At 49.8% G+C, this 115,343-nt stretch carries 97 protein-coding genes and 2 riboswitches (1 of these 99 running past the window's edge); of the genes, 30 read left to right on the top strand and 67 right to left on the bottom strand.

Annotated elements, in window-relative coordinates:
• A protein-coding gene (locus tag AC3WTJ_RS14295; protein ID WP_492522347.1) for an ABC transporter substrate-binding protein crosses the window boundary here: on the bottom strand, positions 1-186 show its 5' end (the start). The gene continues 1,119 nt to the left of window position 1, outside the view; the window shows 186 of its 1,305 coding nt (coding positions 1-186); its start codon is at positions 184-186; its stop codon lies off the left edge, out of view.
• Between the two features lie 193 nt (positions 187-379).
• On the opposite strand from AC3WTJ_RS14295, the gene AC3WTJ_RS14290 reads away from it, so the two are divergent.
• On the top strand, positions 380-1,465 hold the full coding sequence (locus tag AC3WTJ_RS14290; protein WP_492522346.1) for a GntR family transcriptional regulator: 1,086 nt from the start codon (positions 380-382) through the stop codon (positions 1,463-1,465).
• A gap of 276 nt (positions 1,466-1,741) precedes the next feature.
• Here the strand turns inward: AC3WTJ_RS14290 and abc-f are convergent, their stop codons facing one another.
• The 11 genes from abc-f to AC3WTJ_RS14235 all read right to left on the bottom strand — a co-directional run bounded on the left by abc-f (position 1,742) and on the right by AC3WTJ_RS14235 (position 15,214).
• Complete coding sequence (gene abc-f / locus AC3WTJ_RS14285) at positions 1,742-3,676, bottom strand: ribosomal protection-like ABC-F family protein (RefSeq protein WP_492522345.1); 1,935 nt, start codon at positions 3,674-3,676, stop codon at positions 1,742-1,744.
• 341 nt (positions 3,677-4,017) lie between these two features.
• Positions 4,018-4,920 (bottom strand): response regulator, encoded by a 903-nt coding sequence (locus AC3WTJ_RS14280; protein WP_492522344.1) that lies wholly within the window; start codon positions 4,918-4,920, stop codon positions 4,018-4,020.
• 5 nt (positions 4,921-4,925) lie between these two features.
• Complete coding sequence (locus AC3WTJ_RS14275) at positions 4,926-6,179, bottom strand: sensor histidine kinase (protein ID WP_492522343.1); 1,254 nt, start codon at positions 6,177-6,179, stop codon at positions 4,926-4,928.
• Between the two features lie 41 nt (positions 6,180-6,220).
• Positions 6,221-6,982 (bottom strand): TSUP family transporter, encoded by a 762-nt coding sequence (locus AC3WTJ_RS14270; protein ID WP_492522342.1) that lies wholly within the window; start codon positions 6,980-6,982, stop codon positions 6,221-6,223.
• A 33-nt stretch (positions 6,983-7,015) separates the two neighbouring features.
• On the bottom strand, positions 7,016-7,666 hold the full coding sequence (locus AC3WTJ_RS14265) for an amino acid ABC transporter permease (RefSeq protein ID WP_407869679.1): 651 nt from the start codon (positions 7,664-7,666) through the stop codon (positions 7,016-7,018).
• 4 nt (positions 7,667-7,670) lie between these two features.
• Positions 7,671-8,321, bottom strand: coding sequence for an amino acid ABC transporter permease (locus AC3WTJ_RS14260; RefSeq protein ID WP_315952979.1), 651 nt, complete (start codon positions 8,319-8,321; stop codon positions 7,671-7,673).
• A 61-nt stretch (positions 8,322-8,382) separates the two neighbouring features.
• Positions 8,383-9,264, bottom strand: coding sequence for a glutamate ABC transporter substrate-binding protein (locus AC3WTJ_RS14255; protein WP_492522341.1), 882 nt, complete (start codon positions 9,262-9,264; stop codon positions 8,383-8,385).
• A gap of 179 nt (positions 9,265-9,443) precedes the next feature.
• Positions 9,444-10,172: an amino acid ABC transporter ATP-binding protein gene (locus AC3WTJ_RS14250; RefSeq protein ID WP_445558383.1), complete on the bottom strand. Its 729-nt coding sequence runs from the start codon at positions 10,170-10,172 to the stop codon at positions 9,444-9,446.
• Between the two features lie 1,318 nt (positions 10,173-11,490).
• The gene (locus AC3WTJ_RS14245; RefSeq protein WP_492522340.1) at positions 11,491-12,471 is read right to left on the bottom strand and encodes a CapA family protein; all 981 of its coding nucleotides are present in this window, start codon (positions 12,469-12,471) and stop codon (positions 11,491-11,493) included.
• A 122-nt stretch (positions 12,472-12,593) separates the two neighbouring features.
• Entirely contained in the window at positions 12,594-13,418 is an 825-nt protein-coding gene (locus tag AC3WTJ_RS14240) for an alkaline phosphatase family protein (RefSeq protein ID WP_492522339.1), read from the bottom strand.
• A 20-nt stretch (positions 13,419-13,438) separates the two neighbouring features.
• Complete coding sequence (locus AC3WTJ_RS14235; protein ID WP_492522338.1) at positions 13,439-15,214, bottom strand: glycoside hydrolase family 35 protein; 1,776 nt, start codon at positions 15,212-15,214, stop codon at positions 13,439-13,441.
• A gap of 174 nt (positions 15,215-15,388) precedes the next feature.
• Between AC3WTJ_RS14235 and AC3WTJ_RS14230 the strand changes: the two genes are divergently transcribed.
• Positions 15,389-16,285: an AraC family transcriptional regulator gene (locus AC3WTJ_RS14230; RefSeq protein WP_492522337.1), complete on the top strand. Its 897-nt coding sequence runs from the start codon at positions 15,389-15,391 to the stop codon at positions 16,283-16,285.
• Here the strand turns inward: AC3WTJ_RS14230 and AC3WTJ_RS14225 are convergent.
• The 8 genes from AC3WTJ_RS14225 to AC3WTJ_RS14190 form a co-directional block, all read right to left on the bottom strand.
• Positions 16,282-17,424: a Ger(x)C family spore germination protein gene (locus tag AC3WTJ_RS14225; protein ID WP_492522336.1), complete on the bottom strand. Its 1,143-nt coding sequence runs from the start codon at positions 17,422-17,424 to the stop codon at positions 16,282-16,284. The two genes, AC3WTJ_RS14230 and AC3WTJ_RS14225, sit on opposite strands and share 4 nt — an antisense overlap.
• Positions 17,421-18,491: a GerAB/ArcD/ProY family transporter gene (locus AC3WTJ_RS14220; protein ID WP_492522335.1), complete on the bottom strand. Its 1,071-nt coding sequence runs from the start codon at positions 18,489-18,491 to the stop codon at positions 17,421-17,423. The genes AC3WTJ_RS14225 and AC3WTJ_RS14220 overlap by 4 nt, the downstream gene beginning before the upstream one ends.
• Entirely contained in the window at positions 18,488-19,915 is a 1,428-nt protein-coding gene (locus AC3WTJ_RS14215; protein ID WP_492522334.1) for a spore germination protein, read from the bottom strand. The genes AC3WTJ_RS14220 and AC3WTJ_RS14215 overlap by 4 nt, the downstream gene beginning before the upstream one ends.
• 76 nt (positions 19,916-19,991) lie before the next feature.
• A complete protein-coding gene (locus AC3WTJ_RS14210) occupies positions 19,992-22,280 on the bottom strand; it encodes a helix-turn-helix domain-containing protein (RefSeq protein ID WP_492522333.1) in 2,289 nt (762 codons plus the stop codon).
• A gap of 178 nt (positions 22,281-22,458) precedes the next feature.
• Positions 22,459-23,337 (bottom strand): carbohydrate ABC transporter permease, encoded by an 879-nt coding sequence (locus AC3WTJ_RS14205; protein WP_492522332.1) that lies wholly within the window; start codon positions 23,335-23,337, stop codon positions 22,459-22,461.
• 55 nt (positions 23,338-23,392) lie between these two features.
• Entirely contained in the window at positions 23,393-24,310 is a 918-nt protein-coding gene (locus AC3WTJ_RS14200) for an ABC transporter permease (RefSeq protein WP_127458127.1), read from the bottom strand.
• Between the two features lie 64 nt (positions 24,311-24,374).
• Positions 24,375-26,021, bottom strand: coding sequence for a type 2 periplasmic-binding domain-containing protein (locus AC3WTJ_RS14195; RefSeq protein ID WP_492522331.1), 1,647 nt, complete (start codon positions 26,019-26,021; stop codon positions 24,375-24,377).
• 254 nt (positions 26,022-26,275) lie between these two features.
• Positions 26,276-27,046: a DeoR/GlpR family DNA-binding transcription regulator gene (locus AC3WTJ_RS14190; RefSeq protein WP_492522330.1), complete on the bottom strand. Its 771-nt coding sequence runs from the start codon at positions 27,044-27,046 to the stop codon at positions 26,276-26,278.
• Positions 27,047-27,352: 306 nt separating this feature from the next.
• Here AC3WTJ_RS14190 and AC3WTJ_RS14185 point away from each other — a divergent pair, with 306 nt between their 5' ends.
• The 4 genes from AC3WTJ_RS14185 to AC3WTJ_RS14170 all read left to right on the top strand — a co-directional run bounded on the left by AC3WTJ_RS14185 (position 27,353) and on the right by AC3WTJ_RS14170 (position 31,379).
• Positions 27,353-28,303 carry a metallophosphoesterase family protein gene (locus AC3WTJ_RS14185; RefSeq protein ID WP_492522329.1) on the top strand — a complete coding sequence of 317 codons (951 nt, stop codon included), beginning with the start codon at positions 27,353-27,355 and terminating at the stop codon, positions 28,301-28,303.
• Positions 28,304-28,332: 29 nt separating this feature from the next.
• Positions 28,333-29,193, top strand: a complete 861-nt coding sequence (locus tag AC3WTJ_RS14180) for an EamA family transporter (protein ID WP_492522328.1) — start codon at positions 28,333-28,335, stop codon at positions 29,191-29,193.
• A gap of 68 nt (positions 29,194-29,261) precedes the next feature.
• A complete protein-coding gene (locus tag AC3WTJ_RS14175; protein ID WP_492522327.1) occupies positions 29,262-29,855 on the top strand; it encodes a TetR/AcrR family transcriptional regulator in 594 nt (197 codons plus the stop codon).
• Between the two features lie 69 nt (positions 29,856-29,924).
• A complete protein-coding gene (locus AC3WTJ_RS14170) occupies positions 29,925-31,379 on the top strand; it encodes an MFS transporter (protein WP_492522326.1) in 1,455 nt (484 codons plus the stop codon).
• 172 nt (positions 31,380-31,551) lie between these two features.
• Here the strand turns inward: AC3WTJ_RS14170 and AC3WTJ_RS14165 are convergent, their stop codons facing one another.
• From AC3WTJ_RS14165 to AC3WTJ_RS14085, 17 genes are all read right to left on the bottom strand, one after another.
• Positions 31,552-33,237, bottom strand: coding sequence for a hypothetical protein (locus AC3WTJ_RS14165; protein ID WP_492522325.1), 1,686 nt, complete (start codon positions 33,235-33,237; stop codon positions 31,552-31,554).
• 33 nt (positions 33,238-33,270) lie between these two features.
• Positions 33,271-35,385: a phage tail protein gene (locus AC3WTJ_RS14160; protein WP_492522324.1), complete on the bottom strand. Its 2,115-nt coding sequence runs from the start codon at positions 35,383-35,385 to the stop codon at positions 33,271-33,273.
• A 37-nt stretch (positions 35,386-35,422) separates the two neighbouring features.
• Positions 35,423-37,678 (bottom strand): putative baseplate assembly protein, encoded by a 2,256-nt coding sequence (locus AC3WTJ_RS14155; RefSeq protein WP_492522323.1) that lies wholly within the window; start codon positions 37,676-37,678, stop codon positions 35,423-35,425.
• A gap of 27 nt (positions 37,679-37,705) precedes the next feature.
• Positions 37,706-40,777 carry a baseplate J/gp47 family protein gene (locus AC3WTJ_RS14150; RefSeq protein WP_492522322.1) on the bottom strand — a complete coding sequence of 1,024 codons (3,072 nt, stop codon included), beginning with the start codon at positions 40,775-40,777 and terminating at the stop codon, positions 37,706-37,708.
• A 55-nt stretch (positions 40,778-40,832) separates the two neighbouring features.
• On the bottom strand, positions 40,833-41,234 hold the full coding sequence (locus AC3WTJ_RS14145; protein ID WP_492522321.1) for a GPW/gp25 family protein: 402 nt from the start codon (positions 41,232-41,234) through the stop codon (positions 40,833-40,835).
• Between the two features lie 17 nt (positions 41,235-41,251).
• Positions 41,252-41,977, bottom strand: coding sequence for a phage baseplate assembly protein V (locus tag AC3WTJ_RS14140; protein ID WP_492522320.1), 726 nt, complete (start codon positions 41,975-41,977; stop codon positions 41,252-41,254).
• Positions 41,977-43,095, bottom strand: coding sequence for a phage late control D family protein (locus AC3WTJ_RS14135; protein WP_492522319.1), 1,119 nt, complete (start codon positions 43,093-43,095; stop codon positions 41,977-41,979). The genes AC3WTJ_RS14140 and AC3WTJ_RS14135 overlap by 1 nt, the downstream gene beginning before the upstream one ends.
• Positions 43,073-43,699, bottom strand: coding sequence for a CIS tube protein (locus AC3WTJ_RS14130; protein WP_174806852.1), 627 nt, complete (start codon positions 43,697-43,699; stop codon positions 43,073-43,075). Before AC3WTJ_RS14130 ends, AC3WTJ_RS14135 begins: the two co-directional genes overlap by 23 nt.
• A 48-nt stretch (positions 43,700-43,747) precedes the next feature.
• Positions 43,748-48,586: a hypothetical protein gene (locus tag AC3WTJ_RS14125; RefSeq protein WP_492522318.1), complete on the bottom strand. Its 4,839-nt coding sequence runs from the start codon at positions 48,584-48,586 to the stop codon at positions 43,748-43,750.
• 42 nt (positions 48,587-48,628) lie between these two features.
• Positions 48,629-49,072 carry a phage tail protein gene (locus AC3WTJ_RS14120; protein ID WP_127458505.1) on the bottom strand — a complete coding sequence of 148 codons (444 nt, stop codon included), beginning with the start codon at positions 49,070-49,072 and terminating at the stop codon, positions 48,629-48,631.
• 7 nt (positions 49,073-49,079) lie between these two features.
• Complete coding sequence (locus AC3WTJ_RS14115; protein WP_315953119.1) at positions 49,080-49,259, bottom strand: DUF6760 family protein; 180 nt, start codon at positions 49,257-49,259, stop codon at positions 49,080-49,082.
• 20 nt (positions 49,260-49,279) lie between these two features.
• Positions 49,280-49,657 carry a phage tail assembly protein gene (locus tag AC3WTJ_RS14110; RefSeq protein ID WP_127458507.1) on the bottom strand — a complete coding sequence of 126 codons (378 nt, stop codon included), beginning with the start codon at positions 49,655-49,657 and terminating at the stop codon, positions 49,280-49,282.
• An 85-nt stretch (positions 49,658-49,742) separates the two neighbouring features.
• On the bottom strand, positions 49,743-50,177 hold the full coding sequence (locus AC3WTJ_RS14105) for a phage tail protein (protein WP_127458508.1): 435 nt from the start codon (positions 50,175-50,177) through the stop codon (positions 49,743-49,745).
• A gap of 42 nt (positions 50,178-50,219) precedes the next feature.
• Complete coding sequence (locus AC3WTJ_RS14100; RefSeq protein WP_315952955.1) at positions 50,220-51,953, bottom strand: phage tail sheath family protein; 1,734 nt, start codon at positions 51,951-51,953, stop codon at positions 50,220-50,222.
• Between the two features lie 125 nt (positions 51,954-52,078).
• Entirely contained in the window at positions 52,079-52,882 is an 804-nt protein-coding gene (locus AC3WTJ_RS14095; protein WP_492522317.1) for a peptidase associated/transthyretin-like domain-containing protein, read from the bottom strand.
• A gap of 12 nt (positions 52,883-52,894) precedes the next feature.
• A complete protein-coding gene (locus AC3WTJ_RS14090; protein ID WP_246069387.1) occupies positions 52,895-53,473 on the bottom strand; it encodes a Pvc16 family protein in 579 nt (192 codons plus the stop codon).
• A 118-nt stretch (positions 53,474-53,591) separates the two neighbouring features.
• The gene (locus AC3WTJ_RS14085; protein WP_492522316.1) at positions 53,592-55,793 is read right to left on the bottom strand and encodes an ATP-binding protein; all 2,202 of its coding nucleotides are present in this window, start codon (positions 55,791-55,793) and stop codon (positions 53,592-53,594) included.
• A gap of 132 nt (positions 55,794-55,925) precedes the next feature.
• On the opposite strand from AC3WTJ_RS14085, the gene AC3WTJ_RS14080 reads away from it, so the two are divergent.
• Complete coding sequence (locus AC3WTJ_RS14080; RefSeq protein ID WP_492522315.1) at positions 55,926-57,029, top strand: GGDEF domain-containing protein; 1,104 nt, start codon at positions 55,926-55,928, stop codon at positions 57,027-57,029.
• 91 nt (positions 57,030-57,120) lie between these two features.
• Complete coding sequence (locus AC3WTJ_RS14075; protein WP_492522314.1) at positions 57,121-57,771, top strand: SOS response-associated peptidase; 651 nt, start codon at positions 57,121-57,123, stop codon at positions 57,769-57,771.
• Between the two features lie 405 nt (positions 57,772-58,176).
• Here the strand turns inward: AC3WTJ_RS14075 and AC3WTJ_RS14070 are convergent, their stop codons facing one another.
• The 3 genes from AC3WTJ_RS14070 to AC3WTJ_RS14060 all read right to left on the bottom strand — a co-directional run bounded on the left by AC3WTJ_RS14070 (position 58,177) and on the right by AC3WTJ_RS14060 (position 60,844).
• A complete protein-coding gene (locus AC3WTJ_RS14070; RefSeq protein WP_492522313.1) occupies positions 58,177-58,548 on the bottom strand; it encodes a DUF1284 domain-containing protein in 372 nt (123 codons plus the stop codon).
• A gap of 56 nt (positions 58,549-58,604) precedes the next feature.
• The gene (locus AC3WTJ_RS14065) at positions 58,605-59,177 is read right to left on the bottom strand and encodes an NUDIX domain-containing protein (protein ID WP_492522312.1); all 573 of its coding nucleotides are present in this window, start codon (positions 59,175-59,177) and stop codon (positions 58,605-58,607) included.
• 254 nt (positions 59,178-59,431) lie between these two features.
• Positions 59,432-60,844, bottom strand: coding sequence for a hypothetical protein (locus AC3WTJ_RS14060; protein ID WP_492522311.1), 1,413 nt, complete (start codon positions 60,842-60,844; stop codon positions 59,432-59,434).
• A 183-nt stretch (positions 60,845-61,027) separates the two neighbouring features.
• Between AC3WTJ_RS14060 and AC3WTJ_RS14055 the strand changes: the two genes are divergently transcribed.
• The gene (locus AC3WTJ_RS14055) at positions 61,028-61,243 is read left to right on the top strand and encodes a hypothetical protein (RefSeq protein ID WP_407869709.1); all 216 of its coding nucleotides are present in this window, start codon (positions 61,028-61,030) and stop codon (positions 61,241-61,243) included.
• A gap of 8 nt (positions 61,244-61,251) precedes the next feature.
• On the opposite strand, the gene AC3WTJ_RS14050 is transcribed toward AC3WTJ_RS14055, so the two are convergent.
• The 4 genes from AC3WTJ_RS14050 to AC3WTJ_RS14035 form a co-directional block, all read right to left on the bottom strand.
• Positions 61,252-62,202: a polysaccharide deacetylase family protein gene (locus tag AC3WTJ_RS14050; RefSeq protein ID WP_492522310.1), complete on the bottom strand. Its 951-nt coding sequence runs from the start codon at positions 62,200-62,202 to the stop codon at positions 61,252-61,254.
• Positions 62,199-62,459 carry a YqkE family protein gene (locus tag AC3WTJ_RS14045; protein ID WP_145658824.1) on the bottom strand — a complete coding sequence of 87 codons (261 nt, stop codon included), beginning with the start codon at positions 62,457-62,459 and terminating at the stop codon, positions 62,199-62,201. The genes AC3WTJ_RS14050 and AC3WTJ_RS14045 overlap by 4 nt, the downstream gene beginning before the upstream one ends.
• A 56-nt stretch (positions 62,460-62,515) precedes the next feature.
• A complete protein-coding gene (locus AC3WTJ_RS14040) occupies positions 62,516-64,351 on the bottom strand; it encodes an APC family permease (protein WP_492522309.1) in 1,836 nt (611 codons plus the stop codon).
• 97 nt (positions 64,352-64,448) lie between these two features.
• Positions 64,449-64,609: riboswitch (cyclic di-AMP (ydaO/yuaA leader) on the bottom strand.
• Positions 64,610-64,794: 185 nt separating this feature from the next.
• Positions 64,795-66,024: an NAD(P)/FAD-dependent oxidoreductase gene (locus AC3WTJ_RS14035; protein WP_492522308.1), complete on the bottom strand. Its 1,230-nt coding sequence runs from the start codon at positions 66,022-66,024 to the stop codon at positions 64,795-64,797.
• Between the two features lie 120 nt (positions 66,025-66,144).
• On the opposite strand from AC3WTJ_RS14035, the gene AC3WTJ_RS14030 reads away from it, so the two are divergent.
• Positions 66,145-66,426 carry a hypothetical protein gene (locus AC3WTJ_RS14030; RefSeq protein WP_492522307.1) on the top strand — a complete coding sequence of 94 codons (282 nt, stop codon included), beginning with the start codon at positions 66,145-66,147 and terminating at the stop codon, positions 66,424-66,426.
• 244 nt (positions 66,427-66,670) lie between these two features.
• Here the strand turns inward: AC3WTJ_RS14030 and AC3WTJ_RS14025 are convergent, their stop codons facing one another.
• From AC3WTJ_RS14025 to AC3WTJ_RS14015, 3 genes are all read right to left on the bottom strand, one after another.
• On the bottom strand, positions 66,671-67,453 hold the full coding sequence (locus tag AC3WTJ_RS14025) for an EcsC family protein (protein ID WP_492522306.1): 783 nt from the start codon (positions 67,451-67,453) through the stop codon (positions 66,671-66,673).
• Positions 67,454-67,592: 139 nt separating this feature from the next.
• Positions 67,593-69,254: an ATP-binding cassette domain-containing protein gene (locus tag AC3WTJ_RS14020; RefSeq protein ID WP_492522305.1), complete on the bottom strand. Its 1,662-nt coding sequence runs from the start codon at positions 69,252-69,254 to the stop codon at positions 67,593-67,595.
• The gene (locus tag AC3WTJ_RS14015; RefSeq protein ID WP_492522304.1) at positions 69,245-70,081 is read right to left on the bottom strand and encodes an ATP-binding cassette domain-containing protein; all 837 of its coding nucleotides are present in this window, start codon (positions 70,079-70,081) and stop codon (positions 69,245-69,247) included. Before AC3WTJ_RS14015 ends, AC3WTJ_RS14020 begins: the two co-directional genes overlap by 10 nt.
• Positions 70,082-70,205: 124 nt before the next feature.
• On the opposite strand from AC3WTJ_RS14015, the gene AC3WTJ_RS14010 reads away from it, so the two are divergent.
• The 4 genes from AC3WTJ_RS14010 (at position 70,206) to AC3WTJ_RS13995 (ending at position 74,437) form a co-directional block, all read left to right on the top strand.
• Positions 70,206-70,808, top strand: coding sequence for a biotin transporter BioY (locus AC3WTJ_RS14010; protein WP_492522303.1), 603 nt, complete (start codon positions 70,206-70,208; stop codon positions 70,806-70,808).
• Between the two features lie 256 nt (positions 70,809-71,064).
• Positions 71,065-72,540, top strand: coding sequence for an S-layer homology domain-containing protein (locus AC3WTJ_RS14005; RefSeq protein WP_492522302.1), 1,476 nt, complete (start codon positions 71,065-71,067; stop codon positions 72,538-72,540).
• Between the two features lie 85 nt (positions 72,541-72,625).
• Positions 72,626-73,825: a YncE family protein gene (locus AC3WTJ_RS14000; RefSeq protein WP_492522301.1), complete on the top strand. Its 1,200-nt coding sequence runs from the start codon at positions 72,626-72,628 to the stop codon at positions 73,823-73,825.
• Positions 73,826-73,963: 138 nt separating this feature from the next.
• Positions 73,964-74,437 (top strand): hypothetical protein, encoded by a 474-nt coding sequence (locus tag AC3WTJ_RS13995; RefSeq protein ID WP_492522300.1) that lies wholly within the window; start codon positions 73,964-73,966, stop codon positions 74,435-74,437.
• Positions 74,438-74,738: 301 nt separating this feature from the next.
• Here AC3WTJ_RS13995 and AC3WTJ_RS13990 read toward each other — a convergent pair whose 3' ends face one another.
• Positions 74,739-75,440 (bottom strand): response regulator transcription factor, encoded by a 702-nt coding sequence (locus AC3WTJ_RS13990; protein ID WP_492522299.1) that lies wholly within the window; start codon positions 75,438-75,440, stop codon positions 74,739-74,741.
• On the bottom strand, positions 75,409-77,658 hold the full coding sequence (locus tag AC3WTJ_RS13985) for an ATP-binding protein (protein WP_492522298.1): 2,250 nt from the start codon (positions 77,656-77,658) through the stop codon (positions 75,409-75,411). Before AC3WTJ_RS13985 ends, AC3WTJ_RS13990 begins: the two co-directional genes overlap by 32 nt.
• A gap of 247 nt (positions 77,659-77,905) precedes the next feature.
• On the opposite strand from AC3WTJ_RS13985, the gene AC3WTJ_RS13980 reads away from it, so the two are divergent.
• Positions 77,906-78,316 carry a MarR family winged helix-turn-helix transcriptional regulator gene (locus AC3WTJ_RS13980; protein WP_492522297.1) on the top strand — a complete coding sequence of 137 codons (411 nt, stop codon included), beginning with the start codon at positions 77,906-77,908 and terminating at the stop codon, positions 78,314-78,316.
• 118 nt (positions 78,317-78,434) lie between these two features.
• Positions 78,435-79,280 (top strand): SDR family oxidoreductase, encoded by an 846-nt coding sequence (locus tag AC3WTJ_RS13975; protein ID WP_492522296.1) that lies wholly within the window; start codon positions 78,435-78,437, stop codon positions 79,278-79,280.
• Positions 79,281-79,331: 51 nt separating this feature from the next.
• Here AC3WTJ_RS13975 and AC3WTJ_RS13970 read toward each other — a convergent pair whose 3' ends face one another.
• A complete protein-coding gene (locus AC3WTJ_RS13970; protein WP_127456847.1) occupies positions 79,332-79,628 on the bottom strand; it encodes a Rieske (2Fe-2S) protein in 297 nt (98 codons plus the stop codon).
• A gap of 415 nt (positions 79,629-80,043) precedes the next feature.
• On the opposite strand from AC3WTJ_RS13970, the gene AC3WTJ_RS13965 reads away from it, so the two are divergent.
• The 3 genes from AC3WTJ_RS13965 (at position 80,044) to AC3WTJ_RS13955 (ending at position 83,249) form a co-directional block, all read left to right on the top strand.
• Positions 80,044-80,835 carry a hypothetical protein gene (locus tag AC3WTJ_RS13965; RefSeq protein ID WP_492522295.1) on the top strand — a complete coding sequence of 264 codons (792 nt, stop codon included), beginning with the start codon at positions 80,044-80,046 and terminating at the stop codon, positions 80,833-80,835.
• A gap of 111 nt (positions 80,836-80,946) precedes the next feature.
• Positions 80,947-81,642 (top strand): response regulator transcription factor, encoded by a 696-nt coding sequence (locus tag AC3WTJ_RS13960; protein ID WP_492522294.1) that lies wholly within the window; start codon positions 80,947-80,949, stop codon positions 81,640-81,642.
• Complete coding sequence (locus tag AC3WTJ_RS13955) at positions 81,639-83,249, top strand: HAMP domain-containing sensor histidine kinase (RefSeq protein ID WP_492522293.1); 1,611 nt, start codon at positions 81,639-81,641, stop codon at positions 83,247-83,249. The genes AC3WTJ_RS13960 and AC3WTJ_RS13955 overlap by 4 nt, the downstream gene beginning before the upstream one ends.
• 88 nt (positions 83,250-83,337) lie before the next feature.
• Here the strand turns inward: AC3WTJ_RS13955 and AC3WTJ_RS13950 are convergent, their stop codons facing one another.
• Positions 83,338-84,306: a DMT family transporter gene (locus tag AC3WTJ_RS13950; RefSeq protein ID WP_492522292.1), complete on the bottom strand. Its 969-nt coding sequence runs from the start codon at positions 84,304-84,306 to the stop codon at positions 83,338-83,340.
• Positions 84,307-84,430: 124 nt separating this feature from the next.
• A riboswitch (FMN riboswitch) is annotated at positions 84,431-84,580 on the bottom strand.
• A gap of 374 nt (positions 84,581-84,954) precedes the next feature.
• Here AC3WTJ_RS13950 and AC3WTJ_RS13945 point away from each other — a divergent pair.
• The 3 genes from AC3WTJ_RS13945 to AC3WTJ_RS13935 all read left to right on the top strand — a co-directional run bounded on the left by AC3WTJ_RS13945 (position 84,955) and on the right by AC3WTJ_RS13935 (position 85,753).
• Entirely contained in the window at positions 84,955-85,101 is a 147-nt protein-coding gene (locus AC3WTJ_RS13945) for a PLDc N-terminal domain-containing protein (RefSeq protein ID WP_492522696.1), read from the top strand.
• A 21-nt stretch (positions 85,102-85,122) separates the two neighbouring features.
• A complete protein-coding gene (locus AC3WTJ_RS13940; RefSeq protein WP_492522291.1) occupies positions 85,123-85,326 on the top strand; it encodes a DUF6199 family natural product biosynthesis protein in 204 nt (67 codons plus the stop codon).
• A 250-nt stretch (positions 85,327-85,576) separates the two neighbouring features.
• Positions 85,577-85,753: a YjfB family protein gene (locus tag AC3WTJ_RS13935; protein ID WP_492522290.1), complete on the top strand. Its 177-nt coding sequence runs from the start codon at positions 85,577-85,579 to the stop codon at positions 85,751-85,753.
• Positions 85,754-85,838: 85 nt separating this feature from the next.
• Here the strand turns inward: AC3WTJ_RS13935 and AC3WTJ_RS13930 are convergent, their stop codons facing one another.
• Complete coding sequence (locus AC3WTJ_RS13930; protein ID WP_492522289.1) at positions 85,839-86,387, bottom strand: CBO0543 family protein; 549 nt, start codon at positions 86,385-86,387, stop codon at positions 85,839-85,841.
• Positions 86,388-86,506: 119 nt separating this feature from the next.
• Positions 86,507-87,412 (bottom strand): DMT family transporter, encoded by a 906-nt coding sequence (locus tag AC3WTJ_RS13925; RefSeq protein WP_492522288.1) that lies wholly within the window; start codon positions 87,410-87,412, stop codon positions 86,507-86,509.
• Positions 87,413-87,528: 116 nt separating this feature from the next.
• Here AC3WTJ_RS13925 and AC3WTJ_RS13920 point away from each other — a divergent pair, with 116 nt between their 5' ends.
• Both AC3WTJ_RS13920 and AC3WTJ_RS13915 read left to right on the top strand, forming a co-directional pair.
• Complete coding sequence (locus AC3WTJ_RS13920) at positions 87,529-88,977, top strand: aminotransferase-like domain-containing protein (RefSeq protein WP_492522287.1); 1,449 nt, start codon at positions 87,529-87,531, stop codon at positions 88,975-88,977.
• Between the two features lie 290 nt (positions 88,978-89,267).
• A complete protein-coding gene (locus AC3WTJ_RS13915; protein ID WP_492522286.1) occupies positions 89,268-89,774 on the top strand; it encodes a CBO0543 family protein in 507 nt (168 codons plus the stop codon).
• A gap of 82 nt (positions 89,775-89,856) precedes the next feature.
• Here the strand turns inward: AC3WTJ_RS13915 and AC3WTJ_RS13910 are convergent, their stop codons facing one another.
• On the bottom strand, positions 89,857-90,594 hold the full coding sequence (locus tag AC3WTJ_RS13910; RefSeq protein WP_127456857.1) for a ThuA domain-containing protein: 738 nt from the start codon (positions 90,592-90,594) through the stop codon (positions 89,857-89,859).
• A gap of 208 nt (positions 90,595-90,802) precedes the next feature.
• Here AC3WTJ_RS13910 and AC3WTJ_RS13905 point away from each other — a divergent pair, with 208 nt between their 5' ends.
• Entirely contained in the window at positions 90,803-91,738 is a 936-nt protein-coding gene (locus tag AC3WTJ_RS13905) for a helix-turn-helix domain-containing protein (RefSeq protein ID WP_492522285.1), read from the top strand.
• Positions 91,739-91,740: 2 nt separating this feature from the next.
• Here AC3WTJ_RS13905 and AC3WTJ_RS13900 read toward each other — a convergent pair whose 3' ends face one another.
• Genes AC3WTJ_RS13900 through AC3WTJ_RS13890 form a run of 3 tightly spaced genes read right to left on the bottom strand, consistent with a single transcriptional unit; the run spans position 91,741 to position 93,721 of the window.
• On the bottom strand, positions 91,741-92,562 hold the full coding sequence (locus tag AC3WTJ_RS13900) for an SPL family radical SAM protein (RefSeq protein WP_492522284.1): 822 nt from the start codon (positions 92,560-92,562) through the stop codon (positions 91,741-91,743).
• Positions 92,563-92,588: 26 nt separating this feature from the next.
• On the bottom strand, positions 92,589-93,152 hold the full coding sequence (locus tag AC3WTJ_RS13895) for a methylated-DNA--[protein]-cysteine S-methyltransferase (protein WP_492522283.1): 564 nt from the start codon (positions 93,150-93,152) through the stop codon (positions 92,589-92,591).
• 23 nt (positions 93,153-93,175) lie between these two features.
• The gene (locus AC3WTJ_RS13890; protein WP_492522282.1) at positions 93,176-93,721 is read right to left on the bottom strand and encodes a bifunctional transcriptional activator/DNA repair enzyme AdaA; all 546 of its coding nucleotides are present in this window, start codon (positions 93,719-93,721) and stop codon (positions 93,176-93,178) included.
• A 155-nt stretch (positions 93,722-93,876) separates the two neighbouring features.
• Between AC3WTJ_RS13890 and AC3WTJ_RS13885 the strand changes: the two genes are divergently transcribed.
• Together AC3WTJ_RS13885 and AC3WTJ_RS13880 are read left to right on the top strand one after the other, a co-directional pair.
• The gene (locus AC3WTJ_RS13885; RefSeq protein WP_492522281.1) at positions 93,877-94,818 is read left to right on the top strand and encodes a DNA-3-methyladenine glycosylase 2; all 942 of its coding nucleotides are present in this window, start codon (positions 93,877-93,879) and stop codon (positions 94,816-94,818) included.
• A gap of 28 nt (positions 94,819-94,846) precedes the next feature.
• Positions 94,847-95,458: a DedA family protein gene (locus AC3WTJ_RS13880; RefSeq protein WP_492522280.1), complete on the top strand. Its 612-nt coding sequence runs from the start codon at positions 94,847-94,849 to the stop codon at positions 95,456-95,458.
• A 59-nt stretch (positions 95,459-95,517) separates the two neighbouring features.
• Here the strand turns inward: AC3WTJ_RS13880 and AC3WTJ_RS13875 are convergent, their stop codons facing one another.
• The 10 genes from AC3WTJ_RS13875 to AC3WTJ_RS13830 form a co-directional block, all read right to left on the bottom strand.
• The gene (locus AC3WTJ_RS13875; protein ID WP_492522279.1) at positions 95,518-96,354 is read right to left on the bottom strand and encodes a hypothetical protein; all 837 of its coding nucleotides are present in this window, start codon (positions 96,352-96,354) and stop codon (positions 95,518-95,520) included.
• 99 nt (positions 96,355-96,453) lie between these two features.
• Positions 96,454-97,677 (bottom strand): multidrug effflux MFS transporter, encoded by a 1,224-nt coding sequence (locus tag AC3WTJ_RS13870; protein WP_492522278.1) that lies wholly within the window; start codon positions 97,675-97,677, stop codon positions 96,454-96,456.
• A gap of 655 nt (positions 97,678-98,332) precedes the next feature.
• Positions 98,333-101,905, bottom strand: a complete 3,573-nt coding sequence (locus AC3WTJ_RS13865; protein ID WP_492522277.1) for an OmpL47-type beta-barrel domain-containing protein — start codon at positions 101,903-101,905, stop codon at positions 98,333-98,335.
• 626 nt (positions 101,906-102,531) lie between these two features.
• Complete coding sequence (locus tag AC3WTJ_RS13860; RefSeq protein ID WP_492522276.1) at positions 102,532-104,166, bottom strand: response regulator transcription factor; 1,635 nt, start codon at positions 104,164-104,166, stop codon at positions 102,532-102,534.
• 2 nt (positions 104,167-104,168) lie between these two features.
• Positions 104,169-105,956 carry a cache domain-containing sensor histidine kinase gene (locus tag AC3WTJ_RS13855; protein WP_492522275.1) on the bottom strand — a complete coding sequence of 596 codons (1,788 nt, stop codon included), beginning with the start codon at positions 105,954-105,956 and terminating at the stop codon, positions 104,169-104,171.
• Positions 105,957-106,059: 103 nt separating this feature from the next.
• Positions 106,060-107,400 carry an ABC transporter substrate-binding protein gene (locus AC3WTJ_RS13850; protein ID WP_492522274.1) on the bottom strand — a complete coding sequence of 447 codons (1,341 nt, stop codon included), beginning with the start codon at positions 107,398-107,400 and terminating at the stop codon, positions 106,060-106,062.
• Between the two features lie 123 nt (positions 107,401-107,523).
• On the bottom strand, positions 107,524-108,351 hold the full coding sequence (locus AC3WTJ_RS13845; RefSeq protein WP_492522273.1) for a carbohydrate ABC transporter permease: 828 nt from the start codon (positions 108,349-108,351) through the stop codon (positions 107,524-107,526).
• A gap of 19 nt (positions 108,352-108,370) precedes the next feature.
• The gene (locus tag AC3WTJ_RS13840) at positions 108,371-109,315 is read right to left on the bottom strand and encodes a carbohydrate ABC transporter permease (RefSeq protein ID WP_492522272.1); all 945 of its coding nucleotides are present in this window, start codon (positions 109,313-109,315) and stop codon (positions 108,371-108,373) included.
• A 178-nt stretch (positions 109,316-109,493) separates the two neighbouring features.
• Positions 109,494-110,939, bottom strand: a complete 1,446-nt coding sequence (locus tag AC3WTJ_RS13835) for a DEAD/DEAH box helicase (RefSeq protein ID WP_492522271.1) — start codon at positions 110,937-110,939, stop codon at positions 109,494-109,496.
• Positions 110,940-111,104: 165 nt separating this feature from the next.
• A complete protein-coding gene (locus tag AC3WTJ_RS13830; RefSeq protein WP_492522270.1) occupies positions 111,105-112,256 on the bottom strand; it encodes a serine hydrolase domain-containing protein in 1,152 nt (383 codons plus the stop codon).
• A 200-nt stretch (positions 112,257-112,456) separates the two neighbouring features.
• Here AC3WTJ_RS13830 and AC3WTJ_RS13825 point away from each other — a divergent pair, with 200 nt between their 5' ends.
• From AC3WTJ_RS13825 to AC3WTJ_RS13815, 3 genes are all read left to right on the top strand, one after another.
• On the top strand, positions 112,457-113,047 hold the full coding sequence (locus AC3WTJ_RS13825; RefSeq protein ID WP_492522269.1) for a P-loop nucleotide/nucleoside kinase family protein: 591 nt from the start codon (positions 112,457-112,459) through the stop codon (positions 113,045-113,047).
• A gap of 110 nt (positions 113,048-113,157) precedes the next feature.
• Positions 113,158-114,180 (top strand): LacI family DNA-binding transcriptional regulator, encoded by a 1,023-nt coding sequence (locus tag AC3WTJ_RS13820; protein ID WP_492522268.1) that lies wholly within the window; start codon positions 113,158-113,160, stop codon positions 114,178-114,180.
• A 137-nt stretch (positions 114,181-114,317) separates the two neighbouring features.
• Positions 114,318-114,983: a putative endonuclease domain-containing protein gene (locus AC3WTJ_RS13815; RefSeq protein WP_492522695.1), complete on the top strand. Its 666-nt coding sequence runs from the start codon at positions 114,318-114,320 to the stop codon at positions 114,981-114,983.
• Positions 114,984-115,343: the final 360 nt, after the last annotated feature.

The raw sequence follows: 115,343 nt of genomic DNA, 5'->3' as shown, positions 1-115,343 counted from the left end.
TGACTCGGCCATGCTTTCAAAAAATTTCTGATGCAGTTCATTAAACGTCCAGAAGCTCAGCTTGACCGGCTCGCCTGGCTTGGTTGCGCTATTACTTTGCGTGGAGCTCGGGCTTGATGTGCAAGCAGATAGTAAAAGCATCGATGCCAGGACCGCAGCTGAAGTTACTTGAAGCTTCCTTTTCATAACAATGATTCCCCCTAGATTGGAATTAACAACTTGTAAGCGCTTTACACATCGAATTATAGTACATAAAATTCCATATTTATATAACCAATTTAGTATAAAATCATATTTATTATATTAAATATATTCCCTTTTGCTCATTTACTAAGTACAATGAAATTAGCTAGATTACGAAGAATCAGGTGATGCTAGAATGAATAAGGTTCCTCTCTATCGACAAATTTACCAATCCATCAAAGATAAGATCCTTTCAGGAGAGCTTCGGCCCAAAGACCGCGTGCCTTCCGAGCAGGAATTCATGGATGAATTTAGGGTCAGCAAAATTACGGTGAAAAATGCCCTGGCCGCTCTCGTGGACGAGGGGCTCGTCACGCGCATTCAAGGGAAGGGAACCTTCGTTTCGCCAGATCCGGTAACCTCGACCACGGAAACGGCGGCGACGCGTTCTTTCCCCGTTTTGCCAGCTGCGCAAAATTACAATTACATTGGTTTGATTATCCCTACAATGAAAACAAAGGTCATCCAACGACTAGTCGATTATGTCGAGTTTTATGTCAAGGAAGCTGGTTATCAGCTTGTCCTGCATATCACTCGGGAATCTTCCCATGAAGAGTCCCGTGCCGTAGAGCAGCTTACGAACACGGAGGGCGTCCGCGGCATCATTGTTTTCCCTACGGAAGATGAGAGTTATAACGAATCGCTGCTGCGTTTGTCTTTAGACAAATACCCTTTTGTCTTCATTGACCGCTACTTGCGTAATATCGATACGTACCGCATTACATCCGATAATTGGGGAGGCGCCTATGAAACCGTAGACCGTCTGCTCATTGAGGGACATCGGCAAATTGCGCTTATTTCCCCGGATAATACGAATACAACCATAGAGGATCGCACTCATGGCTTCGAAAAGGCTTATATTGATAACAACTTTCCCATTGATAAAAGCTTATGGTGTCACGTGCCCATCGACATCCTCAGAACCGGCGACACCTCAGCTTATGTGGCTACATTTCTGCATCAACATCCCCACATAACAGCTGTTTTTGCTTTAACAGCCGAGATGGCGAGGCTTACGCATCATGCCCTACATGAAGAGGAAGGACTGAATCCTAATACCGAGCTCGTGTCCTTCGATGATCCGGAAATCCCGGGAATCTCGCACGTGCTGCAGGATGAGGAGCAGATGGCGCTCTCAGCCGTAAGCTTGCTGCTTGAGCAGTGCAGCGGCCAGTATTCGCCTCATCGCGTGGAGATCCCTGTGCGTTGGGTCCAGGTTTAGCGGCGGGGCTAGAGCACAAGGTTAAGCCGCGGCTTTGAACTAGATTTAGCGGAACTGTAGTCCGCTATTTCGGCTAAATCAGCCGATATCGCTGACCTAGCGGAACTACAGGACCCTATCCGCGCGCATCTGCCTGCATATCGGCCCATTCAAGTGAAATAGCGCCCCCCTAGTTCCCTTTAACAGGGCAAAGGGGCGCTTTACCTCCAAATAGCGGATCGTAGTTCCACCTCTCTTCCGCCGCCACAAAAAAGAGGAGCCCGCAGGCTCCTCCTCTTATTCCTCAAGCTGTATCCACTCCGCATACAGCCGATCCAGATCCCCCTGGGCCGCTTCGCGCTCTGCCCAGAGGCGGCTCAGCTCCTCAGGCGCCGGATTCTCCAGCGCCTGGTCGAGCCCGCCGAGCCGCGCCTCCGCTTCCGCGATGTCCCGCTCCAGCCGCTCGCGCGCGAACGCAGCCGATCTGCGTGACTTCCCGCGCGGAACAGATGCCGCATGCGGCTCCGCCTTGGCCGCCGCTGCCTGTGACCCTGCTCCGGCGGACTTCGCCACCGGAGCGGCATCCGACTTGCGTGCCTGCGCCGCGCGCAGCTGCGCGCTTTTCGCTTTGTAGTCATCAAAGCTGCCCAAATAAACGGTGATGCGCCCTTGATCCAGCTCCCAGATTTTTTGGGACAGCCGGTTGATGAAGTAACGGTCGTGCGTCACCGCAAGCACCGTGCCTGGAAACTCCTCAAGCGCTTCCTCCAGCGCCTCCCTTGAGGTTATGTCCATATGATTCGTCGGCTCATCCAAAATGAGCAGATTCGGCTTGCGCAGCACGAGCAACGCCAGCCGCAGCCGCGTCCATTCTCCGCCTGAGAGCGAGCTAACCGGCTTGAAAACATCGGCGCCATAGAACAAATAAGCGGCGAGCCGGCTTCTAGCTTCCCCTTCTTCCAGCTTCGCTTCCTCGCAAAAGTAAGCCAATACCGTCTTCTTCTGATCCTCGGGGTACTCCTGCTGTGCCAAGTACCCGATGTCCACGCGCGCGCCGATTTCCAGCTTGCCGCCATCCGGCTGCACCTCGCCCAAAAGCATTTTCAGCAGCGTCGTCTTCCCTGAACCGTTATGCCCCAGAAGCATCACTTTCTCGCCATACTCGAGCAAGCCGCTTGCTTGCCGCAGCAGCACTTTGTCCCCGTACCGCTTGCTTACGCCATCAAACACAATGACCCGCTTGCCGGAGCGATCATCCAACTTCAGCCCGAATTCAGCCGCTTTCGGATCAAGAACAGGGCGCTTCAGCTTCTCCATGCGATCCAACGCTTTCTGCATCGATGCCGCTCTGCGGAAAAACTTATCATTTCCTCCGATACGCCCCCACTCCATGAGCTGTTTAATGGTCTCTTTCATTTTCTTGATGACCTTCTGCTGCTCCTGATAATCCGCGAATTGCTGCAGCAGTCGGACTTCTTTCTCCTTCATGTATTCCGTATAGGAGGTCAGATACGTCGAAGACTCCCCGTCCTCCAACTCGACAATTTGGGTAACGACCCGATCTAAAAAGTAGCGGTCATGAGACACGATAAAACAAGCGCCTTCATAATGGGTCAAGTACTCTTCCAACCATTCAACGCCAAATAAATCAAGATGGTTCGTCGGCTCATCGAGCAGCAGGACATCCGGCTTGCCGATCAGTTGGGAAGCGAGCGCAATCTTCGTCTTTTCCCCACCGGATAGCGAAGCGAAGCTTCGCTCGTATACCTCGCGGGCAATGCGGAGTCCGGTTGCCACCTGGTCGATTCTAGCGTCCAGGTCATAGCCGCCTTCCCGCTCAAAACGCTCCTGCAGCCGCGCATACCGCCCGAGCAGCTGATCAAGCTGACCGTCCGCAGCAGGCTCCGACATGCGCTGTTCCAGCTCCGTCATCTCGCCCCGGCACTCCAGCAGCTCCGCAAAACTAGCCGCGAGCACATCGTACACGGTGCCGCTCTCCCATTCCGTCGGAATCTGGGCCAAGTAACCGATTCGTGTATCTTTACGCACCGTTAGCAGCCCTTCGTCCGGCTTTTCCATTTTGGAAATGAGGCGCAGCAAGGTCGATTTGCCGCTCCCATTCCGTCCGACCAATCCGATTCTTTCGCCTTCGTGAATTTCAAACGTAACGTCCGCCAGCACCAACTGGGCGCCGTGGTATTTCTTTATATTTTGACCATTTATCATTAACATCGTGAAGGATCCTCCTTGGTTATGGAAGACCCTATCCTGAACATCTTGAACGCAGCAAAAAAGGCCGCAGGAAAATTCCTACGGCCTTCAGCGGATCATCCGATTGAGGTTAAGGTAGGTGTCTTCTCGTGAGTTGTGATGCCATATGAGCAAATTTTGACAGACTTCTCCCGTTGCACGCAAATGCATGAACGATGCCAGCCATCGCGATAGGTAACTGGCTCACACGGTTGTTCACAAACTCTCGATTCATCCTACCTTCACCTCCTTTTCTTCATATGTACAAAATCATATCATAACCGTCGGTCAATTCGCAACCGCAATACGCCCATCTTCCGGGCCTAATGCTCGCTTCGCATCTTGTCCGTGACTTCCAAATAAAGGACCTGGAGAAACTTTTTGATGTTAATTTTACTTTTCTCCGACTTCAAATTCTCATCGATTTCTTTCATTTTCAAACGGACATCCTGAAACTCAAAATAGAGCGGCGCATAATGCTCAAATTTCGGATTGCTGTAATCCGTCAAACCGATGCTGGCTATATGGGCTAAGGCAGCCATAACGGCGCGGCGAATGCGCTGCTCGACGGCCTTCCCTTCTTTTTCCACATCGGACTCTTGCAGTTTGTGGCTGCGAGCCGCCGTCTCATACAACTCCTTCAGTGGCGGTATCCCGTCACCGCGATGATGCTTCGTCAGCTGTTCGATAATGTCCGTCACATCCCGACTCCCGCTCTCCCCGACAATGCCCATGTCCATGAGAATCGGTTGGACGATCTCGCGCACACTGCGCTTTTTACGAGGGCTCTCCGGATTAAGATTCAATAGGCTCAACTTCGTCAAAGAGTCCTGAATTTCCTTCAGGGAACGGCTGATCTTCCACTGTTCATTGACCTTGGAAAGCACCGCTTCCACTTCGATTTTGTTAATCGGCTTTTGAATATAGTATTCGACGCCGGCCTGGTAGGCTTTGCCGATCATCTCTTTATTTTCTATCTGCGAAATCATGACGTACTTGCCTTGAAAACCTTGCTCCTTGAGCCGAATGATGGTCTCAATGCCATCCTGATCCGGCATCAGCAGATCGATGACAACGACATCCGGGGACGTTTCGAGCAGCACTCTTTCCCCTTCGCTCCCGCTGCCTGCCGTTCCTACGACTTCACCTAATCCGCCTTTTTCAATAATTTTGTGCAGCATCAGCCTGCTTACCGCATCATCGTCCACAATTCCGAAAGACAGCATGATCTCTACGCTCCTTTTTTCAACGTATCGGTCAATAAGGTGATCACAAAAGTTGTCTGCGAGCCAAGCTCATCAGAACGCAAATGAATATCCCCGCCTAAGGAATGAACAATATCCCGTACGTGAGAAAGCCCGATGCCGGTTGCAGCAAAGCCTTCCTGATTGAATTTCGTCGTGAAGCCAGGCTCAAAAATCATATCTTTCTCCAGATCAGCAATCCCCGTTCCCGTATCCGAGACTGTCAGAATCGTTTCAGCGCCGCTTCCGTATACACTTACGTGAATCGTCCCCTGATCTTCGATCGCCTCCACACTGTTGGACAACAGATTATTCATAACCGTCAGCAGAGGAAGATAGTGATCCGAATCATAATTAATGCGCAAATCAGTGGTGAATTGAATCCGTTTGCCGATCATCGCGCTGTATCCCAGATTGGATTTTATCGCGAACTCGATGATTTCCGCCAGCCTCATATTTGAGGCGAATTCCCGGTCAAACAGCTTTAATAAGCCGGCAAGGATGCGCTGTGAGTCTTTTTTTACCTCATGGATCTGTTGCGTGATTTCCAAAATCGTGCGGGCATAGCTCTTTAGCCCCGAGCCATTCACTCTTTCGTATAAATTGTGGCTTTTGGCTGTCAGCTGCTCAATCGTTTCCATGGACTTACGCAGGTAGAACACCTCGCCATATAATCCGCTGTTCGTATTGAGCATCTGTTCCATTCGCTTCTGCTGCTCACTGTGGAGGACCCTCATCTGATGAATGGTCACGCTGCTGTAAATGCCTACTATAAAGTAGCTTCTTACAAGGGCAGTTACCGAAATATACACTAACTGCTGTGAAAACTTGTAGGGAGTATCGAAAATGACGCTGCGCGCCAACAGCTCAATCTCATTGGACATGAGATCAATAAGCGATAGGAATACGCCAAGCACGAGGGGGTGGAATTTCCCCATTTTCTGCTTTATCCAGCTCATGCCCACCGCAAAAGCTATATAGTACAGCATCGCAGGCAAATGGGTCTGCATGCTCCAGCCAAGCGATACAGCTCCGTGTGTCATGATCCCCGCTTCTATGGAACGAAACAGCAAAACGGTAATGCCGGTAATAAGGCCTGTATAGATATAAGGCAAATGTTTGAGCAAGAGCAGGCACAGAAGAAAAGTGCTGCTCCCAAGACCAATCCGAAACACTTCGCCGCTGAAGGGCGTTATTTTGAACTCGCCAGCAATTGCTGTCACAATGGCGATGAGAATCATTTGTAGCCCTTCATTTTTCAAGCGTCCCAGCCGATCACCCCCTAGATGAGATCCCATATCTGCTTGCTAATTAGAAGTATACATACGGTAAGAAATAAAGGGCGCACATACGCTGAGCCTTTGCGGATTGCCATACGCGACCCTAATAATGAGCCGCAAATCATCGCGATTCCCATCGGAATCCCGATCCCGTAGTTGATGGAACCCAGCACCATGAACGTAGCCAAGCTCGCTATATTGCTTCCGAAATTGAGCATTTTGGCATTCCCAGCCGCTTTCACAAAATCAAAACCTAACATAAGAAAAACGAATATAAGAAAGGAACCCGTACCCGGTCCAAAAAAGCCGTCATAAAAGCCTAAGCCGAAAGCGGCACCTCCCATGAGAAGGGCTGTCTTGGTCGAGTACTGGCGGAACGTCGAGTTGCTCCCCCAATTTTTCCGAAAAAGCGTGTAAATGGTGATCAGGATCAGCATGACGACGACCAACGGCTTAAGAAAATCCGAAGGAATCTGCCGAAGTACCATCGTTCCGCAAACGGCTCCTGTTAAAGATAAAAGAAATAAGCCTTTTACTGCTTTGAAATCGATATTTCCTGAACGCATAAAGGAAATGGTGCTCGTCAGCGACGACATTGTGCCAGCCAGTTTATTCGTTCCCAGCGCAATAGCCGGCGGCAATCCCGTTGCCAGAAGAACAGGCAAAGCGATTAATCCCCCGCCTCCCACGACCGAATCGACATAGGCAGCCACAAACCCTCCAATGATGACGAACAATAACATTTCCCAACTCAAGTGTAACATGATGTCAATAACTCCTCTTTCCGCTCAAATTCTCTACACCATTCTCGCTTCAAATCTTCGCGCCGCCAACGATAATGCATAATTGACTGCAAAATAAAGCACAGCCACGACAAACAGAATCGGTAAGGTATAGCTATAACTTTGTCCAATTACTATTTTCGCATGATGCATCAGTTCAGGCAAGGAAATAACAATGGCAAGAGATGTATCTTTGAGCAAGGAGATAAACTGGCTGACCAGCGGAGGAACCATACGGCGAAGACCTTGTGGAATCACGATATGCCAAAGCGTTTGGACATAACTTAGTCCAGAAGAACGAGCGGCTTCGATCTGCCCTTTGTCGATGGAAGTAAGCCCGCTTCGCACAATTTCTGCGATCATCGCCCCTTCAAAAAGCGTTAGCGCCACAATCGTCGCATTCATCGGACCGAGCTTAATGCCGACATCCGGCAGGGCAAACCGGGCGAAGAAAATGATCAGCAGCAGCGGCAAGTTGCGAAGCAGCTCTACGGCTATGCCTAAAATAGGTGAAACGATGGGCAGTTTCGTATAACGAATCGTTCCCACGATGCAGCCTACAAGAAAGCTGAGAATGATGGAAATCAAGGCAACTTTTAGCGTCATGTAAAATCCTTCGAGAATAAATCTCATATTATCCACTGAGAAAGCATGCAAAATATCCATTCATTCACCCCCTCGCCAGCTTACGTTCCAGATACAAGGCGCCGTAGCTTAGCGGCAGCGTTAAAAGCAAGTAAAGAACAGCGACGAAAATATACGTATCAAATGTGGCGTATGTCTCGCTGGCTATCATATCCCCGAAATACATAAGATCAAGGCCCGCAAACACCCCTAGCACCGACGAATTCTTAACCAGGTTAATAAACTGGTTGCTCAGTGGCGGTATGACGATTTTGATCGCTTGCGGAAGGACGACATGCCACATCGCTTGCCCGTAGGTCAGCCCTGAGGACCTCGCGGCTTCCGATTGGCCGAGCGGCACTGACATAATGCCGGCGCGGATCGCCTCGGCGATGAAAGCTGCCGTGTACACCGTCAGCCCCAAGGTTCCGCATACGAAGCCGCTCAGGGTAACGCCAAGGGAAGGCAAACCATAAAAGAAGACAAAAACGACGAGCAATAGCGGAATGTTTCGAATGAATTCCACGTAAGCCGTACCTACCCACTGCAGGGGTTTTACCGAAGAAATCCGGCATATGGCGATTAGCGTCCCCAGAATAAAACTGCCGATTAAAGCAATGAGACTAGCCCAGATGGTGTTAACAAAGCCCTTCATAAAGATATCAATATGGTCGGTGAAAATTGAGAAATCCGGCATCGGCTTGTGCCCCCCTCATAGACAGAAGATGGGCAGCTTGCGGCCACCCATCTGATCTTGGTTATTTGGATGGCGCCTCGCCGATCCATTTCTTATAAAGCTTGTCGTATTCACCGTTTGATTGCAGCTTCTTCAGGCTGTCGTTGACCACGGTTTGAAGCGCTGTTTCGCCTTTTTTCATCGCGATGCCGTAAGGCTCATCCGTGAACGGCTCACCGACGACGGCAAAGTTCGGATCCTGCGCCACCATGCCGTAGAGGATCGCATTATCCGTAGTCAGCGTATCCCCTTGCCCCGCTTTGAGGGCGCTGAAAGCATCTTGGTAATTATCGAATTCCAGTACCGTTGCCTCCGGTGCTTTGGCTTTAATGTTTCCAACGGACGTAGCGCCTTTTACCGCCAGTACTTTGGTGCCTTTTTTAATATCGGCAACCGATTTGATCGGACTGCCTTTCTTGACAAGCAGGGACTGTCCCGCTTTAAAATAAACATCGGAGAATTCAACCTGCTTCTTGCGCTCGTCCGTGATCGTCATCGTGGCGACAATCATGTCGATCTCCTTGTTGTCGAGCATCGGGATGCGCGTCTTGGACGTTACTTCCTTCAGCTCGATTTTCTTCTCATCGCCGAGAATTTCCTTCGCCAGCGCTTTGGCGATGTCCACGTCGAAGCCTTCCACTTCGCCGCCTGTCGGATTTTTCAGGCCGAACAGCTTCGTGTCGTATTTGACGCCAACGACCAGCTTGCCTCTGCTCTTGATCTCGTCAAGAACCGATGCCCCGCCTGCCGGCTTGGCCGTGCTTGTTGTGTTCGCGCTTGCTGCCGGCGAACCTGCTGGCGTACTGGATGCCCCTCCCGAGGTGGACGTTGATGTTGAGGCACACCCTGCCAATGCGAATACGGCTGTTAACATCACGATAAAATTCCACTTTTTAGCTATCATATAAGTTCATCTCCTCATTATTAAAAGAACGGTGGATTAGTGACGCAGAACGAATATTAGTGACAGAGCACGCGAGATTAGTGATGCAGAACGGATATTAGTGAAACAGAACGCGAGATTAGTGATGCAGAACAAATATTAGTGATTCAAAACGCGAGGTTAGTGATGCAGATCGATTATTAGTGATTGAGAACGCGGTTGAGAAATAGTCGTGCCCGCTCTTCTTTCGGATTGACGAAAAACTCCTCCGGAGGCGATTCTTCGACGATTTGCCCTTTATCCATAAAAACAACGCGATCCGCCACTTCCCGGGCAAAGCCCATCTCGTGCGTGACCACAACCATCGTCATTCCCTCGTGCGCCAGCGCCTTCATGACGTCCAGCACCTCGCCCACCATCTCTGGATCAAGGGCCGATGTCGGTTCGTCGAAGAGCATAATTTTCGGCTTCATCGCCAGCCCCCTGGCTATCGCTACCCGCTGCTGCTGACCGCCCGAAAGTTGCGAGGGATAGCTTCCGGCTTTGTCCTGAATGCCTACCTTCTCGAGGTAGTACATCGCCGTTTCTTCCGCTTCCTTCTTCGGCAGGCCGAGCACTTTCATGGGCGCAAGCGTGATGTTATCAATGACCTTTTTATGCGGATACAGATTAAAATGCTGGAAGACCATCCCAATGTCACGGCGCAGCTTGTTGATATCCGTCTTTCTGTCGCTGACTTTGCGCTCGTTTACGGTCAGTTCGCCGCTGGTGATCGTTTCCAGTCGATTGATGCATCTGAGCAGCGTACTTTTGCCTGAACCTGACGGACCGACGACGACAACAACTTCCCCCTGCTGAACCTGAAGATCAATTCCCTTGAGCACATGAAAATCGCCGTAATGCTTCTCTACTTGCTGGAATGAGATCAATGGAACCCCCCCTTCGCTTAAAAGCTTAACGATGTAAACTATTTGTCATGTTAACTTACACTTGATGTCTTTAAATCTTAATGTCAAACTATGGAATCTTATACAATCCGACATGGGACAGAAAAAAGATTTGAAATTTTTGTTAAGGCGGGGTGCCAGCCTATAGTATGCTTAACCGTCTCATCGGTGGGTGAAACAGTGGGGGTTGGGGTGGAGCGGTGGTGGGCGCGGTGACGGTGGCGGTGGACGAGACTACGGCCGTTGGGGGCTTTGCCTAGGCGGGCTGCAGTGATTATAGTGGGGGGCTGATTGTTGGGAACTACGATCCTCTATTTGTCTGGAAAACTGCGATGTGGCAGCCTGGAGGGAACTACGGTCCTCTATTTCGCCGATTTAAGCGGAATGGCAACAACGAGGAAGCGGATAAGACCCTGTAGTTCCGCTCAACTGCAGAAAACAGCCGATTTGGAACAAATAGCGGCTTGTAGTTCTCTTTGCAAGGGGTAGCTATAGCAAAAGGGAAAAAGACCGTTAGGCATTCTGCCTGACGGTCTATCTACGTTGTACAAAGTACAACAATATAGGCGGAATTTGACTCCGGCGCTTCTCTATATTGTACAAAGTACAATGTTTTTGGCTGAAATGTCGTTTATTTCAGCCATTTCGGGCAAGTTCGTTGTACTTAGTACAATGAACTGCGAGTTTTAAGGCGCGGAGCACCTCTTATGATGCATAAAGTGCAATGTAAGAGGGGTGCAGCGGCACATTCGGCATACGTTAGCGATGAAAAGCAACGTTAACAGACCATGCGTGGGGCTTTTTGCCCCGCCGCTGCGTTAAGCTTGTTTTAACGACGTTAGCGCAGACACGAGGCACATTCGGCATACGTTAGCGATGAAAAGCAACGTTAACAGACCATGCGTGGGGCTTTTTGCCACTCCCCGCTACGTGAAGCTTGTTTTACGACGTTAGCGCAGACACGAGGCACATTCAGCATACGTTAGCGATGAAAAGCAACGTTAAAGACCATGCGTGGGGCTTTTTGCCCCGCCGCTGCGTTAAGCTTGTTTTACGACGTTAGCGCATACACGAGGCACATTCGGCATACGTTAGCGATGAAAAACAACTTTAACCAAGCGCTGGGGCTTTTTGCCCCGCCGCTGCGTTAAGCTTTTTTTACGACGTTAGCGCAGACACGAGGCACATTCAGCATACGTTAGCGATGAAAAGCAACTTTACCGACCCTCCGTGAGGCTTTTCGCCCCACTCCCGCTGCGTTAAGCTTGTTTTCAACATTTGCGCAGACACGCACCCAACGTCATCTTTCCGGAACGACAGTGTACGCCGTCGTCTCCCCCTTTCTCCGCTCCACAATGGTAGGGATTTGCTCAACTCCGCTGATATCCGTACGACCATTGTCATGCTTCGTCAGGGTGAGCGACAGAATCATGCCCCGAACCGTATTCGTCCCCTTCGTCAATTTCGAAGATACGAAATTCCCTAAAGAAGAAGCGGCGATGCGCGTTCGTTCTGCGCCGTATTTATCTTTCATCACGGTTTGAGTGACCGGATGAAGCACATGCGGATGCGCCCCTAAGACGGCGTTCACACCTTGCCTGAACAGGAATTCCATCCACTTTTTCTGACCGTTGTCCGGGTAGTTCCTATACTCTTTACCGAAATGAAGACAAGCTATGATAAAGTCTGCTTTATTCTTCATTGCCCGAATATCCGCCTTCATCTGATTCGCATTGAACCGATTAACCAGCCACCTCTGCGGTACCGGTATGGCATTGGTTTTCTCGGTATAGGCTACTATGCCGATACGTACGCCTTTCACATCCACGATCAGCGGCCCTTGAGCTTCTTTCGCAGAACGCGCCGTTCCCGTGTGCTGAAGCTGGTGCGCATCCAGAACCTGCAACGTTCGTTTCACCCCGCTGCGCCCGCCGTCCATGCAATGGTTATTGGCTGTCGTCAGGACATGGAACCCCGCCTTTTTCAGCGAACCTGCCAGCTCATCCGGACAATTAAAAACAGGAAGGCCTGTTCTTGGACTTCTCCGTTCTCTAGGGCAGTTGCATTTTGGCCGGATGCCGGGAGAGCCCAGCAGCCTTTTGCCGGAGAAGGTCGTCTCCAAATTGCCTAATGCCAAATCATGCGCTTTCAAAATGGGAGCAACCTCTTCGAAAACAGGGTCAAACGCATGCCCTTCCGGCCTTCTAGCTGCAGCAATAATTTCACTTTTCATCAATAAATCTCCGACAGCGGCAATCGTAACTTGGATCAACGCCCTCACTCCTCTCTTGAGCACAATATTCAAGAAAAGGAGATGACGCTTGTAAAATGGGCAGCACAGTAACAAGCAACAAGCAAAAAAGACAGTCCGATAGTCATCATCGAACTGTCCCAATCCCGATCCTAATCCAATAATCCCGCAGGCAGCTTGGCATCCCAATCTCTCGGGATCGGCAAGCCAAGCGCATGAAGCGCGACCGCCGCTGTGTCCATAATTGACAAGCCCAGCAAGTTGGCCTCGGGATTAACACCTGGACCCCGACATCCCCAGAAAATGGTCATATCCCGCGGCGCGTCACTCCCATGATTGAAGGCATCCAAACCGCCGCCGCCGTGGTCGGTGGTGATAATCAACAGGCTGTCTTCCAGCATCCCCGCTTCCAGCAGCGCTTTGCTGATCTCTCCGATCTGCTTGTCAGCACGCGTAATCGCCCTCAGGTATTCCGTGGATTCTTCTCCATACCCATGGCGATGGCCGGCAGCGTCCACATCATCCAGTTGAACGAACAGGAGCTCCACCCCCGGATTGGAACGAAGGTACGCCCCGATAGCGGGAACCAGCTCTTCATCCGGAGCGGCGTATTTATTCATGCCCTCAATGTCTTCAATTACGCCGGTAATAATGGGTTTCCATGAAACGAATGCGGCCATTGTACTGTCAGGTTTTGCTTCTCGCAATATCCGGAAAATAGAGGGCGCCATAGAATCCACCGGAAAGCTTCGATTTTTTTGAATATGCACATGAGATTCATGCCGATTCGGCACTACACCATGCAAAAGCGATCCCCAGCATTCCCCGCTGTTGGAAGGATAGACGGTGCGAGCCAGGTGTGATTGCACACCTCCCGTAAGCAAAATATCTAAATGAGGGGTCTGCGCCTCACGGATGAATGTTCCTGCACCATCAATACCTAAAATAATGACTCTTTTGATAGCCTTGGATGCCATAGTCGCTCACGCCCCCCGTTTTATCCTAAATCAGGTGAATCCGTCAGTACAACTACCGGTTCTTGTGTACGATGCAATTCGAAGACGATGATTTCATTGCTGCCCTTCCGCAGTAACGGCGCCGGTACATATAACGTCCGCTGCGGGCCCTTTTCCCAGTAACGGCCAAGATTAAAACCGTTGATCCATACAACGCCTTTAGACCATCCGTCCAAACGGATGAAGGTGTCTCCGGCCTCTTCGACGTGAAACTCCCCGCGATAGAAAGTCGGGCGCTCCTGATCCTGCGCATCCCCCTGCTGTACGCTTTTTACTGAACTCACGAAAGGAATGGCATCTACTTTGTCCAGTGGCAGTGGATAAATCGTCCAATCAAACAAGAATTGATTGTTGAAACGAACGCCTTCTGTAATCCCTTTGTAGTCCTTCAGTTTTGGTCCGTAATTTACGCGGCCCATGTTCTCAACCACGATGTCCAGCCTCGCGCCTTCAGCAGGAATGTCCAGCGGGAGAGGACGCGGGTCCCAGCGTTCAATTGTACCTTGGTAGACGCCGTCCAAGAAAATCTGTGCGCGGTCGTGCACCTCTTGCAGGTGCAGCTTTTCCCCGGTCCGTGGACCGGATACCTGTGTCGAATAAACGATGAAGCCATAGCTTTGGCCAAACATCTCCATCGGTTCCGGGCACGTACGTTGAACAGGCGTGGAAAGCTGGGCAAGCTGCCCCAGTAGATCTGCTTTCTCTGTTAAGTCTACGCGGCCGTAGCTTTTCTTCGCAATAGGCGCCGGGAATGCAGGGAACTCCTTCTCATCCTTCTTGAGGTAGCTTGCAATCACGCTGCGGATGGCGCGAAATTTCTCCGTTTCATCTCCGCACTCTGAAAGAGGTGAGTCGTAGTCATAGCTAGTAATCGTCGCCTCGTACTTCTCCCCAAAGTTCGCTCCGTTGTAGAAGCCAAAGTTCGTTCCTCCATGGAACATGTAGAAATTCACGGAGGCCCCTGCGCGCAGCATGCGATCGAAGACATCCGCAACATCACCCGCATCCCGCGTGTGGTGCGGCTTCAGCCAATGGTCAAACCAGCCGTTCCAATACTCCATGCACATAAGCGGCTCGTCCGCACGGTATTCACGGAATTTCTCGAACGCTTCCTCCGGTCTGGAGCCGAAGTTAACGGTCGCAAGCGTGCCGGGAACCGTTCCCCCTTGAAGCATCCCGTCTTCAGGTCCATCTGATGTAAACAACAAAACATCAACACCGCGCTTCGTCAGACCCTCACGTAAATACGTAAGGTATGCCGTGTCGTTGCCGTAGCTGCCATACTCATTTTCGATTTGCATCGCAATGATCGGTCCGCCATTGGTGCTTTGTAACCGGGTTAACCTAGGAATTAATTCATCATAATAACGATCTACTTTCATCAAATATGTTGCATCCATGCAGCGAAGCTTCATATACGTGTACTGCAGCAGCCAAGCCGGCAACCCGCCGAACTCCCACTCCGCACAGATGTAAGGACTTGGCCGAACGATGACGTGAAGTCCGAGCTCGCCTGCGAGTGTGATAAACCGCTCAATGTCCGCAATGCCTTCAAAGTTATAGGCGTTTTCCTGCGGCTCATGCAAATTCCAGGGTACATAAGTCTCTACAGTATTAAAACCGCACGCTTTAAGCTTCAGCAGCCGATCTTCCCAATACTCAGGGACTACACGGAAATAATGGATAGCTCCTGACAAAATTTGAAAGGGTTCCCCATCTAAAAAAAACTGTTTATCTCTGGCTTGTAAAATGGCCACAATGATCCCTCCGGATGATGAGTACTGTCGGATAATTTTATAAATTTACCTACGTTCATCTTCGCTGAAAGGATCGTGAATCTCCATCGCCAAATGGATCATTTTCTATACCAAATGTGCCAAATGGCATGGTATGATGGAACAAACAATGAGGACTAACGGGAGGAACGGCGGATGGAACAACAGTTGGAGGATTTGTATCGATTCCCTAATATTATCAATACACTTCAGGTGACCGGCTGCCATTTTGGTTTGAAGCCTCCAGGGTGGCACTACCCCAGACACCATCACCATTTGTTCGAGCTGCTGTACTGCGTGGAAGGTGAAGTCGCGCATGAAATTAACCGGGATAGGGTGACGATGCAAGCGGGAGACTGGCTGCTGATCAAGTCCGGCGTCAGACATCAATCCTCCAACACCACCCTGGCGGATTACGGCTTTTTTAATGTGCATTTTGATCTCGATGACCCCGAGATTCGCAGCCTGCTCTCCCAGTCCCCCTATCGGCTCATCCGGCACAAAGAAGCGGAACGAAGCAAGCTCCGCTTCTACGTCGGCGAACTTGAAGATGTGATGCAACGCAACCACACGGCTGCCGAGCCTTCTCCTTTACGCTTCGAGGATAAGCTGCTTCTGCAGTCGTATACGCTGCTCATCATACACGATGTGCTCCAACTGCTTCGTGAACACGACTCATCTCGCCGGCCAGGAACCACGGCCGAGAAAGATCCTTCGCTTTTCACCACCGATATCGCACACATGATTGAAGAGAAGCTCGCGCTCGGTTTATGCGAAGAAGCGACAGTAGCCGGGGTCGCCAAGGAGATGAACCTAAGCCGCAGCCAATGCAGCAAGCTGTTCTCTAAGGTATACGGCCTTTCCCCTCGCCAGTATGTCAGTCAGCAGAAGTTGAAGCTGGCCAAAGAACTGCTCGTCACGACCCATCTGCCGATGACGGACATCGCGGAGAAGCTAGGTTTCCACTCAGCCAGCCACTTCTCCCGCCAATTCCGGCGCTGGACCGGCCAGTCGCCGAGCGAATTCAAGCCGAGACATCATTCGACGAGCTAGTTAATAATGCCATGAGAAACAATATCCATGCTGACCGAAACCTTGAAATCCACTTCCGGATATGTTTGATCCCAATCGAGCTCTTTCCACTCCTTCGGATAGAAAGCGATCAAGTCCCTTCCGATGCCCAGTGCATCGGAATGCGCTTTCTGAAGCTGTTTGCAGATGCCTTGCGCTTCCTGCGTGAGCAAATCAGAGAATCGTTTGTTCAGCTGCTCAATCAACTGCTGGTCAATACGATTGTTTTTGGCGTGCTCAGTAATGATCGCTTTCAGCTTCAACTGCAATTGGACTTGGACCTTTCCGGAAGAACTGACCAAAACCTTTTTGCTGCGGTTCGACTTGATGATGTTCAGCGATACGTGCTGTGTTAAGTCATTTTTACCCTTCGTTTCTTCCACCTTTCTCGTGAGGATACAGACTTCGCCTTTCTTACCGTTCATCAAAAGAAACAAGGAAGATTGTTCAGGAGTGAGCAGGTATCCTGTGTACTTCTTTTTGCTTAGGAGCCCTACACCCTCTATGACGGCTTTATCTTTGTCCGTCTCACCTTCTTTGCCATTTTCCCTTCTCAGAACCGGAATAACGCCGTCCTTTCCCCGATCATGAAGAAGAGGGTAAATGGAATGCACAGTTACGAACGGAATAACCGTTTCGTACTGGGCGCTTTTAATGATTTTGCGCAAGTACTCTCCGGATGTTGCAGACCCGATGCGGTTCAGTCGAATCAAATCCGCCGCTTCACCATGGACGATAGCCACTTTCGCCAACATAGGATCGTTAGAATTCCGGAATGTGGCGTCCAGGAGATTTAGAATATCCGATTTCGCCAGCTTATCGCAGATGAGCATAACTTGATTTTTTGAAGTGCCGATAGGCCCTGAGATTTGCAAACCGATTTTTTTATACAAAGACTCCTGCAGCGTTGGTCCTGTTGCCGTCAACACCTCATGAATGGGAACGGTTCTTTCCTTGCCTCCGGGCGATTGAATGGTGACGGTGGTCACGATTTCATTTTTCTCGTTCGTATCCAGCGAAGTTGCATAGATGAGCTGTAGATTTTTCAAATCGGAATGATAACTGCACCCGGAAACCAGCAACAAAACAACGATCAGCCAAAGTAGCGCCAGGCGATTCACAGCTGCTGCCCCCTTTTTTTGCCTTTTAGCCAAACAAACAAGAAAAGCAGAACGGGAAGTCCGATCGCGATGAAGCTCTCGAATTCCGTCACCTTCTGTAAGAAGGCAATCCGTTTTTCCGAACGCCAAGCGAAACCGACCAAACAGACTAAGGGAACTAAATAATACATGGCTTTTCTATGTTCATTGTTATGAAACCAATATCCGAACCCTTTGCCTGCGGCATACATGTAACTAATGAGCGATGCTGTCACTTTGACCAACCAAACGGAAAGGAAGATCAAATCCATCCGTTCCAGAAAAGGCAGGGAAATCCCGTTCAAAAAGTAAGGGACAGGCTGGGGAATAAATGGAATGGATTCGGGACTAAAATTCAGGAAACACAGAAGAACCACAACCAAAAAGAACAAGGTCGCCATCGTGTTCGCCCACAGGACAGGGGCCAGTATACTCTTCTCTTTGGATTGCACATCGGAGGAAAGCACCAAGAAAAGCTCAAAGCCAAGGAAAGTGATCACGGAACTTTTCACTCCCGCCATAATGCCTGTCCAGCCCTTCTGTCCGATAGGCAGCAAATACCGATAATCCATTGTATAGAAGCTGGTAAGCATCATCGCCAGCATTAAAATGAGCAAAAAGGCGACCATCACGTGATAACGCGCAATGATTGGCAATTTTTCTTTAGCAAAATAGATTAATATGACAAAGTTGGCTGCAATGACGAGCCATGGATTGGTAAACGGCAATATCCAGAGCTCGACAAACATCATTTCCATCAGCAATATCAGACACGAAAGAAATAGGAAATGGAACGTGAAAAAGGCGTTAACCGCATTCCCCAGCCATTTGCCAAGAATAAGCGGCATAAACTCATACAAATTTTTCGTTGGAAATCGTCGGCACAGAGCGGCATAGATCATCAGAAGCACATTCACGCATCCCCCCGCCAGTATGACGGAAATCCATCCGTCTTCGCCGGCAGCTTGATGCAAGACATAGGGGAAAGACAACACGCCGATGCCTACCTGCGTTTGCAGGATGAAAGCAAATAGCTGCATTCTGCTCATGACACCCTCCTGTCCGAAGCTTTCCTGCGAAAGATCCGCTTGGGAAGCTGAACGAGCGTAGTCAGAATCCTGCGTGGTTGGAATGGCGTAAATGGGTAAAAGTAAGGAACCCCGTACGTTTCAAGCTTGCTTAAATGCATGAACAACAGCGAAAAGCTGAAGGCAATTCCGGCAAAACCAAGCAGCAAAGAAGCGATCATGATCGGGAAGCTGACCAACCTCACCGCAAGACGCATTTCGTGAGATGGCAGACTGAAAGAAGCAACGGCGGTCAATGAAATAACGACGATCATCGTCGTGGATACTAATCCGGCGTTGACCACTTCACTGCCGATAACTAGACCCCCAACAATGGACAAGGTCGATGCAATAGACTTCGGGAGCCGGATTGCCGCTTCTCGCAGCAGTTCGAGCACGGTAATCATAAACAGAGCCTCAATGAGGGGATTAAAAGGAATATTTTCCAGAGAAGCTTTCAGTGAAAAAAGCAAATCAATCGGCAGCACCTCGAAATGGTTCGAGACGATGGCAATATACACGGAAGGAAGCGCCAGCCCGATCATTACGCTAATAAACCGGAGAAAGCGAAAAAAAGTCCCGTTCCACCACCGGACATTGAAATCGTCTGCAATTTGAAAAAACATAAAAAACGTGACCGGGAGAACGACCGCAAACGAACTGCCGTCTACCAGCAGGATGATTCTCCCCTCCATCAGATGGGAAACGGTGGTGTCGGGCCTTTCGGTGTACAACATTTGTGGAAATGGCGACCACCAACTGCTCTCCAAACGATTCAAAATTTGTCCGGGTGATTTAATAAATACATCCTCATTCGTCAAAAGTCTGGCAATCACTTCGTTAACCACATGGAGATCAGCAAGCTCGCTCATATATAGCAGCTTGACACCTGTCGGGCTTTGCGCGCCCAAGGTGAAGTCTCGTTCAACGAGATTGGGATTCTTGAGCCGCTTGTGAATCATCTGCATATTAACATCTGCGTCATCGATAAAACCGTCATGAGAACCGCGAATGACTTGCTCATTCTGGGATTCCGTGATGCTGCGCTCCATGTTGGCGGCGACATCGGCAAGAATAATGTCCGCGCGTTGATCGAGCAGAATCGCACATTTCCCCTGCAGCATCCCCGCAGCCGCCATCTCCAAATCGGTGGCGATTTCGATATCAAGGATGGGGAGAATATCCTCCAAAAGCCCCTCTTTGGATTCGAGCAAAGGCCTCAAAACATCCGACTGCAGCTTGTCCCGATTGGTAGCCGCGTTAAGATAAAGAATCGCACCTTGAACGCCCTGCAGGCGAAATTCCCTGGTGCGAATGTCGTCGGAGGAGTGAAAGCATTCGAAAAGCTTACGCATATTCGTCTTAATCTCTGTAGAGATTTGGAATGAATTTTGTGGCAATTCCATGCTTCTTCCTCCCACCTGTTCACCATGCGGTTAGTATTTGCCAATTTCTTCATCTTATCCAATAGAAACAAGACGATCATAGCTGATCGCCTTTTCTGAACTGCCCTGGTGTGATCCCCTCGTAACGCTTAAACACACGAATAAAGGTATTACTGTTCGAGAACCCGACTTTTTGCGTAATATCTGTAATCGTGTCATCGGTGTCCATCATTAATTTCTTCGCTAATTGGACGCGCTGCTTGTTGACGTAATCAATGAAGGTTTCTCCCGACTGCTCTTTGATGAAGCGTGACAAATAGGGGGCATTCACTTCGAATTTCAACGACAGCGAGGTTAGACTGAGATCCATATCCGCCAAATGCTCGTCGATATAGCTGAGCACATGATCCTTCAGATTCGTATTATGGCTTTTCTTTTTAGAGTCCACGTAATCGCAGACCGTTTTCAAAAATTTATAAATTTCATCTTCAATTTCCGCAAACGATTCACACTGGGTCAATTGTTTAATTAACGCATGCTTCTCCACGGCCAGCTCGTTGGGCCCCTGATCCAGATGCTCGATCGCTTTCAGAATCGTACCGATCAGCTCAAACATAAGAAGCTTGCCCAGCTGCAGCGACAGCGTACCGTCGGACACATTCGTGACAATCAGCTCGCTGACCGCCTCCATAGCCTCCTCGTACTGCCCCGTACGGATATGATTGATGAGCTGACGCTCCATATCGAGCGGATAATACAGCTCATTCTTCGGCCGTTTAATCCGGTCAAACGGAATGATTTGGCTCGGGCCAATAACGAATTTGTATTCCAGCGCCTCTAACGCCTCATCAAACCCGTGCGGAATTCCGGTCAGCGTCGGATGAATGTCGCTGATGCCAATCGTCAGCTGGATATAAAATTTCCCCTGAATCACTTCCTGCGCCACTTGTGCGGCATCGATTAAATCATGCTTCGCCTGCGCCTCATCCTCATGTTGGATATTAACGAGGAAGGCGATCATACCGTCCACTTCGGTCGTAAACACCGTATGCTTGCGGCCAAGCAGTTCCTCCGTGATGTTCGTCACAATGTAGTACACATACTGCAGCTTGGATTCGCTATCCCGCGAGCCATTATCGTTGAACAATGCCGAGTAATCACCGATATGAAAAAGCAGAACCGCGAAACGGTTCGTCTCAAACCGCAGGTCAAACGATGCCATCGATTGCGCCAGTGCTGATCCGCTCTCCACCCGGCCTTTGAGGAGTCGCGCCAGAAAGTGGCTGCGCAGCACGTCTTGCTGCTTCCGAATGGTCGTATTTGCCCTATCCTGGAAGGCTACATTTTCCGACATGAAAGATTGCAGCAGCAGGAACTCATCTTTGCTGTCCTGCATGTTCGATTTCACCTTGGGAGACACCAAGTCCACCATGCGGCGAATTGGCATATAGTGCCTGCGCGTCAACCAAATGGACATCGGACCGCCGACGAAAATACACAGGAATAAGCCTGCATAAATCCAGCTCCGCAATTGGCTGACTTTCGCCGCATATATTTTCGTAGGCACAATCGAGACATATTTCCACTCATTTTCAACGGAGGAAACGTAGGAAACCGTCACCTCTTCCTTGTCCCATTTCTGGTTAAACGAACCTTCTGCTGAGGACGAAATCTGCGCCAAATCAAGATCGGAAACATGCCCCTGCTCGCCTGCGATCATCATCGGCTTGTTGCCCGAGTCCAGAATCAACACAATACCGGCCTGGGCTAGCTGAATGTTGGAGATGGCTGCTTTCAGACGCTCCGCATTGAGCATAACCACTAGCGTCGCCGGCGCTTCATCGGCATTCTGAATAGGCAGAGACTGCATATACACCATATCATCTTCGGCTAATTGCAGAAAATTACCGAAGTAGATCTTCTCCATGCTGTCGCTCCACTTTTTGAAGGTTATTCCTTTATTAGGCTCATGAAGCAATTGGAACAGCAGATCGTCCTGATTCATCGTCGAGGTGGTCACACCGAAATGCTGCTTTTTCATATACACATACAAATCGTTGATATCCCCGTTGGATGCCGCATAGGAACGAAGAGATGTGATGAGGTCGAGCGTGTCGATTTTCACTTGCGAGCTGTTGAATTCCGTTTGATTCACATATTTAATCACTTTCGGGTCCAGAGAGAGCTGCAGACCCATCCGTTTAATATCCTTGAATTGATTATCCAGAGATTGCTTCACCTGGTTGAGCAGCGCTTTATTGGAGCGGATGACCTCTGACTGGAGCAAATGCTGCGATTGAAAAAGTACCAACATCGTGATGACAATGGGGATACAAAGGATGGTTAAGTTCGAATAAAGCCAAAAAAGAAATACGCTCCGCTTCATGAAAGAAGCCCCTCCCCTACTCATGCTGTATGCGCATTATCCCATCTTCTTCCCCCAATGTACATCTACGATTCTTGCAGCATCATCATTTTTTATTGTTTTCCTGCCCATTTAGCCGAAAACCCAAATAGCCCGCCCTCTTTTCGAACATTCAAAAAGAGAACAGGTTCTGGTTGTATTATTCTTTAATCGCTCCGACCATAACACCTTTTACGAAATATTTCTGTAAAAATGGATAAGCAATAAGGATCGGTAATGTCGCAACCATGATCGTTGCGTATTTAATGCTTTCTCCAATCGCTTGCGTATCGTTCGCGTTCCCCGTTCCTGTGGTCATCGAATCTGTGCTGTTCTGGACGAGAATCTCACGAAGAATCAGCTGCAGCGGGAATTTCTCCCGATCATGAAGGAATAGCATCGCATTGAACCAGGAATTCCAGTGTGCTACACCGTAGTAGAGCACCATGACAGCAATAACCGGCATCGACAGAGGGACCACGATCTGGAACAGAATGCGCCATTCGCCTGCGCCGTCAATCTTGGCCGATTCCATCAACCCTTCCGGAATGGCTTCGAACGACGTCCGCATAATGATTAAATTCCACGTGGATATGGCTACTGGCACGATCAGAGCAAGATAGCTGTTGCCCATGTGCAGGTAATTGTTGATTAGCAGGTAAGTCGGGATCAATCCTCCACTGAAATACATCGTGAATACAATGCTGATCATGAGGAATTTACGCAAAGCAAACTTTCTGGACAGGGCATAAGCGCCGAGTGTTGTAAAAAACAGATTAACCGCCGTACCTAGAATCAAAATTAAAAGTGTATTCCCATACCCGGTCAAAATGTTCGGATTCGCAATCACCTTCTCAAAGGCGCTTAAGTTAAAGCCTAACGGCTTAAGAAGCAGTCCCGTATGCTGAATTAGCAAGTTCGAGTCGCTGATAGAGGCCATAAACACATAATAGAACGGGTACACGGTGCAAATAATTAACAACATCATAAGAATCGCATTACCGATATCGAATAGACGCTCAGTTGCGCTTAATTTCATCGTTCGTTACCTCCTGAGAGCTTTTCGTAAGAAAAGCCGGCGTCGTAAGATTAGGCTACCACAACCGGCTGCCCGAGAATCGGCGGGATATGCTGTTAGCGCTAATAAGCAAGGCAAAGTTAATCATCGATTGGAACAGCCCCACAGCCGTCGTATAGCTGTAATCATTCCCTTGGGCAAGCCCTTCTCTGTAAACAAAAGATGAGATCACATCCGCCGTTTCATACGTATTCGGATTATAAAGCAGGACAATCTTCTCGAAGCCGACTTCCATCAAGCCGCCGATCCGAAGAATGAGCAGGATCATGATCGTCGGGATGAGCCCTGGCAGCGTTACGCTCCAGATTTGGCGGAATCTTCCCGCCCCGTCAACACGAACGGCTTCGTACAGCTCGGGATTAATCCCGCTAAGCGCAGCCAAATAAATAATGGATGACCAGCCCAGCTCTTGCCAAATCGATGTGGAAACGAAGATGGTACGGAAGTTTTCCGCATTATTCATGAGTGCTGAATCCTGGCCGCCAAAGAACATAATGATCGAATTCACAATGCCGCCGCGGTTTGTAAAGTCTATAATCAATCCAGAGATAACGACTATGGAGATAAAATGCGGCAAGTAGGAAATCGTCTGCACGATGGATTTGAACATCTTCTGGCGAATTTCATTGAGCAAAATCGCGAGAATAATCGGTGCCGGGAAGCCGAAAATCAGATTATAGAAGCTGATTAAGAACGTATTGCGCAGCACGCGAACAAAGTAATAGCTTTGGAAAAAATCTTTGAAATGGGCAAAGCCGACCCAATCACTGCCCCAGATCCCTTTCGCCGGGCTAAAATCCTTGAAAGCGATCACCGCTCCGTACATCGGGAAATATTTAAAAATGAAGAAGTACAGCGCAACCGGCAATACCATCAGGTAGATTGCGCGATTTTTTCTAATGTCGTCGAGTAGACCCCGAATGGAATTCGCCATGTTCTCACTTCCTTACGGATGTATTAAAAAGGGGAGGCTGAGCTCCCCGTACTCCAGCCTTCTATTAACGTTTGTTATAACGATCCGTCGCCGCTTGGTAAATCTCAACCGCACGGTCAATGTTCATCTTTTTCACTTGCTCCATCGTTTTATCGTAGTCTTCTACTTTCACAGTTCCCATCACGACTTTCGTGATTTGTTCCGTCAGCAATGTGCTGACATCATTCAGAATCTTTGCAGACTCTTTGGCTTCATCGGTCGAGAGAACAACTGGCGGAAGCATGACTTTATACGCGTTGTTCGCATATTTGGCATACAGCTTCACGGCGTCTTTTTGTGCTTGCAACTGGTAGTACTGATCGTTGTAACGGTCATCATCCAAACCGGAGAAACCATAGTTGGCGATAAAATATTTGGCCATCGCTTGGGAAATCGGCAGGTTGTCCGGGTTTTTCAGGATCAAGTCCGTGTACTTCGGCTGACCGCCGGCTTTGGTATACGTTTGGCCTTCTACGCCGAAGTTTTTGAGCATTGCTCCTTCGTCACTGTACAGATAGTCGATGGCTTTGACCGTTTCCGCCGCATGTTTATTGGAGCTTGTAATGACCGTTCCGATATTGTCATATTCCCATGACGCTTGCACGAACTTCGGCTCGTCGCCTTTTTTCAGAACCGGATACTGCACAGCCGCCAGCTTCGCTTTCGGATCTGTTTTCTGAAGCGCCGGTGTGTACGTCCCGATGCTGCCGCCGATGAAGCCATAGAATGCGCCTGCCTTACCGGAGGTAATTTTGGCATCCATCGTTTTCGTATCATTCGAGGCGAAGTCCGGATCGATCAGACCTTCTTTGTACCATTTTTGCATCGTCGTCAAATATTGCTTAAACTCCGGCTGGGTAGGGCCGAATTTCACTTTGCCGCCATCAATGTAGAAAGAGCTTGCATTGGCAATCGTCGACATGCCCGCAACCCCATAGGCGCCTGCGAAGTCAGCGAAGGATAGCGGATAGCTTTTGTTCAGGGTGAAAGGAATTACGCCTTTCTTCTCTTTGAAAGCCCTCAGTACCGTTTCCCACTCATCAACCGTTTCCGGCGCTTGCAAACCAAGCTCTTCGAGCCAATCTTGACGAATTACCATACCGCTAAACGTTTTGTATTGGCCGTATTCGCCGACTTTCAAATGGGGCAGCGCGTAAATATCGCCGTTGTCCGCTTTAATTTGCTTGGCAATCTGCGGATTGGCATCCAGGATTTTTTTCAAATTCGGAGCATTTTTCTCAATTAAATCGTTGAGTTTAATGATCGTGCCGTCTTTGAACATTTTGGCGGTTCCACCCTGCACGCTATTCCAGTTCCAAAGCATCGAATCCGGCAAGTTATTAGAAGCAACCATCACGCCGTACTGCTGAACATCATCCTGCGGCGTGTTTCCGGAGGAATGTTGGAAATCAAATAACACATTCGTCTTTTTCGCCCATTCCTGAACCATAGGAAGCTCGTTCAAGCTTTTGACAACCGCTTTCGCGTTGGGATTCATCGGTGTCCATAAGGTCACTTTCACAGGATCTTTGGAAACGGATGCCGTTGTAGCCGGCGATGCGCTTCCGTTTGCTTCTTTGGTTGTCCCTGAATTGCCGCAAGCTGCTACTAAGGATAGTACGAGCGCGGAGGCAAGTACAGGAAGTACTTTGAATGCTTTATTTCTTTTCATAGAAACACTCCCCTGGTGATTATTGATGATTTGGCGCTAATGCCATATGCGGATTAGCCTGTGAATGAAGCATACATGGTGAAGGTAGAAGCCGTATATCGCTTATTTTTCAGTCATATTGTTTTCTTAAGAAAGGCCGTCGCCTCTTTTTGTAGCATCTTCATTTTATGAGAATTCCCTGAAAAACAAAGGAAAAATCGCCACCTCCCCGCTATATGCAAGCGGTTCAGTAGCGATTATGGGATGACTCGGGGTTATTCGCCGATCAACACTTCAATGCCCAGCGCTTCGATGGTGTCGATCCATTCTTTCGGACAGCCGGAGTCCGTGATCAGCATCGAGATTTCATCCAGCTTGGCCACTCGCGCGAATGTCGACATGCCGAATTTGGAATGGTCGGCCACCAGAATCGCCTCTTCCGCCCGCTGCATCATTTTTCGTGAGATGACCGCTTCGGCCAAATGAAAGTCGGTAATCCCATCGGCAAGTGAAATACCGCCAACCGAGATGAACGCCTTGTTCACCTTAAATTGATCCAGCATCTGATCCGTAAGGGAGCCCGTGGCCGCTTTGAGTTCCAGACTGACTTCTCCGCCCAAGAAAATAATTCGGCCGCCAAAAGTCTCCATCGCCAGATTAAGGACAGGGACAGAGTGCGTGATCAAGGTAACATTCGTATGATCCTTCAAGAAAGGCAAGATCTCGAGCGTTGTCGTACTGTTATCGAGCATGATTGTTTCCCCGTCCTGCACAATGGAAGCAGCCGCCTTGCCAATCGCCGTTTTCTCTTTCTTCATCATTTGCGTCCGTCTCAGAAAAGGCGGCTCGACAAGCTCCATGCGCATTTTGACTGCGCCGCCGTACACTTTGCGAAGCTTGCCTTCCTTCTCCAAGCGATCCAAGTCCCTCCGGACCGTTTCGGTCGAAACGCTGAGGAGCTCAGACAAGTGAAGAACCTGTACCTTTCCTTCCAACTCCAAATGGTTCAGGATCTTCATCCTGCGATCCTCAAATGTTAATGACATAAATAACCTCCTGCCTATGACCGATGATAGCAACATCGTGATGTTTCATGTTGTTTTCATCTAGTGTATAAGCAGGAGGTTAACCTGTCAACGCGATACCGGAAGGCGGCGATTAATCTTCTCTGGCTTATTGATGATCAGGACCGGAACCACTATTTATAAGATGAAACGATAAGTAAATGATTTGTAAATTTCTCATTGACAGTTCCAGAGCATCAGATATACAATTGTCAACAAACAACAACATCTTATTAAAAAACCACATGAAAACAACACTCTCATAAAAAAACATGGAGGGCTCCACTTATGCAGCGTCAACTTCTCTTTCGGGAAGATCAAACCTTTACGATTACTCAATTTACAGATTTACATTGGATAGACGGCGGCACCCTTGATCAGAAGACGCGAAAGCTGATGGAAGATGTGCTGGATGCAGAGAAGCCTGATCTGGTTGTATTTACAGGCGACGTTATCTATACCGGATACGTGACTCCCGGCAACCCTAGATGCGAACAGCCGCTGGAAGCGTTTCGGGAAGCCGTCCACGCCGCAGAAATACGCGGCATCCCCTGGGCGGTTGTATTCGGCAACCACGATACGGAAACGATCATTACGCGTGAAGACCTCATGCAAGCCGTGTTGGAACACCCGCATACAGTGGCACAACGCGGCCCGAGTGATATTCATGGAACTGGCAACTACACGTTATCCATTCAAGGTACTGACGGAGAAGCCGCTGCGGCCCTGTATTTTTTCGACTCGGGCAACCAATCCCCCGTACCGGATATCCAAGGATACGATTGGATTCGCAGCAGCCAAATCGTTTGGTATGTTGAAGCTTCGCGAAAGCTGCAAGCAGAAAATGCTGAGCAAACCTTGCCTGCACTGGCTTTCTTCCATATCCCGCTCCCTGAATATAAGCAAGTCTGGGACACAGAGATCTGTTATGGCAGCAAACATGAACCTGTGTGCTGCGCACCGGTTAACTCCGGCCTCTTTGCAGCCATGGTGGAAAGAGGCGATGTCATTGGCGCCTTCTGCGGCCACGACCATGTCAACGACTATCGGGGCAAGCTGCATGGCATTGAGCTTTGCTATGGCCGTGCCACTGGGTATAACACGTACGGCAAAGAGGGCTTTCCCCGCGGCGCGCGGATGATCCGGCTCCGCCAAGGGGAACGTAATTTCGAAACCTGGCTGCGTTTAGCCGACGGCACAGTTGTAAGCGAACAAGCTGAGCATGCGCCAGGCGAATAATTTTACCGATTTTGTTTGGAGATGATGGCTTGGTTATCGTATCAATCTTACTTGTCATAGCTTCCGGCTTAACCCATGCCATTTGGAGCTTATTCACCAAAAGCAGCAACAATAAAAGTGTCTTCCTCTGGTCGATCATTATGGTGACTACTGTAGTTTTGCTTCCTTTTTTGATTAGAGAATTATGGCTTCATCCTTTATCCTTATCTTCTTACGGGCTTCTGCTCTTGTCAGCGGCTTTTCAGAGCTTCTATGCGCTGCTCTTGGCACGCACCTACAATATGGGCGATTTGTCCCAAGTATATCCGATTATGCGCGGTACCAGCACCTTATTCATTCCTATTGTCGGCGTTTTGTTCCTTAGAGAATCCTTATCCATCTACGGCTGGCTGGGGCTGCTCTTAATGCTCACAGGTTTCCTTGCACTCAGCGGCATCTTCACCGGCAAACGAAAGGGCATTGCCTCAGCTGGGTGCATCAAACCATTTCTGATGGCTCTCTGCGTAGGTTTATGCACGACCTGCTACGTCTTCGTTGATAAGCTGAATTTGCAGCATATTTCGGCGATTTCCTTGCTCGAGGTGACAAATATCGGGTTCGTTGCTGCGCTAACACCGATCGTCATAGCTTCCAAGCAGCTGCGGCTTGAATGGAAGCTGAACACACGCATTATTTTGCTGGGAGCCATCCTGAATCCGGGGTCATATTTGTTGTTTTTATTCGCCATGAAATATGCGCCCGTTGCCCATATCTCACCGATTCGGGAGATCGGTACGGTTTTCGCCACCATCTTAGGCATTGTCGTTCTCAAAGAAAAGCAAGGCAAGAAGCGGATCACCTGCTCCATTCTCATCACGCTCGGTATTCTGCTCATTGGATTCTTTGGTTGACTTTCTCATCAACGTCCCTTAAGATAAATGTCAGTGAGTACTGACATTGTTTCGGAAGAGGGATGGCCATGAACAGCACCAGCAGCAAGATTGGCAGCAGCGATCGACTGCTTTTATCCGCGCTCAATTTGATTGCCGAAAAGGGCTACAACGGGGTAACCACGCTAGAGATTGCCACCGCGGCAGGCCTCAGCGAGAAGACTTTATTCCGCCATTTCGGCAGTAAGCAGAAGCTGCTTGAAGCGGCTTATGACCGCTATCATTATGCGGAGGAAATGAAGAAGCTGTTCGCCGAAAAGCTGGTATGGGAGCTCGAAACCGACTTGCTGCTCATAACAAAAACCTATCACGAGATCATGAACCGCAATCGGAAAATGATTCAGATCTCGCTCAAAGAAGACGGACAGCTGCCGGGATTCCGCGAGCGTACCCAGAAGCATCCACAGCAATTACTGGAATTTCTAACCGAATATTTCACCACCATGGCAGATCAAGGCAAAATCATCCCCGATAACCCGGAGCTTCACGCCTTCTCTTTCATGATGATGCAATTCGGCGCATTCATGAATGATCTTGACAGCAGCACGAATTACTCCAGCATCAAGTTAGAACCATTCGTACTTGAGAGTGTAAAAGTGTTTACTAGGGCATTGCAGCCCTAGTTTTTTTACCCTCTACATGTCAGTCGGTACTGACAGTCATCCCAAACAGAAAAGGACGTGATCTTCCTGATGATTAGCGCAGCCCCAACAACAGCAACAACAAAAACAACTGTTCCTACAACCGGCACGCAGCCAAACAGCAACAAATTAATGCGTGTCCTCATGTTCACTTTGACGATTTCCATGATGACCGGCATCATGTTCAATATTGCCCTCCCGAAAGTCAGCGAGCAATTCTCGCTCAGCCTCTCCCAAGTAAGCTGGCTGTCCTCCGCTTATATTCTCATCTACGCGATCGGCGCTGTCACTTACGGCAAACTGGCTGACCGCTATACGCTGAAAAGCATCGTCACCTTCGGGCTTCTCCTGTTTGCGGCCGGCTCGCTGATCGGGCTCACGTCGCAAACTTTCGCGATGGCGCTCATCGGCCGCTGCCTGCAGGCCGCAGGAGCCGCCGTCATTCCCGCCATTGCGATGATCATCCCGCTGCGGTATTTCGCTCCCGAGCGCCGGGGCGCCGCGCTCGGGTTGACAGCCGTTGGGCTCGCCTTCGGCAACGCGCTGGGCCCTGTCGTAGCGGCTTTGATCATCAGCACCGTCCATTGGCGGTGGCTGTTCGCAGTGCCGCTGCTGGTACTGGCGGTACTCCCCTTGTACCGCCGGTATTTGCGCGAAGAGCAGCCTGCGAGCGGCGGCTCTTTTGATTGGCTTGGCGGGATCCTGCTCGCCGCAGCCATTGCTTTGCTTTTGATGAGCGTATCCAAAGGATTGTGGCTTGCTCTTGGCGCGTTGCTCGCTTTGGCCTTCTTCCTTGTTCGTATCAACAAGGCGGCTGAACCCTTTATTGCTCCAAAGCTATTTAGGAATGCCAAGTACACACTCGGGCTTACGATTTCCTTCCTTGTGAACGGCACCTGCTGCTCCCTTTACGTCCTTAGCCCACTGCTGTTCGCCAACGTTCACAAGCTGCCTTCCATTTGGATCGGCTTCATGATGATCCCGGCCGCCGCTGCAGCGGCTATATTCGGGCGCAAAGGCGGGAAACTTGCGGATGCCAAAGGCAATTCCTTCGTCGCTTATCTGGCCGCGGGCTTATTGGTGAGCTGCTTCCTGCTGCTCTCCACTTTCACCGGCAGCTCTCCGCTGCTTATTGCCGGTTTCCTGATTCTCGGCAACGTGGGGCAGTCCTTCCTGGTCATCGCCGTTTCCAACTCCGTGTCCAGAACGTTGCAGGCAGAGCAGGTTGGCGTCGGCATGGGCATGCTCGCCATGATCAACTTCATTGCGCAAGGCATTGCAATTGGCTTGTACAGCAAAGCCGTTGATCTTGGCAGTTTTTCGAGCTGGAATCCGCTGTACCGTTATTCCTCCGGCTTTGTTTTTAGCAATATAAGTCTCGTGCTTGCCGGGTTATCGATTGTGATTTGGGCAGTGTTTTTCTTTGTGTTTGGTAGGGTGCGTGAGGGGGATAAAACCAATCATGCGGCTGGTGCTCAGGGGACTGCGAGGTCTGTTTCTGCTTAGATCGATCAAGGTTATCAATTTCAGCTGAGGTGCCGTAGAGGAGCGCTGCTCGGGCTTTGCAGCACGGATTAGCGGTAGATTTTCCATCTGGCAGCGTGAAAGCTACAGTCGTGCGTGTTTCCAGCCCACAAAAAAACAAGGACCTCCCATAAGAGGTCCCTGTCTTATCTCATTACTCCGTGCCGCTCCCAGCCGAAGCCGCTTCCCGCATCGCGGACAGTGCCTGGTCCAACGAGTCACTCCCCGCCGAAGCGGAAACCGCGGTCGCCATCTCAGCGCTGTACGCCCACCAGCGCACGCGCACATTCGACGGCTCGGATGTTTGCTGCACCTTCACACCGATCCGGAAGGTGCCCTTCTGCGGATAGGCGATCGTGCCGATCTTCACTTCCGGCGCGTCCGGCTCAAACTCCGTGCCTTTGAATACATCGGATGCTCCGCCATACACGCGCTCCCCGCTGGACAGGATGTCGGAGAACGCATCCTCACTGCTCTCTTCCAAGCTCGTGATGATCAGAACGTTGCCCTCACCAAGTCCGTGCGCAATCTCGCCGGAGAAAAAGCTTTTCGTCGCTTTCCCGAACGGCGACACCGCAATCTTCGTGAACGGCTCCACCGGAATGTCCACGACACCGCTCACGATGCCGGCAATGCCGCTTCCGCCACCAGCCGGAATCCCCAAATCAAACGAAAGCTCGCTAATCGCTTTATTGAAATTGACTTTAAACTCCGGCGGCTGCCCCGGCGCCAATGTTTTCACTTTGGACTTGGTCACAAACTGGCCGGATGCTTCATCGCGGTATTCGCTCGTTCTGGCAAGTCGGTACATCACCGATGAATTGTACACATACTCGCCAAACGGCACTTGCTCCACACTCTCAATGACATAAGTTGGACCCACTTGAATGAGGCAGATTTTGGCCAAATAAATGCAAGGCTCCGACGGTGCTTCCAAAGAGGCTTCCAACGATTGTTTCACAAAATCCGTCATCAAGCGTTCACGAACGGCATCGCCGATAATTTGAATTTCACCGACGGATTGTGCCTGCAGCTCAAGCTGCTTATCATCCAGCTTCAATGCAGCCGTGCTCGTCTGCACGCCAACCGTCGCCTTCACGCCTACCGTGCTGTCCGCCCGTAGAAGCACGCTCATTTCGTACTCGCTCTCTTGCACATCCTGCGGCTCTTCGAACAAAATCGAATTGCCGTCAATCGCTTCAACACGCTCAGCTGCCAGCTCATATTGGAAAGAAATCCGCCCAACGCGCAGCGTCTTCTCAAAACGCAGCTTCATCTCAAACAACTGACCCGGATTCACATAGCGAGGTGTCGTTTGAAGCACACGCACATGAGCGTCCTGGTAGAGCACGATCGTTTGGTCCGTCAAATTCGCCAAAGGCAGCTTCGAAGGCTCCGGCGCATCCTCACGAATAAATAGCCGGTAGCTCTCCAGCACGCGGTTATAATCATTGATTTCATCCGAACGAACGGAGGAATTGGCTACAGCGTGAACGGGCTCTTTTTCCTTTTCATCATAAGCAATGCAGAGATATACGTTCTTCGCGTATTCGTTGTTGCTGAACCCATCCATCATCGAAAGCTTCAATGTCATGGGGGAAGGGACGACGATTTCCCGGCCAAGCGCATCAATGGCGGCTCCCATTTCAACCGAAACCGACTTCTCATCCACAGCGACGACTTGCAGGCCCGTTAGCACACCAGACCCATGCAGGAGACGATTCATCATTCTGCGCTTGTCATTGAAATACTTTTGCTCGGACTCAAAATCCCTGACCGTCAGCAGCTTTCCATAGAAATACCGATTGCGCTCAAACGGGTAATAGCGTGTTTTTTTCATAAGTATCCCCTCACCTTCCAAGGCTCATTTCGTTTATTCGATTTCGGAATCCAGTTCCAACCTGGTATGTATATCCATGCGTTTATCGCGATCCACATCGATCAGCACCGTGTTGTAAGGCATCGAGGAACGCTGGTCGAGCGTTAATAACGTAGGCTCAGATAAGTAAGTGTTAATTCCCAGATACGTATGCATATCCGCGTACATCCACGGTTGCAGCACGATCAGTTTGCCTTCGGTATAGGCAGGCTTTTGATCTTCGATGATTTGTTCGATCGTGAGCCGCTGTGCGTCGGTGCGCACCACTTCAGGCTTCAGCATAATGCAGAAGCAGTAAGGATTATCCCCGTATAATTGGGCAAAAAGCTGCCGCAGCTCCGACGTCTCCTGCATCTGCTTGAATTGAAAATATTCCAGCAAAAAGGGTTCCGTACCTGTATAAATTTTCAGCATGTTCATCAAACCCTCGCGAGTCCCGCGCAATTTATACAGCTCAGGAGCTTGCTTCATCAATTCTCTCAGCTTCTTCTCGCCCCATGCTTCGTGATCGGTGATTGCCAGCCATCGGCCCAGCCATTCCAGATAAGTGCCCGTTACCGCATCCGGATCAAAATGAGCGGAAATATGGTCGATTTTATCCTCCATATCATCAAAAAACGTGCTGAACATCGCCAGAAAACGTTCCAGAAAAGGGCTGTGCTCCTCATCCTGCTGATAAATCGGCGGCAAATAATCAATCAGCGATATTCTCGGGTAGTAAACGCGCAGCTTACGAATGTACGGCGACTTTTGCTCGCTGCCGATCAATTCCATTTTGAACCAGAGATAACGGCCCCTCGCATTCAGCAGCGCATCTTTCGGATTGAGAATCGGCTCTGACCATAAATCGCGGGTAGCTGCGAGCTTCGCGCGCACCCCAATCCCCGGATCCGTCAGGTAGCTTGTATAATTTACGTAGTCGCCATCTACCAGCCCTTCACTTTCATCTGAGGCAAAATAGGAAAAGCGAACCTGCGTCTCCTCCGGAATGTCGGCTTCCAATCGTATTTTGTGCCACTGCGTTTCGGTTTCCGTCGTATCCAGGTCTCCCGAGAAATAAACCGCCTCCGGCAGTTGAGTCCCCTCAAGCAGCATCGTCCGGGCCCGAAGATCAAGCAAGCTAATCTGACCGCTGATCCGGTCAAACACATACAGCCGATTGCGGCTGTCGTGTACCAACGTATCAACTCGACCGCGAAAGTTCGTAACTTTATCGAAGAACTCGCCGTTTCCGCGATATTTGAGAATAAATCGCTCGGTAACTCCTTCTAGTTGTGCGTATCCGCTGTCCCCTATATAGAGATTATGATTCGTATCAATGGAAATGCCAGCAAAGCGCCCTTCCTGCTCCAGTTTAAAATGCAGCGGCTCCCGGCCATCCTCATGGAATACCGTCACGGTTCTGAGGTGCGCATCCAATAAAGCCAATGTGCCGTCTGCCGCAGCAGTGAAATACCGTCCCTTCAAGGCAGTAAGTTCAACCGCCTCTTCCATTCGGTGCATGTCATGCTCATATACGCGCACAACCTCGCCGGCCGAGCTCCATTGAAGGATGCCAATCCTGCCGCCCTTAGGAACTTCCGGACTTCCATTCATACCAACCGCAATATCCAATGGAACTGTCGTATAAAACGTATGTTTCGTCGCTAATTTGGAATTGACTGAGAGTGGAAACAGCTCTAGCCCCTGCCACGCATCCACCGCCCACATGGTCTGACCATTGGAGAGGGAATATACAGCAATCCTTCTCTCCGTTGCTTGCTCACTGTCTGCAATGACCAGAAGATCCGCCATGGAAGCCAGCTTCGCCTGATGGCTGAACAGCCCATGCCCGTGCCGGAATAATGACTCAAGATGGCGGCTTTGATCATCGTAGATCCACACATTCGCGGCCTCATCCAGCAGAATCAGCTTTCTTCCAGCGCCAACCGTCATTTCATGAATCGGGTGTATGCCTTCCAACTCGTCTGTGCGAACGATGCGATGAATGCTGTACTTCTCTGTTTGCTGAATCGAAAAGCCCTTCTCCTGCATGTCGATGTTGGCTTCATAGCCCTGCTCCCAATCGAGCGGTTTGTTTAATGAAAAAAACGTTTGACCATCCTGCATCGTCCGTCACCTCTTTTCTGTCGTATCCTTGCACTACCTATAAATCCGTCTGGCTAATCGTCTCCACCTCGTGATTACCGGAGTAGACCAACGCATATGGAGGGATGTGAATATCGCCGGCGCCATCCTTTTGAAAACCAGTGCCCTCCGCATCCAGCCAAATATCCTGCACATACACGACACCTTTGATCCGGGAAATAACGCCGTATATATCGCCTTTGTACACCGTCCGGCCGAAACGCCAGCCCTCCGAGCCCTGACCGTGATCCATCGGCTGGAGCAGCTGTCTCAACTCTTGGGTAATGCGCCGCTGCTCGTTTTTGTACTTCGGTTCCATCACAACCACGGCGTGTACCGTGATTTTGATATATTCCGCCGGAATCACGTGAAGCTCCGTCGTCAGAAGCCGGTGCCGATCCAGATGCCCCTTGATCGTTTGCAAAAAGCCCTTGCCCGCCTTCGGCTTATCGCTTTCGCTATAAGGCACGACCGCGACGGTCATCTGCGCCGGCGCTTTGACCTTGGGATAATCCCGCATGCCCGGCTTGTACAGCGGGATCGCCTTCACCCGCGCGACGCGCAGACCCGGCGTCGCTTTGGCGATGTGCTCGTAGTCCTCGCCGGTCACCGCTCTTGTCGGCGTGTCCAGCTCGCGCCGGACGCGCAGCTTAGCCTGCGTGAGCGTCTCCGCTTCCAGGCCGCCCCGCGCCGGGAACGGATTCGTCACGCTCACGCCGTGCTCTTCCGTGAAGCCGGTCACGAGACCGTCCTTCACGTTGCCCCGCTCGCCCCCGCCAGCTTGCAGCGCCAGGAACCGAATATTCGGTTCCGCCGACTTGGGCGGGACAAGCCCCGCTTCGTTATTGCCGAAGCGGATCGTTCCGGCTTCAGCGTCGTAGACGTAATGGCGGTCCGTGGACTTCGAATTATCGAAGTCATCCACGGACTGCCAGTCGTCCCACACGACGCTGCCGCCCCCACGCGGCCAATAGCCTACCTGCAGCAGCATGCTGCTGGGCTTGAACGTGCGGCCGCGAGCGACCTCAAAGGTCTGCCCCGGCAGACCTTTGCTGCCTCCAATATAACGGCCGTAATCGAACTCGGCCGTGTAAGCAATTAGCCGCACCCGCTGCGCGCCTTGCGGCGGGATGCTGCCGTTCACCCCGTCGCCGAAGCGCAGACGGGTGGTACGGCCGGCCGAATCCTGCAGCAGCTGGCAGACGAGATCATCCGGTCCGTAGTCCGCAAGCTCAGCGACGATATGCCAGTCGTGCCAGCGGCCCTGTTCATTCTGTACTTGCACCGTGTGCAGCCCGCCAAAGGCGAGATAAGAGCTGACCTCAAACCGCTGATTAGGCTCTCCCGTACTGTTAAATGCCGTCACTTCACTGAAAGTTTCCTGCTCCGCCGCCTGCACGCTGTTCAGGCTTACCTTCTCAATTTTGGGAGGGAGTTCGTAACCGTCCTCCTCCAGTGTACAGCAAATCCAGTAGCGGCTGCGGTCGTCGGCTGGATACAGCGCCATGGGCGTCATTTCGGAAGTGATGCGGAAACGCACTTCACCGCTCTGTGACAGGTGAACCGTCGAGTCGCTTACCGCTTCCACCGGCAGCCAGCTTTCGCTTTGGCCACGCTGCCCCTGTCCAGCATTTTGTCCTGCTCCAGCGAACGTCCATCCCACCTTCGCGGATGATATGATGGGTGCTGCCGCCTCATCTTCCCGATGACTCACCCTGACCGGGTATCGGTCGTACAGCTGAAAAGCCAAGGAAACCTCGGTTTCTACCGGTAGCGCCCGATCGAACCCAAGATACAGATGTGCTCCTTTGATCGCATCTGACCCAAAAGCATAATAAGCAATCTTCGCCTGATTATTGGATGTAAAATCGCCAGCCGCCGTCTCTGTGCGCACCAGCACCTTCTCCAGCGTCGAAGGCACAAGCTGCAGCGTGCGAGTCGTCTCGAATCGCTGATCCATCGCTTTCAGCGGCGTTCCCTTCGGAAGCACAAGCGGCTGATCCACGTTTGAAAATGCCACATGACAAACAGCCGATACCGCTTCACGCGGACGAATGCCGAGCAGCTTCAGAAACTTCCGCTCATTTTTCTCCGTCACACGGTTTAAGTAATACTGCTGCATCTCGGTCATCCATGACATCAACTCCAGCAGCGTAATCCCGGGATCATGTTCATTCTCATCCGTCCACTCGGGAAACAGCTTGGGAATCGACTTCCGCGCCTCCATCACCATCTGTTCAAACATTCGGTCATCCAAATTAGGGATTGGCAGCACTTGTGCTCACCTCCTTCAGTAATCTTATTACAAAGCGTTCACGACCACCTTATGCTTGCCGCTCACTATAATGCCGTGCGGGAGCGCCGGGAGGCGGTTCACATCCAGCTCGACGCGCTCGCCGTCCTCCAGCTTATAAACCGTCATGTAGAGCTTCTCTACATGGCTGATCGTTCGAATCGTCTTCAGCAGCGCATAAAAAACAGATGGGTGAATTTGCTGGCCGATCGCCCAACCTTTGCCGTCGAAGTTCCCCGTCAATGGGTCCAGGAAGCGGTTCAGCTTGTCCATCGCTTGTATTTCCGTCGTAACGACAGCATCCATGCCTTCAACTGCGACGATAGCTGAAACGGAAATTTCCATATACACCGGCTCGATCACTTGGAGCCGCTCCGGGAAAGCTACGAGACTCGATGCGCGTTCAATGATATAACGCTCGACTTGCTTCTTAAGCACAGGAAACGCAAGGCTTCCCTGCTGGCCTTCTTTTGGCAAAATGACAAGTGTCATAGCGCCGATCTCTTTTTGCATATAAGCATTTCGATTGGCGATGCAGCTAACCTTGGCAATGTTCGGGTACGCTTCGCGCGCGAGCCACTCGTAATCTTTGGCCGAAACCGCACGGTTTCTGTGCTTCAGCATCTCAGGACCGCGCTGCAGGGCCGATTCCAGCTTCTCGGCTTGGCAGCCGCCAGAGGCCGGCTCCGGATTATACACTTCGCCGACAAATGCGATAGAATCCTGCATCTGATTAATTTCACGTGCACCTACGTTGCCTATTTGCCCCGAAGTCACTTGATACGTCACTTTGATCTGCGCCAATCCGCCTTTAGGCGGGTGCATGCCATGAACGCCATCGCCGACACGAATGCGGCCAAAGGTGCGATCGATCATGTAATGGCGATCCTTATTTCCTGAATCGGCCATTTGACTTACAGCCATCCAGCGAACCCACAGCTGCAGCAAATTACCTTCTGAATCCCGGCTAATTTCCATCTGCGGCAGGCCGGCTCTTTCGTATTCAGCAATTTCTTCTTCCGTTACAAATTCCGTCTCATCGACCCAAACTTCTTCCGAAACGATGCCAGTACGGCTCAGCTGATATTCGAGTTCTTCCAACCCTTTAGCTTCAGGGACCTCTCCGATAATCGTCTCCTGCTGGATCACTTGAACGGTGTTCATATAGAGTCCATGTAACGTTGGAATCTGAATCCGTCCTGTCGTATCATCGTATTTATCGTCTCGATTCACGGCACGAATCCAGAAACCCTCTCGGCCAAACAAAGATTCACCAGCAAAATCGGAAGGGCCTACAAACTGCACGATCCCGCTCTGCGTCAAACCGTTCGTATCGTCGATCACCTTTAGCGGGACCCATTCGGAAGCATGTCCGGGCATTAAGCCGGCACGCAAATATTCCCATTCCAGCATTGGCAAATCCTGTTCGGCAAACCGCTGCTGTTTCACCGAAACATAAAGCGAAATTGGCCCTTTTACAGGTGGCGAATCGAAACATAGATGCAGAGCCGGATGGCTGCCCTCTAGCGGCTGGAACGGCTCAAAGCCCCCTTCGAGCTGCTTGCTGTGCCTCGTTCGATCTTCAAATACCGTATTATTCAGCGCCAAACAACGCTCAGCAGGATAAAGACGATCCTCGTATTCATAGGTCATAGAGACCTCGTCGATCCAAGGGGATAAGTAAAGCGCCTGAGCCACGTACGCATTTTCGATATGTAAAATCCTTGCCCTAATCCAATGGTTTTCGTTGCCGTTCACATAAGTGGCTTCAAGGTCAAGCGGGCAGCGGAAGCGAATGTCTTTACGCACTTTGTGCTCCTTCGGGTAATAAAACAGCTTCTCCGCTTCTTTTCCCACCTCTAGACGCACCCAAGTGGTCCCATTCCAGTACTCCCAAGCGACCTGCAGCACCGTAATATGAACGACAGGCGGCTTATCGAATTTGGACTTTTTCATTACCAATTTCCAATCGATATTTTCCGTCGGCTCTGCTCCGAATCGGTTCTCAATGGCTTGCAGTCCAAAGCTCAGCTTGATATCGCCGTCTTTTTTCGTGAACACTTCCTGGCTCCCGATATAAAAACTGCCATACAGCGCAAATTGATCGCCAAAAGGGTAGAAACCGCTCGGATCCGCAGCAACATCATTGTAAAACATGAGATCCGGCTGAATGCCGCCTTGTTCAAGCAAATCCACATAATCGGTTTTGAACGAAATATGGTCCATGGACAGTTGGCTGTCCGCCAATGTTTTCCCGCCAGGCAGAAGAGGTTTCAAGCGGCATTGAATCCATCGGCCTTCTTTTCCATTTACTTCCTTCTCGGCAAGTTCTCCCTCGTGCGCTTTTGAAAGGATGACCCGATTGCCTTTGGCCGTCACTTGGTCAAAAGGCATCCATCCGTCCGCTGTCGCATACAGCCACTCGGTGAATTGCGGGTCAGCCAGTTGGCTGGAAAGCGCAAGCTCCTCAAATCGCCGTTTGGAGTTGCGGAATTCAATTTCAATCCGCGCCGTACTGGACAAGGTGAAGAGAGCGCTATGCTCCAAAAAGATGGCATGCTCCTGCAAGTTGTCGCCCTGCAGCCGGAAAAGCTTGCTCGGGGCTGCCAAACCTTGCCGGGAAGCGGTCAAAAATTCCTCCACTATGCGAATAATTTTATCCTGTTTACGGCTTGTCACGTAAGCATCCGTCAGCAGGGCAGGCGTCAACAGTGTGCTGCGGGCGGTCTCATACAAAATGTTACTGCCTTCTACTGCAGCAGCAACCTGCGTTCCGGCCGATATAAACACAGACTCCTTCGTCCCCTCGTTGAGCGCGAAGGTCAGATAACTGCTGGCCGGTCTTGCCGGAAGCAGCGTGACATCGAACATATTGAGGAACGCAATGAGGTTTTTCGTAGGCACCCGGTTCAAACGTTTGATATTGTCATGAAACATGTCCGCGAACATGAGGAACAACGCTGAACCCGGGTCCGGGTTCTCAGGCGTAAAGCGCCATTCCGGCGTATAATAAGGCGCCATTTCCTTCATTTGCGCTATGAGATCCGGTATATCTCTAGGGTCAATTTTGGGAGGTTGCATCGCTCAGCTCCACCTCCTCTCTTGTACGTATGATCATCGTTTCCGCTGCCTCTTTCTATTTTGAACCTTCATATAAGTAAAATGGATATACTTGGTTGAACAAGTTATTCGTCGTACGCACCAGATACGAAATGCGAATCATGACTTTCCCCGGATCATCCGCTTCAGGTACTGCCTTCACGTCCACTTCATGGACCCTCGGCTCCCAATTGCGAATTGCCTCCTGGATATTGCTTTCCAGCAGATGAAGGGATGTATCGTCCGTTAAGCCAAAAATAAACTCCTGCACGCCGCAGCCAAAGCTCGGACGCATCACCCGTTCTCCCCGGGTGGTGCCCAAAATAACGCGGATCGCTTCAGCGATGTCTTCCTCATATTCAGACATCCGAATTCGCCCTGTCGCAGGGTCGACCTGAATCGGGAATTTCCAGCCTCGCCCCAAAAATGCTTCCGACATCCGTCCACGCTCCTTCGTTAGTTGATTTTGACCATACTGCCTTTAATATTAATAATGCCGTCTGACTTCAAATCCAGTGTGGCCCCTGCTTTAAGCGCCATCGTTGCGGAGGCTTCTATATTAATTTGCGTTGATTTAATTTTGATTTCTTTCGAGCTTTCAATGGCTACATCGCCTTTGGCGTTAAGGGTGATTTTGGATGTTTGGCTGACAATCGAAATCTCATTCGCTGATCCGCCTTTGATCAAAATCTTATTATTCCCGCTCTGATCGGCAATTGAAATGCTATCATCCTTATCCTTCAACTCAATGGTTTGACCTTTTTTAGTCTTGATCGTGATGCTCTCGTCACCGCTTTTATCATTGAAAGATAGTTCATGGCCTGAACGCGATTTGATCATCCGCAGATCGTTCTTCTCAGCCGGCGCCGGCGGTTTGTTCTTCGGATTCCACAGCATGCCGATCACAAAAGGCTGACGCAGCTCCCCGAGGTGGAAAGCGACTAACACTTCATCATTCACTTCCGGGATAAAAAGACTGCCCATCTCCTTGCCGCCCATCATCGTGGCAATGCGCACCCAATCCGTTTCGGTTTCCGTTTCTTGCAGGGGCAGCTTCAGCTTCACCCGCCCAAGCTTATCGGGATCGTTATTGTTGGTCACAACCGCGACCATCACACCGCCGATTTTCTGGGAAGCGAAGTTGGCAACACCGCCTAGAGTGATATCGGGAAGTTTGAACATTAGACCGCATTCCCTCCTAACTGAAAGCGCGTCGTATAACCTTCATCATTAATCAGGTGCGTAGCGCCGGTCACATAATAAGGCTGATCAAACTTTTTGCCGACTCCACCAAGCTTGATGTACCGCCCGGCCCTGATTTCCGGAATGCCGATACATTCTCCTGAACCGCTGATCAGCTTCATCGCCCGTCTGTTCAACAAAGCACTGGCATACGTTTTGGCCTCCTCTACAGAGGTAACGTTCGTATAAACATGCTCTACGAAATCCCCTTTGGCTGCGAGGATATCTTTGCCGGTCTTGGAATTACCGCCAAGCTTTGCAATCGTTGCCGACTCTCCTTCGATCACTTTCAGCTCTTTGTTATCCCATGCCCGTACCTTTACGCTAGTGATCTGCTCGGCAAGATTCATGTCGATGGTTAGATTTCTCAGCGTTTTGCCCATCTCCAGCGTCATTACAGGCGACATCTCGGTTAACGGCTTGCGGAAATACAAGTTCTTGCCTACAACAAAGAAATCATAGTTAACCAAATTAGCTAAATTTTGAATAAAATGAAAGTCATTGATCTGGCTCTGCGCAATCACGGGATATTCCGTCGTCGTCGCATCAATATGAACTTTAGCGCCGTAGGTCTTGGCGATTTCCTCAACGATATCGCTATATTTCTTTTTGTTCCACGAGCGGGACTTCGTCCCCTTCATCATCAAATACGAGAAATCCATCCCTCGTACAATGAGACCGGGCGAGCCGTCCTCGGGGAAATCGACGACGACGGATGTGATAAATCCAGTAAAAACCGGCGTGAATTTATCCACATAACCAAGACTGATATCGATGGCTTTCCCTAATGTAAAATCCGTTATCCACTGGAAATCATTTTGGGTCACATCGTAAGCGTTCGTAATTCGGAATGAAAAAGAATCCGCCGTTCCATCAATCGAAGTTTCCACACGTATCGTGGATATGGCTACATTATCAGAAAGTTTCGTCCCATCAACTGTAATTAAATAAGCTGGCGCGAAAAACTCTTTATACTTCTTAGCTAAGTCATCATAGGTGAATGTACTGGATTCCAAGCTTAGTGTCGCCATCGGATCAGTCCAATCTTGGGACTGCAATGCGTCGTCCCGTTACAACTTTTAGCGGATTATCGATCTGATTGGCCTTGGCAATTTCCCGCCATAAGCTCGGATCTTCATATTCATGGGCGGCAATCATCCACAGCTGCTCCCCTTGCTTCAACATCTTCTGCTTCGTTCGATCCGCCGAGTGGCGGGGAATGGTCTGCAACTGCTCTTTCTTCGTATGCCAGGAGCGAAAGGTCACCTTCAGCTTGGCACGAACCGGCACTCCTGTATCGAGAAACATGGTGAACTGTTGATTCACCTTTTCGACAACGCCTTTGAAGTCCAAAGACCCCCAGACAAACCGGCATATCGGAGGCGCATGCAATTCCTTCTCTACATCCAGCAGACCGGATATTTTCTTCGTATATTCACGGACGTCGGTCCCTTTTTCGTAGGTGTCAAAATAAAAATCCATGGAGAGCGTGGTCGTCCCACCGCTTACGAATTGGCCGATAGGCATGGACAGGCCCGGCACCGTATTCCAAGAATAGCTATTGCTCGTATCAAGGGTATACTCACCCGGATTAAACAAAACTTGCACATTCTCTTTGCTGTTTCCCTTGTCTACGATAATCATGGCTTTCTTGAGTGCCACAGGTGTCAGTCCTTTCCTCTTCTTCTATGTAAACCGTTATATTAAAAGTTAAAGTCCACGCCGCTGCTGCTCGAACTTCATTCTTTTCTCGATTTCGCGGAATACCTTATCCGCAATCTTCGTGACATCCAGCTGCGGAATCTGCTTCACCAGCTCCTGCAGCTGCTCGCTGCTCAGCTCCGGCGGCGCTTGTGGAACCGGCGCCGCCGGGATTTGGGCCTCATCTGCGCTCGCTTTGGTGCGCAGCCAGTCCATCTCCAGCGGGGCGTCCGCCAACGCGCTGTTCGGTACTGGAGCCGCTGGAGCCTGCTTGTGCTCCAGCGTTGGTTGCTGCGAGGCCAGGTGCTCCTGCCTCGCGGATGCGATGCTGCTGCCTATGTTAGGCAGCATTGTGCTTGGCGCGCCCGCTTGGGGGGCGCCGGTGCTTGCGGCGGCGGCTCTGCCTATGGCAGCCGCCTGCGTGAAGCTGCCCGTCCCGTGGGCGGGCAGCAGGTGTACCGCTGCGGCAGGCGAAGCCGCAGCGGTTCCCGCAGGAGCAGCGAAGCGCGCTCCTGCGCTGCTCGCCAGCAGCGGCATGACACGCGGTGTCATGCTGGCGGGCTGGCGAGCCATTGACGCGCGGGTGATGCGCGCGTCGGCTCTTGCCGCTGCCCGCGAAGCGGCAGCGGGCTGCTCTGCCTGAGCGCGCGCTTCTTCCAGCGCGCTCAGGGCTCTTATGGTTCGCTCTGCGGAATCAGACAGGAAGCTGCCGGCTTCCGACTGATTAAGCGAACCAGATCTCGCGCGCAGCGCGCGGTCGTTTTCTGCGGCTATGGTTTGCCGCTGAATATGCTCCACTTGCGCACCGCGCCTAACTCCCATGGCAGGCTGCTTCCGCGATTGCATGGCGCTCCCTGCCTGCAGTTGAAGCTTCGCGTGCGCCTCAGCTTCCATTAACCGATGCACTTCAGTTAATCTACCTGCATCCACCAAATTTGAGCCTAGCGTCCCTACTCGGCCTAGGCTAGTTGAAGCTCGCTCAATCGGTGAACCCTTGGTCGCTCTACCTACCATGAAAACTGAAGTATCCATTCCTTTAGCGGCACTGGAGGGTCTTCTCCGAACGACTCCAGGAGATGATTCACTTGCCGCTGTGGCTGCTGTTTCTATGAATTCTTTAACATAAACTGTACGATTACTGCTTTCCAGTTCCACTTTTCTATCCGGAGAAGGCTGTCCCTCTCTTTGTCTCCAAATGGCTTGGACAGCCGATTCTGGTGACTGCTGTCGTAATACTGCATCTGCTTGCCTGTTCCGCAGCGTCCCTATTGCCGCTGCTGCCGGTACAAGGCTTGGCCCCATGCTTTTCAAGCTGTTTTCCGTTATTTTGGAAGCAATCTCAGCTGCAAAATCCCCCGAAGACCGGCCGTTTTGAATCCAATCATTCGATCCTTTTTCACTTGGGTCCACTATGGACTGGCTGCGTCCAGTTTGTTCAAGGGATACCGATAAATCGGTTATCTGCTCAGCTGGTTTACGGAAAATTCTTTCAACAATGCTTCCAAAAGTGTTTGATCCTCTTGCCTGATCGATTCTAGTACCTTCAGTGGACCGTTCCGGATTTCCAACGACTGTACGCCCATGCAGCCTATTTCTATCATTCATGGCCGACAGCTCGGTAAACATGGAACCTATTTTCACGATACTGGATTCTGCGATCTTTGCAGATATCTCAGAAGCTAAGTTGGCAGGCGGTAGGATGCTTTGCATGACATCAGCATCGCGCTCAACCACTTGGTTGTCGGCCTGCTGTTCATGATTGACGCCGCTTCGTTCATTACTTACTGGAGAGCGGAAAATACGCTCTGCCTCCTGAAGTCGCGTACTTGCTTGCAGACTAGCACGGTAACCGTCAAGCGGACTTGCTGAAACCAATTTCGTTACACTGTTTTCGTCCTTTTTAGCTATATTTGCAGATATCTCAGAAGTTACGTTTGAAGCGTATAGTCCTTGTCCTGGGGAAACAATATTGCCCGCTTCAGGTCGACTTCCTCCGAATTTGTTCACCAATTGGTTCACCGATTCCATTGGTCTACCCATTTGTCTCGGTTGACTGATTGGCTGTCTGTTCTCAACATGAGTCATCTCATGCTTCCGCTGATTGCTCTCCCCCCGCAACATTCGCGGTTTGTGAGTCGTCATGGCGGTAAAATGATTTCTAACTGATCTATCTCTAATCAAAAAATTAGGGTTTGTATGTATACTTCCAACAATTGAATCATTAGAAGATTGCTGTCTTTGTTTTTGGAGAAGCTGCTGCAGCATTTTATCATTGCTTTGAATTTTCACAGCTGCTTCTGCACCATTTTCCATGGCGCTGGGCTTTCTATGAATTAGCTTGTGTCCGCTCAATTGATTAACGACGGGTTGCTCGGGGTGCTCCATTACGGAACTCTGTCCCATCCTGCCGGCTGTGCGTATAATTCGGTGAATTGCGCTTACATCGTTAGTCAGCTTCCCATTACTGGAGGTTGCCCCTACATGCCCTAACTCGCCGTTCTTCCGCTTGACCGCCAGATCAGCATCGACGTGATCCGCTACTTGTTTGGACCGCTGCCTGTTTCCTTGCTGAAGAGCTTCCGTCTGTGCATCCATCTGCACTAGATTTTCTTGCTCTTGCGCTTTCTGCTGCTCTCGTGCTCTTTCTTGCTCCTGCACTTTCTGCTGCTCTTGCGTTCTCTCTTGTTCCTGCACTCTCTGCTGCTCTTGCGTTCTTTCTTGCTCTTGCATTCTCTGCTGCTCTTGCGCTCTTTCTTGTTCCTGCACTCCCTGCTGCTCTTGCGTTCTTTCTTGCTCTTGCGCTTTCTGCTGCTCTCGTGCTCTTTCTTGCTCATGCACTCTCTGCTGCTCTTGCGTTCTTTCTTGCTCTTGCATTCTCTGCTGCTCTTGCGTTCTTTCTTGCTCTTGTACTCTTTCTTGCTCTTGCGTTCTTTCTTGCTCCTGCACTCTCTGCTGCTCTAACGTTCTTTCTTGCTCATGCACTCTCTGCTGCTCTTGCGTTCTTTCTTGCTCCTGCAACCTCTGCTGCTTCTGAACTTCATCCCCGTGACTCATTTGCTCTTGCAAAATTTGCAATTGCTCCTGAAGCTCAGCGGTGTGCTGATTAATTACATTCTGCTGGGTAAGAAGTATCTCTTGTACTTTAGCTCGATCTTGCTCTTGTTGTTGCAGCTGTTGTTGTTTTTCCTGTTCCTGCCGCTCTTGCTCCCGTACCCGCACTCTCTCACGCTCAAGCACTTGCAAGTCCAATTGTTCCTGCATACGTGTTTGCTCTTGCGCTTGAACTTGTGCATCCAAACGTGCTTGCTCTTGTCCTTGCAGCTTTCGCCATACACGTTGTGAACTCGGCGCGCTTCCCCAAGCTTCAGTGCTTGCATTCAAATTAGCTATTGCGTGCATAGCAAAGGGAACGGTTGATGTTAAGCGAGAAGCATTGATAGCAACCGGAATTTTACTCGTTGCCAGGAAACCTTTGGATGTTGATTCCTCAGGTTTACGCTCCACTCTCACATCGCTTCCACGAGATGTCGGCGTTGAATCTATTGCCGCCGCCTCCTGTGAAGCGTTTCTTACTAGCAAACTATTGATAAATTGTACAGCAGCCGGTGCTGTCCCCGTCGAAAACGGACCTTCCCCAAGCTTTGGCAGTGATTTGGACAACGAAGCTGACAAGCTTGTAGTTGCCATATTTTCCGCAAATACCTGTTCATGCTGTACCTTACTGACCAACCGAGGCTGAACAACGCCATTTAAAGATTGTTTGGCTACCTCCAAAACAGAAGGCCGACCTGAACTGGTACTTGCATTTGCATTTGCATTTGTTCTTGCATCTGCTCTTGCACTTACACTTCCATTTATACTGGTATTCACCCTTGCACTCGGCACAATAGAAGCATTACCTTGTTTTTCCAATACTCTTACAGACGACTTGCCCTCTTGAAACTGTTCGAGTAAACGCGAGGTTTGTTGAATAGCCTCTACATGATTAGCCACGTTAATATGACTAGTCTTAGCTGCATGATTCAAACCAGTGCGAGTTGCAGACTGATCTCCTTTTTCATGGAAGACATTTCGATGAGAAAGGTGGATGTTTTTAAGCTGTATGTTGATATTTTGAGTTGTATGTTGATGTCTGCTCACCGCTTGCGACTGCTGTTCCGGCATCGGACGCCGGGTACTGCCAACCATCCCTATCGAGGCAGCAATCTGCCCAATCGAGCGGTTGATTAACGGTAAGCTTCCTTTATTAACGTGATTAATTAAATCAGGCTTGACCCTTTTCTCATGAGAGGATTCAGGGATCATTTGCGGTTCATTTATATGGTTAACGGATGACTTCGTTTCGAGCTGCTTCTTGCTTTTACGCCCTCTTTTATTAACCTGCTTTTCAGTTAACTGCCCCTCTTGCAAATGAGCCGAAGTTGCATCCAATGGACTTGAAGATCTGTGCGTTAATGCTTGAGCTGTCGGAACCTTATATCCGGCATTCGTCATAAGATGCTCAATCTGACGGATGGTTTGTTGTTTCGTGATGAGGGGGGCCGATTCTGGGTGCTGCAAACTTTGCAAAAGCATTTCCAACTGGATAACCCATGCCCGATCACTCGGATCTGTTAATGCCGCTAATTGTTTGCTGGTGTGTTTCCCATTTTGCTTAAAAATAAGGGCTAGCAATCCTAAATAGTTGTTTCGCCAAAAACCATATTTGCCCACAATTCCTGTCGCAAATTGATTGGATTCCCTTGCTGTACGACCTGCGGAGCTGCTGTTCGCCGCCGAAGTCCGCCAAACAGCTTTCTTGGACTTTTTCCTCTTCACCTGGGGTTTATTTGATTGTCGAGATTTCATAAACAATCCCCCTAAGCGTTGTTTCGATAACTTGCGTCTTCTTTACTTTTTAAAAATCGTCTTCAAACCTTCATGTACCAGCTCGATAGACTCAATGGCTACACTTCCGCTGGTAGCGTTCAAGTCCGGCCCGTTCCATTTCACGGGAAATGCCCCAAAGAAATTCCAACGGCACATCTCCGTTCCCGCTTGATTATGCAGGATAATGGAGCCGTTTTTTCGTTTGATTTTGCCTTGAGTAACGCTATCGTACCAGTCCCACAGTTCACTGGAATTGGTGATGCCTCTTTTGAGCACAATGTTCGGATACTTCGTATGTTCGATCATGTAGTGGGGGTGCGAATTGACGCCGCCTTCCCATAACGGCTTTACCTCCGTCTCCGACTTCATGCCGGTTACTTCAGAGAAACCTCCAACGATCAGCCCGTCAAGCTCTACCACGAATCGAAATGCGCTGCCAACATTATGCGGTTTGGATATTTTCACTTGTTACTCACCTCTTACCGAACACATCAAACGGATTGTCAGGCTGCTTTTTACCCTCGTCATTCAAATTGCGGTTGATGCGGGAAATTTCCTCGCACCACGTTCGGCGCTCCTTGTGTTCCATTGACATGATTTCATCATGCGTCCAATGAAAATAGTAAGCAATAAAGCCCGCTTCCTCATAGATCTTGTCAATGGGATATCCGGTTATGCCCCCGCCATCTCGTCCAAAAAAGACACGTCCACATCGAACTCATGCTCGCATTTCGGACAGCTTGTGTGCACTCTCGGCACTTCCATTTCATTAATTTGGCGATAAAAGTTTTGCAGGAAGGCGAGATCCGCCGTAAAAAATTTCTCAACAACTCTTGTATCAATAGCACGAAGATCGCCAAGGTTAGTAATGACGCGCGTTAACAAGATAATGGTCAGATAACCAGGGTTTTGCTGAACGCGTTGATCACGCATAGGCAAGATTTCGTCTGCTGCTGTCGCTAACCGCATAACGCCTCTTTTGTGCAGGTTACCATTCTCATCGACATATCCTCTAGGCAGTTCGAATTCGTATTCTGTTTTGAAAGCCATGATGGTTTCCTCCTTATGCTTTAAGCTGAAAAAAAGAAGAGATAGGAACCGGAGACTGCTGCTCCGGCGCCTACTCTAACAAGCCTTACTTCGTACGTGTCATACCTTCATGAGCAAGCTCTAAGCTCTCAATGGCAACTTCATTGCCCGTACCTTTGAAGCTTGGTGCTGAGTACTTAGACGGCCATGCTTCAATAACCTGCCAAGTTGCTACGTCGCCGCCTTCTTCGTTGATCGCGATGATCGTAACCGTTTTGCGGGACACTTTCCCTTGAATGGACTCGGACATCCAGTTGTACATATCCATGGAGTCCGTAACGCCCCACTTCAGTGAGATGTTACCGTATTTCGCAAGCCCCGGAAGCTTCCGGGGTGTAATTGTTTCATTGCCTTCACGGTATTCAATTACCGAAAGGGAAGCGTCAAATCCGGAGATTTCACTGAATCCAGCTTGCTGAATTCCTTCTACTTCAATTCTAAATCTAAAATTGCGGTATGGATCCCTACGTTCGCCAGCCATGTTATACCCCTTTCCTAATGTAAGAAATATCTAACGTTTCAACTATTCTTCTCTTGTTTTCTGAGTAATGCGGAAGATCACGAACTCGGCAGGTTTCACCGGTGCTACCCCGATCACACAAATGAGTCGGCCATTGTCAATGTCATCCTGTGTCATTGTGCTGCGGCCAATGTTAATGTAGAACGCTTCAGACGGACTTCCGCCCATTAAAGCGCCGTCTCTCCAAACACGCGTTAAGAACGCATCGATGGTACGTTGTACACGAGCCCAAAGCTGTTCATCATTCGGTTCGAAAACGACCCAGTTCGTGCCATTCTTGATGGACTCTTCAATAAAGATGAACAAACGTCTAACGTTAACATATTTCCACAATCCGTTAGAGGACGTTGTACGAGCACCCCATACGCGAATTCCTTGTCCGGCAAAAGCACGAATCAAGTTAACGCCTTGCGGGTTCAAAATATCTTGCTCGCCTTTGTTATATTGGCAGTCCAGACCAACGGCACCGCGAACGACTTCGTTAGCAGGCGCTTTTTGTACGCCACGCGTTTGGTCGGAACGGGAGTAGATACCGATGACAGACCCTGATGGCGGGATGGAAATATTTCTTTTATCTAATGGATCGAACACTTGAAGCCAAGGATTGTACATCGCTGCGTAAGAACTGTCAAAAATGTTGCGGTGCGTCATAACGTCAGCAACTTTGGTTTTCTCGCGCGGAATGTCAAGAACAGCGAAACGGCTGCCTAGGTTTTCACAGTGAGCAACCAGAGAAAGCTGAACGGTAGGCTCCGTTACACCAGGGATAGCCATGATGCTGACAACATCGTTGTCGATGAAAGACTGGATTCCTGTACGTTTGCCAGGTCCACGGTCAACACCCATGAAGATATCAGGCGTTACTTGTGCGATGGAACCGTTGCTTCCGCCTGACAGGGCGATTTGGAATTTCCCAACGGATTCATCTTCGCCGGAAAGCACCTCGAAAGGAGCGACAGCGCCAAGATCTTTGCCTTCTGTCAAATCCTTCACCGTAATGATGTTGGAACGGGAAACGATTTTCTCGATATGATTAGCTGCTGAGATGTTCAAGGATACTTTCTCGTAAGTCTCAGCTTCATCGCCGTAGAATACATGCAAAGTGAATTCGCAAGTTGTCAAAACTTTGGCAGGAAGCAGACCAGCGTCTACAACATCGCCTTCCAGCTCTACAGCAAGCTCAATGATGTTATCTTGGGATGCGATAACTTTACTGTATTGCTTTTTGCCAGCTGCTTCGAAAGCAACTACGTCGCCTACGTTAAAGCCAGCGTTATTTTTCACACGGTATTGCGTTTCGCTAAGCACTTCGTAGATTTGTGTTTTGGCTTTGCTGGATGGCACAACGACGATACGAACTTGGTTGCCCCATGTTCCAGGGTTTTTGGAAGCAATTTGGAGAACAGCGGATTCTTTGTTGCTTTCCGCTTTGTTCGTTGCTACTTTTGCATCGGTTGGCGCTACACGCATAACGTAACAGCGGGAACCTCCGTTTAAGTAGAAATGCTCAACAGCGTAAGAAAGGAAGCGATACTCGCCGAATTCGTTCTCGGACAAGTAGCTGCCGAATAAACGATGAAAATCAGCTACGCTCGTTACCAATTGAGGGACACCTTCAATTTCCCCTCTTTGCGCAAGCCCTATAAACCCGGCCGTACTCGTGCTTGCACCTTCAAGCGGTTGTGCGCCGCTGTCAAACTCTTCCACATAGACTCCAGGTGATAAATAGTCAGCCATTGTTCCCCAGTTCCGTCAATATGGCATTCATATCAATTGCGCAGCCATAGACGTGAAACCAGTTCTCTCCTTTCTGCTTGTCATTTTTGTATAGAAGATGGACGTGTCCATTCTACTAATTAGGGTTAGGTCAGACGAATAACGCCAAGATTGGCGGTCGTTCCTTCCGTTACAAGAACTTCCTTCGTCAAATGCTTGTTGGAACCATATGTAATAACCAATGTTGTCTGAAAAGCCGAAATCCGATTGCCACGAAAAGCAATCACGGCCTCTCCGCGTTCTGTAACTCGTGTTTCTTGGACAGGCAGCAAAAGGGAGCCTCTAGCAAATGCTTTAGCCAGCTTTTTCTTCAACCGAAAGCGTTTCTGATGCTCGACAACTTCCGCAATCTGGATGATCTCCTCTGCGGCTTTAGCACCTCGTCCTCGAAGTATGTAGGTATCACCTGCAGAAATAACACCTGTAAACGCCCCTAGTGTTATCTCTTCCGCGCCCTTATCCAGTTGTTCTGCCATAACGCGAGCCCTGGCGCACTCTTCGGTCAGAACTGTGGCCTGCAAACTGGCATTACGCACTGGAGTTCCAGCCGCATCCTGAAGCATGGCACGGATAAGCCCAGCCCCTTGGGAAAACGGATAGGAAGGCAGCGGTTTTAACTGAACAACCTCTATTATATTGTCGGTTCCTATAGTGATTAGAGTTTGTTCTTGAAAATAGTGCTCGCTGCTTACCACAAGATGGTATTCACCGGGCGGTAAATCATTAAATATATAGGAACCATTCGATTTATTAATTGCTTTCGAACGGGTGCCTTCAAGAAATACGGTGGTCGTGTTGTTGCCAAGAGGAGTTTGTGAGGTCATGGCATCGATTACGCAGACAACTAAGGATACACGGGTTTTCAATCGTGATACGCGAATATGTTCCACAACCATTGCCCCCTAGCCTTGAATGCGAAAATCGGTTTCCGAAACTCTTTTGGTGGTCTTGATGCGGGTTGAATCAATGTTGACTGGCCCCACCGTATAACTGACAGAAAGTCTGTACGGGGTGTCTGCGAAGTTCCACATATTCAGGATGCTTTCGCCTTTGTGGGGCTCCATCACGATGCGAACTTCTTCATCTTTCTCAGCAAGCGTTCCTACGGTCATTGAGCCTCTAAGAATGGAATGATCATAGAGCACTTGCATGGCCCGTCCCAAAATCCGATGCTCATCGAGCGCTCTGGATTGAAGTTCGGCCGGTGAATGAACGGTCAGCAAGTAGCTGAGATCCACCACCATAGGAGGGTACTGAATCTGTGTCGTCCCTCGGGCAATCATGTGGGTCTGCCGGTTATCCCCGCTCTCGCGAACGTTGTACAAATAAAGAGATAGGTAGAAATCCCCTTTATCGACAGGCGAAGCAAGCCCGATCATCTCCGGTTGCGGAATGGGATCCGGTGTCATGTTTTCTCTAAGCAGCTTCACTAAAGATGCGCTTACATCGGCAATGACTGAATAATCGCCAATAGGAATCACTTCCTGCCTCAAAATACCTATGTTTGGTGTAGAAATGGTAGGGAATATGTCACATTGTGTACCTTTTTCTATTATAATTGCAAATCGCTAGACTGACTATAGAAAGTTATATTAATTTCTAATAATCTTCCCATTCCTGTTTGGCCAAGATTTTACCCGACTTCTGAAGCTCATGGCGAATGGATTTAATAATATGCTGCATCCGGATCGGTTCGCCCGCTTCTGCGGCAAGAAAGGCGGAGGAGAGAACGACATTCTTAATGTTTCCTCCGGCAATTTCATACCGCTGGGCCAAATATCGGAAATCGACATCATCGCTAAGCGGTGCCGCCGGAGGGAACATGGACTGCCAGATTTTCTCGCGATACTCGCTATCGGGAAATGGAAATTTGATCACGTAGTTGATCCGGCGAAGGAACGCTTCATCAATATTATTTAATAGATTCGTAGCGAGCACCGTGATGCCTTGATATTCTTCCATCTTCTGCAAAAGATAGGCCGTTTCAATGTTGGCATACTTATCATGGGAATCTTTCACTTCCGACCGTTTGCCGAAGAGGGCATCGGTTTCATCGAAGAACAGCACGGCATTGCTAAGCTGCGCCTCTTCAAAAATCTCGTGCAGATTTTTCTCCGTCTCGCCGATATACTTACTAATTACTTGCGACAGATCGACTTTGTACAGCTCAAGCTGCAAGTCGCCGGCCACCACCTGCGCAGACATTGTTTTCCCCGTGCCCGGCGGGCCGGCGAACAGCATGCTGAGCCCCTTTCCGTAGGCCAGCTTCTTCTCAAACCCCCAGTCGTTGTACACGACGCCACGGTATTTGACTTGATTGCACGCATTGCGGAGCTGATCCTTCTGCTCAGGGGCGAGAATGATATCCGCCCACTGATAGCGAGGCTCGATGCGCGTCGCTTTGCGCTCCAGCTTGTGCTGCACCTGCTGGTAGCACGCCTTATAGAGCGCGTCGGTGCGCAGCGCCGCCGCATCTGCTCCCGCCCGAGGCTCACGCTGCCAGGCGGAGTACCCGCGCGCAAGCGTCAGCGCGCGGTAGATTTGCCCCGGGGTGAAGCGGAATTTGCCGCTCATTACCCGGGCATCCAGGCCCGCGCTCACGCCGAGCTCGCGGGCGAATGCCGTCCAAAGGCGCTCGCGCCCGCCTTCGTCCGGCACTTGCAGTTCATGCTCAAGGAGCAGCCGCTCCTTGGGCTTCCAATTCAGCCGGCTGTATTTGCCGGCTAACAAAAAGATCATGCCGCCGTAGCCGCCCAGCAGCTCGTGAAACCGCCCGAGCCGCTGCTGCGCCGCAAGATCCGGCTCTTCGGGGTAAAGCTCTTCCAGCCGTGTGAAGCACAGCACGGCTTGGTGCAGAATCGCCTCGCGCACGATGGCGTTCACCTGGTCCTCAAAGCTTGCGGCGTGCAGCAGCACATCCGCAAGATTAGCGATCAGCAGCGGCTTATTGAAATGGCTGCTGAAGTGCTTGACCTGCAGCTTCTTGCCTGCGCCCGCATTCCCCCAGAGGTGGAATGCGAGCCTTTTGCGCTCAGCTGCCGGCAGTTGCTGCTCTTCGCGAATGAAGCCCTGCAGCCGCTGCTGAAAATCCTCTTGAACGAGCAAGGGGGCGAGCTCGTCGTCCGGATACACCATCTCGACCGCCGGCTTCAGCTTCGGGTCGACTTCCCCGGAATCTAGCAGAAACGCTATGATTCGTTTGTCCAGCAGCAGCGGCTTAGAGAGCAGCGATTGGCCTCTGATCTCGTGCTCTTCTCGCTGCAGCATGTATCGCGCCAATCGGCCCTCGGGAGCCATGAAGGTTGTGCGCGCAGCACGCATGTCCTCCGGACTGCTGCACGCAACTTGCAGCGCCAAAGATATATTAGGCGTCTTGCTGGTTAGATCGTCTTGCAAGAAGCCGAAGATGCGTTCATATTTGCGGTCTAATTCCACCGCAAGCCCTAGCATAACGAAGCGCTCCTCCACGGGGGAAAGCCCAAATACGGAGGCTGCATACGACAATGGCAGAAATACGCCTGAATTCCGGCTTTGTTCGAGTCTTCCAGCTATGTAATCTTCCATCTCTTGAATGTCCTCCAAGAGAACCTGCTCTTCCTCCAGGAGATCGTCTTCTGTCTCCTGTTCGCCGATCAGACGAATGAATTCATCTTCGGACACAAACATCCCGCGAAACGAATCCGTCTGCGGATCGGGGGTAAGCTTCTGACGGCGCTTATAGAGAAGCTCCAGCTTTTTATCCAGCAAAACGAGCTCGTCTTTATAATGTTCCCATGCGTGTATATAACCTTGAGCTGCCATAGCCCTCCTGGTGTTTCTATTAATAATTTTCATCGCTTGCCTAATCGGGTGGTTATTCTTTACAATGGTCTCACAAGGCACAAAAAATATTTCCACTATTTGCTAGCAAGAAAGGAAAGTGGCCTTTTTCTGATGGAACAACTTCCGGAAAACGATCATATTTGGAACCGAAAACTCATCCATCTTCTATGGTGGATCTTGCTTACCTATGAAGTAGCAGCTATGATCGGTTTTCTCTTTGATATCTATGGACAGCCAATCCAGTGGCTTCATAGTTTCCTGCAATTCCAAGTCATTCCGACTAGTTTGCAGCTTGCCCTCATGGGCGCCGGTTATCTGGCCATTCATTTCCTCAAAAGATACAGTGATTTTATCATGATTATATGGACCATGACCATGGTTTGTATCTATATTATGTGTATCCCTGAGCTGATGAGCTCTTACGAATTAGTTAGCATTCCGATTATTATATCCTCGGTTTATTTTCAAAAGAAATATATTATTTTCGCTTATAGTTTAGGTCTTGCAAGTTTAACCGCCTTAGTGCTTAGCCAGGTGTACAAAGGTTATCTCATTACGCCTTCTGAAATTATCGTTTCGCTCACGGTGCTATCCGCAACAGCCCTTGTCTGCTTCGCCATTATGAGGAAAGGCCGCATGATGCATGCTCAGCTTGGAGCCTCCACCCTGCGCGAGCAGGATCTGCTCATTCGCAACGTCATGATTGACAGGCTCTCCAAGGTAGATGCGCTAACGGAGTTGTTTAACCACCGCTCCTTTCAAGAGCATACGGATCATCTCATTTCGCATATGCCCTATGATACGCCGTTGGAGCTTGCCTTGATGGATATCGATAATTTCAAAAAAATCAATGACACATACGGACACTGGGTCGGGGACGTTGTACTCAAAACGATTGGCGGACTGCTCAAAGATGTGCTGGGGCCAGACGATATGTCGTTCCGGTACGGCGGCGAGGAATTTGCGGTGCTGTTTGTTGGCAAGACCCACGAGGAAGTGCTGGCAGTATGCGAATCCTTCATGCAGATTATCCGTGAAACCGAAATTCCGGAGATGCCAGGGCGGCCGTTGACGATGAGCATGGGACTCGCGCCTTATAACCGCAATACAATGAAGAAAGCCTGGTTTCAGCAAGTTGACGAGTGTTTATACATTGCCAAGAGAAATGGGAAAAATTGCATTCATACCTATTTATCCGATCCATACACAGGGTAGCTGAGGGCGTAAAGCTCTCAGTTTTTTTATATTCGCATACATGATTTTGGTGAAATAGGAAAATAATAACCAAAATTAAATGAGGTGAATAATGATGTGTCATTCCGTATCCATTCTTGCTGACGTCAATGACGTCATGAAACAATTCCGTATCGATCGCCTGCTGTCCTATACCGCTAATCGTTATGAGGTCGTGCCTACGGAGTCGGTTTCCGCTGTGATGATCAATCGCAAGGGAGAGCGTCTTCTGGATGAATTCCGTTGGGGACTCATGCCATTTTGGGCCAAAGATGCTGTTTGCGGGGAGCGCGACTCCATCTTTACGAACACAGCCTTCGAGCGCATTATCAAAAAACAGCGTTGCATCCTTCCCTGCAGCGGGTTCTATATCCGTGTAACGGAGGGCAAAGAGACCCAGTGGGTGAAATTCAAAATGCGCAGCGGCACTTTCGGCATTGCGGGCTTATACGACGTATGGCGGGCGCCAAGCGGTGAAGAGGAGCTTCGCACCTGCATGATGCTGATGACAGAAGCAAACCCGCTGGTCTCCCCTTACCATGGCAGCATGCCTGCCATTCTTGATCAAGAGCAGGCCGATAAATGGTTGGATCCCGACATGAAGGACAGCCGCTTGCTCCGTTCTTTCCTTCGCCCCGTTGATGATTTGCTTATGGTGGCGAATGTGTTGTCTTCTCCTGCAGAGAAGCTGGAGACAGGCGCGGACGTCAGCGTATTGGTCTAAAAGAAAAAGCGATACAAGATTCATTCTTGTATCGCTTTTTCTTTTGTTGTGGCAGCTGGAGCTGTGTTGCTTGCTTCATAGGGGAACTATGGGCCGCTATTTCAGCGAAACCTTGCTGCATTTACAGCGGAATGGAACTACAGGGCTTTATTGGCTCGCAAAAGCTTACATTTGGGCTAAAATCAGCAAAATAACGGACCGTAGTTCCCATTGGGATGCCAAATGAACGTATTTGAAGCAAATAGCAGACCACAGTTCCTCTAGGTTGCGGGTTGCGGGTTGCGGTTGCGGTTGCGGGCTGCGGGTTGCGGTTGCGGGTTGCGGGTTGCTGTTTCGGTTGCCGTCTTGAATTCTGTTCTTTGCCGGAGCAGGAACCACAGCTGGAACTGAGCCGAGAAATCCCAGCTATTTCTTAGCGACAGGCGGCAGCTCGCCGCCCTCCCCAATCAAACGCACGCCTTCGGCACATACGCCATAAGGCTCCCAGCGGCATGTGGCGCACAGATGGCCAATGTCCCCCGGCTTCACATAACCGGCTACTTTGGAGCAAATCTCAGACCAACTTAGCTCCAGCCCCACTTGCAAGCCAAGCTTAGCTACGATTTCTGCATCGCGATCATAGACCGTTCTATTCTCGCAATGGGGCACCTCATCCGTCGGATAGGCTGCGCATAGATCATCGGGTCCAAGGACGACACGAATGGTCGTCTCCGGCTGCGCCCGCAGTGTCTCGTATACTTGCGTCATATTTTCACAGAATTCCTTGGAATATCCCATTCCCCGGTACCCTAACAAACAAAGCAGGTGATGCCCCCGGAGACCGATCGGCTTCGTCATACTTGGACCTTGGGGATGCGGTACAATCCGTACCCGTCCATTTTTACAATAGGCTCTTTATCTTCAACAAGACCAACGGTCGTAGAATGCAGCGCAACATCGATCAACCAGCGCGTGAAATCCGCTACCGGCATCGATTCCATCTCCTGAAGGCTGTAAAAGCCTGCCGCATCCACCTCTACCCCATCAGGCACAGGCTCGCCGCTGACATAATCCAATTCAAAAGCTATATACACATTATGAATGTTTCTAGGCAAATCTCGCACAGCGACCAGACGTTTGACCTTGGCTGTAATGCCGCACTCCTCCATCACTTCCCGCTCAATGGTGTCTTGGATCAGCTCATGCTGCTCTATATAGCCGCCGGGATTCGTCCATCTCCCCTTGCCGGGCTCTTGCGCTCTGCGTACAAGCAATATTTTCTCATCCTTGGTAACGAGTGCGCCTACACCAATACTGTAGTTGCCCCAGTGTACAAAGCTGCACGCCGTGCAAGCTCTTCTTATCGTACCATCCACATCGCGCGTCTCCATCGGAGCTCCACATGTCATACAAAACTTTGCTTCCATTCGTCTCATCTCCAAATTCATGTAGTCATCTGTATGTAAGCTTACTGCTTCCGAGGAGGGATAGGCAAATCCGATCCCGTTCGTTCTGAGTTCATTGTAACCGCTTTAGGAGATACTATCTGCGCTAGTCTTGTGATATCTCCCAATTGGGCTAATTCAGCCGTGTCAAAAGGTAGAAAAAGAGCCTCCAACTGGACAATGCCATTTAAGCTAAGCTTAAAGACATTCCCCAAATTGGAGGCTCTTGCTGCAATCTACACCAAAAACATAGCAACAACTGTCGTTACGGCGAGGCCGATCAGCACAGGCAGGAGGTTCCGTCTCGCCAGCTCAAACGGACTAACCCCACAGATGGCCGCTGCCGGAATAAGCGCCCACGGAATCAACGTACCGCCGCCGACCCAGATGGCGGCTACTTGCCCGAGCGCGGTCAGCACCGCTGCACCGGAACCGATGGCGGTTGCGAAAAGCTGCGCAATCGAGCCCGCGAGGGAGATGCCGGAGAAGCCGGAGCCGTCGAGGCCGGTAATCGCGCCCACAACGGTGAGCGTCACGGCGCCGACCGCGCCGTTGAGCGGAACGACGCCTGCGAGCGCGACGCCGAGGTCGTTCACGATGCCGTGCGAGCCCTCCGGCAATATTTTACCGAACAGGTCCGTGAAAGCAGCATCGCCGAGATAAAAAAACGCGGCGATTGGAATCACGGGACCGAAGACTTTGAACCCGAAGACGAAGCCTTCGATGAGGTAGGAAGTCGTTTGCTCCAGCCCTTGACTGCGGTGGGCCAACAGCGTGACGCCGATGAGAATGAACACGGCGGTTCCACCGACAAGCGCGGTCGCGTCCCCACCTTGGAGATTGAGGACGAACATCGCAATTACATCTAACGCGAACAGGATCGGAATGATTACCGCGAGTGTTTTTCTCATTTTAGAAGACAAATTGGACTTGGCATCTTGCTCGGAGGAGAGCAGCGAATCCTTGTCCCCGTTACCGCTCGTCACAAGACCGTCGCGCCATGTCCCGTTTTTGATATCCCGCCGCATCAGCCAGAAAGCAGTTACTGTAGTCACAAGCCCCATGACAATAACAAGCGGCACGCTGGCCTCCATCACCGCGGTTACCGGCAATCCGGCGGCATCCGCAGTTAATTTGGGCGCCCCTTGAATAATGTAATCCCCTGAGAGCGCGATCCCGTGTCCAAACAAGTTCATCGCCATGGCTGCGCCTAATGCGGGTAAACCCACACGTACCGCCACAGGCAGCAGTACCGCTCCTATGAGCGCAACACCGGGAGACGGCCAGAAGAACCAGGAAGTTACCATCATGATAATCCCGATGCCCCAGAAAGCAAGCGCCGGCGTCCTTAGAAAATGAGTTAATGGAGCAACCATCGTTTCATTGATGCCCGTGCGAATAAGCACACGGCTCATCGCTACGATGATCGAGATAATCATAATCGTTCCCATCAACTCTTTGGTTGCATAAATAAAGCTGTTGAACACCCCGGATACGGAACCGCTTAGGGTTTCCGTTGCTAGTAAACCCAACGCAAAAATCCCAACCACACAAATCATCGTGGTGTCTCTGCGTTTAATTAAAAAGGTAAGAATAAAACCAATAAATACTAGATATACCCAATGAATCGGCAGTAATTGAATGTCCATCGGGATCACGCATCCTCTCTGCCTATGCAGCATTTGGGAGTCCATTTCGTCATTAAGAAATAGACTCTTTGGTGCTACATTCTATGCTGGGCGAAGAGTAGGCGTTCGTGGAGAACGGGAGTTTGTTGGCGCGTTGTGGTACAATTGAAGAACTATTTTACACATGCAAGGAGAATGCTGAGTATGGCCGGTAACCAACGATTAGTGACGGATTCCGATTTTCAGGAGGCTGTGGAAAAAGGTGTTTTTGTCCGTGTTTTCAAAGACGATCATATTGTCGACTCGAATGCGATCGTCCTTCGTTTCAGCGAAACGACCGTGGTTTTGCAATCTCGTGTTGCTGATTTAGCTTACTATGATCGGGATGAGTGCGAGTTTTTTGAGATGAAAAAAAGGTAACGTTTATTTCACTCTACGGGATAAGCTGAAAGTAAAACAAATCGAAAGCCCGCCTTCTGCATAACAGGTATGGCCTTCATGACGCCTTCAGCCGTGTCTTTCTCAGGGTGGTTCATATGCGCCAAAACGATGGAGCCACTTCGAGCCTTAATAAGCGCATGGTAGACCTGCTCCGTGTTAAATGTAGCTCCAGCGTCGCCAAGTACGTTATAGCCCGCCAACTGAAAACCCAGGCCGTGGGCAATGTCGACGGCGATATCGTCGTAGAAGGCCGTGCCTGAGCGGAAAAATAGCGGCCGCCTCCCCGTCCGTTTCTCGATCTCATCGGCGTTCTCCGTTACTTCGCGAATCACATTGCTCACATCTTTGGTTCCTGCGATGCCATATGCGGCTCTGCCATTCACAGAGAGCGGCCGATGCTCGGTCCCGTGGTTTTCGATTTCAAACAGCGGGTTCGCCGCCAGCTTGGCAAAAATGTCCGGATTGGCGGCAAGCCATCTCGCATTAACAAACAAGGTCGCCGGAATTTGCTCCTTGATCAAATAATCGATCAACTTCTCATCGTAACCGCTGCCTTCTTTGCCGCCGCAAGCGTCAAAGGTCAGGGCGATCACCTTATCCTGCGTCACAAGATGTGTCCGCACGCCGGGGATGTTCTCGCCCCATTTTTCCGGAACTGCCTTATGATAGCGTTCCACTAAGGTCTGGGCAAGCGAAGGCGATTTCACAGGTAAAAGTGGCGCGTCTGCCGGTGATACTGGGTCTGTCGGTATCACTTGCGAAGAGGGCACCGGAGTAATGGTGCCTTGCACTATCGGCGTTGCAGATACAACAGAATCCGGTCTTTCCGACACTGCCGCTTCGTCCGCAAGCTTCATCGGCCCTCTTTCCACCCCACAACCTGTAAGCGTTATCAACGCACTCGAAAGAAAAAGGAAGCACACTAAGCGCTTCCTCATTTGTGTTTTCTCCAATCCAGCTTGCTCTTCTCGAGCAGGTGGCCGAAATCATTCTCCAGCCGCTTCTCCTCCGCCTTGCGCGCAGCCTCCGCTTCAGCTCTGGCAGCATCTTTACGAGCCTGTTCCTCAGCTTTCATCGCGTCAGCCTGAGCCTTCAGCCCCGCTAAGATATCAGGGCGCAGCAAATCTTTGAGTGTCGCAGGTTTATCTTGCGCGCTAGGTTCAGCGGTAGTGTTTGACCATTTCTTTTTTGCCATAAAAGGTTCACCTCTGTTCCATTTCTACATCCGGTTTACCCCTTTATTGTACACCTCTACTCATGCAAATGATAGGGCACCGTCGCAACGACGATATCTTTATCGGCTTGCAGCTTCGAGCGAATACGTGCGGCAGACTGGTTGTGGAGCAGGCGGTGCCACCATTTTTTCGGCATGAACTGGGGCAGGATCACCATGATCGATTGCTTTTCCGAAACATGGGTATCGACCCTTTCAATAAACTCAGCCAACGGCTTCAGAATGGTCCGGTAACGGGATTTGAACACGACAAGCCGAACACCCGGATCCCACTTATCCCATTTCTCCTGCATCGCTTCTTCATCCTCATCCGAAAACGAGACGTAGAAGGCAATGACATTGGGAGATAAAGATTTGGCATAGTTCAAAGACTGCGCCACTACGCGGTGAATACCCGCAACAGGAACAATGATCACAGGTTCTTTAATGCATACGCGTTCTTGCGTGATATCAATGCGCAGTTGTTTGGCTACATCATCATAGTGATTGCTGATTTTGGTTATTCCCCAAAGCAATAGCGGCGTCACAATAATAACAATCCAAGCGCCTTCACTAAATTTGGTGATACAGAAAATAATAAGAACGGCAAGGGAAACGATTCCCCCTAACCCATTAATAACGAACTTGCCGATCCAGCCGGCCGGTCGTTCTCTGAACCATTTGCGGACCAAACCGCTTTGGGCCAGGGTAAAAGATAAAAAGACGCCAATCGCATAAAGTGGAATAAGTGCATCGGTTTTCCCTTTGAAAATGACGAGCAAGATACTTGCCAAAACACCTAACGTTATGATCCCGTAGTGAAACGACAACCGATCTCCCCGGTACGAGAACATGCGCGGAAAGTTTTTATCCTGAGCCATGATGGATGCCAAGATCGGAAATCCGTTGAAGCTCGTATTCGCAGCCAATACCAGAATCAGCATGGTGCCAATCTGTGTGGCATAATACATGGCGCCACGGCCAAACGCCTGCTCCGTAACCATCGACAAGACCGAAGTATGCCCGTGCGGATCAGGTGCAATGCCATAACCCAAGCTCAGCAAGGTGACGCCCCCGAAGACAATCGCCAGCAGCGTACCGAGCGAAGCCAAGGTTTTCTTGGCATTCTTGACAGATGGCGTACGGAAATGCGGCACCGCATCGGAAATCGCCTCGATCCCTGTCACGGCCGAGCATCCTGATGAAAAAGCTTTTAGAATTACAAACAATGTCAATGAGCTCGTCATCGAGCTGGGAACAACTTGGAATTCATGCATATTCATGGATCCTGTCAGCATATCGAAGATCCCTTTGCCGATCAGCAGTAAGATACACAGGATAAAAAAGTACGTTGGAATCGCGAACACCGTTCCGGATTCAGAAGTCCCCCGCAAATTCAGCCACACCATCAACCAGACAAGCACTAGGGCTATGGGGACAATATAAGGCACTGTAACCGGGAAGGCCGACGTTATCGCCTGCACGCCTGCTGAAATCGAAACCGCAACGGTTAACGTGTAATCAATCAGCAGTGAAACTCCGGTGAGCCTTCCCGACATCATGCCCAAATTTTCCTTGGCCACCATGTAAGCTCCGCCGCCCATTGGATAGGCCTCAATCACTTGGCGATAACTTAATACAAGAAGCATGATTAAAGCAATAATCGAGATTGCAATCGGCAATGAGAAAGCAAAAGCAGCAACCCCTACAGTTGCAAGCTCTAGCAAAATTTGCTCCGTGCCATAGGCTACCGAAGACAAGGCATCTGATGACAGGATAGGCAGAGCCTTCCATACCTGCATTTTCTCAGATTCCAGCTCCGCTGATTTCAGCGGTTTGCCGAATACAATCTTTTTCAATGAGTCACTTGTCATGCTGTGAAATTCCTCCAAATAACCTAGTTTTCAGCTTGATTTCCCTTTTTTGGGCGCAAAAAAACACAAGGATAGACCTTGTGCTTAGCCACATGTTCTCCTTTCTCACGACCGCTTACGAGGTTAGCTGACGGGTTCGGGCTGCGAGAAATCTGCCCTAAAGGTAACTGCCGCATGCGACAAAACACACCTTACTCACCCCGTTGAAACCTATGGTTCCCCCGCTTTTCTGATAAGAAAATTAAGCGAAATATTCAACTGTTAACGTACGAGTTGATACTACTCTCTTATTGGCTCATAGTAAAGGAGAGAATAATCTTAAAAAAGATTATTCCCTCCCCACATTCATTTGATAATCCGCTTACAATGGTATAATCCTTTCAGTATCTCTGTTTTACTAGCTTATTGTCTGATTCATTGGATTTTAGGGTGTTTTAGCAAAATTAATTTCTCACATGACGCTTTCTAGTGGCTTGTTTTTGCTTGAAAATCATCTTTTTGAAGATGAGTGGGATACCGCCAATGAGAAATAAATAGCGGGCATCGATTATTTTTTTGAGGATTGCGGCCAGCCTGCCTTTCACTTTTTTGACCTTGAGGATGCCAATCGCTTCTCCGCGACCAAGCGAGGCGACCGTGCCTTTGTAATCGTAGGCAAAAGGTCTTAATGGCTTTCCACGCAGTGAATAAAATAAATTTTTGGCTGTGTTACATCCCTGTTGGACGGCGATTTGGGCATTGGCGGGGTATGGCGTGCCTTCCGGGCTCATGACAATCGAGCAATCTCCCGTAATAAAAACATCAGGAAACTGCAAGGAACGCAAGTAGTCATCCACCTTGACCCTGCCGCGTTGGACGTGGAAGCCCGCATCTTGCAGCAAGGAATTCCCGCGGACACCTCCCGACCAAATGACCGTGCCGGCAGGAATGAATTGGCCGTCTCCCAGCAGCACACCGCCGGGTTCGCATGCCTTGATGGCGGTAGATAGTTTATATTGAACCCCTTTGCGGCGCATCACGTCCATGCCGTATTCCACGAGATCATTCGGCAGTCCGGGCGGCAAAGCAGTAGGCGATGCTTCGATATTGATGATCTGAACCAGGGAAGGATCGACGTCAAACATTTGGCAAAGATCAGGAATCCGGTCGGCCAACTCTCCAACAAACTCCGTGCCTGTGAAACCTGCGCCACCAACAACGATCGTCAAATATTCCTTATGCTTGGAATCCAATTTATATTTTGCGAACATATACTGCGTATGCTGACGAATGAAGCGAACACTATTAATGCTGTTGATTGTCATCGCATACTCGCGCAATCCCGGAATTCCAAAGGTTTCCGTCTCACTCCCAAGCCCCACGACCAAATAGTCGTAGGTGAGGACTTCGTCCGCCAGAACCACCTTTTTTTCCTCAGGTACAATCTGCTGAACCGTCGCTTTGATGAAATGAATTTTCCGCTCATCGATCAGATCCTTAATGTCTACACGGGCATTCTCATGATGATCCGTGCCAGCTGCCGGCATGTGCAGATGTGTCGTCATGTAGTGATAGTCGTGTTTGTTCACCAGCGTGACCGCCACTTCATCTGCTTTGATCAGCTTCTGCAGCCTTATTGCCGTTACAAGCCCGCCGTACCCCGCTCCCAGAATAACCACCTTCGGTTTACTCATTCGAATCCTCTCCTCCGATTACATCAGCTTTTTTCTCTACCATCGTTGGTGAAAAAGATCAACCAAACCATTCATAGGTTGTCATGTGAAAAAAATCACATAGTTATTCAGGGCGTACACATGGTTTGGCTCATCATTAGTATATGTGCCTCTTTCTTAAAAATCACTGGAACATTGCCCAGCTTGGTCAAAAAGGGCTGCGTGACGCGGGGTGGCGGGCGTTGGCGGCATAAGTGCGCGGGGGGCGTTGGCGTTGCGGGGCTGATTGGCGCGAGCGAGATGCGGGTCGTAAGGCAGGGGATAGCTGGCGGCGGACGCGATGCGGGACGTCGGGCACCGGATGCTGGCGGCATACGCGATGCGGGACGTCGGGCACCGGATCGCTGGCAGCAGACGCGATGAGGGACTAAGGCGCTGGACCGCCAGTAGCGAAGCCTTGCCCCTTCTCATTGGATGAATTCCAATGGGAACGCCTTTATGAGGCCGGATTTCCCCGTTCCGTTGGATGAAATCCAACGAGGTAAGCGAAAATCAGCCCACAGAACGCCAATTTCCCCCTATGCATTGGATTTCGTCCAGCCAAATCAGCATTTTAACGTGGAAATTGGGACTTTCATTGGATTTTCTCCAACGGGAATCCACCTGTTCACTGCTCGCCCTTCCCCTCAGCCTCCAACCTGGCTTTATCCTCTAAACGACGCAAGCGAAAGCTGTTCATGCCCGCCACGCCCAACTCTTCCAGCAGGCCAAAATTCGCCCATGCGCCTACAACAGCTCCAATGCCGGGGACAAGCTGCAGCATTTTACGGAAATCAATGGTGTCCCGATATTCCTGCTGCAGCTGCTGCCAATCCACTTGATTCATATAGGCATCAGAAGGCGGAAAGCCGCTTGCGATCTCATGCCAATTCTTGATCGTGTCTAGTAGAGCAGGCTTTTTCGCCGGGCTGGAGAACGCGATTTGAAACACATACAGGATAAACAAGCGCTCTCTATAGTCCTTCGTGGAGTAGCCATAGGCGTGCGCAAGCTCGAACAGAAATTTCAGCTTGATCCCGATGAGAATCGGGAAGTCCGCCAAACCAAGCAGAATCCCACCCGCTCCCGTACCTGCTCCCTCGGCAGCGGCAATCTTTTTATAAAGCGACAGCAATTCCTCAGCTTTAGCATCACTTTCAGCCAGAGAAGCGCCTATAAGCGGGTCGTTCTGAGGAATATAATTCATCCCGAACAATGTCGTTTGAAACATCCCCTTGACAGTGGCCGTGATCGTTTTGTGCACCTTTTCCGGGATGAGCTTATTGATGTTTGTGGAGACGGTTTTCGAGGTTCTTTCGAGCAAATTCGGGGTCTTCTGTTGCCTTATTTCCCATAGCTTCACTTTACGCAGCGTTTGCTTCTCATAGAGGGTGTAATCAGAAAATTTCATGCTTGTCACCGCCGGTCGAGGTTCTTAGTTAAAGTATAGTATACGGGGCCTGCGTCCTCAAGATTCCCAATCCACCTCCACCTACAACCACTGAGCACAAAAAGAGCAGCTCCTCCAAAATGAGCTGCCCTCCCTCCTATTAGTCACGCATAACGATCAGCACGCCAAAAACAACTACACTCCAAATGACGATCAGCGTATCCTTTGGCTGCCAACTCAATGTGCTTTTTTTCAGCAGCTGCTGCTTGCCGTCGATTTTTTTCATCTCCATCGCTACAGTCATTTGCTCAGCTTTGTGAAACATGGCGAGAAGCAGCGGTACAACCAGCGCCGGGATATCCCGCATGCGTACCATGCCGGGTTTGATCGCTGCTTTGCCTCTGGCCCTCACAATCGCCGAAAATCGCTGCCACTCCCGTAAAATAAGCGGGATGAACCGAAACAAGAGAGAGACCGCCAAAGCAAATGACTCCACGGGCAGCTTCATTTTGCGAAAAAAAGACAGCGCCCAGTTCAGTCCCTGCACAAGCTGGCCATACGGCGTAGACACGGCTAACCAGTAGCCGGCCATCAGGATCAGAAACAAGCGCGTGAGCACGAAGCCCGCGTTCCACGCGCGCTCGGACGCGAAGCCAAGCGGGAATTGCCCGTCGGCCGCCCTCCACTCCAAGCCGCCCAGCACAATGGAGAGGAACATGAAGATCAGGAACGGCACGGCGATCTTCCAACTGCCGCGAACCGCGGCGCGCGGAAGGCCGAGGCACGAAAGGCCCAAGAGCAGCGCAGAAGCCGCGAGGCCGCTCCACACCTGCAGCTGCATCGTTCCGATGACCAGCAGCAGGTAGAGCAGCCACTTCGCGCGCGGATCCCGCGCTAGCCACGCGGCCTGTGGCGGCGCGGCTGGCGCTACGCGCGCGGGCCTCGGCGCTGCTGCTTGCGGCGCCGGCCCCGGGCTTGCGCTGCTACGCTCGCGCAGCGCCTGCAAGATCGCCGGCGCAGCAAGCTCCGGCGCGAGTAAATCCGGCGCGATGGCGATGCCGCGGCGCGCAAGGGCTTGAGCGGCCTCCACGCAGCTCGGGAGGCCGACCCCCGCGCGCGTGAGCAACTCCGGCGCGCGGCACAGTGCCTCCGGCGACCCGTCGAAGACGAGCTCGCCGCGGTCTAACACAAGGACACGGTCTGCCAGCGGCAGGAACGTGTCCAGGTCGTGCGTGGCGATGACGTAGGCGCCACGATGTCTTTCGCGAATGATGCGCAGCAATTCGCGGACGGCCGCCGCCTCGAGGCCGGCGGTTGGCTCATCCATGAGGAGCCAATCCGGCGCCGTGGCGAAGGTTGTCGCCAGCGCGAGCCGGCGCTGCTCGCCGCCGCTTAAGCCAAACGGCGAGCGCTCCAGGGCGAAGGCGCCGCGGGGGTCGAGGTCTGCGCAAGCCACGCGGATGCGGCGCTCGCGCTCGTCCGCTGCGAGCCGATAAGGGCGCAGCGAGTAGGCGAATTCCCCGCGGATGCTGCTGGCGAACAGCTGCTGCTCCGGGAATTGAAAAATCAAACCCAGCCGCAAAAGATGCGCTTGGTCTACCTTTCTTTTCTGCCACAAAGGCTGGTCATCAAGTGTGATAACACCTGAGGCCGGCTCCAAAATACCTGCCATCACCTGAAGGAGCGTCGACTTTCCCGAACCCGAATGTCCGATTAATACCGTAACGGAACCGTCTGAAAGCTCGAATCCGATATCTTTCAACAGCTGCTGACCGGGGTTGTCCGGGACGTTAATTTGAATATTTTGCAGGACTATAGACATGAATTTGCCACCGCCTCGGCCAGCTCATCCATATCCAAGGGAAGCAGGCGAAGCTCGCAGCCATACTTCAGCAAACCGAAAGCTGTCTTCACCACATAGGGCGAGTCAAGCCCTAACTCGGTGCAAGGCGACGTCTCCAGCGACTTATCTACACTTTCTCCATAAAAGAAAGCCCGGGGTACCCCATCAAACGTGATCCGTCCGTCACCAAACCCGATGACGCGCGTCGCATCCGCCACTTCTTCCAGCCGATGCGTAATCCATACAATGGTCGTGCCTCGCTGATGGGCTTCGCGCACAGCCTGTCGGACTCCCTGTCTTGCCGCGGGATCCAGCATCGCCGTCGGTTCGTCCAGCACCAGGATTTCAGGCTGAAGCGCAAGGGCAGCCGCCAAATTAACCAACTGCTTTTGCCCCCCGGATAAGGTGGAAAGCGTTCGTTCGAGCGGGAGCGACAAGCCCACAGCTGACAAGCTTTGGAGATACCATGCTTTACGTTCCTCTAGTGTTAAATCCTGTTTGCCCGGGAGATAATCGAATTCCTCTTGAATCGTTTCTCCTACAAACTGAGCATCCGGCAATTGAAGCACGCCTCTAATTTGCCCAGACGCATTGCAGATCAGTTCACCGCTTGAGAGGGGACTTAAGCCCAGTAAACTGCTGGCTAAGGTGCTTTTTCCGCTGCCATTTGGCCCAATGACGACCATCCATTCGCCTTTATAAATATCTAAAGTGACGTCCGACCATACCCGCCTTCCTTCTTCCGATTGTGTTCGATAGACGACGGAGGCATTCCGCAAAGAAGCCACAATTTCTCGATTTGCCATATATAAAATGTCCTTCCACTTTCCTAAAAGATGTGCTATGATCTGAATGATTTATTGTTAACCATTGGTATAAATTGAAGTTGACAATACATAAACAATAACAGAAACAGGAGCGATGGACAATATGAAACTCACTTTGCGCGGCGTTGTTTTCAGTGCACTTTTTGCAGCAATTCTTGTCTTATTCAGCTTTGCAAGCATTTCACTCCCTTTTACACCTGTCCCTATTACTCTGCAAACGCTAGCGGTTATGCTTACCGGCGGCTTGCTCGGAGCGCGTTACGGCTTCTTCAGTATGGCTCTGGTTGTAATCCTGACAGCTATCGGGTTTCCTCTGCTTCATGGAAATGGCGGTTTAGGCATCGTACTCGGACCTACGGGCGGTTTTATTATGATCTGGCCGTTCTCCGCTATGCTGATTGGTATGATTTTACCACGTATTCGCGTGAAGGGTTTTCTGGGCTACCTGGCTGCCTTCCTCGTGCTTGAGATTTTCGGATCTCTGCTCCTTTATCTTGCCGGCGTTCCGTGGTTGATGTACAAAGTGCCGACTTATACGTTTGCAAAAGCGATGGCTGCGGCTTGTTACCCCTTCCTCATCGGGGACGCGATCAAAGCTGCGGTTGCTGTGCTCATCATCGTGCCGGTTCGGCAAGTTTTTTCTCCGGAGCGGCTTACCGGGTCCTCTTCGCACAGCGTTGTGCAGCGCACAGATGCCAGAATGTAATTTTATTTTCAGCCTTACTGCTCATTCCTTTGAGTGGTAGGGCTTTTTTTGTGCTTGCTTGAGAGGTTGCAAGGTGATTTTTACGTTTTTGTAATGTGCAGGTCTGATTTTTTATTCGATTGTAATGTTCTAGCGTGTAAGCTTGATCTTGTAAGCAGGCACGACGCAAGAAGCACCATGCAGACGCATGAGACATGAAGCACAAAGCAACTATGTAAACCTAGCAACACCATTATATCGAACAGGAGTGTTATAGATGAAAAACAACAAAAAAGTAATAGCCGCTTTGACCATTACAGCAACTGTAGGCTTGTCCGCCATTCTACCTTTCAATGCGTTGGCTGCGAACCCTTTCGCTGATGCTGCAAATTCCTCCAAAGTACAAGCAGCTATTGAACAACTGGCTCAACAACAAGTGCTTTCCGGATATGAGGATCACAGCTTTCTTCCTAATCAGGCAGTAACTCGCGCTGAAATCGCCAAAATGGCCGCACTCGCTCTACACATCAAAGTGGACACAGCGGCAACAACTACATTTAGCGATGTAGCAAAAGGAGACTGGTTCTACGCTTACGCTGCTGCCCTTGAATCTGTAGGAGCTATCTCATCTACTAACGGTCAGTTCCAAGGTAGCTCAACAATCTCATCCGAGCAGTTGGCAAACGTTTTTGCAAAGGTGTTAAAAGTTGATGCAGCCGCAGTACAGCAACTACCGAGTTATGCGTCATTGACAGGTAACTCCGTGACACGTGGTCAGGCCGCTCTACTCATTTTCGAAGCGCAGCAATTAGCTCCTATTCATGTGACCAAGCTGGAGGTTTTAAACGCAATAACCTTGCAAGTCACCTTCTCGGCACCGATTCCTACGGCTGAATTGGAACTTGAACCTGCTTCCAAAAACTTTGTTTTTGACAATGGTTTGGCTATTAACAACGTTCCACGTTTAAAAACAGGCTCCACTTCGACGTACATCGTTCCTGTTCCAACACAAAAAGCCGGTACCACCTACACACTAACTTATAAAGGCGAGCTTGCCGGAACTTTTACCGCGAGCACAGAGAAAATTGCTCTGGATTCCACGCAGCAAGTGGCCAATGACGTTTTTGAGGTTGAGTCTCATTTGACGGATGGCGTGGCGGACTACGGTTACGTTATTGCAGCCTATGCCAAAGGACGTCCAGGCTCCTTTATCGTGAATGACAAGAACGAATACAAGGGCATGACGTATCAAATTCTTTCTTCGATGCGGAACCGTGAGGTACAAATTACGCCTGAGGGCGGTGCACCAATGACTGCAACCTATTTGCCTTTCACACAGGCAACAGATGGTCGTCAAGCACCTAAATTCCTTCTGCCTAATGGCGAAACGTTGAAGCCAGGTGTGACTTACACGGTATCTGCGGACTGGGCTACTTTGAAAAATGCTACATTTACAGCGAAAGATATCGCGCCGCTGAAGATCCAATCCGCCTCTGCAGTGGATGCGAAAACGATTAATGTGACCCTTTCCCAGGATCCAAAGGATGAAATCTTCGTTTCACGCCGCGTTACTTTGACAGGGACAGACGGTACTGTTCTGACAGCAGAATACACGATTACCACGCGTAAAGGTGCTGTAGGTACTTTTGCTCTGCTAAATAACGGCCAGCTTGTGCCGGGTATGACTTATACTGTCGCTCCAGAAGGCAAGTGGGCTACGGCTGCGGGAGTAAGTTTGACTGTAGCGAAATAAATTTTTATGAAACGTATTGGGAAGGAGTGCCTTGAATGAGGTGCTCCTTTTGTTCTACCATTTATTCCAACGAGGTGATCGATCTATGCTTTTCAAAAATCGTACGTTATTCTCCATGATGACGTTAGTTCTTTTCATGGTTGGCTGCAGTTCGAATCCTGCGCCTGTTGCGATGCCAACGGCAACACCACCATCTACATCTACATCTACATCTACATCTACATCTACAACAACACCAACACCAACACCAACACCAACACCCACAACAGTACCTGTTCCTAAAGTGCCTGTGTCAAAGGCACAATCAACCCTACTCGTAACTCACTCCAAGAGTGATTATATGTCTTTCCTTGATCCAGCCTCGGGTCAATTCGAAAAGCTGACGGTTGGCAAGGCGCCTTTTGCCATTGCCGAAGGTCCTAATCATCGCGCCTATATCTCCACCGCGGAAGGTGTTGCTGTCGTGGATACGCAGCAGCGCAAACGCGTTGCGTTAGTGCCTTATATGGCAGCTGACGCTATCAGCAAGCCTCAATTTGGTGAGTACCGTCCCGGCGGGATGGGAATTACCGTATCTCCTGACGGTAAATTCGTCTATGTCGGCGTGTACTTGACTGGTGGGGGCAGAAGTATGAAAAGCCAACTGGAGATCATGGATGCGGAGAAACTCGCCATGACTGGCAGTGTCGCTGTTGGCGTTCGGCCGTTCGATGTGGTCACCAGCCTAGACGGCCGGGAGGTCTACAGCATCGATCACGATTCCTACTCCGTGACCGCTGTCGATCCTGTGCAGCTAAAGGCTCGCACGCTTGAAGTGGCTCCGTTCGGCAAGGGCGGCTTCGAGAAGCCGCACTACGCGGCGGTTCGCGCCGATGGCCGCCTGCTCCTGCCGTATCAGGGGCGCGGCCTGGTCGTGCTTAACCCAACTAGCGGCAAGTACGAGACGAAGCCGCTGACAGGCAACACGCACCAAGAGGGCGTAGCCCTGACAGCGGATGGCAAGCAGCTGCTCATCGTCGGCATTGGTGCTGCGGGAAGCGCAACCGGCAAGCCTAACTTGACGGTGCTCGACGTTGAAACGTACGCGGAGAAAATAATCCCGTTGGAGTGGATGCACCAGATGGTCGCCTCGAGCGCGGATGGGCGTTACGCCTACCTTACCGGCGGCGTCACTTATGCAGATACTGGCTGGAACGGGATGACTGTGGTGGACCTCGTCTCTGGCGCTGTTCGCGATTTCGAGGTGCCGGATTATCCGCTTGATGTGCAGCTGCTTTCGGAGTGAGCTGGAAATATAGGAGGCGTTGCATGTATTGTGCAACGCCTTTTCATTGCGTTTAGGAATTAATCCCATATTAATGCAACATTCCAAATCGAAAAGCGTCATTACAATGTGCCAGTAATCATCAAGGAGGTGAGATTTTTGAAGCATTTCGTTTTATTTTTCACCATATTCGCTTTATTTAGCATCTTAGGCTGCACATCTCAAACCGTCAATATCAAGGAAACTAGTTCAGAAAACGCTGAATCTACGAATACGGAATATACTGTTGGACTCACAAGTCCTAGTAACGTAAATAAAAGCACAGATTTCAAACTTGAAGCAAAATTTACAAACAATAAGGATAGCGAAATACGCATTACGCATGGCGAACAGCTATTTACATTTTATATTTCAGATAAAAAGGGAAAAATCATAAATCACTATCCAATCACAAGCCTTGGTGTGGTACGGGGTATTCCTTCAAAAGGAACCGTTGTTGAACCATACACCTTCAACATAGATGTCGCTGGAGAGTATGAAGTATGGGCCGTCGCTAATTTTGATATATCGGATAACAATACGAATAAAAAGTATGAATTACCAACCCTGAAGCAAACTTTAGTTGTTAGATGATGCCAGAGCATGCATGAACTCTGGCGCTCTCGGCGCTTCTAGCTACATTTGAGAGGAACTACAGGGCGCTATTTCTTCGAAAAGCACCCTTTTTCGAACGGGAGGGAACTACGCTCCGCTATTTGCACGATTTCGAAGGGAAACCCAGAATTTCCGTGCAAATAAGGCCCTGTAGTTCCCTACCGAATCCCAACCCTCCAGTAATCGCCAAAATAGAGGACGGTAGTTCCCCTAACTCCTCTGCAACCCCAAACAAAAAGCCCCCTCATCTGATAACAATCAGACGAGAGGGCTTCTCCCTTCACTCCTGCTTCGCCATGTAACCTACCCCCGGGTAGGTTGCAATGAGCTCGGCCGCGGCGCCTTCCGCTGCGCTTTTGATCTTCTGCCGGATGCGGGCGATGGTGACCCGCAGATACTCGACCTCGTCGCGGTACTCGCTTCCCCAAACCTCGCTGAGCAGCTGCTCATGGGTCATGACTTTCCCCGCATGCTGCAAAAGCAGCGCAAACAGGTTGTACTCGGTCTCCGTGAACTTCACCTCGGTGTCGCCCAGCCAAATACGGCGCTGGGCGAGGTTCGCGGTCACTGGGCCGAGCGTGATCTCGCTCGTGGTGACCGGCGGGGCCATGCGGCCATCCATGCGCCGCAGCACGGCATTCACTCGCGCAAAGAGCTCGTCTAAGGAAAATGGCTTGGTCAAATAGTCATCCGCCCCGAGGTTAAGCCCCTGCACTTTGTCCGCTCCATTGCTGCGCGCGGTCAACATGATGACCGGAACGATGGAGTAGGAGCGCAGCCTTTTTAACACATCGAATCCGTCCATGCCCGGCATCATCAGATCGAGCAAAATTAAATCCGGATCGAACTCCTCAGCTTTCTCCAACGCTTCTGCCCCGTTTTGGCAGGTTAAGGTTTCAAAGTCCAACGATTTGAGATTCGCCGCAATAAAACGTACAATTTTCGGTTCATCATCGACGATCATGATTTTCTTCTTGTTCATGTCCGTTCTCCTCCCCTAGAAACCTCGGTATGGAGAGAGTAAATGTGCTTCCCTCACCAAGCTTGCTTGCCACATGAACTTCTCCGCCGTGCGCATCCATGATGCCCTTGCAGATCGCCAGCCCCAGCCCTGTCCCTCCGGATTGGCTTCTCGAAGAAACATCCACCCGGTAGAACCGGTCAAATAGCTTGTCCACGTGCTCCGCAGCGATGCCAATGCCATTGTCCTGCACGTCTACATACACAAAATGTTCATCCGCATGAGCCGTAATCCGGATAATCGGATGCTGCGTATTGTACCGAACGGCATTGGTGAACAAGTTCACGAGCACCTGCTCCATGCGCAGTTTATCCGCATAGATTAGCGGCGTATCCTCCGCCACGTTCACCTCAAATTGCGTATGCATGTCGTTCGCTTGCTGCGGAAGTCTTCTCATCGCGCTTTCGACAACAGCCTCCACACGAAGCGGCAGCGGATTGATTCGCATCGCGCCGGAATCGATTTTGGAGATGTCCAGCCAGTCGTCAATCAGATCCTGAATGCGCCCGATATCCTCATGAATGCCCTCTAACAGCTCCTGTTTAAAGCTTTCTTCCCACTTCGCATCGACTCGAAGCAGCGTTTCAACACTGCCGCGTATGCTGGTGATGGGCGTTTTGAACTCATGGGAGGCAAGTGAGATCAGATCATTTTTCAAAGCATCGATTTCATGCTCCTTTGTCATATCGCGCCACACATAACCTCGGCCAAAAACCCGTCCTTCCCTAGCCACCTGAAAAGCCGATACCATCATAAAGCGTTCTTTGCCTTGTGCGCTTTTTACGGTAAAAGTTCCCTGTACCCTCGGTCCCGCGGTCAACTTCTCCAGTTCATCCCGCCGTTCAGGCAGCAGCAGCGCAATACGGTCGAACAACGCCGATTCCTGCATTATCGCCAGTTCAGGCATCGGAATAGAGAAAATTTCGGCCATCCGATGATTGGCATACACCACTTGATGCGCCATATCGATCAAAACGACGGCATCCGACATGCTCTCCAGCACCGCATTCAAAGTCGCATGCTCATCCTGCAGCCGCTGGGTCCTCTCCTCGACACGGTCCTCCAGCTCACTGTTGAGCTGCAGCAGCGCGCCTTGATTCTCTTTGATCTGCTCCGCCATCTTGAAGAAATCGTCCGCCAGCAATTGCAGCTCCAGAGGCGCCCCTTGCGGAACGACCTTGCTGTCCGGCTCTACGAAGGTTCCTCCTGCCAGGCGCTGGGTGTATCCAACCAAAGCATGGATGGTGCCATTCAACCTTTTCGCCAAAAGACTGCCCAGCAGCACTGTCAAAATAAGCGTAACCACCAACAGGAAGATCGTAATGCTTAGCGACTCTGTAAAAGCGGCATTAACCGCTGCTTTGGATTTGCTCACCCAAACGATCCAGTCGATGTCGGGGATGGCTTTGTAAGTAATCAGTTCTTTTTGCTTGGAATTGCTAAGTGCATAGGTTCCTTCGCCTTGCTTTTGACTCCGTGCGTCTGCAACGACTGGCTCCTGCGATAAATCCGCCAATGTTGCGGTCAATGCCTCATTGGGATGATAGATCGGCTTGCCCGCATGATCCAGTACTACCGGATACGCTTCTTTGCCGTAATCGTACTTCGTCACAAGCTCCTTAATCGGCGTAAGCTCCAGCACAGCAAGCACAAAGCCATCAGGCTGTTTATTTCCTTTATAAATGGGTACGGCAATGGCGACAGCCGGCTGGTTCAACCCCTCTGGTCCGAGGAAAAGCGACGAGATGATGGTGTTTCGGGCGGTCTGCACCCGTTTGGTGTAGTCCCGGTCTTTCACATCTGTGCCGATCAGCGAATCATTGGCTGTGGTATGCGTAGCCTTGATAAAGCCATTTTGATCAACCACATATATACCTGAGAAGCCCGCCAAATTCTGCTGCAGCGATTGCAGCTTCAACGTCAAGCTCTCGCGCGTCCGAAAGGCCGCATCCGAGGCTGAAATCGTGGCCGCCAGCGTTTCAACCGCATTGCGGTGATAGTACATATAATCCTGCACTGCGTCCCCGAGACGATAGGTCGTCAGCTCTTGGTTCCTATTGGACTCCTGCGTAATATGCGTAATTTGATAAACCTGAAAGGTGCCAAGAATCAGAACCGGAATCATTGCCATGATAGCAAACGTTACCGTCAAATGTGATCGCATGGAATAATGCTTCAAAAGCGTTCCCCGCCCTTCCTTGATCTCTCTATTTTATCATTAGAAAAAATGTAATGAAAATGAAATGTGTTTTTCATCTGCTTTTAATGAACTGGGCCTATAATAAGTCTCAACCCCCCTTTAAAATATATATACTTAAGACCTGCAGCCCGTTGCTGTGGGTCTCTTTTTTTCCTTCCGGCAGCTTGGATCCCCTGTATGACCTTGCTATAATGTATAGATACTAAACAAAAAGGGCGGCTAAACCATGGACCAAGATCTCCTCATCACGTACAAATTTCGTGAAATTAAAAATGCCCTCTCCTCCTATTTGACGCAGGTGCTCCCCCATTTTCACATTTCACCGATCATGATGTATGCGCTAGAGTTTCTTCGCAAGCATCCGGACTGCATCGCCGTGGATATGGCGAATGAATTTGGCCTGACTCGGGGAGCCATTACCCAACTGCTGGATAAATTAGAGGAGCAGGAACTAGTGATTCGCAAGCCTCATCCTACTAGCCGCAGAAGCCTGTTGCTGCAAGTAACGGACAAAGGAAATATACTTATAAACGATATCTTGGAAGCGTATAATAACAAAATTGAACAGCTCTTCACGCCTTATACCGAAGACGAGCTTGCGCAGCTCAAAAAGCTATTGGAGAAGCTGCCGCTATAGCACGAAAATCCCGACCTTCCAGCGTTGGGATTTTTTAAATGTCTTGACTATTCTATTGAATTAACATAATGTATAGTTATTAAACAGTTTAATAAATTAACATTTGGAGTGAGAAATGATGAGCAAAAGCAAAGTTATCGCGATTACCGGCGCCTCCTCTGGCATCGGATTAGCGACCGCCCAGAAATTTGCAAAGTTAGGCTGGATTGTTTATGCCGGAACACGCCATGTGGACCGTGATCGGGAGCAACATGGGCACCTTGCCAATCTTCATTTTATAGATATGGAAGTAACAAGCCCTGAGTCGCTGGAAAAAGCATTTGCCGAGATCGACCGTAATCACGGTTACTTGGATGTCCTGTTCTGCAATGCCGGCTTTGGTTTTTTAAGAGCATTAGGACAAGCGACGATGGAAGATATTCATCGGGTTTATGATACGAATGTATACGGGGTTATGCATACGATCCGCGCCGGGCTTCCGCTTTTGCGTAAATCAGACGCCGGGCATTTGGTAGCCACAACAAGCGTTGGCGGGCTGGTGGGACAACCTTTCAATGAAATCTATTGCTCGGCAAAATTTGCCGTTGAAGGCTTATTAGAAAGCTTAGCCACCTACTACAAGCCAACCTTCAACATTGATGTTACGCTGCTTGAGCCCGGCGCGATTGCCACTAATTTTAACCAGACGGTCCTCGGGCATGTCCAACAAACCGGCGGGATTCTCGATGATGAATATAAACCTATCATCACGCAATATTTGGACGCCTTCTCCAAACGGAACTCGGTGCCCCAAACGTCGGAATCGGTCGCCGAAGTCATGGTGAAACTGATGGAAATGGATCCGAAACCGCTGCGCATTCGCACTTCAGAGGCGGCGGAAGCTTTTGTACAATATAAAGTCAGCCAAGACCCTACCGGTCTGGACGGGATGCTGAACACACGTAAACTGCATTTGAATTTATAAAAAAATCAGGACCCGCCTAACCGTTCGACGGATAAGGCAGGTCCTTTTGTTTTACACGTGCGCAATAAGCTGGCCTTCTTTGACAGTAACGTCGTAGGCCGTAAGGCTTTTGGTCGGCACGTTCAGGCATGCGCCTGAGTGAAGATCGAATGTCCAGCCATGCATCGAACACACGAATTCCCCCTTTTCAGCCTCCACAATAGCGCCGGCATGCGGGCATCGGCTGGAGACGAGCCGGTACGTTGCTTGATCCTCAGCTTGAATTAACCAATACAAGTTCTTATCGAACACAACTTCTGCGGGCAGCTTGGTGAAACTTTCGACAGGCCCTAAAAGCACTTCTTTCATGTAGACACTCCCCTGTTTATTCTGTTTCAGCATACAGTTTACTACATTTTCGACATTACATTTAACACCTTACTTCGATGAAATCCAACGAATCGGCCAATTAAGCCGCAAAATAATACTTTTCATTGGATGAATTCCAATGGAACCACCTAATCCTACTTGATTTTGCCCCCTTCCATGCCATCTCGTTGGAATCTATCCAATGACATAACCAATAGGAATCTCCAAATACGAGTTACATTAGATTACGTCCAATGAACCCCTGCACGCTCCATATCAAAGCTCCAGCAGCCGTAAAGCCAACACATAATTTCCCACAATGTTACGATAGGATGTCCATAATCTTACGGTACATTTAGGTTGTAAGGGAGAGGCACCTCACCTACATACCCAAAATCGAGAGGAGTTTTCTACAATGAAAACACAATGGAAACGTCGCGCAAGTCAAGCTAGTCTGCTAGCTTTTATGGTAACAATGGCTTTCGGAGCAGTAGGCAGCGCATCAGCGGCTGACACGACTACAACAGATACCAAAGCAAGCACTGCAATCACATCAGCAACACCGGTAATGGCAACCAGCGCGGTTCAATTGCGCACAAGCTCAAGCGGCCTGTTGCTGCAACCAGCTCATGAGCGTAACTATTTGAAGCTGTTGGTCAGCAACTATGCTCCGGAGAGCTTGACTTCATGGAAACAAGCGTTAGAGGATCGGAAACAAGCGGAAAGCGAGATGCCGAAACCTGCTTTTGCCAAAACAATGGTGATCAAAAGCGCAGCTACTCTTCAGCCGGCTTCCCAAGGTACATTGGAAACTAAAATGTTCAAACTCGATCCTGCTCAGGCGGTTCCAGCTTCACCTGACGGCGAAGCGACTCAACTAGTTCCAAGTAAAGACGTTAAGATGTTCACCATTATTAAAAAAGACGGCGCGGATGCTACCGCGACCATCCAAGCACTTCCACTTGAGGGAACAGCTATCTCTGGTGATATAATTAAAGCGGAACCTTCCGAGGCGTTCAAGCGCCAGCAAAAGCTAACGGAAGCTGTCGAAGCTGACGATGCAGCAACTATTCAAAGCCTGCTGCCTGAACTGCTCACAGATTACAAAAAAGAAACGGAATCGCTGCGCAACCTTGCAAAAACAATGAAAGAGCAAGCTGCCAAAGCAGATGCTGCAACAGAAGAGAAAGCTGAAGAAGTTAAATAACTTTCTAATATAGATATGAAAAATAAGTCAACCTTTCCGGTGGACCGAACGCAAAATGCTGCGAACGGCTCCACCTTTTCCCATCGCTGATTAGAAAGAAGGAGAAACTGCATGTATCGCATTCATTTAGTAGAAGACGAAGAACATCTCAGGGGCGTTCTGGCCGCCTATTTGGAGAAAGAGGGGTGGCAAGTGCGTTCGTTCGCTGACGGGACCTCGGCAAGATCCGCCATATCCGAGCGGCCGGACTTGTGGGTCCTCGATATCATGATCCCTGGTGTAGACGGCTATCAACTCATGCGCGAGATTAAGGCGGATCAGCCGGCACAGCCCGTAATTTTCATATCGGCGCGAGACGCGGATATTGATCGGATCGTTGGCCTGGAGATGGGTAGCGATGACTACTTGGCCAAGCCTTTTTTACCTCGAGAGCTCGTCATTCGCACTCGTAAGCTGCTGGAGCGCGTGTACGGCGGACACCCTGCCGGCCTGATGCCTGCCCAGCTGGAACGCCGCACGAAGCTGAATGTGGCTCCTTATCTGATCGATGAGCAAGCGCGCACCGTAACTGCTGAGGATGGCAGCAAGCTGGAGCTGACCTCCAAGGAATTTGAGCTGCTGCTCTATTTGGTAAGCCATCATGGACAAGTGCTGGAGCGTGAACAAGTGCTCCAAGCTGTTTGGGGAATCGACTACTTCGGAACAGACCGGGTCGTGGATGATTTGGTACGAAGGCTTCGCCGCAAGCTGCCGGAGCTGCGTTTAGAAACCGTATACGGATACGGGTACAGGATGGTGAAAGCATGACGCTTCGATTAGGACAATGGCCGCTGGCCATGAAGCTTTGGGGAGCATTCGCGGCTTTAACGCTGCTCATTTTTACGCTGTTGGCTGTTCTCCTGCCTTGGACGTTGAAGGGATTTTTTACAGAGCAGCTGTATGATATTTTATTGGATACACAAAGCGGGCTTCGTATGGAAGCAACGACGTTGACGACACCGACCCTAAAGCTGGCTGCAAAGGGTACAACCACGCAAATGACGAATATCATAACGGACGTAAAAGCATTAACACCTATCGATCAGGCTGTCCCTGATGCTGATGCCTTAGAAACAATGCCAGCTGCGGCTAGTGTGCAGATGAGCAGTGCTACTCCTATTATTCCATTGGAAGCATCCATTGCAACCAAAGTGATGTCTCCTTTTACAGCAACTTTGAGCGCCCCTGCAATCCGTCATTTTACGATTAGTGGAACCCAAGAGTCACTGGCCCTTAACAAGGCGTTTACGAGCGGCGAGCCGTTCATGCAAGCCATGGAACAGGATGCTTTTGCCCAAAAACAGCCCGTTGCCAAATATACGACCATTATTGATAAGAAAAGTATCTTTTACGTGATTCGCAAAGAGGTCGTTCAGGGCCAACCCAACTTTATCGTCTCCTATGCCTGGGGCAATTATCGCAACGACCTGGTCATGACCATGTTTGGCAGACTTATGCTGATGATGGTTGGTCTCATCGTGATTTCATGGCTGCCCTGTCTGATCATCGCCCGCTACTTCACTCGTCCGCTCGTCCAGATGGAACAACACGTTGGACGTATGGCTGAACGAGATTGGCACGACCCGATCGAAACTGGGCGTAAAGATGAAGTGGGACGGCTGGCCAAAGCGATTGAAGCGATGCGGCAGCGTCTCGTGCGCCAAGACAAGGCGCAGCAATTTTTCCTCCAGCACACTTCCCACGAGCTGAAAACCCCGGTCATGGTGATCCGCAGCTATGCCCAGTCCATTCTCGACGGCGTTTTCCCGAAAGGGACCTTAGGCGAAAGTTTGGGCGTCATTCTGAAGGAGGGCGAGCGACTCGAGAAGCGGATTCGCGACCTTCTGCTGCTTAACAAGCTGAATTATGTCACCGCTCGCGAGAAGCCGTCCCGCCCTTTCGAGCTGCACGAGGTCATCGAAGATGTCGTTGAACGGCTGCGCTATCGCCGCCCTGAAATCGAGTGGGAGATAGAGCTCCCCCCCGCTACTTTGCATGGCGATCCCGATCAGTGGAAAATCGCCTTGGAGAACATGCTCGACAATCAGCTCCGCTATGCCAAAAGCGGCATCCGGATTCTCCTCACGCCGCCATCTAGTGGCGATGGTGCGGAAGCTGCAGCCGGATTCTCGCGGCTGCAGATCAGCAACGATGGTCCGCCGCTCGATCAGGCGATCGCGGACAGCCTCTTTGAGCCTTTCCGTTCTGGCGGGGACGGCCAGTTCGGGCTCGGTCTTGCCATCGTGAAGCAGATCATGGACCATCACGGTATGACGGTGCGCGCCGCGAACGAGCGAGGCGGGGTTTCCTTTTACCTTGAGCCTGGGGAAACAGCGCAAATGGATAGCAAACTCAAGGTCCCGAAGGTTTCCTGAGGGTACTTGGATTTGAGAAGTGGGCAAACAAAAGAGGCTTCCCAAGGTCAAGGTCGTCATGTGACCGAGGGAAAGCCTCTTTCTTTTTTTATACCGCAGCTTTGCTCTGATTGCGGCTCATGACCCACAAGGTGAGCCAAATTACGATGAAACCGGCGAGCTGTCCTACGGTCAGCTTTTGCCCGAAGACAAGCCAGTTCACGCAGACGCCAACCGCTGGGAACGCTAGCTCCGCCAACGTTGCGAAAAACGCCTTGGTCGAGGACAACCCTTTATAGTAGAGGAGCATGGAGAGCAGGCCCGGGAAAAACGCTTGGAACAAAAGGTTAACGGCAATAAGTATTAAGCCGCCGCTAGTTCCCGTTACGTGCCAGGCGTCGCCGCTAGCCACAAGTACGACCGTCAGCAATGGGATGGCAAGCAGGAAGCGCAGCGAAGTAACAATTGGAAAATCGAGCTTTTTCTGCAGCAAGTACTTGCCCATGACTGTCGAGCCGCCCCATAAGCCAGCTGCAAGAATAGAGAATAGGCAGCTTATAGTTCCTAGATCCTTGAGGCCCATCTCTGGGGACGAAAAGCCGAATGTCAGCAAATACGTGCCTAGCAGCGCCACCGCGATATAAGCAAAAAATTTAGAAGGCAACGTCTCTTTGAGCATTACGCGAGCTAAAATAATAGCGAATAAGGGCTGTAATTTCTGTAAAAGCAATATCGCGTTCGCATTCCCATGCGAGAATGCCGCTGTAAACAAAATCGTTGCTATCGCCGAGCCGCCCCAGGAGATGAACAGCAACGCGCCGATGACGCCTAGCGACAGCTTACCGATCAAGGTTTTCCGGTACTTCATGAGTATTGGCACCGCATAGCAGGCAAGGAGCAAATGCTCAATAAATACAATTTGCGCGGAGGAAAAGCTCTTTAACAACAAGATCCGAAAAAGCGGGTCAAGCCCCCAAAGCGTAGCTCCCAGCGCCACATACCAAACTCCGCTGATGCCTCCTGAGCGAGCTGAAACCACATTCGCGTGTTTTGTTCCTAACTTAAATGCATTTTCCAATTCAAAAACCTCCTAAGGATTTTTTGAATTGAACCCTCTGAAAAGAGACAATGCCCCCGCTCTATGATCAGCGGGGGCATTGACAAACAGACCTGTCAAAAACCTAAGTTTTTGACAAGCTGTTTTTCACCTTCTCCCATCCGGACTATAACCGTCGGCCCTGGATTCTCACCAAGTCAGTCCCAGCCTAACAGGCCGGGAGTCGCGGGCTTGAGATACATCTACACGTATCCTCACCGCCGGTAGGGAATTGCACCCTGCCCCGAAGGTTCAATATTCAATTTGTGGTCACTTACAAAACATAAGTGATATTCATTCCTGAATATTAGCACCATAAAATAAAAAAAGCAAGGATTATTCATCCTTGCACGTTTTGCCCTCTAACCAATTAAAAGAAGGCATCTCTTATCCGATCGCCTGTCCGTTTCCACTTTTCCACTTATCGTGCTGTTCTTTGGTGAAGCAGACCTTAACCCATTTCTGCATGTCCGTCCCTCCTCATGTCCTTCCGTATTCAGTCGGCGTTCGTCCGTATACGGAACTTTCCAGGATGCCCCAGCGTATTAATTAAAAACTACGATTGAATAAGAGGTGATTAATCTGGTTTTGATTTCACTTGTAGGGGTTCTTTTCATTCTCTTTTTCTTCATGATCCATATAGCGTTATGTGTCTGGGCTTACCGCGATTCCATCAGAAGAGGTAAAAGTAACGAATTTGCAATCATCGTTCTTGTTGGACTTTTATTTTTTCCACTCATTGGCTTGATTGTATACTTGATCATTAGAAATGATTAGCTATTGTTGGAGGTTGATTCATTGATTACTTTCGCTGGAATTCTGTTTATTGCAATTGGACTTGCAAATACCTTTTTTCCTTCTTTTGCTTGGTATCTAAAAGAAGGATGGAAAGTAAATGGTGATTCTGAGCCGAGTGATACCTACTTAACTCTTACAAGAATAGGCGGAATAATCGCTATAATTTTTGGCACTGTAATGATGATAGCTAGACTATCTATCTAATCTATTATTTCTAAAGCAGCAAGGACTACTGGGGGAATAGAAATCGATCGATTTCCTGCTGTTGTTTTTGCACCGTCTATAAGCTTTTCGATGTGTGGTCACCTACAAAACATAAGTGATATTTATTCCTGAATATTAACACCATAAAATAATAAAGCAAGGATTATTCATCCTTGCTTTAAGCTAAGAAATTGCCGCTTATATTCCGATATATAACCTGTAACCCCATCAATCATAAAGGAGGAAACTCATGGACATCCCTGCGATCTCAATGTCCGCAGCTCAAGGCAGCTTGGCTCAAGCTGTACAAATACGGGTTCTTAGCATGGCTAAGGATCAATCCACGGAACAAGCTCAGCAAATGGTACAAATGATGCAACAAAGTGTTCAACCAAACTTGGGTGGAAATCTGGATATTCGTGTCTAGTTTTACCCTCTGGAGAAGGAGAATGAAGAATTCTCCTTCTTTTTTGCTTTTGATGCGGTATAATCGTGACATCAAGCATGCTGCCTTACTTCATTTTAGCAATCGGAATATGGAAATAAAGAATTAAGAAAACCACACCTGCTACACACAGCAACCACGCCCATAGCGGCCTCGTAAAATGCAACCGCAGCCCAATGAACATGAAAACCCAGACCGCGATCGACCACCAAAAATTCCAGTTGTTATGATAGGTAAGCATTTTTATTAACAGAAATAGTCCTTCAACGCAGGTAAATACAGCCGACCAAATGCCGATATAGATAACTTGCCTCAGTGGACGCGACTTAAAAGGATATTTGTGCAAGTACACCATCACTATGCAGGGAAGATTGCTAAAAGCAATCATAAAATCTGCGATGGTATGATTAGGCGTTACCGCGGATTTATGAAAAACCCATAGTGAATAATCATAGCTTAGAAGGCTGACGAGAAAATCCACGCAGATGGCAAAAAGAATGGTTGGATAATAGGTCTTCCAATTTCTCCAATCCCCGAAAAACCAAGCTGCAATCAAGCATAACAAGGCCATGATTACAGGTAAATATGAAACAATCAACGCTGTTATGTGACCCATCACTTAGCTCCATTCCATCAAACTTGTGGTGCCTCCGTTCAACCCTGTGCTCCTGTGGTTATTATTTCTATAAATGTTGTTTCATATGAAAGAGAACGCAATTAACTTACCCTTCGTAATCACGCCGTTTTTCGCCGTTGCAGCAATGGTTTCAAGCTATCCAGATTCGCACAAATCGTCCCGGCAATGACGGTTACCACGCCTACGGCTGTAACCCAACTGATGCTCTCCCCATAAAACACGACCCCCACCGCCAGGGCAATCAATGGAGAAATGTACAGCCATGTCGCTGGAAATACAGGATTCGTTTTGGCCACTAACCAATAGAACAGACTATGTCCCACCATGGAGCCAATCACGATTAAATACAGTAGAGAGCCGGCCGCTTTTGGAGAAAATAAGCTTTGAACGTCCACGGGTTCTGTAAAAAATGAAAGAATCAGCAGCAGCAACCCACCGCATATCATCTGCGCCGCGTTCAGCGCAATCGGCGATGCCTCAGGAAATTGCTGAATGACCTTTTTCGAATATAGAGCTCCCATACAATAGAACAGTTCTCCGACCAGAATCGCCACGCTCCCGATCACCCAAATGATGTTGGCGGATACCGCAAGTTGTGGCAGCAAAAGGATGATAATACCTGCAAAGCCGAGTATGCAGCCAAATACAGAGAGCCTTGTCGTCTTCAGACGCAATACGAAGGTTTGGAGCACGAGAATCATAATCGGTCCAGTAGCGGATAAGACGGCCGCAATCCCGGATGAAACATATTGCTCCGCCCAGTACAAGGTTGAGAATGTGCCGAATGTGAGACCGATGCCTGTAAGCAGCATCTCTTTACGAAATAAAAGAGCTAGGGTCGCTTTTTTCCGCCACAATAACCAGCCGAACAAAAGCATCCCTGCAATAAAAAACCTCAAGCCTGCTGAGAAAAATGGCGGCGCTGACGCATCCACCCCGACCTTAATCGCCAGAAATGTCGTTCCAAAAATTAGACAGATAAGCAAATAATTAAAAATAATCATGACTGTTCCCCCTCTTGGTATGTATCATACTAGGTAAGCAACAGAACAGATGCATGACACTAGAACAGTTTTCCAATGATTGTTGTATCATAGAGGAAACAAAGGGGGAAAATCGGATGAAGACGCCAGGAACATCTGGAAAAGAAGCTAATCTGCTTTTCAGGCAAGCTTATGAGTATATGGTTACCCGCATGGATCGCGGCGAGTGGCAAGCCCATGACAAGCTCCCCTCCATCCGGCGTCTTGCCGAAGAGCTGCAGGTGCACAGGTTGACCGTTTTTCGTGCTTATCAGATGCTGAAGCAGCATGAGAAAGTTTACGTCAAAGAGAAATCCGGTTATTACGTAAGTCCCTGCAAGACAGAGGAGCAATCCCGTACAGAGCATGCGGAAAAAGGTCGTTCGTTCACCACGTCCAACGCTCTAAAAAACTCCTTGTCCGAAATTCAGCAAATCCCTGTCACGTACCAATTCTCACAAGCTTTGATCGATCCCAACTTGCTGCCCAATCTTTTTTTGTCCGAACATGTGAAAAAAGTTTTCGACATTTATCCAAAGCTCATGGGTACCTACTCCAACGCACAAGGGGATGAAGAGCTTCGCGAGTATCTCTGCCGTTACATGGTTCGGCATCATAATCTCCAGCTCGCTGCGAGCGATCTTTTGATTACCACAGGCGGTCAGCAGGCCATCGACCTCATCTCGCGGATCTATATCCGCCCCATGGATCCGATCTTGGTTGAGCGGCCGACATATAGTGCTGCGCTTGATATTTTCCGCCAGCAGGGAGCGCGGTTTATTCCTGTCGAGATCAGCCAGGACGGCTATGATCTGGCGAAACTCGAGAAGCTTATGGAGAAGCATAAACCACGGCTGTTTTATATGAATCCTACCTTTCATAATCCTACCGGGTACACGGTTCCGGCCGCACAGCGCAAGCAGCTCGTTGATCTGGCTGAACGCTATCGCTGTCTGCTGATCGAAGATGACGCCATTCACGAGATGTACTTGGACCAACCTCCTCCTTCGCCAATGCTGACTTATGACACAGAAGGCTGGGTCGTGTATCTCCGCAGTTTTAGCAAATATATCGCGCCTGGGCTGCGAATTTGTGCCGTCATGGGAGGCACGCATGTCATCCAATCACTCATTACGGCCAAATCATTAGCTGACAACGGCACACCGCTCGTTAATCAGAAAATGTTCCTGCATTATTTCGAATCTCCTAGAATGCAGCAGCATTTGGAGAAACTGCGTATTGCCCTGCAGATCCGAAAAGAAATTGTTGAGCGGGAGCTAGCCTCCACCGGATGGCGCTGGGTTAGCCCACAAGGCGGCTTCAACCTATGGATCCAGCTCCCGGACCATATCCCGGCCCAGCAGCTGTTGGAGGAGTGCCTCCGGCAATCGGTCTCCTTCGTTCCTGGCGTGATCTGCGATCCGCTCAGAGAGATGAGCTCCTGGATCCGTTTAAGCTATTCCTTCGTGAATGAGGAGCATTTACGGGATGGCGTTAGACGGCTTATCGCTATTGCGGGGCGTTATGCGAAGGATGGCGAATGTTAGTATGAGTGCTAGCAGGAAAATCTAGAACGCAGAGGAACTACGGGGCGCTATTTGTTCCAGAAACCGCTATTTGACATATCTAAAGGAACTACGATCCTCTATTTTGCTAATAATGGCACTAATTCAGCTTGGTGATGAGAAATAAGACCCTGCAGTTCCCTCAAAACTGGAAAAAGGATGGCTATAACCAAAATAGCGCCCCATAGTTCCCCTTCCCCAGCACGTGTAAAATTTTACACTATTGCAGAAACTAACCCTACATTTACGACTCATGTCTAGGGGCCTTTTACGTGATTTTAATTACAAATCTCCTTTTTGTTATAGCTGCAATTGTTTCTCGAGCCTATAAGCAGTGGAACAAATATTACGACGTCATGCTTTTTGTCTCTTTTTGCAATTTGCTTTACAATTTCCTGTGTCATGATCACATGATCTGGTCATTTCACCCTGATTTGTTGCTAAACCACAAAACAGCCGACCTTGTTAACACTTTCGTGCTGCTCCCAAGTACAACACTGGTGTATCTAGCTTTCTTTCCTGCCGCCAAACGCAACCAAGTGATCTACTATTTCCTATGGGTAATCGGTTATTCGGCGCTTGAATATCTGTGGTATGCTTATGGCCGGATCACTTATCAGCATGGGTGGCACTTTATATGGTCGATTGCTTTTTACTTCTTCATGTTCTTGGCCATCAGACTGCTTCATAGCCATCGAGCTGCCGGGCTGCTTCTTTCTGTTGTGGTCGTCACATTCTTGATCCTTTATTTTCATATCCCTATCTGGAAACAAGAATAAACGTCTTCACCATCCTTCAAAAATACAAAAAAGGGGTGCCCCGCGAGTCTGCAAAAAGACCAACCGGGCACCCCTATTCGTATTAAGCTTTAACTTTCGCTTTAATTTCTTCAAGCGGCTTATGATTGCCGTATTTCGGATACTCACGTGTGGACGGAGCAGCCCATTGAACCGCATTGGAGATTACGCGGCGAATTTGCTCATTGTAGTAAGTACGGTATGTCTCATGACCTGGACGGAAGTAGAAAATCTTCCCGTTTCCACGGTTAAACGTGCAACCACTGCGGAATACTTCTCCACCTTCGAACCAGGAAACCATGATTAGCTCATCCGGCTGCGGGATATCGAAGTGTTCTCCGTACATTTCCTCAGCTTCGAGATCGATGTACTCCCCAATGCCTTCCACGATTGGATGACCTGGCGCAACAACCCAAATGCGCTCTTTTTCGTCCGCTTCACGCCATTTGAGATCACAGGATGTGCCCATCAGCTTCTTGAACACTTTGGAGAAGTGTCCGGAGTGCAGCACGATTAGCCCCATGCCTTGCCATACGCGCTTTTGAACGCGCTCTACGATTTCGTCTTGCACTTGGTCGTGCGCTTTATGTCCCCACCAGATAAGAACATCGGTGTTATTCAAAACCTCTTCTGTCAAACCGTGCTCGGCATCGTCCAGAGTCGCATAAGTGACTTCTACATTCCCGCTGATGCCTTCGCCAATTGCTGTATGAATGCCGTCCGGATAGGCGGCGCGTACAATTTCACTTTCTTTTTCATGACGGTACTCGTTCCAAACCGTTACTTTCAGCTTTTGACTCATCTTCTTATTCCCTCCAAGATAGCGTATTCATTCATAATGTGAGTATAGTCCGTCCCTTCCCGGAATGAAAGGCGAGATTGTGCCTATTTATTATTCAATAGTGTCATCGGTAAGTAAACAATGTTATACTTTCTCTTGATAAACCTTATCTGCAACGTCATTTTACATATTCAAAAATGTCCTACCCTATTGCGAGGTATACGAAACCATGGAATCCGCACATAGCGCTTTCTCCGAAATTGTCAATGAAGAAGTCATTTATCAGAACCCGCTGCTTTTCCTAAAAATATGGGAGCTTGGCTCCGACTCCGTTCACTTCGGCGTCCCAACGCCTTGGCTATGGCATTCGCATAAGCAGGTTGAGTTCCTGGTCGTCATGGAAGGCCTCCTGGCTATTCAAACCAAACATGAACTTGCCGTGTTATCCGCAGGAGATGTCATCGTGTTGGGTTCCTCCCAGCCCCATCGGACGTACAAATACTCCGCCGGCGCCTTGCGGCAGATCGTTTTCCAAATTGATCTCAAGCAGCATTTTGACCTAAGTACGATGCCTTACCTGCATTGCTTCTCGGAACTGACGCATCCGCTAGAGCAGTTCAACGAGCTTTTCCGGAGCAATCCGGCCGTGAAGCAAGCCGCTTATGAGCTTATTCTGCAGATTTTTGAAGAGTCGCAATCCCGCAAAATTGGTTACGAGCTGGCCATCAGCGCAGCGATCAAGAACCTGCTGCTGCTTATGTTACGCAATGACAATCGTGATCTGTCCGCGCTTGCGGAGGATTCAGGCATCGCTCGTTTGCGCCCGGCGCTTGATTATATCGACAATCATCTCGGTGAGCGAATTACGGTTGAAGACGTCTGCTCCTTGCTCAATTTAAGCTATCATTACTTTATTAAGTATTTCAAAAAAGTGATGGGGATATCCTTCGTGGATTACGTGAATTACAAGCGCATCAAAAAAGCCGAGCGCCTCCTGCTAACAGGAGACCTCAGCATGATGGAAGTCAGTTTTGAGGTAGGCATCCTCAATATGGCGCAGTTCTACAAGCTGTTCAAGCGGCATAATCAATGCTCGCCCAAAGAATTCAAACAACGCATGCGCAGCCAATCGGAGGTCGCCCCCCTGCTGGCGCAAGCGGATTAACGTCAGCCTGGCAGGAAACCCTGCTGGCTGACCAACACACGCTCCTGCGGAAAATGCCGCAGGAGCTGTTCGTGCACGCGCTTGTACGCATCCGGACTGTACCAGTCCGAAAGCCCCAGCGCGTCATAGATCGCGCGCACGCCGATGCGTGCCGTGCGCCGGCCCCCACTGCCATCGCCCATGAAGTAATCGTCGATGCATACCCGCTCCACGATGCCTGCGAGCCGCTCGGCGAACTGCTCCGAGCTCGGCAGCGCCGGCGCTATCGTGGCCTGCACGGGAATGCCGCGAGCGGCGAGCTCGCGAAGTGCCCCCAGCCGCGCCGGTATCGGCGGCGCGGACGGGGTGAACGCCCGGCGGACCTCCTCGCGGTCCGTCTCAACCGTCATGCTGACTCGGACACGGTCCCCGAGCAGCGCTAACAAATCCGCGTCCCGCTTCACCAGCGGGCTGCGGGTTTGAACGAACAAGAAGTCCGGCGGCTGCACGGACATCACCTCCAGGAGCGAGCGGGTGATCCGCTCCTTATGCTCGCTCGGCTGGTACGGGTCCGTCGCCGAGGACATGAAGATCGTGACCGGGCCTTTGCGCTTCGCTTTGGCCAGCTCGTTCTCCAGAAGCGCCGCGGCATTGGCCTTCACATCGACCCAGGTGCCCCAGGACTCCGTGCGGAACAGAGCCACCGGCATCTGTCTCACGTAGCAGTAGGAGCACGCAAAAGCGCAGCCCGTATACGGGTTCAGCGTATGCGAATATCCCTCGAGAAAGCCGCTGGCTTTCGTAAGCAGCGTTTTCGCTGATTTGTGGTTCACCTCAATCTGCATACGTACTCCTCCTCCTTTTCTGCTGCTTACAAACCGACCTTTTCCAAACCCAATAGTTTCTCTTTGTTCACCAATCCGCCTCGATAGCCAGTTAACGCACCGTCTTTCCCGACCACGCGATGGCACGGAACTACAATAAGAACCGGGTTGGCGCCAATAGCGGTACCGACAGCCCTTACTGCGCTAGCTTTATCCAGCTTCTGAGCCATCTGTGTATAACTTACCGTTTCACCATGCGGTATTTCTTTTAAAACGTGCCACACGGATTGTTGAAATTCCGTCCCGCGCAGATCCAGTGGCAGCGTGAACGTTTTGCGCGAGCCTCGCAGATACTCCTCCAACTGCAGCACATAAGGTTCTAATGCCGCCTTATTCTCTATCCAGCTATAAGCTGGGAAACGATGTTTAGCCCATTTGGTTAATTCGGACCACGTTTCTGCATCAACGCCTCCCCGCTCAGTATCTTCCGCTTGATACTGCAAATAGATCAACCCATCGTCTGTTGCCGCGATCAAAAAGTGATTATCCAATAAACGAACTACACGCCAATATATGGATTTAGCCGCTGTCTTCGCTTCATTTGTTTGCATCCAAGAACCCTCCTCGGTTATGGTTAGATGGTCGTACAAGATTGACGATATTCTGATGGCGTGACACCCGTTTTTTTCTGAAATACAGTGGCAAAATGAGCGGCATTCGCAATACCTACCGACGCACCGATGACATTCACAGGCTTATCTGTTTGTATTAAAAGCTGCTTAGCTGCTTCAATTCGTTGTTGTTGAAGATAAGTGAGAGGCGTAACGCCCTTCACGCGTTTGAATGTCCTTTGCAAATGATAGACGCTGGCATAAAATTGCTCGGCTAATACCGAGAGCGTAATCGGCTCGGCGTAACCTTCCTTGATATAGTCGGCTATCAGCTCGGTCCACTCTTCATCCGGCAGCCGTAAGCCATCAGGCCTGCATCTTTTACAAGGGCGAAAGTGTTCCGCAACCGCTGTTTGGCGATCAGGAAATACCCGGACATTTTCCCGCTTCGGCACCCTCGATTTGCAGGATGGCCTGCAGAAGATCCCTGTTGTCGTGACCGCATAATAAAATGTGCCATCGTAACTCGCATCATTTCCAATAATAGCTTGCCAATATCTTTCTTGCATGGCGTCGCTCCTCTCCGTGCCTTCCCTCTACTAGCTCAGTATACCCAAACGGGTCCTCTCTTGTAAGGGATGCGAGATGAGAAAGCAAGATTACGAAAGCCGTCTTCAGCGATAATAAAGGTAGTCCAACTAACCGATTATAGGAGAAATGACTTATGCCGTCTTTTGACCCTTCCCTGCTAACCTGGAGCGAACAGACAAGCTCTTTCACCCTGCCACTGCCTGAACCTTTTCGATATGAGCAAAATCTTGGCTATTTGACCCGCTCCACAAATGAGTGTCTATTCCTTGTGGATAACTCAGATATTTATAAGCATCTCCTCATTGGGGATAACCGCGTGCTGATCGCTGTCAACAGTGAGGATAACTTGCAGCTGCGGATTCGTGTGCTATCCAGCACCGATACCCCTGTAACTCCAACTCTTCTTGAACATGTCGCACGTTATGTGTGGGAATGGTTTGATCTCAGCACAGACCTTGCTCCGTTCTATGAACTGGCTGGGCATGATCCTCTGCTCGGCCAAGTCACTAAGGATTTTTACGGGCTTCGCTTGCTGGGGATTCCGGATCTGTTTGAAGCGATGAGCTGGGGGATTATGGGACAGCAAATCAACCTCACTTTTGCCTATACACTCAAAAGACGTCTCGTGGAAGCCTTCGGTACCCGGCTGGACTGGCTAGGACGAACATATTGGGCGTTCCCTGCGCCTGAGCGGATTGCCGAGCTTCAACCTGAATCTTTGACGGCTCTGCAATTCACGGGTAAAAAAGCCGAGTACTTAATCGGCGTAGCCCGCATGATGGCGGAGGGCCGGCTGGCCAAGGAACAGCTGCTGGCGATGAACGATTTTGCGGCTATGGAGAAAGAACTGCTGAGCATTCGTGGAATCGGCCCCTGGACGGCCAATTACGTCCTTATGCGATGCTTGCGCAACGCCGCCGCTTTCCCGATTGCGGATGTCGGTTTGCATAACGCGCTGAAGCATGTGCTTGGCTTGGACGAGAAGCCGACACTCCCCCATATTCGCCAGCTTGCTGAAAACTGGAAAGGCTGGGAGGCTTATGCTACCTTTTATCTATGGCGTGTCCTCTACTAGTGCATGAGAATGAAGGAGCGAACTCACAGTGAAATTTCTAGGATTAGTGGAACAACTATTTGCCCAATACGGTTACTTGGTCCTGCTGCTCGGACTGCCGCTTGATGTCATCGCGCTTCCGATCCCTCCCGGCAATACGACCATGACCTATACTGGGTATTTATCTTATAAAGGGGTGCTGAGATGGGCGCCGGCGATGCTATCCGCCTGGGTCGGTTCGACCATCGGTATGACGATCACCTACTGGATTGGGTATAAGCTGGGGATGCCGATTATCGCGCGGTTTGGCAAACTGCTGTTCCTGAAACCAAGCCATTTGGACAAAACACGGAGCTATTACGAAAAGTTTGGCAATAAAGTGCTTCTTTTCAGCTTCTTTATACCTGGGATCAGGCAGTTTATTTTCTACTTTGTAGGCATCATTCGTATTCCATTCCGGGTTTTTGCGATGTATGCTTTCACAGGTTCTGCTTTATGGGTCGTCGCTTTTTTCGGCATTGGCTACCTGTTCGGCGAACAGTGGCAGGCGATTTTCATGTGGGTGGAGAAGTTTTTGATATATGCGATGATTGGTGCGTGCGCTGTTCTGGCGGGGGTCCTGTTAGTTAAATGGCGGAACCGCTTGAAGACAGGGATTTAAACATATAAAAAGGTTGCCGCATCGGTCACAGAGATCGATAGAGGCAACCTTTCTTTGATTTATTGTGGTGTTGCTGATGCTGATGGCTCTGGTGTTGCCGGATGACCTGGTTTTCCTTTGAATTTAAAGCCTTCATGACCCGAACCCGGTTTCATCGGGGGTACTCCGCCTTTGCGTTCAACGAAGCTTTTCAGCTCATCCGTTAAATGATCTTTCAGCTTCGCAATCAGTTGATCCTCTGTGATGCCTTTATCTTGGGCGATTTCAGCAAGAGACTTCCCTGCTTTGCGTTGCGCAGCAAGCTCATCTTCTGTAATTCCCAGAATCGTCGCAATTTCTGCGGAATTGCCGAACATGCCGCCCGGCATCATGCCTCCACGCGGTTGTACGCCTTTGAAATCCATGATGCGCGGTTTGGACTCGACCATTTTTTTCAAGCGATCCGCCAGACCCGCTTTCATTTTGTCGGCCTGCTCCTGCTTCAATTTTCCGGCTGTAACTGCATCATCAATCTTCTTAGTCTCAGCTTCCGTTAACTTGGCCAGAAGTGCATCTTCCGTCAGATTCGCTTTCTCTTGAGCGATTTGTACCAGTGTTTTACCTTGTTTGATCTCATCTTTCAACACAGCCTGATCAATCCCAAGAACGGCAGCGAAATCGACGGCGCCTCCTTTGCCGAATTCAAAACCGCCTTTGGCCGGCCCGTGACCTTGGTTATTGGAACCTCCGCGAAAATCTTTATGATGGTTATCCTTGATTTTGTCCTTCTGAGGTGCAGGCGTTACCGTACTCGTCTCATCTGCGAATACCTGGTTATGCTGAAGCGCGAGGCCACCGCCAATGAGTAGTCCTGCTGCGAGCGTACTGACCAGCACTTTCTTATGAATAAGCTTCATCCTGTAACTCCACCTTTTTCATGAATTGGTCTAATTTTCTTCAGTATATCGGACAATTGTGAAAAAAATTTGAAGTCACAGCTCATTCCGCCAAAAAGTTTACGCTGTCTTTCTGCCCATTGTCATGCCTACGAAACAGAGAATTGCCCCTATCTCCATACAAGCAATGATGATGCCTAGCGGTACTGCAGTCTGGCTGCCGCCAAGACCAACAAGCGGAGCAATCAGGCCCCCGATGATAAAAGAAAGCAGTCCCAGCAGCGCAGCAGCACTCCCCGCCGTTTTCCCTTGGCTCTGCAGAGCAAGCGAGGAGGTGGCTACGGAAACAGGGCCTACGCTGGAAACGATGAAGAAAAAAGCGACGAGGATGGCCGGAAGCCCTGCCCCGATCAGAACGGCGACGAGAAGCAGCAGGCCGCCAATGGCAGCCATGGCCAGCCCTCCTGCCAGCAAGCGATGGTCGCTTACTTTGCCAGCGAGCTTGCCCGTTACTTGACCGGCAAGGATGACGCCAAGCCCGTTCACGGCGAAGCAAACGCTGAATATTTGCGGAGAAACGCCGTAAATCTCCTGCAGCACGAACGGCGAGCCGGAAATATAGGCGAACATGCCGGCAAAGACGAGCCCTTGTGTCAGCGCGTAGCCCATGAACATGCGGTTTGTGAGGAGCCCGCGGAACGTTCGCAGCGTGTTGGCGAGTCCCCCCTTGGAACGGCGATCCGGCGGATGCGTTTCCTTCAAGCCCCACGTTGCAGCTAGCAGCATCAGCACGCCAATGGCACCTAGAACGAGGAACACACCGCGCCATGATGTGAATTGCAGAATCTGTCCGCCTACAATCGGCGCAAGGATGGGCGCAGCGCCGTTCACCAGCATCAGCAGCGCGATAAACTTCGTCAGCTCCACGCCTTCGTACATGTCGCGCACGATCGCGCGGGAAATGACGATCCCGGCCGCGCCCGCCAAGCCTTGCACAAATCGCAAGCCTAGGAAGACACCGATAGACGGCGCAAACATGCACAGAATCGAAGAAATCGCGTAGAGGATCAATCCGATCAGCAGCGGCGCGCGCCTACCACGCACATCGCTGACAGATCCTGCGATGAGCTGGCCGATGGACAGACCCAGCATGCAGGCGGTGAGGCTCATTTGTGCGAGTGAGGTGCTGGTATGGAGATCGCTAGCCAGATTCGGCAGTGCCGGCAGGTACATATCCAGCGAGAGCGGCCCGAAGGACGCTAGTGATCCGAGCACGAGCACGATCCATAATCGGCTGTAGCGGCCTGTGGACATGCCGGCTTGCGAAGCCAGTTGGTTGGACATTTTGATCACAACTTTCATTTAGTAGTTCAATTAAGCTAACATTGTGCTTAGATTTTGTCTAGAGTGAAGAGCAATAACCCGAGCCCTGCCCACCTACTATAATAAGAGCTAATGCGACGAAGAACGTCCCTATTCATCTTTAAGATGAATCAGGGGCGTTTTTTTATGATAACCGAACTGTCATCCCTTCAGGGTGAACGCGTTTGCCAGATAGGACGAAACAAAGCCAATGCCTTCTCTATAATGCACTTAATGCAATATGGAGGACTCAATTCGGCCACTGGTGCCTTCTACGTTGTGCAAAGTACAACATAAAAGGCAGAGTATCGCGGTTTTCACGCTATTTTGATTGAATTCATTGTACTTTGTGCAATAAAGAGCGGGGTGATGGGGCTTGAAGCAGTTCTATGCTGTACAAAGTGCAACATGACATGGCGGCGAGGGGCCGTGACGGAATGCGGTGATACGGCGCGGTATGGCTACATTGCGCAAGGGATTATGCAGAGCAAATTGGATTACTTGGCGGCAAGGAGGTCAAACGCCGAGCCATGATCTCTTATCGTGATACGCACATTCGGCGCGTGACAATAAATAAGGGGTGAACGCAAAGAGCCCCAACACTCGGGGGTGTTAGGGGCTCTATCACGCTGACTCCTTACTTCGTCACGTTCACAATCAGCTTATCGCTGGAAGTAACGCCACCCGCGTTAACCAACTCGCAGCGGTATTCGTACACGCCGACAGCGCGACCCGCGATCGTGCTCACCGCGCTTTGAGCGCTAGGAGAAGCTGCGTTTAATGCCTTCGTTTCGATCAAAACACCATTTTCATACAAACGGTACTCCGTGGCATTCGTTCCCCACCACATGTTCATCGATACCTTGTAGCTGCCGTCTCCATCCCAATTGTCTTGAGAAAGGACAGGCTTGCCAGGTGCTGCATCCGTAACTTTCACAACTAACGTAGCACTTTTTGTTGTTCCAAAAGAATTTATAAGCTCACTTGTATACGTATAAGTGCCATTTGCTTTGCCTTTTACTTCGACTTTGGCCGTTTGAGCAGCCGGAGATGCATCTGTCAGCGATTGCGTCTGAATGAGCACGCCATTTTCGTACAATTTGAACACAGATCCGTTATTGCCCCACCACATATTCATGGTCACCGTGTAGTTACCGTCTTTCAAGCCGGTTGCTTGGCCGCTATTGTCCGACAACACAGGCATTCCTGGCGCCCCTAAGGACAATGGCTTCACAACCGTGATAGTCACAGCGCCTGTATGCACCGTTGTTCCATTTAAAGTAACTGCTGCTGATAACTGTGCAGTACCTTCTGCCACCGCGCTTACTTTACCTTGTGCATCAATCGTCGCTACAGCTCCATTACTTGTGCTATATACAATCGCTGCACCGCTAAAATCAGCCGCCGCTCCATTGCTTAACACACCCGTTACTTGTGTAGCTGTTGTTTCGCCCGGCTTGAGCGAAGTTGCATTCGCCGAAAGCGTCGCTTGGCTAAGCGTTACTTTCGCGCTCACATTAAACGGTACAGTCGCTTGCGTAACATTTCCCGCTGCATCGATAACGCGGTAGGCCACTGTGTGCGCACCTTGCGTTAAACTGCCTGCTGCAATGGATTGACCGCTGTTGATAGCAGCGCCATCCAAAGTCAACGTCATCTCGGCGACACCTGAAAGTGTATCTGTACCAGCTAACACAAATGTTATTGTTTCAGCATCCGTAACGTTTCCAACTGCATGACCCGACTGCGTTAACACGGCCGTTGGAGCCGTTTTATCCAGTTTCACTTGCAAGGATTTTACAGCTTCCTCATTCCCTGCCGCATCTGTCGAGGAGTAAGCAATTGTATGCGTACCTTCCGTTTGAATCACGACTGGCGCCTCATAAGGAACCGCAGCACCGCCGTTCAAGCTGATCTTCGTTGTTAAAGCACCTGCCGTATCATCTACCGCCGACAACGTTACGGTCACATCTTCCTTATACCAGCCTTCACTATTCGCTGCGCTTGATAAGGAGGCAGTCGTAACAGGTGCTGCTGTATCGGCTGCAACCGTAAAGTCGCTTAAGCCTCTTGGTTTTAATTGGAATACGCCTTTAAAAATAGCAGCAACACCTTTGATGTTTACCGTTTGTCCCGCTTGGTAAGGGAACGAGCTCAAGGTTAAGCCAGTTCTTACATCTACACGGATGTGATTGCTCACCGAACTTTTTACAGCATCAAATTCAAAAGAACCTGCCGGCGTAGCGCTGATGATATTGCTCACGGTAACATCATTAAGCTCGAGCAATTGCCCTTGATTGTCATTCGTTACTGCTGCTGCAGCTATTGGCGTTGGTAATGCCGCTGCGCCTGTTTTTTCGATAGCAACTGGATCCGCTAACTCCAGCTCCGTATTGAATACAGCCGTAGATGCTGTAACCTTCACTTTATCTCCCTGATGAAAACCACTCAGACTCTGGAACACGTAAATTCCGCCTGTTTCATCCTGCAGGTAGAATGCCTGACCGCCAAAAGCGCCCGGCTCCGTCGTTACAACACCCTCCACCGTTACCAAGGTGCCGGCTGCTTTGCTCCGAGCATCGGAGATATTGATCTTCGCCGGAATCGGGTTTTCCTCTTCTGGCAAAGACTCCGCAGGTACGTTGCCAAGGGTAACGCTCTCGGTTTTCAGGTTCGTAGAAGCTTGACGCAGGCGTAAATTCGCCGCAGCCGTCGTTCCCGGCTTAATGCGAACCATCAAGTCCTTCGTTGCATGACCGTTGATATCCGAGGTCACGCTGAACTGTGTACTATATCCGTATGCGGTAGGCCATGTGCCGTCGGCATTTTGAACCATCGCAATTTGCGTGCCGCCGCTAACCAAATAAATGCCAACGTTGAACCCCGTAACCGTTGTAGACGGAGGCAGGTTGTCTACGACAACTCGCAGTGGGAAGTCCACGGCATTCGGCAGCGTTGCTTGATGCACGAAGCTGTAAGCTGCACTAGCTGTCGCAGCAGGACCGCCATAGGAGCCCGCTTTGAACGTGCTGCGGTCATACCATTTGTAGCCGGCGTTAGGCGCCGCCCACGGCTCCGGCTGCGGCTCTGTAGAATTAGCCGGCGTCTCAAAAGGCAGCAGCGCCGTCGGCTGATCCAACTGCAGGCCGCTTACTTCCGACAAGCTTGTGTAGCTTTCTTTTTTCGCCAGCCAATTCACCATATTCACAAGCAGGACGCCGTCATCTACTTCTTTGAAACCGTCATACGTCGTCTTCTTCGCGCCTGTATCTTCACGCAAATACTTCGGCGTCGCATCCTCCACCGGTGAGGAATCGCCGATGAATCCGGCTTTACCAGCACCTGACTTGGCTATAGCAACAAAAGGGCCCTCCGCCACACCGCCACCGTTATAGACACCTTGATCGACTGCGCTTGCCCAAGCCTCATTCGTTTGCGGCAAGTACACGATTCCTTTGGCCCTTGTCGGATCGATGATCGCCAGCGTTGAACCCGCATGCATCGCTACGCTGGATACACCTGTGGTGATACCGAACGACTGCTGCGGCGACACGATTTGGTTCGCATTAATATCGCCTAAAGCGTTGTAGCGGAAACGCAAACCGAATTGCGTTGCTAACCAGTCTGAGCTAGCTACATCCTGCATCGCTGATGAGGCGCTTTCTTCAGCGCTCATGCCGCTGGCTGGGTTCGTCCACGCGCCACGACGGTATCCGTTGAATACTTCCGAACCGTCCCAACGGTTCTTGTTGCGATCCGCATTGTAGTGATCGCCGATGAAGAAGATACTTCCGCCGCCTTGTACGTACTGCGCCAAAGCTGCTTGCTCGCTCGTCTTATAAGGAACATTAGACTCAGCTACGACAAAAACATCATAACCGCTCAAATCGCTAAGTGTGATAGGTGTTGTTTTACGCAATTCTTTGACGTAGTAGCCGTTATTCGCTAACGCGTTCCCAAAATCGGAAAAAGCACCGTCGATAACCCAGTCCGCCGCACCAGCGGTTTGTTCATGTGTGTTGTCGAACAACACCTTTTTCCCTGCATTTTCGTTAACTACTTTCGCTTCAATGAATGGAGCCGGATCCGTTGGCCCTTCCGCCATAACTACTTGCCAGCTGCTTGTAGCCAGCACTTGTAGAGGTAGCGCTACTGTTAAAGCCAGCGCTGCTTTTACCGCTTTTGCTTTCCATCCCGCTCTCTTACCCATTACAAATTCCTCCCTTATCATCAATGTGACAAGCCTTGTACCGACCCTAATTTTACCATGGTTCAAAAAGGGATAGTGCATTTTTTTTGTAAAGTTAAGGAAATTTGTGTAAGTTGACAATGACTCTGGCGTTTTCTGTACTTGAGTGTTTTCTTCCAAATGGTAGTCTTGCACTCCACTGGATCTGTTTCCTCCCGCTCGCCTAATTGGGAACTACAGGGCGTTATTCCATCGAAAAGACACCTTCTCCACCTGTTGTGGGAACTACGGTCCTTTATTTAGGGGATTTCAACCAAAAACCGTGCCATGAAGGTCAGATAAGACCCCAGAGTTCCTCTCAAAAAGGAAACAACTTGTTTTCCCTTTAAATAGGGGACTCCTGTTCCCTTAATGAAACCTTAGCGAAATTCTCGCTAGTTTACTTAACTTGTTTAGCTGATGAGGCAGTGAGATGGGCGTTTACTATATGCTGAGGATGGTGTGAGGTGGGCGTTGGTAACATGATGAGGCTGATGAGCTAAGTAAAATAGAATGATGCAGGATTGATAAAGTAGCTAAAACAAAAACCTGACGGGGGTTAATCCGTCAGGTTTTATATGAGTCAGACGCACCTACTCGCATCTACTTTATGACGTCGGTTGAGCTCCCTTGGTCTGCCCTCGAAACGCATTTGGTACAGTCCCCGTATGCGCTTTGAACAGCTTTCCGAAATAATTTTTATTCTCATAGCCAAGCATGTCGGCGATTTGTTCCACGGTTTTATCCGTGATTTCCAAAAGCTCCTTCGCTTTCTCCATCTTCATTCGCGTCACATACTCCACGAAATTCTCACCGGTTTCCTTCTTGAAAAGCCGGCTCAAATAACTCGGATGAAGGTGCAGATGCGCCGCCGCGTCTTCGAGCGAAATTTTCATATGCAAATGATTATAAACGAATCGCTGACACTCAATAATCTCACGGTTGTGCGACTCACGGTACACTTGCCCTGCCCACTGAATGGCCTGCTGCAGATAATCCTTCAGCCACAATTCCAGCTCTCGCACCGACGACAGTTCGTGCACGTCATGATGCAAGAGTTCCGATGAGAACGTCGACTGGTAATGCTGCAGCGATTTGAGCCGCATGCGCACATCAAGAATCATTTTCAGCAGCCACTCTTTCACTTCCATGGGACGAAACCGATGGTACTGGATGAAATCGATCCACTTCGAGACATACAAATCGATCAAATCAGATCGCTCATCGAACACCACGCTTCGAAACTCATCCAGCGTCTGGGCATACTCGGCCAGCAGCAATCCCCCGTCTCCGAAGCCTTCCCGTATATGCTCCAGCTTCATGACCGAGCTTTCCGGCAAGTAGAACCGCGAGCTTCGCCCTTCTATCATCCGCTTCAGCTGCTCCTTCAAGGAGCGCACGTCCTTGGCCGGACTCCCCGTAATGAAAGAGAACGCTACTTTCGCGTATTGTTGCAAACAGCTTTGCAGATGTCTCAGCGTCTGCTCGACCTTCTGGCTGTTGTTGACATGCATGCTGCCATATTGCGGGAATAGCAGAACAATTTCGCCCGTATCATACGTGAACAACGTGATTTCCTTCTGATCGACAAGCAGCTCTTCGATGATATTTTGGATCGTGTAATCGAATAAATCCCTGGATTGGAAACGCTGATTCGCCTCCTTCGCCCGGTTGGCGTACCCGAAAACCGGCAGCACCCCGTGCTGCCCAAGACGCAGGCCGAACCCTTCCGCTTGCTGGCTCCACTCCTCCGAATCAAACAACGGCTCATTGACCGTGCTGCGGATAAAATGGCGCTTGGACGAGCTGCGGTGCAACGCGGCCTCCTTCTCGAGCTTGCGGCTTTTGGACAGCACGTGATCCTCGGCATCCAGCTGCTCCTTCAGTCTGCCAAGCACCTCCGAAATGTTGCTGATATTCATCGTTTCTTTCAGGATATATTCGCTCACCGAAAGCTTCATCGCTTTTTGCGCATAGTGAAAATCATCATGGCAGGAGAGAATAACCGCCTTCACATGAGGATCTCCCTCACGGAGGGAGCGGATTAAATCCAGCCCATTCATTTCCGGCATGCCGATATCGCTGATCAGTACATCGGTTTTGGCCCGCCGTCCTGCTTCCAGGGCGTCCAGAGGATTTTCAAAGACCCCTGTCAATCGAAATCCCAGTTCCCCCCATTTGATCGCTGAACTCAAAAATTCAAGCACAGGTAAATCATCATCGACAATCATGACTGTATACATGCTTAGCCCTCCTTTCCTGTCTGCTGCGGAAAGCGCAGAACAATCTGCGTTCCCTGATCTGGCCCGCTTGCGATTTCATAATCGAAACGATGGCCGTAGATGATGCGAAGGCGCTCTAGTACATTTTGTAAACCAATACCAGATAAGGACGGACTTCGCGAAGCATGGTGATGCTTCGTCGGCCGTGTCACAAGATGTGTGCGAAGCTCTTCCAAACGTTCCGTTGTCATGCCGACGCCCGAATCTCTGACTTCGATCTGAAGCCGCCCATCCTCACAGATTCTGGAGGCAATCGTGATTTCTCCGGGCTTGCTTTTTAACCCGTGAATATAGGCATTCTCGATAAGCGGTTGCAGCAGAAAGCGAGGGATCTCAATGAGCAGCGTATCGGAAGCCGCCGAAATACGAAGGTTCACGCGGTCTCCGTGCCTGGAATTCAGCAGCCGAACGTAATGCTCGATAATCTCAATTTCCTCATGCAGCGGGATATACTCATTATTTCGGTTAATCGTCATCCTCAGGAGAGAGGACAGGGAGGAAATTAATTCCGCGTTCTCGGAATCTCCCTTCATCATGATTTTCAAACGGATGGAATTCAACACATTAAACAGAAAATGCGGATTAATTTGCGCCTGCAGCATCGCCAGCTCCGCCATGCGCTTGAGTTCCTGCTCGCGGCGATTTTCCTCAAGCATCAGCTCAATACGATCAATCATCCGGTCGAACACGTACCCAAGCCGGCCCACTTCATCCACACCGTTAATGTTGGAGCGTTCGCCGAGTTGTCCGGATTCAATCCGGACAACCGTTTGGACAAGCCGCGCAATCGGTTTTGTGAGCGTGCGCACCATATATAGTAAAGTAACGGCAAATAAGACAAGAAAAAATAGTTGAATGAGAAAATCTGTTTTTCGAAATGACTCAATCTTCTGTGCCGCTGTTTTATAGGGACTCATATTCACAAGCTGCCACTCCGGCGTTACATGACTGCTGAGCAGGATATAATCTTCTCCCGCCACCTTCACAAAAGAAGAGCCATCCTCCTTGGGCAGCTGATCATAATAAGGGAATTTCGTACCGATCGTCGTGGAATCTTTATCGACCAGAATGCGTCCCTTTTCATCAATGATGACCATCGATTCATTATTTTGATATTGGTTGAAAAGGTCTTGCAGCAAGCGGAGCTCCAGGCCGACAATCACATACCCATAAGTGATATCGTTCTTGCGAAGCGGTTTGGCTGCCGACAGCAAATACGGCTGATTCGTGGATTCACTGTAATTGGGCTCAGCCCCGATCCACAATACATTGTAGCCGGAAACCTGTTCAACGGCGCTAAACCAGCTTTTCCTCATAAAATCCGTCGGATTAAAAGCAAAAGTCGTATAAGAAGCGACGTACTCCTTATTGGGCAGCAAAACCGTCACGCTCATATTTCCGAAGGAATCGATCACCGTTGACATTTTTTTCGCTATCGTCTGCTTGTATTGCAGAACATCTCCTTTATCCGTTGTCTCATTCGCTCTGCCTAATTCCCGGATAGACGGCTGCAATTCCTCATCAAATTGAATGAAGTTCATCACATAAATCATATTTTTGATCTGGCCATTCACAATTTGACTCACGATCCGCATCGATTCGCGCGAAGAGTCTGTCACCTGCGTTCTTACCGCATCTCTTGTAAACAAGGAGGAGACATTCATGGAAACAACCGATGGCAGAACGAGACAAACCAGAATCGTCAGCACCAATTTATTGCGTAAAGATAACCTGCGAAGCCAACCCGGCACAACGTTCTCCTGCCTTTCGAATGCACCTTTGGAAATGGGAAAAAGAGGAGCCTAGGGCCTCCTCTTTTCATTATAGCAATAATCTTGCGCGATTCGTTACTTCTTACTTCGCGTTGCTCTTACGGATATCTTCAATTTTCGTTTTCGCTGTTTGGATCGTTTTCTCCAAATCTTGTTTGCCTGTCAAGAACAACTCAACTTGCGTCAGGTATTCTTTTTCTTGTTGCAGCGCGTAAGTTGGAGGAACAACCAGTTTGGTAGCTTTGTTGACTTTCAAAGTAGCAAGCAAGGATTCTTTATCGATCATAGCAACTTGTTCTGGTTTACCGCTTTTCAAAATCGCATCAACGTTTTTCTCAACATCGGCTTTTTTCCATGCGGAGAAGAATAGACCTTGTGTTTGGATACCTTCTGTTGTGTACCATTTCACGAAATCATAAGCTGCTTGTTTGTTTTTGGAGTTTGCAGCTACACCCATGAAGTCAGCGCCTACTTCAGTCAGACCGTTTGGATCTTTAGCGTCAAACTTCGGATATGGAGCAAACACCGTTTTGAATTTCGCGTTCAGGGAAAGCTCGCCAACCATCCAGTTACCTGTTGCTAGCATAGCTGTTTTACCGCCGTAGAATACATCACGGTAAGCCATTTTTTGCGATACAACTTCGAAGTAAGGTACGGATGTTTTATCTACGTTCTCCATTTTGTTTCTAAGGTCAAGGGAGTAACGAACTTTCGGATTGTCGATATTTTGCGTACCATCGGATTTCACCAAGTACGGATTCTCCATGTCATTGTTCAGACCAAGCAGCGCGTAGTCTTTCCAGTTATGGAAGTAGGAACCGTAAGCTTTGGAAGCACCTTCACCTTTGGTCAACTTCTTAGCGTATTCGGCATATTGATCCCAAGTCCATTCTGTTGGAACAGGAAGTTTAGCTTCATCGAGCTTGTCCTTGTTCAAGAGAACGAACCATTCAATCATTTTACCTGGCAACGCATAGTATTTACCATTAACAATTGGATCAAGCTTGTACTCGTCTTTGACAACAATGTTATCTTTTTTCAGGTAATCATCAAGCGGCTCCAAGATGCCTGCGCCTACACGTTGAGCGAAATCGGATGCGCTGGAATACATCACAACGTCCATTTGCTCGCCGGAAGCAGCTAGAAGGTCAAGTTTTTTCATCCCTTCTTGGGAATCGCCTTTCTCGGACATGCTTTCATAGACCACTTTTACGTTCGGATGTGTCTTATTGTAAGCCTCAACCGTTGCATTCCAGTTTCCTTGTGCTTCCGTGTACCAACCTTGAACTTTAATAGTAACAGGAGCTTTCGATCCGCCCGCAGCACCACTATCTGCAGCTGGTTTTTCTGCTTTATTACCGCAGCCTGCAAGTGCAGTACTGATAGCAAGCACACCACTTAAAACTAGTAAACCCTTTTTCATAGGAACCCCTCCAAGTGAGCTTTGATTTGTGTGAAAACCTTTACATGACCGATCGTAACAAACTTCCGTGGAGCGCACGAGGCACTATTTTAACCTCATGCACTCTTATTTTGACTTTTTGGATTAACCCTTCACGCCGCCCATCGAAATACCTTCGATAACCTGCTTTTGTCCAATGATGAAAATGATCAGAAGCGGAACGATAGCTGATACGGATGCAGCCATGATTAGCGAGTAGAAATTACCATTTAAGTCGGCGAAAGATTGGATACCTAGCGGAAGCGTAAATAAGTCTTTTGTTCTTAAGAAAATCAGCGGGTTCTGGTAATCGTTCCAAGTCCAGATGAAACGGAGAATCGCATACGTAGCAATTGCCGGACGCACAAGCGGTGTACAAATTGACCAGAAGATTCTAATATGTCCCGCGCCGTCAATCCGGGATGACTCCATATATTCATCGTGAATACCGAGATAGAACTGGCGAAGCATGAATGTTCCGAGAACAGAGAATGAACCTAACAGAATCAAACCAAAGTGACTGTCGAACAACCCGATCCAACGGAAAAGCAAGAACTGCGGAACGAGAATGGCTTGGCTCGGGATCATATAGATCGCCAGGATAAGCACGAAGAGCGCGTTACGACCGCGGAATTTGATTTTCGAGAAGGCATAGGCAGCCATAGAAGAAAGTAAGACGGATAGTGCCGTAGTTAATACCGAAACCTTAATGGAGTTCCAATAGTATAACGAAAACTTAGTTTCCCATACTGTTTTATAATTTTCAATAACATTCCAATGCTGCGGGATCCACTGAATCGGATAAGCGAACACGTCGGCTTCAGGCTTCATAGAAGCGGAGATCATCCAGAGGAACGGCGACATGAATAGTATGCCAACGACAAGCATTAGTAATGTAAGGAGTGTTTTTTTCACTTTTTGATTCTTGTCCATCGTGGTATTCCTCCTTCTCTTAGTAGTTCACCCATCTACGTTGTCCGAGCCATTGTACAAGTGTGATCAGAAGCACAAGGATCAGAAGTACAATCGCCATAGCGGAGGCGTAACCGGATTGCAGGTTAACAAAGGCTGTTTCGTATAGACGATAAACGACTACGGTCGTAGAGTTCGCAGGTCCGCCGCCAGTGAGGACGGCGATAACGTCAAATGCTTTAAAGGTACCGATAATCCCCGTTACTAGCAGGAAGAAGGTTGTTGGTGATAAAAGAGGCACCGTGATGCTCATAAGCTGTCTGAACTTGGAAGCACCATCGATATCCGCTGCCTCATAAAGATCTTTGGGAATGGACTGCAAACCAGCCATGAAAATAATCATGTTATATCCGATAGAGATCCAGATCATAAGCCCCATTACGCAATACAAGGCAACATCAGGGTCAGCCAGCCATTTCGGCGGATTCGCAAAACCCAAATCCACCAGAACCTGGTTAATTGGACCGTACGTTGGGTGAAATAACACCTGGAACACAATCGCTACGGCAACAACACTAGAAATGTAAGGAATAAAGTAAACAACTTTAAAGAAATCTTTCAAATAGATTTTTTTATCGATGAGAACCGCTAGAAGCAGCGAGATGATGAGTGTTAAAGGAACGACAATCATTAATATCATGTTGTTCTTCAGGGATAATAGGAAGACGGAATCATGCACAAGCTTGATAAAGTTATCTAAGCCGAGAAATTTCACTTTGGAAAAACCGGCAACAAAGTTCCAATCCGTGAAACTGAGGAAGAAGGACGCAATAATTGGAAATAAAGTAAAAACAAATAGTCCAAGTACCATCGGTGCAACGAAGGCATATCCGATCAGGTCCTCACGTATTTGTGCAATCGAACTTCTCCGTTTCACTTTCGCATTGGAAAGGGTGCTCGAATGTGTATGTGTATTGTTGGCCATATGATTATTCACCCCATGTGTTGTGTTTCCTATAGTCTACCCTGCGGAGGACAGGTCGGGTAAGTCAAATAATTTACTCGTTTGAGTAAAATTTTAACCTTGAATGAACACTGGAGTCCCTCTGATGGACGAAAAAAATCCGCTAAGCCATGATGATAGCCTAACGGATATTCTCCCCTTACTTATTTGCTTCATGCACTTTCAGGAGTTTCCCCTTGATCGTTGTGTTCTTCATGACTTTGAGCACCATCGGGCCTTTGCCGTTCAATATATCCACATATGAAACGTTGTCTTGGATCGTAATAATGCCGATATCCGCCGCGCTCACACCTTCGATTTTGGCTAATGTCCCTACGAAGTCCACCGCTCTGATCTTTTTCTTTTTCCCGCCGTTAAAATAGAGCTTCATGATCCCTTTGTTCAACTGGTCGCTTCGATCTCTCTTGATAACCGGCGTCGCTTTCATGTTCCGCTCAAAAGCCGGCAACCCTTGGGCAACTTCCTCCTCCGTGGGAACTTCTCTGCGTGGAATCTCGAATCCGAGATATTCTTCGATCTCAGGGATAAATTTCATTTCGTTCGGAGTAACGAAGGTGATGGCCTTACCCGTCTTGCCTGCTCGTCCGGTTCTTCCGATCCGATGGACATAACTTTCCTTCTCCATTGGCAGGTCATAGTTAATGACGTGAGTAATATCCTCCACATCAATCCCCCGCGCCGCAACATCCGTTGCCACCAGGAAACGGAACTCGCCTCTTTTGAATGCGTTCATAACCAGGAAGCGATCATCCTGCACCATGCCTCCATGAATTTTGTCGCACGGATATTCAAGAAGATCCAACTCCCGGAAGACATCATCCACATGTTCTTGCGTCCTGCAGAAAATAATGCAATTCTCCGGATTCTCCGTCACGAAGACATCCTTAAGCACATTAAATTTCTCTGTTTCTTTCACGGTAACTAGCGAATGTTCAATCTGAACCTTGGCCGCTTCCGGCGTTTGAATTTCGATATCTATCGGTTCCTTCATATATTGATGGCATAACTGTTCCACGTCCTGCGGGAGAGTCGCTGAGAACAGCATCGTCATGCGGTCCGTCGGAACCTCATCAATGATCGCTCCCACCTGCTCAATGAAGCCCATCCGCAGCATCTCATCCGCTTCATCGATGACGAGCATCTTAACCTTCTCCAAATCCAGTGTGCCCTTCTGAATATGATCCAGCACACGTCCCGGTGTACCTACCACGACATGGCACTTCTGGTGAAGCTCCACCTTCTGTTTGGCAAAGGGCTGTTTGCCATATAGCGCTACCGCTTTAATCCGCTTGAACCGCCCGATGTTCGTGATATCCTGCTTCACCTGGTCCGCGAGTTCTCGCGTCGGTGTCAGAATGAGCGCCTGCGGCCGATTCTCTTCCCATTCTACGAGTTCACAAATCGGGATCCCGAAAGCCGCCGTCTTCCCGCTTCCCGTACGCGACTTCACCGTGAGATCCTTCTCCTGAAGCGCGATGGGAATCACTTCGTGCTGTACGTCCGTCGGCTGCTCATATCCCAAGTTCTGCAATGCCCGGACGATATCCTCACTCAATTGATAATCTGTAAAACTTCTTAATGCCACTAAATAACTCCCCTTTAGTTCACTTTCCTCCAACTATCTCATAAACGTGCCAAAAAAACCATCGGGGGCGGCAATGCTCGCTGTCACGAATGGTTTTTTAACCCAACGTTAACCTTTGAAAAAGAAAAAGAAGCCGCCGCGGCAGCTACTTCCTTGTTCCCTGTTCTATTCGGTTACTTCTTTAAAAGCTTGCACGGCTTGCTCCAGCTTGGCAAAGTTCTCCTGATTATCCGGAAGAGCTTTATCGGAACGAATGGCTTGCAGCAAATGAAGAAGCAGATATTCGGGCATATTCGGATCAGGGGAGTCAGCGGTTAATGCCACGATCAGTTGCAGCTCAGGGACAACAAAAATACGTCTTCCGCCCGAACCAGACGCATAGAACATGTCGTATTGCTTTTTACTTCCTTTGACGATTCCTTTGGGCAGTGTCTTGGACCACCATAGCAGTCCATAGCCCCCTTGCGTACCATTGCTGTAATTCAACGTTACCCGCTTTTGCAATGAATCGCGAATCCAGTTTGGTGGGATAATCGTTTGATCTTCCCATTCGCCTTGTTTCAAATACAAGTAGCCAAGTTTAGCCATATCTCTCAGCGTTAAAGCCATTGCCCACGCGCCGATGGAGCGATCTTTTCCATCCGAATTCCAGCTCACATTCGTAATGCCAAGCGGATCGAATAAACGGGACTTCGCATAATCGAACAACGATTGCCCCGTGACTTTGTGCATTATAGCCGACAACAAATGCGCGTCACCATTACTATAATTAAACAGGGTACCTGGCTCTGCATATCCAGGGCGATCCAATATGTAACGCACCCAATCCGCTGAATACATCATTTCGGTTGAGGAGATTTCATTCGTATTATCCCAATTCAGGCCGGACGTCATGCTCAGCAAATGTCTGATTGTCATTTTGGACTTCAAAGGATCATTGGCTAGTTCAGGGAAAAAATCGCGAACCTTTTGATCCAAACTGATCAGCTTCCGTTCAGCCAAAGCAATACCAACCAGTGCTGATGTTACACTTTTGGTGACGGACTTCACATCTTGAGGTATATCCTCTTGTGTACAACTATTATAAGCTTCTGCAACTAAATGGCCGTTTCGAACGACTGCGATGCTGCATACCTGTTGACTGCTGAACATTTCAACTGTCTTAGCTAGCGTTCCTGAGAATATTCCTTGCGCTTCCGGCGTGCTCGTTCTCCAGCCTGTAGTTGGCCAATACGCGGTAGATTCTTTGTCATTCATTTGGAATGGCGATATGCTATTGTTACCCGAATGTAACGTTTTTTCTTGGGTTCCGGACATCTCTATCTATCCTTCCAGTATGGTATTAACCCTCTCTCTTTCTATATAGAGTACTACTCAATTATGAAGCAAATATGACGTGAACCTTAATAAAACATTAATAAAAGCTGAAGATTGGATGAAAAAGTAAAGGAATATCCCTCTTATGTTACAATATTCGTAACTATTTCCCTGTCACAGGTTTCATATTGGAGGTTAACATGCGTAAACTCATTTTTTTCATAGGTCCTGCCGGAGCTGGCAAAACAACGCTAGCCAAAGCATATGCCAGTAAACGCGGAGGCGCCTTTCTAGACATGGACACTTTGCTTCGGCCCGCTGCCGTAGCGCTGATGTCACTAGCAGGGAAAGATCCCGAGGATCGGGACTCCCCTTTTTATAAAGAGCATTGCCGAGATCTCGGATATCGCATCACTATGAACGCCGCGCTGGAGAATTTGGCTTTAGGCTTGGACGCCATCGTCATCGGGCCTTTTACCCGCGAAATTAACGATCCGTTGTGGCTGAACCAAGAACTATCTACGATTAACGCCAGCACGGATGATGTCATGGTTAAGGCCGTGTATGTCTACCTTCCATCTGAGGAAGCCTATCACTCGCGCATTAGCGGCAGAGGTTCGGCATTAGACGTTTGGAAGTTGGATAACTGGGAACAATTCAGCCCTTCCCTAACTCGTAGTGAGATTCGATGGCCGGTTGATCCAACCTCCATTCTCTATCTCGACAATTCCGGACCATTTACTTCTGAAAAGTTGGAAATGCTCGAAAAGTTCATTGACAGAGTGAATTGACGCGAAATTTTTGTAAAGTTACAAAATAAGTTTAAAAGACTTTACAATCATGCCGATAAAGCTTTACAATTTATACATCATTCACTTTGCTTAAAGGAGTATTGAGCTAAATGAACGCCAAAACCTCCATGCAAGACATTGCCAATCTGCTCGGCATTTCCAAAAATGCCGTTTCCTTAGCCCTTAATCACAAACCCGGCGTCAGCGAAGAGCTGCGTTCCCGTGTGTTTGAAGCCGCTCAACAGCTTAAGTACCGGACGGAGTCCAAAACGAGGAAGAAGCAGAATCACCTGCTTGTCTTATTTCCTGAATCTGTCCAGAACGATAAAAATTTCTACTACGAAGTGTTCTGGTCCATTGAAAAAAGAGCCAAAGAAAACGGCTATACCGCCATCATTAGCGGGGTAACGAAAGATATGGAGCGTCTGTTGATTCTGCCCGATCTGTATCATGAGATTGCGTTTTCCTGCATCCTGATCATCGGCGTCTTTACCCCTACATATGTCGCTAAGCTCAAGGAATTGGAGATTCCACTTGTCACAGTGGACCATTGCTACGACGGACTACAGCTGGATTCCGTTGTGACAGCGAATGCGGAGGGCGCCTGCAGCATCGTCAGCCACCTGATTCGTAAAGGCCACCGGCAAATCGGTTTCATTGGGGCGGGCAGTATGTCCAAAAGCTTCCGTGAGCGCTGGTTCGGATTCACCAATGCTATGTCCGATGCGGGATTAGCGATCGATAGAAGCTTCTGTCTCATCGGACCTAACGAAGCCGCAGCTCCAGATGATGAATTAGCTTCGTTCCTGGAAGCTATGAGCGGCCAATCGGCTTGGCCAACCGCTTGGTTTTGCGCCAACGACCGGCTCGCCATTTCGCTGATTCAGCATTTGACCGCCAGAGGCTTTCATGTGCCGGACGCGATGTCCGTCGTCGGCTTTGGCGATATTGAAGCCGCGCAGTTGGTCCGGCCCCGTCTCACAACCATTCATGTGCAGCGGGAACAGCTTGCCTTTGAGGCTGTTGATTTGCTGCTGCGCAGGATCGAAAAAGGCGGCGTCCCGTCTAAAATTTCGATATACGGCGAGTTGATTGAGCGGGACTCTTGTGTCAGAGTGAGAGTAGGAGTTTAGGAATTTGCTGGCCTGAATTGGAGTACCGCATCTTCACTGAAGATGCTATAGTATGTATGACGAAGAACGTCCTTGAGCCGCCTGGCTCCGGGGCGTTTTTTTTATTTTATAAGAGGTTGGAGGGGACTATTATTTTGTTGGAATTTGAACAAGCGCATCGGAAATTCTTGGATGACCATCTCACACATCGGATCGGCGAGCGAAAAGGACGTCTACTTAGAGGGCACAAATACGCGGAGAAGCTGCTGCTCCAAAACGTATGGTGGCCCTTATTCGGCAACTTCGACGACCTGCATCCGGAATACGAAATTTACGATTGGAATCGTAAATCACAATTCCTCGACTTTGCTTTTCTCCCGCCGCACGGCCGCTTTGGGATTGAGTGCGACGGTTTTCAAACTCACATTAAAGACAAGGACCGTGAGGGATTCAGCTATTCGCTTAATCGGGATACTTTCTTGACCGGGATGGGCTGGAAAATGATCCATTTTTCATTCGATGATGTCAAGGATCGCCCGGAAGTTTGTCGAATGCTGCTCCAGTTGGTGGTGGGTCCTCATCTGCTTCGTAGTGCCCCGCCCCCTTCTCTTTCTCCGGATGAAAAAGAGGTGATTCTGCTCGCTATTCGACTAGGCAGACCTATCCGACCAAAGGATCTCATCACGCAGTGCGGGCTCAACTTCCGCACTGCGCGCAAGCGGCTCCAGAGCCTGGCTGCCAAGGACATACTCCGGCCAATCGGGTGCGGAGCCGTCATTCGGCAGTATGAGCTGCAACCGGATGCCTGGCGTTATTTACTTTAGGGGACTTTTCCGTAAAAGATTCCATGCACGCAACCATTCCGGCCTGCTTTCGCTGCCGCAGTTGCCTGCGTTGCACTTAGTGCAGTCACTTTGGGCATTACTCGTTGCCACGACTAGCTACGTTGTACTTTGTGCAACGATTTTGGGCAATTTCCGCTGCCGCAGCTAGCTACGTTGTACTAAGTGCAATCATTTCACGCTACATTTGCTGCCACGACTAGCTACGTTGCACTTAGTGCAACCATTTTCCCCAAAACGCTGCTTTTCAGCATATTTCCAGCTTCTTCATTGCACTTTGTACAATGAAAGTCAGCTCTTTCCGCAAATTGCCCGCTATATACTGCACATTGTGCAACATAG

This window comes from Paenibacillus sp. FW101-FHT12H11 (assembly GCF_058790355.1).
Note: the sequence above shows the minus strand (reverse complement) of the source record. Positions and strands in the feature narration are given on the sequence as shown.

Excerpts from the sequence above, each read along its gene's own strand:
- AC3WTJ_RS14290 (WP_492522346.1), top strand. The coding sequence starts at position 380 with ATGAATAAGGTTCCTCTCTATCGACAAATTTACCAATCCATCAAAGAT.
- abc-f (WP_492522345.1), bottom strand. The coding sequence starts at position 3,676 with ATGTTAATGATAAATGGTCAAAATATAAAGAAATACCACGGCGCCCAG.
- AC3WTJ_RS14280 (WP_492522344.1), bottom strand. The coding sequence starts at position 4,920 with ATGCTGTCTTTCGGAATTGTGGACGATGATGCGGTAAGCAGGCTGATG.
- AC3WTJ_RS14275 (WP_492522343.1), bottom strand. The coding sequence starts at position 6,179 with ATGATTCTCATCGCCATTGTGACAGCAATTGCTGGCGAGTTCAAAATA.
- AC3WTJ_RS14270 (WP_492522342.1), bottom strand. The coding sequence starts at position 6,982 with ATGTTACACTTGAGTTGGGAAATGTTATTGTTCGTCATCATTGGAGGG.
- AC3WTJ_RS14265 (WP_407869679.1), bottom strand. The coding sequence starts at position 7,666 with ATGGATATTTTGCATGCTTTCTCAGTGGATAATATGAGATTTATTCTC.
- AC3WTJ_RS14260 (WP_315952979.1), bottom strand. The coding sequence starts at position 8,321 with ATGCCGGATTTCTCAATTTTCACCGACCATATTGATATCTTTATGAAG.
- AC3WTJ_RS14255 (WP_492522341.1), bottom strand. The coding sequence starts at position 9,264 with ATGATAGCTAAAAAGTGGAATTTTATCGTGATGTTAACAGCCGTATTC.
- AC3WTJ_RS14240 (WP_492522339.1), bottom strand. The coding sequence starts at position 13,418 with ATGGCATCCAAGGCTATCAAAAGAGTCATTATTTTAGGTATTGATGGT.
- AC3WTJ_RS14230 (WP_492522337.1), top strand. The coding sequence starts at position 15,389 with ATGGAACAACAGTTGGAGGATTTGTATCGATTCCCTAATATTATCAAT.
- AC3WTJ_RS14220 (WP_492522335.1), bottom strand. The coding sequence starts at position 18,491 with ATGAGCAGAATGCAGCTATTTGCTTTCATCCTGCAAACGCAGGTAGGC.
- AC3WTJ_RS14215 (WP_492522334.1), bottom strand. The coding sequence starts at position 19,915 with ATGGAATTGCCACAAAATTCATTCCAAATCTCTACAGAGATTAAGACG.
- AC3WTJ_RS14210 (WP_492522333.1), bottom strand. The coding sequence starts at position 22,280 with ATGAAGCGGAGCGTATTTCTTTTTTGGCTTTATTCGAACTTAACCATC.
- AC3WTJ_RS14205 (WP_492522332.1), bottom strand. The coding sequence starts at position 23,337 with ATGAAATTAAGCGCAACTGAGCGTCTATTCGATATCGGTAATGCGATT.
- AC3WTJ_RS14200 (WP_127458127.1), bottom strand. The coding sequence starts at position 24,310 with ATGGCGAATTCCATTCGGGGTCTACTCGACGACATTAGAAAAAATCGC.
- AC3WTJ_RS14195 (WP_492522331.1), bottom strand. The coding sequence starts at position 26,021 with ATGAAAAGAAATAAAGCATTCAAAGTACTTCCTGTACTTGCCTCCGCG.
- AC3WTJ_RS14190 (WP_492522330.1), bottom strand. The coding sequence starts at position 27,046 with ATGTCATTAACATTTGAGGATCGCAGGATGAAGATCCTGAACCATTTG.
- AC3WTJ_RS14185 (WP_492522329.1), top strand. The coding sequence starts at position 27,353 with ATGCAGCGTCAACTTCTCTTTCGGGAAGATCAAACCTTTACGATTACT.
- AC3WTJ_RS14175 (WP_492522327.1), top strand. The coding sequence starts at position 29,262 with ATGAACAGCACCAGCAGCAAGATTGGCAGCAGCGATCGACTGCTTTTA.
- AC3WTJ_RS14170 (WP_492522326.1), top strand. The coding sequence starts at position 29,925 with ATGATTAGCGCAGCCCCAACAACAGCAACAACAAAAACAACTGTTCCT.
- AC3WTJ_RS14165 (WP_492522325.1), bottom strand. The coding sequence starts at position 33,237 with ATGAAAAAAACACGCTATTACCCGTTTGAGCGCAATCGGTATTTCTAT.
- AC3WTJ_RS14160 (WP_492522324.1), bottom strand. The coding sequence starts at position 35,385 with ATGCAGGATGGTCAAACGTTTTTTTCATTAAACAAACCGCTCGATTGG.
- AC3WTJ_RS14150 (WP_492522322.1), bottom strand. The coding sequence starts at position 40,777 with ATGCAACCTCCCAAAATTGACCCTAGAGATATACCGGATCTCATAGCG.
- AC3WTJ_RS14145 (WP_492522321.1), bottom strand. The coding sequence starts at position 41,234 with ATGTCGGAAGCATTTTTGGGGCGAGGCTGGAAATTCCCGATTCAGGTC.
- AC3WTJ_RS14140 (WP_492522320.1), bottom strand. The coding sequence starts at position 41,977 with ATGTTCAAACTTCCCGATATCACTCTAGGCGGTGTTGCCAACTTCGCT.
- AC3WTJ_RS14125 (WP_492522318.1), bottom strand. The coding sequence starts at position 48,586 with ATGAAATCTCGACAATCAAATAAACCCCAGGTGAAGAGGAAAAAGTCC.
- AC3WTJ_RS14110 (WP_127458507.1), bottom strand. The coding sequence starts at position 49,657 with ATGGCTTTCAAAACAGAATACGAATTCGAACTGCCTAGAGGATATGTC.
- AC3WTJ_RS14105 (WP_127458508.1), bottom strand. The coding sequence starts at position 50,177 with ATGGCTGGCGAACGTAGGGATCCATACCGCAATTTTAGATTTAGAATT.
- AC3WTJ_RS14100 (WP_315952955.1), bottom strand. The coding sequence starts at position 51,953 with ATGGCTGACTATTTATCACCTGGAGTCTATGTGGAAGAGTTTGACAGC.
- AC3WTJ_RS14085 (WP_492522316.1), bottom strand. The coding sequence starts at position 55,793 with ATGGCAGCTCAAGGTTATATACACGCATGGGAACATTATAAAGACGAG.
- AC3WTJ_RS14080 (WP_492522315.1), top strand. The coding sequence starts at position 55,926 with ATGGAACAACTTCCGGAAAACGATCATATTTGGAACCGAAAACTCATC.
- AC3WTJ_RS14075 (WP_492522314.1), top strand. The coding sequence starts at position 57,121 with ATGATGTGTCATTCCGTATCCATTCTTGCTGACGTCAATGACGTCATG.
- AC3WTJ_RS14070 (WP_492522313.1), bottom strand. The coding sequence starts at position 58,548 with ATGGGATATTCCAAGGAATTCTGTGAAAATATGACGCAAGTATACGAG.
- AC3WTJ_RS14065 (WP_492522312.1), bottom strand. The coding sequence starts at position 59,177 with ATGGAAGCAAAGTTTTGTATGACATGTGGAGCTCCGATGGAGACGCGC.
- AC3WTJ_RS14060 (WP_492522311.1), bottom strand. The coding sequence starts at position 60,844 with ATGGACATTCAATTACTGCCGATTCATTGGGTATATCTAGTATTTATT.
- AC3WTJ_RS14055 (WP_407869709.1), top strand. The coding sequence starts at position 61,028 with ATGGCCGGTAACCAACGATTAGTGACGGATTCCGATTTTCAGGAGGCT.
- AC3WTJ_RS14050 (WP_492522310.1), bottom strand. The coding sequence starts at position 62,202 with ATGAGGAAGCGCTTAGTGTGCTTCCTTTTTCTTTCGAGTGCGTTGATA.
- AC3WTJ_RS14045 (WP_145658824.1), bottom strand. The coding sequence starts at position 62,459 with ATGGCAAAAAAGAAATGGTCAAACACTACCGCTGAACCTAGCGCGCAA.
- AC3WTJ_RS14040 (WP_492522309.1), bottom strand. The coding sequence starts at position 64,351 with ATGACAAGTGACTCATTGAAAAAGATTGTATTCGGCAAACCGCTGAAA.
- AC3WTJ_RS14035 (WP_492522308.1), bottom strand. The coding sequence starts at position 66,024 with ATGAGTAAACCGAAGGTGGTTATTCTGGGAGCGGGGTACGGCGGGCTT.
- AC3WTJ_RS14030 (WP_492522307.1), top strand. The coding sequence starts at position 66,145 with ATGGTTTGGCTCATCATTAGTATATGTGCCTCTTTCTTAAAAATCACT.
- AC3WTJ_RS14025 (WP_492522306.1), bottom strand. The coding sequence starts at position 67,453 with ATGAAATTTTCTGATTACACCCTCTATGAGAAGCAAACGCTGCGTAAA.
- AC3WTJ_RS14020 (WP_492522305.1), bottom strand. The coding sequence starts at position 69,254 with ATGTCTATAGTCCTGCAAAATATTCAAATTAACGTCCCGGACAACCCC.
- AC3WTJ_RS14015 (WP_492522304.1), bottom strand. The coding sequence starts at position 70,081 with ATGGCAAATCGAGAAATTGTGGCTTCTTTGCGGAATGCCTCCGTCGTC.
- AC3WTJ_RS14010 (WP_492522303.1), top strand. The coding sequence starts at position 70,206 with ATGAAACTCACTTTGCGCGGCGTTGTTTTCAGTGCACTTTTTGCAGCA.
- AC3WTJ_RS14005 (WP_492522302.1), top strand. The coding sequence starts at position 71,065 with ATGAAAAACAACAAAAAAGTAATAGCCGCTTTGACCATTACAGCAACT.
- AC3WTJ_RS14000 (WP_492522301.1), top strand. The coding sequence starts at position 72,626 with ATGCTTTTCAAAAATCGTACGTTATTCTCCATGATGACGTTAGTTCTT.
- AC3WTJ_RS13990 (WP_492522299.1), bottom strand. The coding sequence starts at position 75,440 with ATGAACAAGAAGAAAATCATGATCGTCGATGATGAACCGAAAATTGTA.
- AC3WTJ_RS13980 (WP_492522297.1), top strand. The coding sequence starts at position 77,906 with ATGGACCAAGATCTCCTCATCACGTACAAATTTCGTGAAATTAAAAAT.
- AC3WTJ_RS13975 (WP_492522296.1), top strand. The coding sequence starts at position 78,435 with ATGAGCAAAAGCAAAGTTATCGCGATTACCGGCGCCTCCTCTGGCATC.
- AC3WTJ_RS13970 (WP_127456847.1), bottom strand. The coding sequence starts at position 79,628 with ATGAAAGAAGTGCTTTTAGGGCCTGTCGAAAGTTTCACCAAGCTGCCC.
- AC3WTJ_RS13965 (WP_492522295.1), top strand. The coding sequence starts at position 80,044 with ATGAAAACACAATGGAAACGTCGCGCAAGTCAAGCTAGTCTGCTAGCT.
- AC3WTJ_RS13960 (WP_492522294.1), top strand. The coding sequence starts at position 80,947 with ATGTATCGCATTCATTTAGTAGAAGACGAAGAACATCTCAGGGGCGTT.
- AC3WTJ_RS13955 (WP_492522293.1), top strand. The coding sequence starts at position 81,639 with ATGACGCTTCGATTAGGACAATGGCCGCTGGCCATGAAGCTTTGGGGA.
- AC3WTJ_RS13945 (WP_492522696.1), top strand. The coding sequence starts at position 84,955 with ATGATCCATATAGCGTTATGTGTCTGGGCTTACCGCGATTCCATCAGA.
- AC3WTJ_RS13935 (WP_492522290.1), top strand. The coding sequence starts at position 85,577 with ATGGACATCCCTGCGATCTCAATGTCCGCAGCTCAAGGCAGCTTGGCT.
- AC3WTJ_RS13930 (WP_492522289.1), bottom strand. The coding sequence starts at position 86,387 with ATGGGTCACATAACAGCGTTGATTGTTTCATATTTACCTGTAATCATG.
- AC3WTJ_RS13925 (WP_492522288.1), bottom strand. The coding sequence starts at position 87,412 with ATGATTATTTTTAATTATTTGCTTATCTGTCTAATTTTTGGAACGACA.
- AC3WTJ_RS13920 (WP_492522287.1), top strand. The coding sequence starts at position 87,529 with ATGAAGACGCCAGGAACATCTGGAAAAGAAGCTAATCTGCTTTTCAGG.
- AC3WTJ_RS13910 (WP_127456857.1), bottom strand. The coding sequence starts at position 90,594 with ATGAGTCAAAAGCTGAAAGTAACGGTTTGGAACGAGTACCGTCATGAA.
- AC3WTJ_RS13905 (WP_492522285.1), top strand. The coding sequence starts at position 90,803 with ATGGAATCCGCACATAGCGCTTTCTCCGAAATTGTCAATGAAGAAGTC.
- AC3WTJ_RS13900 (WP_492522284.1), bottom strand. The coding sequence starts at position 92,562 with ATGCAGATTGAGGTGAACCACAAATCAGCGAAAACGCTGCTTACGAAA.
- AC3WTJ_RS13895 (WP_492522283.1), bottom strand. The coding sequence starts at position 93,152 with ATGCAAACAAATGAAGCGAAGACAGCGGCTAAATCCATATATTGGCGT.
- AC3WTJ_RS13890 (WP_492522282.1), bottom strand. The coding sequence starts at position 93,721 with ATGCAAGAAAGATATTGGCAAGCTATTATTGGAAATGATGCGAGTTAC.
- AC3WTJ_RS13885 (WP_492522281.1), top strand. The coding sequence starts at position 93,877 with ATGCCGTCTTTTGACCCTTCCCTGCTAACCTGGAGCGAACAGACAAGC.
- AC3WTJ_RS13875 (WP_492522279.1), bottom strand. The coding sequence starts at position 96,354 with ATGAAGCTTATTCATAAGAAAGTGCTGGTCAGTACGCTCGCAGCAGGA.
- AC3WTJ_RS13870 (WP_492522278.1), bottom strand. The coding sequence starts at position 97,677 with ATGTCCAACCAACTGGCTTCGCAAGCCGGCATGTCCACAGGCCGCTAC.
- AC3WTJ_RS13865 (WP_492522277.1), bottom strand. The coding sequence starts at position 101,905 with ATGGGTAAGAGAGCGGGATGGAAAGCAAAAGCGGTAAAAGCAGCGCTG.
- AC3WTJ_RS13860 (WP_492522276.1), bottom strand. The coding sequence starts at position 104,166 with ATGTATACAGTCATGATTGTCGATGATGATTTACCTGTGCTTGAATTT.
- AC3WTJ_RS13850 (WP_492522274.1), bottom strand. The coding sequence starts at position 107,400 with ATGAAAAAGGGTTTACTAGTTTTAAGTGGTGTGCTTGCTATCAGTACT.
- AC3WTJ_RS13845 (WP_492522273.1), bottom strand. The coding sequence starts at position 108,351 with ATGGACAAGAATCAAAAAGTGAAAAAAACACTCCTTACATTACTAATG.
- AC3WTJ_RS13840 (WP_492522272.1), bottom strand. The coding sequence starts at position 109,315 with ATGGCCAACAATACACATACACATTCGAGCACCCTTTCCAATGCGAAA.
- AC3WTJ_RS13830 (WP_492522270.1), bottom strand. The coding sequence starts at position 112,256 with ATGTCCGGAACCCAAGAAAAAACGTTACATTCGGGTAACAATAGCATA.
- AC3WTJ_RS13825 (WP_492522269.1), top strand. The coding sequence starts at position 112,457 with ATGCGTAAACTCATTTTTTTCATAGGTCCTGCCGGAGCTGGCAAAACA.
- AC3WTJ_RS13820 (WP_492522268.1), top strand. The coding sequence starts at position 113,158 with ATGAACGCCAAAACCTCCATGCAAGACATTGCCAATCTGCTCGGCATT.